The sequence below is a fragment of the Kitasatospora sp. NPDC057595 genome (assembly GCF_042800875.1).
Classification (GTDB): domain Bacteria; phylum Actinomycetota; class Actinomycetes; order Streptomycetales; family Streptomycetaceae; genus Kitasatospora.
Window position 1 is genome coordinate 56,280 of record NZ_JBHVGL010000002.1, and the last position, 110,895, is coordinate 167,174.

Sequence of the window (110,895 nt, forward strand, 5' to 3'; positions counted from 1 at the left end):
TACACCCGCTCCCGGGTCCGCCACGAGGTGCTGCCGGTGCTGGAGAAGCACCTGGGCGGCGGGGTGGTCGAGGCGCTGGCCCGCACAGCCCGGCTGTTCCGCGACGACGCCGACGCACTCGACCAGTGGGCCTCCCTCGCCGAGCGTGACATCCGTACGGGCGACGGCGCCCTGGACGCGGCGAAACTGGCCGAACTTCCCCCCGCGGTCCGCCGCCGGGTGCTGCGCCGGGCCGCGCTGCGGGCGGGCTGTCCGGCCGGGGACCTGTTCGCCCGGCACCTCGAAACGATCGACCTGCTGGTCACCGGATGGCGCGGCCAGGGGCCGCTGCACCTACCCGGGGGCGTCGAAGCGACCCGGCGGTGTGGCACGCTGGTCTTTCGGCGACAGGGCGACTGACGGGCGGGCATGCCCCGGGGGAGCCGGCCGCCGGCCATCCAGACCCCGACACGTTTGAGGACGTATCCCCGGTGGACCAGAACGACATGGGCGCTGACCTCGCGAAGGTGCTCATCAGCAAGGACGAGATCGACGCCAAGCTCCTGGAGCTGGCCGAGCGCATCGACCGGGACTACGCAGGCAAGGACCTGCTGATCGTCGGCGTCCTCAAGGGGGCCGTGATGGTCATGGCGGACCTGGCCCGCACCCTGCACTCGCAGGTCACCATGGACTGGATGGCCGTCTCCTCCTACGGGATGGGCACCAAGTCCTCCGGCGTGGTGCGGATCCTGAAGGACCTCGACACCGACATCGCCGGCCGCGACGTGCTGATCGTCGAGGACATCATCGACTCCGGCCTGACCCTGTCCTGGCTGCTCGGCAACCTGGGCTCCCGCGGCCCGGCCTCGCTGGAGGTCTGTGCCCTGCTGCGCAAGCCGGACGCGGCGAAGGTCGAGATCGACGTCAAGTACGTCGGCTTCGACATCCCCAACGAGTTCGTCGTCGGCTACGGCCTCGACTACGCGGAGAAGCTGCGCAACCTGCCGTTCATCGGCACCCTCGCGCCGCACGTCTACGGCGGCTGAGAACCCGTTCGGACGACGGGCGGGAACAGGAGCCTGTTCCCGCCCGTTGGATCCGGGGGACCATAGAAGAACGTCGTATCGCCGTGCTCCCGCCACGTGGGGGTCGCACTGCGGTACGGTCCAATAAACCGCTCTTCACATGAGCACTGACCGAATGCGCCGGCGGCCCAGAGCCACGCGGCGCCGTTGAGTGGCAGGAGGGACGGGGCGGCAACGCCCCGCATGGATGGACGTCAAGCGATACTTCCGTGCGCCGATCATGTGGATCGTGCTGGCCGTCCTCGCCGTTGTCGTGCTGATGCAGGTCGTTTCGGACTCGAACGGCTACAAGACGGTGGACACCGGCCAGGTCGTCGCAGCGATCGACGCGAAGCAGGTCAAGTCGGCGCAGATCACCACAGGTGATTCGAACACCATCAAGATCCAGCTGAAGGACGGCGCCAAGCTGCCCAACGTGGGCACCGGCAAGCCGCAGTCCGGCAGCAAGTTCCAGGCCTCGTACATCGGCGACCAGGGCGTCGCGATCGCCGACAAGCTGCAGGCCCAGATCAACGACAACGATCAGAGCACGCTCTCCGAGGGCTACACCATCAGCCCGGAGAAGCAGAGCACCCTCGTCAGCCTGCTGCTGTCGATGCTGCCCATCGTGATCATCGTGCTGGTCTTCCTGTTCCTGATGAACCAGATGCAGGGCGGCGGCTCGCGCGTCATGCAGTTCGGCAAGTCCAAGGCCAAGCTGCTCACCAAGGACACCCCGAAGACCACCTTCGCCGACGTCGCCGGCGCGGACGAGGCGGTCGAGGAGCTCCACGAGATCAAGGAGTTCCTGCAGGAGCCGGCCAAGTTCCAGGCCGTCGGCGCCAAGATCCCCAAGGGTGTGCTGCTCTACGGCCCGCCCGGTACCGGCAAGACCCTGCTGGCGCGCGCCGTCGCGGGCGAGGCCGGCGTGCCGTTCTACTCGATCTCGGGCTCGGACTTCGTCGAGATGTTCGTCGGTGTCGGCGCCAGCCGCGTCCGCGACCTCTTCGAGCAGGCCAAAGCGAACGCCCCGGCGATCGTCTTCGTCGACGAGATCGACGCCGTCGGCCGGCACCGCGGTGCGGGCCTCGGCGGCGGCCACGACGAGCGTGAGCAGACCCTCAACCAGCTGCTGGTCGAGATGGACGGCTTCGACGTCAAGGGCGGCGTCATCCTGATCGCCGCCACCAACCGCCCGGACATCCTGGACCCGGCGCTGCTGCGTCCGGGCCGCTTCGACCGCCAGATCGCGGTCGAGCGCCCCGACCTCCAGGGCCGTCTGGACATCCTCAAGGTGCACCAGAAGGGCAAGCCGATCGCGCCCGACGTCGACCTGTCGGCCGTCGCCAAGCGCACCCCCGGCTTCACCGGTGCCGATCTGTCGAACGTCCTGAACGAGGCGGCCCTGCTGACCGCCCGCTCGGACAAGAAGCTGATCGACAACAACATCCTGGACGAGGCGATCGACCGCGTCGTGGCGGGTCCGCAGAAGCGCACGCGGATCATGTCCGACAAGGAGAAGAAGATCACCGCGTACCACGAGGGCGGCCACGCCCTGGTGGCGGCGGCCTGCCAGTACAGCGACCCGGTGCACAAGATCACCATCCTGTCCCGCGGCCGGGCCCTCGGCTACACCATGGTGCTGCCGGAAGAGGACAAGTACTCCACCACCCGCAACGAGATGCTCGACCAGCTGGCGTACATGCTGGGCGGGCGCGCGGCGGAGGAGCTGGTCTTCCACGACCCGACCACCGGTGCCTCGAACGACATCGAGAAGGCCACCGCCACCGCGCGGGCCATGGTCACCCAGTACGGCATGACCGAGCGGCTGGGCGCGATCAAGTTCGGCAGCGACAACTCGGAGCCGTTCCTGGGCCGCGAGATGGGTCACCAGCGCGACTACTCCGAGGAGGTCGCCGGGCTGGTCGACGAGGAGGTCAAGAAGCTCATCGAGTCCGCGCACAACGAGGCCTGGGAGATCCTGGTCGAGAACCGCGACGTGCTCGACAACCTTGTCCTGGAGCTCCTGGAGAAGGAGACCCTCAACAAGGAGCAGATCGCCGAGATCTTCGCCCCGATCGTCAAGCGCCCGGCCCGTCCGGCGTGGACCGGCTCCGCCCGCCGGACGCCGTCCACCCGCCCGCCGGTGCAGTCGCCCAAGGAGCTGGCGCTCACCAACGGCGCCACCGCCGCCGAGGCCGCCCCGGCCGACGTGGTGAAGCTCCCGCCGCTGCCGATCGACCCGCCCACCGAGGGCTGACGGGGAGCCCGGCACCCGACGGAATGGATGCCGCGTCACCGGGGTTTGTACCCTGGAGGCGCGGCATCCGTGCTGTTCAACCCTTGTTCGTCAACCAGTTAGCGAGGCCCGCATGATCGACCCGGTGACGCTCGACGGTCCGCCCGCCGTCGGCACCTTCGACCAGAAGCGGGCCGAGAACGCGATCCGCGAGCTGCTGCTGGCCGTCGGCGAGGACCCGGACCGCGAGGGCCTGCTGGAGACTCCGGCCCGGGTGGCCCGGGCGTACAAGGAGATATTCGCGGGACTCTGGCAGGAGCCCGAGGACGTCCTGACCACCACCTTCGACCTCGGGCACGACGAGATGGTGCTGGTCAAGGACATCGAGCTGACCTCGGTCTGCGAGCACCACCTGGTGCCGTTCCGGGGCGTCGCGCACGTCGGGTACATCCCGTCCACCAGCGGCAAGATCACCGGCCTGTCCAAGCTGGCCCGGCTGGTCGACGTGTACGCCCGCCGGCCGCAGGTGCAGGAGCGGCTCACCAGCCAGGTCGCCGACGCCCTGATGCGGATCCTGGAGCCGCGCGGGGCGATCGTCGTGGTCGAGTGCGAGCACATGTGCATGTCGATGCGCGGCATCCGCAAGCCCGGTGCCAAGACCATCACCTCCTGCGTGCGCGGACAGCTGCGCGACCCGGCCACCCGGGCCGAGGCGATGAGCCTCATCATCGGTCGCTGACCGGGGCGCGGCGTCCCCGCGGGCGCCGCGCTGGCCGGACGGACGCGGGCCGGTCGGATCGGCGTCAGATCGGCTCGGGCTCCGGTTCGGCGTGCGGCGGGGCCGGGGTGCCCAGCGCGTTGCGGCGCGCGGGCATCCGCAGCCGCACCATCCGCCGCCAGCCGTACAGCAGGTCGTAGAGGTAGAGCGCGTGCACGCCGGCCGTGACCACGGTCAGCTGCCAGCGCGGCCAGCCGAGGATCCGCGCCATCCGGGACGTCACCGCGAGGCCGACGTCCCGGTGGGTGCGGATCTCGCCGCGGGCGCTGGTCTCCAGCACGTGGCGGATGTACGGTCCGTGCCCCTCGGCGGTAAGCCGCAGCAGCTCCTCGTGGCAGTAGGCGAGGTGGTTGTCCTCGTCGGCCGAGATCATCCGCATCGCCCGGCCGAGGTCGGGGTTGTCCCCGTACGCCTTGACGAGCTGGCGCATCTGCTCGGCCGCGCGCTGCTCGGTGACCCGGCTGTGCGCCAGGTAGGTGATGATCTCGCGGTCGGTCAGCGGGACCGCGCTGGTCAGCCGCTCGTGGGCGAGGCCGACGCCCTGGCGCTCCAGCAGCATGCAGTAGTCGGTGTCGGCGGGCACACCGACCTTCGGCAGGCCGCGCTTGTGCAGCAGCTGGGCGAAGATCCGGCCGTGCTTGCGCTCGTCGGCGCCGTGCCGGGCGATCTTCGGTGCGAGCACCGGGTCGCGGGTGAGTTCGGTGATCCGTTCGTTCTCCCACCCGCCCTGGTCCTCGCCGCCGGCGGCGATGCTGCAGAACAGCTGGTAGGCCTCGTCGTTCCGGTAGATCTCGTCGAACAGCGATCGGGTGCTGAGCATGGGGCCTCCTGCCCGGATCCGGGGCGGCCCCGGCCGTCGTTCGGCCGGGGCGGTCGAGATACGTCCCCCGCGGCGGCCGGCAGCGCGCCCGACCGGCCGGTAATCACCCGCCCAGCGGCGCCCGGGGCCGGCGGAGGGGGCGGTCGAGGGGTCAGCCGAGGTGGCGGCCCATCCACTCCAGCGCGGCGGGCAGCTCGCGCACCCAGCTCTCGAAGTTGTGGCCGCCGTCGTCCAGGTACATCGACTCCGCCTGGAACTGCGGGTTGGCGGCGGCGACCTGCTGGGCCAGCTCGACGAACTGGACGGTCTGCGGGTAGTCGGACTCCTTGCGGGTGGAGACCACCAGCATCGACAGCGGCGGGGCGGGCAGGTTCTGCAGCCGCCAGGCGAGGTCGCTCTGCTCGGCCAGCGTCCGGTCCCCGCCGAACAGGCTGCCGCCGGTGAACTGGTCCTCGTTGACCTTGAAGTCGGCGTGCAGCCCGCCCGCGCTGCCGAAGACGGCCGGGAAGCGCATCGCCAGCCGCAGCGCGCAGCTGCCCCCGGTCGAGTAGCCGAAGACGCCCCAGGAGGCCGGGGAGCGGCCGATCCGGTAGGCGGAGCGCAGCGCCTCGGGGACGTCCTTGGTGAACCAGGTCTCGGTGCGCGGCCCGCCGACGACGTCCACGCACTCGGTGTCGCGCGGCGGGGCGAGGGTCGGACGGGCCAGCACCACGATGGCCGGCTGCATCCTCCCGGAGCGCTGGAGCTCCACGGCGGTCTGGATGACCGGCAGGTCCTTCATCAGATTGAGCGTGGTGCCGGGGTAGCCGGCGATGGTCAGCAGCACCGGGAAGCGGGTCAGGCCGAGCTTCGGGTCGAAGTACTCCGGCGGCAGGTAGACGAACATCTGGTCGGACAGTCCGGTCTCCTTTCCGGTGATCCGGACCGACTCGACCTTCCCCACCTCCTCGGGTGCCCCTTTGGGCAGGTCCCCGATGCTCTGCATGCCGGCGTCGTCGGTCGGCTCCAGCAGGGCGTCGCCGGCCGGGACGCCGTTGCGGTGGTTCTCGTTGCTGGTGAGGGCGAGCTTGGTGCCGCCGGGGTTGAGCAGGTCGTCCCAGGAGGTGTAGAACCCGAAGGAATTGTTGACGCTGAGCGCCAGCACCGCCAGCACCGAGGCCTGAGTGACGGTCAGCAGTCCCACCCGGCCGAGCATCGGCAGCGGTCGCTGCCGCGCCAGTCTGGGCCAGACCCAGAGGGTGGTGACGAGCGCCGCCGAACCCAGGGCAAGCAGCGAGTTCATCAGCGCGTCGCTGGTCAGTTCCATACCGTCGGCCTTCCGGTGGGACACTGTCGGTGCAGGCTTCATCGTCTGGCGGTGCGTCAGTCCCGGCCACCGCGGCTAGGCTGTCCGGACGCCGGGCGGGGCCCGGGAGGCCGGCGGTGCGCGCACGCAACCGACGCCCTAAAATGCGGCGTCCACCGTACGTAGGACGTACGCGGGGGCCCGTCGCGCCACGCGGTGAGGGGCCCCGGCGCCCACCCCTCGGCTCAATTCGCAGCGCCCCCAGGGTGCCGGTTTACCCTTCGTTTCCGGTTCCTTGGTGTGCGTATTGCCAGATGAAGGAAAACGCATGAAGGTCCATCACGGCTCCCACCCCGGAGTGACCGGACACCCCTCCACAGCCCCTACGCTGAACCTCCATGAGCGTTCCCGTGTCCGTTGAGCCGAGCCCCGAGCAGCCCCCGCGTCGTCGCGGTCTGCAGACGCTTCGCACCCAGGCGGCCGCCGTTCCGAGGGCCTGGCTCCCCGGTGCGGTCGGCTACACCTGTCTGCTGATCGGTCTGGTGGACATCGCCAGCGCGGTGTTCCCCAGGCTCCGGCACACCAGGGTGCACACCTTCGCCGGGCAGTTGCCCGGCGGGACCACCACGCTGGCCGCCGCCGGCACCCTGATGATCGGCCTGCTGCTGGTCCTGCTCGCGCACGCGCTGCGCCGGCGCAAGCGGCGCGCGTGGCGCGCGGTGTGCGTGCTGCTGCCGATCGGCGCGGCGCTGCACCTGCTGCGCTGGCACCAGCTCGGCCCGGCGGTCATCTCGATGGTGCTGTTCGCGGTCATGCTGATCCACCGGCGCGAGTTCTACGCCAAGGCCGACCCGCGCACCCGCTGGCGCGCCGTGGTCAACCTGGTCGTGCTGGGCACCGTCAGCGTCCTGCTCGGCCTGCTGGTCGTCAGCACCCGCACCAAGTACGAGGTCGGCGACCCGGGCCTGTACCAGCGGCTGGAGCACGTGGTCTACGGGCTGTTCGGCTTCGAGGGCCCGGTGCACTACAACGCGGACCGCATCGAGGACCTGGTCGGCTACCTGCTCGGCGCGATGGGTCTGTTCACCGCCCTCACCACCACCTATCTGGCGCTGCGGCCGGAGAAGCCCAAGCCGGAGCTGACCGCCGAGGACGAGGAGAAGGTCCGGGCGCTGCTGCAGCGGCACGGCGAGCGGGACTCGCTCGGCTACTTCGCGCTGCGCCGGGACAAGAGCGTGCTGTTCTCGCCCACCGGCAAGGCCGCGATCTCCTACCGGGTGGTCTCCGGCGTCATGCTCGCCTCGGGCGACCCGGTCGGCGACGTCGAGGCCTGGCCCGGCGCGATCAAGGTGTTCATGGCCGAGGCCCGCGAGCACGCCTGGGTGCCGGCCGTGATGGGCTGCAGCGAGGTCGGCGGCGAGGTCTGGACCCGCGAGGCGGGGCTGGACGCGCTGGAGCTGGGCGACGAGGCGATCGTCGACACCGCGACCTTCTCGCTCGCCGGGCGGGCCATGCGCAACGTCCGCCAGATGGTCAAGCGGATCGAGCGCAACGGCTACTCCTGCCAGGTCCGCCGCGTCGCCGAGCTGCCCCTGGAGGAGAAGCAGCGGATCGCCGACGCTGCGGCCCGCTGGCGCGGCACCGACACCGAGCGCGGCTTCTCGATGGCGCTCGGCCGTTTCGGCGACCCGGGTGACGACGACTGCGTGGTGGTCACCGCCCACAAGGCGCCCGAGGAGGGCGAGAGCGGCGACGACCTCAAGGCCGTGCTGCACTTCGTGCCCTGGGGCGAGGACGGCATCTCGCTGGAGCTGATGCGCCGTGACCGGGCGGCCGACCCGGGCCTGAACGAGCTGCTGATCGTCGCCGCGCTGCAGGCCGTCCCGGCGATGGGCGTGCGCCGGGTGTCGCTGAACTTCGCGATGTTCCGCTCGGCGCTGGCCCGCGGCGAGCGGATCGGCGCCGGACCGGTGCTGCGCGCCTGGCGCGGGCTGCTGGTGTTCCTGTCGCGCTGGTTCCAGATCGAGTCGCTGTACAAGTTCAACGCGAAGTTCCAGCCGGAGTGGGAGCCCCGGTTCCTGGTCTTCCCGAACAACCGCGACCTGCCCCGGATCGGTTTCGCGGCGATGCAGGCGGAGGCCTTCATCACCCTGGGCATGCCCCGCTTCGGCCGCAAGCCGCAGCGCCAGGGGCTGCCGGACGGCCCCAGGCCGGAGGTCACCGAGGCCGCCTGAGCCGTGCGGCAGCGGTGCCGGCCCCCGTCGAGGACGCTCCTCGGCGGGGGCCGGCCGCCTTCCGGGGGGTGGGCGCCGGGTGGCCGGAGGCAGGGGTCGGATAATGGGGGTTATGAGCGATTCGGTGCCCTTCCCGCCGCCGCCCGGACTGCCGCGGCTCGACCGCTGCGCCGTCATGGGCGTGGTCAACGTGACCCCGGACTCCTTCTCCGACGGCGGGCTGTGGCACGACCCCGCCAAGGCGATCGCGCACGGGCTCGCGCTGCGCGCCCGGGGCGCCGACCTGGTCGACGTCGGCGGCGAGTCCACCCGCCCCGGCTCGCAGCGCGTGCCCGAGGAGGAGGAGCTGCGCCGGGTCGTGCCGGTGGTGCGGGAGCTGGCCGCCGCCGGGGTGGCGGTCTCCGTCGACACCATGCGGGCCTCGGTGGCCGAGCAGGCCGTCGAAGCCGGCGCGCTGATCGTCAACGACGTCTCCGGCGGCCTGGCCGACCCGGCGATGGCCCGGGTGGTGGCCGGGACCGGCGCGCCGTTCGTGGTGATGCACTGGCGCGGGCAGTCCGCCGACATGGACCGGCTGGCCGTCTACGACGACGTGGTGACCGACGTGGTCGGCGAGCTGACAGCCCGGGTCGACGCCCTGCTCGCCGCCGGCGTCAAGGAGGAGCAGCTGATCCTGGACCCGGGACTCGGCTTCGCCAAGACCTCCGAGCACAACTGGGCGCTGCTCGGCCGGCTCGACGCGCTCACCGCGCTCGGCCGGCCCGTCCTGGTCGCCGCATCGCGCAAGCGGTTCCTGGGTACGCTGCTCGCCGACCCGGAAACCGGGGAACTGCGCCCGGCCCGGGAGCGCGACCACGCGACCGCCGCGGTGTCGGTGCTGTCGGCACGGGCCGGTGCCTGGGCGGTGCGGGTGCACGACGTGGCCGGTACCGCGGACGCCGTCCGGGTGGTCGCGGCCTGGCAGCGCGCCGCCCGGCAGGGATGAGCGCTTGGCGAAGACGGGAGGGTCATGGCGGGTGACGGCAGGTTGAGCGGGGAGACGGCGGGCCGACGGGCCGGCGGGGAGGACCGGGAGGCGGTCCTGGCCGCCAACCGGGCGCTCTACGAGGCGCTGGAGACCGGTGACCTCGCGGCGGTCGAGGACGCCTGGCTGGGCGCCGGCGAGGCGGACGACAAGGGGGGCGTGGTCTGCGTCCACCCGGGGTGGCCGGTGCTGCGCGGACGGGCCCAGGTGACCCGCTCGTACATGCTGATCATGGCGAACACCGAGTACATCCAGTTCATCCTCACCGACGAGGAAGCGGAGGTGCACGGCGATGTGGCCCTTGTCACGTGCACCGAGAACATCCTTTCCGGCGGCGAGGCCGAACAGGAGGGCGAGCTCGGGCCACTGGTCGGGGGAAAGGTCGTGTCCACCAATCTCTTCCGGCGCACCCCGGGCGGGTGGAAACTGTGGTCGCACCACGGTTCACCCGTTCTGACCAGCGCCGACGAGGACGACGAGGACTGATTCCGGGCCGCGGCGGGAAATCACGGGAAAACGTCGCCGGACGGTGACCGGGTAATTCCCGACAAGTCACCGAACGTTCACGTCAATCGCCATTCCGGTGCGCGTGGCGACGGTTCGTGCCGGGTAGGACGGTCGGGTGTTGTCGGCGCGCGCGGGTAGATTCGAAAAGGTCAGCGGCGGGCGCGACGCCCGTCTCCGCCCTGCCCGTCGCTCTTGCCCGGGACGGGGCCCGTCCGACTGGGAGCAGTGATTCGTTTGCTGGACCGCGTCACCCTGAGGGGCCTGCGCGCCCGCGGTCACCACGGCGTCTTCGAGCGCGAGCGGGCCGAAGGCCAGACCTTCGTGGTGGACCTGGTGCTGTACCTGGACACCCGCCCCGCCGCCGCCGACGACGACCTGACCCGTACGGCGCACTACGGCATCGTGGCCGAGGAGGTCACCGCGATCATCGCCGGCGAGCCGGTGGAGCTGATCGAGACCCTGGCCCAGCGGATCGCGGACCAGTGCCTGAAGCACGAGCCGGTGGAGGAGGTCGAGGTGACCGTGCACAAGCCGGACGCCCCGATCACCGTGCCGTTCGACGACGTGACCGTGACCATCCACCGGACCCGCGGATGACCCGCCGGGTCCGTCCGGTGCCCGCCGCAGGGCCCGTCTCAGCCATAGGGGAAGTCCGATGACCACAAGTGACCCGAACGCCGCGCCGAGCGCCTTCGACCTGGAGCAGCGGGTGGACTCGGTCGACACGACCCTGCACAGCCAGCGCTGCGCCGTGGTCGCCCTCGGCTCCAACCTCGGCAACCGCCTGGACACCCTCCAGGGGGCCGTGGACGCCCTCGCCGACACGCCCGGGCTGAAGGTCAAGGCCGTCTCCGCGGTGTACGAGACGGAGGCCGTGGGCGGCCCCGCCGAGCAGCCCGCCTACTACAACGCGGTGGTCGTCCTGCGCACCTCGCTGCCGCCGCGCGACCTGCTGGAGCGCGGCAACGCGATCGAGGACGCCTTCGGACGGGTCCGCAGCGTCCACTGGGGCCCGCGCACCCTGGACGTCGACATCCTGGTCTACGAGGGCGTCGTCAGCGAGGACCCGCAGCTGCTGCTGCCGCACCCGCGCTCGCACGAGCGGGCCTTCGTGCTCGCCCCGTGGCTGGACGCCCAGCCGGACGCCGAGGTGCCCGGGCACGGGCCGGTGGCCGAGCTGCTGGCGGCGCTCGGCGGCCCGGACACCCAGGGCGTCCGGCGGCGCGAGGACATCCGGCTGACGCTGCCCGAGTAGGCCGTTCGTCCGGGGCGGTCCGTGCAGGTCGGGGAACTCCTGCCGGGCCGCCGGGCGTAGACCTAGGGGCACGCCCCGGTCGGGGGCCCGTTGGGCCGGGGCCCGGTACGGTGGCCTGACGCCCTCGTACCCGCCGCCCGGGAAAGGACCTCGTCCGAGTGAAGCTGCTTCGCCTCCGTCTGCTGATCGGCATCACCGCCGCCACGACGGCGCTGTCCTGGGCCGGCGCCAAGCTGTGGGCCGCCCTGGACACGCTGCCCGCGGTACCGGGCGCGGCGCCGGTGGTGCTGGCCGCGGTGGCGGTGATCCTGCTCGCGACCGCGCTCTCGCTGCGCTCGCGGCTCAAGGCGGTGCGCGAGCGGCAGCCCGGGGCGAAACGGGTGGACCCGCTGGGCGCGGCCCGGGCGGTGGTGCTCGGGCAGGCCAGCGCGCTGGTCTCGGCGGTGGTCACCGGGGTCTACGCGGGCGCCGGGATCTACCTGCTGGGCGAGCTGGACGTGCCGGCCCGCAAGGACCAGGCGATCACCGCCGGCTTCGCGGTACTGGCCGGCGCGGCCGTGATCGCGGCGGCGCTCTGGCTGCAGCACGTCTGCCGGCTGCCGGAGAACCATGACGACCCGGGCGGCCACGGGCCGGCGCCCACCCATCGCTGACCAGCGCATTTCCGGTGATCTTGAGTTATTTTCCGGATGCGTCCGGTAAAACCGGTGCGCTGTCAAGGGCCGAACCGGACCCTGGGCTGACACGGCCCCAATTCGCACGCTAGTTTCGTGGCATGTCTCGCGGACGCCACCGTCATTCCTCCGTCCTCGGCCGGGTCCTTCCCCCCACCGCCGCCGGCGTGCTCATCGTCGCCGCGTTGGGGGCGCTGCTTTTCAGTCAGGACACCGTGCTGGTCCGTTCGGTGGGCGCGGCCGCGGTGCTCGCCACGCTCGGCTTCGCCGTGCTGCTGCGGCAGCGTGACCGGGCCGCGCGGGCGGCGGCCGAGCTCTCCGTCGCCCAGCGGCTGCGGGCCGACGAGCGGTTCGAGGAGCAGCTCGCCGAGGCCGAGTACGCGGCCGAGGTGGCCGAGGAGCGGGCGACCAGGTTCGGGCGCCGGCTGACCGCGGAGAAGTCCCGGCTGGCGAAGGCCGAGACGGAGATCGCCCGGCTGCTCAAGGAGCGCGCCGTGACGGTCGCCGAGCAGGCGCTCAAGGAGGCCGAGGCGGCCCAGCGGGCGCTCGCCGCGAGCCGGCCCAGGCACCCGGCCAGTCCGGCCGCGTTCGTTCGCGCCGCGGCCGTGCTGCGGCAGCTGGAGCGGCGGGCGGCGCAGCAGGAGGCCCAGCGCGAGCAGGAGGCCCGGCGGGCGGCGGAGCGCGCGGCGGGTGCGGAGGTCGCGCTGCGCGCGCGGACGGCGCCCGCGACGACGTCCGCGCCCCAGCGGGTCGCTCCGGCGGTTCCGGCCCCGGTCGTTCCCTCGGTGCCCGCTCCCGGGACGGCGCCGTCCGCGGCCTCTCCGGCGGCTCCCGCCGACCCCGCGGCGGCGGTCCGGCCGGCGCTGACGGCGACCGTCGGGCAGCTCGGCGGTGCGCCCGCCGTGCCGCCGGTACGGGCGGCCGAGCGGCAGCGTCCGCGCCCGGCGGCCTCGGCGGCCCCGCGCCCGCAGGGCTTCAGCTTCTTCGGCCGCGGCGCCGGCGCGGCGGTCCGCGCGGCCGCCCCGGCGCCGGCCGTGCGCAGCGTCGCGGAGCTCGGCGAGCGGGCGGACCTGGCGGACGTGGTCGGTGACGAGGCGCTCGCGGCCCAGGCGCAGGAGCAGGCCGAGCAGGCCCGGGTCCGGGCCGATGCACGGGCCCCGGAGCAGTCGCAGGAGCCCGTGCCGGCCGCGACGGGCCCGGAGGCGGAGACCCGGGTGCTGCCGAAGGTCGAGGAGGACGCCCCCGAGGTGGTCGACCTGACCCCGCACGACGAGACCGAGCAGATCGAGGTCCCGGAGCTGCGCGCCTCGCGCTGAGGCGGGCGGCCGGCGGACGACGAGCGGCGCGGGGCGGACGGAGGAACCGTCCGCCCCGCGCCGTTTCCGCGTCCACGCCGGGTCGGGGTCCGGAGCCGGGCCCGGGAACGGCACGGCGCCCGCCCCGCCGGGTGGCGGAACGGGCGCCGTAACGGCACGCGGTGCCGGAAGGTCAGATCTGGACGCCGAAGTCCTGGGCGATGCCGGCCAGGCCGGAGGCGTAGCCCTGGCCGACGGCGCGGAACTTCCACTCGGCGCCGTTGCGGTAGAGCTCGCCGAAGATCATGGCGGTCTCGGTCGCGGCGTCCTCGGAGAGGTCGTAGCGGGCGATCTCGGCGCCACCGGTGGAGTTCACCACGCGGATGTAGGCGTTGCGGACCTGGCCGAAGTTCTGCGACCGGGCGACGGCGTCGTAGATCGAGACCGGGAAGGTGATCCGGGCGGCCTCGGCCGGCAGCCCGGCGAGGTTGACGTTGATCGCCTCGTCGTCGCCGGCGCCCTCGCCGGTGCGGTTGTCACCGGTGTGGACGACGGTGCTGTCCGGCGTGCTGGTGTTGTTGAAGAAGACGAAGTGGCTGTTGGACAGCACCTTGCCGTCCGCGTTCAGCACGATGGCGCTGGCGTCCAGGTCGAACTCGGCACCGGTCGTGGTGCGGACGTCCCAGCCGAGGCCGACGGTGACCGTGGTCAGGCCGGGGGCCTCCTTGGTCAGCGAGACGTTGCCACCCTTGGAGAGGCTCACTGGCATGGTGTGTGCTGTCCCTTCGCTTTGCTTGTTGCCGGGGATAACGCGGGAACCGCCGGCATTGGTTCCGCACGGCCGGGTCTTTTGAGCCGTCGGCACGGCTTCGGGTATTCCCCCGTCAGATCCGCCGGAACCGGCCCTGGAGTTCCCAGACAGTCGGATTGTCGGCGAGATCGGGGTGCATGTCGAAGAGGTCGGCGAGGGTGTCCTGGAGGAAGTCCCGGGCCTCCCGGCGCAGGTCGCCGTGGCGCACCACCGCGGGCGGCTCGTCGGGCAGCCAGGTGGCGGTGATCTCGACCCAGTTGAAGCGGCGGGCGAACCGCAGCAGCTCGGTGTTCTGGGTGAAGTCGAGATCGGCGGTCTGCACCCGGGCCGCGCGGCCGCCGGCCGGGTCGCGGTCGAGTTCCTCGGCGATGTCGCACAGCGCCCAGGCGAAGTCCAGCACCGGGACCCATCCCCAGGCCGTGGACAGGTCCGCGCCCTCGGCGTCGAGGTAGACGTCGCCGCAGAACAGGTCGTACCGCAGTTCGCGCACGCCCGCGGTCCGGTAGTCGGTCTGCGGGGGGTCGGGGAAGCGGTTGGAGAGGGAGTAGCCGAGCTCGATCACACAGGCCATTGTCGGGGCTGCGGGCCTGGCCGGATAACCGGGTGACCGGCGTGGCCCGGCGCGGGATGATGGACCCATGCCCGAGCCCATCCGCGTACGGGGATCGGTGGTCGTCCCCGACGCCGAGCTCGTCTGGCGCTTCTCGCGTTCCTCCGGCCCCGGCGGCCAGCACGTCAACACCTCCGACACCCAGGTCGAACTCCGCTACGACCTGGCGGCCTCCGCCGCGCTGCCCGAGGTGTGGAAGCAGCGTGCCCTGGAGCGGCTGGCGGGCCGGCTGGTGGACGGGCGGGTGCTGGTGGTCCGGGCCTCCGAGCACCGTTCGCAGTGGCGCAACCGGGAGATCGCCGCGGCCCGGCTGGCCTCGCTGCTCGGCGAGGCGACCGCGCCGCCGCCGAAGGCGCGCCGGGCGACCAAGCCCAGCCGGGGCATGGTCGAGCGGCGGCTCTCCAACAAGCGGCACCGCTCCGAGCTGAAGCAGGGGCGGCGTTCCCCACGCGGCGAGGGGTAGCGCCCGGCTTCCGGGCCCGGCGGGCCGGTTCAGCCCAGGGTGCGGTAGCCGCCGCGGAAGTACAGCAACGGACGGCCGCCCGGGTCGGGCACCGTCGCCTCCAGGACGCGGCCGAGCAGCAGGGTGTGGTCACCGGCGGCCATCCGCTGCTCGGTGCGGCACTCCACGGTGGCGAGCGCGCCGTCGATCAGCGGGGCTCCGCTGTACGGGCCCCGGTGGTGCGGGGCGTCGGCGAACAGCAGCCGGTCGCTGAGCCGGCCCTTCATCGCGAACCGCGAGCCGAGCGCCTTCTGGTTCTCCGACAACAGGGAGACGGCCCAGGTGTCGGCCCGGGAGAGCACCTCGTCCATCCGGGAGTCCTCCCGGACGGAGATCAGGACCAGCGGCGGTTCCAGCGACACCGAGAGGAAGGACGTGGCGGTCATGCCGACGTCCTCTCCGTCGTCCGGGTCGTGGACGGTCACCAGGCTCACACCGGCGGCGAGCTGGGAGAGCGCCGCCCGGAACTCGTCGGGGGTCGCTTGGGAGGCAGCTTCGGGCTGCGGGGACGGGTACACGTACCGCACGGTAGCCCGCGACGGGGGGGAACGACATCGGGCCCTGGTCGTAGGACCAGCGGCGCAGCGGCGTTCAGCCCGCCGGGCGGCGGAAAGGTTACGGTCCGCGTCCGCTCTCACTCCCAGGAGTGAACGGGAGGGCCTGCCCGGCGGTCAGTCGGCTACAGCGCGCGGCCATTGAGACCGACCAGGGGAAATGTTCCGATGGGCGGTGATGTCCCGGTATGGGGCGGATGAACTGATTAAGGGCGCATTAGTCTTGTGTGATTTAAGTCACAAGTGCTGACCTATTGCTGACCGAGCGTGCCGAACGCTGTGCTCCCTGTGATTCAGTTCTTCTGGCAATCGGACGATAACCAATCAAGACCTATCCGAAGCAGCCGGGGAGCCCCCGCATGGAAGCCGAGTCGGAGCCGTACGTCCGTCTCGCGACCCTCCGCACCTTGCACCGGGTCGTGGCGGACCTCAACGCTGCCCGCAGCCTGGCGGGCACGCTGCAGGCCGTGGTCGAGGGCGCGGTGCACGGACTCGGTTTCGACGCCGCCGCGGTCAGCCTGGTGCGGCCGGACGGCGACCTCGTGGTGGCGGCCGTCTGGGAGCTGGAGGAGAGCACCATGGGCGGCCCCTCCGTCCTGCTCGGCCAGGTAGGCTCCCGCGAGTCCTGGGACCGGCTGCTCGGCGTCAGCGACCACTGGGGCACCCTGCGCTTCCTCCCCTACGACCGCGGCTGGGCGGTCGCCAGCGACATACCGCGCTGGATCGGGGACGGTCCGATGCCCGTCTACGCCAACGACTGGCACCCCGCCGACGGCCTGCTCGCCCCGATGTACAGCGCCGGCGGCGACCTGCTCGGCGTGCTCTCGGTGGACCGCCCGCGCAGCGGCAAGCGGCCCGGCGCCTGGACCCGCGAGGCCCTGGAGATGTTCTCCCTGCAGGCCTCCATCGCCATCGGCAACGCCCGGCTACGCGCGGAGATGCAACGCGCGCTGGCCCGCCTGGAGAAGGAGCAGCAGGCGCTGCGGGCCAGCGAGGAGAGCTTCCGCCAGGCCTTCGAGTACGCCCCCAGCGGGATGGCCATCACCGAACTGCACGGCGCCGGGCGGGGCCAGCTGACCCGGGTCAACGACGCGCTCTGTCGTTTGCTCGGCCGCCCCCGGGCGGTGCTGCGCCAGCAGAGCTTCGTCGACCTCGTCCACCCGGACGACCGGGCCCTGCTGGAGCGCACCAGCGCCGAGAGCGGCCGGGCGGAACTGCGGCTCTCCCGCCGGGACGGCGGCTACCAGTGGGTGTGCCTGCGCAACTCGATCGTGGCCGACGCCGCCGAGGGCCCGAGCTTCCTGCTCACCCACGTCGAGGACATCGAGGACCGCAAGCGGCACGAGCTCCAGCTCGCCCACCGGGCCAGCCACGACGCGCTCACCGGCCTGCCGAACGGCGCCGAGCTCAAGGCCAGACTGGGGCGCCGGCTCTGCGGGCAGCCGCAGTCGGCCGTCGCCGCCGGGCACCAGGACGGGCCCGGCGCGGCCGGTCACCCGGAAGCCGGCCGTCCGGTCGGCGCCGGGGTGCCGGACGACGGCTTCGCCGGGTACCCGGAGAGCCTGTTCGGCGAGCCCTACCACCCGGCCGGAGGCCACGACGGCCCGGAACCGGCGTACGGCCACGGCCTGCCGGAGGGGTACCCGGTGCCCGCCGCCGACGGCGCACCGGCCGGGGCGAACGGCTACGGCGAGCACGTGCACGCGGTGGTGCCGGCCGACCACGGCCCCGGCGGCGAGGTGTGGACGGGCCCGTTCCGTTCGAACGCCGCCGCCGCCGTCGAGAAGGGGCTCGCGGTGCTCTTCTGCGACCTCGACGGCTTCAAGTCGATCAACGACCGGTTCGGCCACAACGCCGGTGACGCCGTCCTGGTGGAGGTCGCCCGCCGGCTCAGCGCGGCGGTGCGCGACGGCGACACGGTGGCCCGGCTCGGCGGCGACGAGTTCGTGGTGCTCGCCGACGGCATCGGCCGCGACGAGGCGAAGGACCTCGCCCACCGGCTGCGCAACGCGATCATCCCGCCGATGCGGATCGACGGCCGGGGGATGCGGGTCGGTGTGAGCCTGGGTGTCGGCTGGGCCGGCTGCGGGATGAGCATCGAAGAGGTCCTGCACACCGCGGACGAGCGGATGTACGACGAGAAGCGGGCCCGCGGGGGCGCGGTGCGCGGGGCGCGCGGGGAGCGGTCGCACCGGCGGGCGGGCTGACGCGCCCCCGGGGCGCGTGCGGGGCCGTCGGGCCGTGGCTACTCGCCGGTTGTCAAGGGGTCTTTTCGGGGCGTCCGCCGTGGCAGGTAGGGTTCCGGGGTACGAGCGACCACGACCAGCGCCGACGGCACGGCAGCCCGGCGGCGCGACCGCGATGGGGGAGTTGACCACCGTGACCACCGCCGGCAGCAGCGGAGCGCCCCAGGGCCCGGAGGACGGCGCCCCGCAGGACGACGATCCGTTCGGCTACCTCTACCGTCCGGCCGACGGCGGCTCCGGTCAGCAGACCGAGCCGCAGCAGGGCGTGCCGCGCACGTCCTACAGCCGCCCGATGGAGGTCGGCCGCGCCCAGTACGGCCAGCCGCAGTACGGCCAGCCACCGCGCCCGCAGCAGCCCTACCCGCCGCAGCCGGGCTACCCGCAGGCCCAGCCGCCGCAGCCGTACCCGCCGCAGGGCGACTTCGGCGCCGCCCCGACCCAGCAGACCCGGTACGCCGAGCACTCCCGCCCGCAGCCGGGCGAGGAGCGGCCGGCGAGCAGCGGCCGCAGCAAGGGCGCGGTGATCGGCGCGGTCGCGGTGGTCGCGGCCGTCGCGATCGGCGCGGGCATCGCCCTGTCCGGGGACCCGGACGACAAGGGCAAGGACGCCAAGGACGCCAAGGGCGGCACCGGTACGGCGAGCGCTCCGGCCGCGCCGGGCGGCGCCACCGGTACCGCGAGCCCGACCGGCACCGCGTCGGCGACCCCCTCGGCGACCGCCTCGGCAGGTCCGGGCACCGTGGACGCCAGTCAGCTGCAGGGCCAGAACGCGCCGTCCGGCAACACCGTCAAGGGCACCAGGTCGGCCGACGGCAGCTATCTGACGCTCAACCCGGGCGGCACGATCACCTGGACCGGCGACGTGCCGGCGGCCGGCACCTTCAAGTTCACCGTGCACTTCAACAACCCGGGCGCCGACACCAAGGCGATCGCGGCGGTGAACGGCAAGGACTGGCCGGGCGGCCTGTCGCTCAAGAACTACTCGCCGGGCAAGGACCCGGCCTCGTCCTGGTACACCAGCTACATAACCCCGCCGCTGCAGGCGGGCAGCAACACGATCGTGCTCTCGCTGCCGCCGGGCAGCGGCGCGATCCTGGTGGACCAGGTGACGCTGGAGGCGCCGCCGGCCGGCTAGGTCCCGGACGCGTGACGGCCGCCCGTTCCCCGAGGGGAGCGGGCGGCCGTGTCGTGCGTGGGTGCGGTCAGCCGGCCGCGATCGGGGCGAACCGGTCGCCGCCGGTGATCCACTCGCCGCGGCGCATCACGGCGACCAGGTCGTAGGTCGCGGAGTCGACGACGGCGAGGTCGGCGAGCTTGCCGGGCTCCAGGCTGCCGACCTGGTCGGCGAGGCCGAGCAGCCGGGCCGGGACGGTGGAGAGCGACTCGACGGCCTGGTCGAGGCCGAGGCCGTTGACCGTCACCGAGCGCTTGAACGCCACGTCCAGGGTCAGCGTCGAGCCGGCGATCGCGCCGCCCTCGACCAGCCGGGCGACGCCGTTCTTGACCTCGACCTGGAGCGGGCCGAGCGGGTAGAGGCCGTCGCCCATGCCGGCCGCGCCCATGGCGTCGGTGATCAGGGCGACCCGGGCGGCGCCGGCGGTGCCGTAGGCGAGGTCGAGCACGGACGGGTGCAGGTGGACGCCGTCGTTGATCAGCTCGACGGTGACCCGCTCGTCCTCCAGCAGCGCCACGATCGGGCCGGGCGCGCGGTGGGCGATGCCGGGCATGGCGTTGAAGAGGTGGGTGGCGACGGTGGCGCCGGCCTCGATGGCCTCCAGCGTCTTGGCGTAGTCCGAGTCGGTGTGGCCGACGGCGGCGATCACGCCGAGGTCGGCGAGCATCCGCACGGAGTCGAGGCCGCCGGGGAGCTCGGGCGCCAGGGTGACCATCTTGGCGTGGCCGCGGGCGGCGTCGACCAGCTTGCGCACCAGCGCCGGGTCGGGGTCGCGCAGCAGGTCGGGACGGTGGGCGCCGCAGCGGTTGTGCGAGATGAACGGGCCCTCGAAGTGGATGCCGGCGAGGACGCCGTCCTCGACGAGCTCGGAGAGCACGGCCGCCTGGCGGGTCAGGTCGTCGATCTCGCCGGTGACGGTGGAGGCGACCGTGGTGGTGGTGCCGTGCTCCAGGTGGGTGCGGGCGACCTTGAGGGCCTCCTCGGCGATGCCGGAGGCGTAGGACGCGCCGCCGCCGCCGTGCACGTGCAGGTCCACGAAGCCGGGGACGACGGTGTACCCGGTGAGGTCGAGGTCGCCGGGCGTGGCGGAGCCGCCGAGACCGGCGATCCGGTCGCCCTCGACGGCGAGGCGGTCGCCCTCGACGACGCCTCCGGGCAGGACCAGCCGGGCGCCGGCCAGTGCGAGTCGGTCCGCGGTCACGCGGTCACCTCCATGGAGAGCAGATCCCAGGCGAGCAGGCCCGCGCCCAGTGACGCGGCGGTGTCTTTGAGCATGGCCGGTACGACCTCGGGGGGCATCTGGAAGGTCAGCCGCTCGGTGACCGCCGCCCGCAGCGGGGTGAAGAGGGTGTCCCCGGCCTCGGCCAGACCGCCGCCGACGATGACCCGGGACGGGTCGAGCAGGCTCTGGGCGAGCACGATGCCGTCGGCCAGGGCCTCCACCGCGGCCTGCCAGACCGCGACCGCGCGCGGGTCCCCGGCGTCCACCGCGACGGCGCAGGATGCCGCGTCGGCGTCGGGGTCGCCCACGGCCTCGGCCCAGGCACGGGAGACGGCGGAGGCGGAGGCGAGGGTCTCCAGGCAGCCGCGGGCGCCGCAGCCGCACTGCGGGCCGCCGGGGCGGACCACCACGTGGCCGATCTCGCCGCCGTAGCCGTGGGCTCCGGCCTCGATCCGGCCGTCGATGCCGATGGCGCCGGCGATGCCGGTGCCGAGCGCGATGAACAGGAAGCGCCCGACGCCCCGGCCACCGCCGAGCCGGCCCTCGGCGAGGCCGCCGGAGCGCACGTCATGGCCCAGGGCGACCGGCATCGCGCCGCCGTCCGGGCCGGCCAGGCGCTCACCCAGCAGCTTGCGCAGCGGCAGGTCGCGCCAGCCGAGGTTGGCGGAGAAGACCGCGATGCCGTGCTTCTCGTCGATCGTCCCCGGGACGGCGACACCCGCCGCGAGGGGCGCGACGCCGAAACGGCCGCGGCCTTCGTCCGCCAGATCGGCGGCGAAGTCGAGGATGGCGGTGACCACGGCGTCCGTGCCGTGCTCCCGCCCGGTCGGGCGTCGTGCTTCGAACAGCACGGAGCCGTCCTGGGCGAGCAACGCGGCCTTCATGCCGGTGCCCCCCACATCGAGTGCGATGACGTGCTTCACGGAGGACAGTTTCCCTTGACCAGGTCTAAGAGGTCTAGTCCAGTTGTCGGATTGGTCTGGTCCAAAGGGGTGAGCTTTGTCGCAGAAGCGTGTGGTGTGCGGCACTTTGCGCGAGCTCCTCGGCCGACCCCCGGGTGGGGGTGGGGGCGGGTTTGGCAGGTCGGACCGGGGATTGTCGTTGCGCGGTGCGCAACGACTCCCGCACTTCGATAACTACCCGGTGTCCGGGCGTCGGAGGTGTGGACCACCGCGCGCCCGGTTTGGCACCCTTGCCGCCTTCCCCCGGCCGGATCCCCTTCCCCCGATCCGGTCCGTTCCACTCCAGGATCCCCCTCGAAGGCGGTACCCGCGTTGGACAGGCGCGCCCAGGTCCCCCCGGTCCCCACCCGGTTGTTCGGCGTCGCGTTGGCCGGCGCCCTGGCCGGAGCACTGGTGCTCACCGGCTGCGGCGGCCAGGACGACGGCCCCGTCACCCTCAAACTGGTCGCGGCCGACTACGGCGAGAGCGCGGACACCAACTCCAAGCTGTACTGGGACGACCTCGCCCGCCGCTTCGAGGCCGCCAACCCGGGCATCAAGGTGGACGTCGAGGTGGCGAGCTGGACCGACATCGGCAAGCGGGTCGACGACCTGGTGAAGAGCGGCAAGTCGCCCGACCTGCTGCAGACCGGCGGCTTCGCCGACCAGGCCGCCGCCGACCGGCTGTACCCCGCCGCGGACGTGCTCTCGCTGGAGACCCAGGCCCGGATCATGGAGTCGTTCTCGCACGCGGGACAGGTGCTCGGCACCCAGTACGGCATCCCGTTCGTCTCCTCCTCCCGGGTGCTCTTCTACAACAAGGCGATCTTCCAGAAGGCCGGCATCACCCAGCCGCCGACCACCTGGAACGAACTCCGGCAGGCCGCCGAGAAGATCAAGGCCAAGGTCCCGGGCGTGGTCCCGTACGGGCTGCCGCTCGGGCCCGAGGAGGCGCCGGCCGAGTCGATGCTCTGGACGCTGAGCGGCGGCGGCAGCCTCTCCGACGACGTCGGCAACTACACCATCGACAGCCCCCAGAACCAGGCCACCTTCGGCTGGCTCAAGGCCAACCTGGTCACCACCGGTCTGACCTACCCCGAGCCCGGCAAGGTGAATCGCACCCCGGTGTTCAGCGACTTCGCCTCCGGCAAGGTGGCGATGCTCAACGGGCACCCGACGCTGCTGCGGATGGCCACCAACGGCAGGATCGACTTCGGGACGGCGCCGATCCCGAAGAAGGACGGTCTGGCGAAGGCCGGCAGCCTCGGGGTGGCCGACTGGATGATGGCCTTCAAGGCCAACGGGCACAAGAACGAGATCCGCCGGTTCCTCTCCTTCGTCTACACCAAGGAGAACCAGCTCACGTTCGACGAGACCTACAACCTGCTGCCGGTCACCCAGGACGCCTTCGACGCGATGACCAAGGACCCGAAGCACGAGGACCTCAAGCAGTTCGCCGCCGGCCTGGGCAACGCGAGCTTCTACCCGTTCGGCGACCCGGCCTGGGCGGAGGTCTCCAACCGGATCAAGGCCGGCATCGGGGCGGCGGCGACCGGTGACGCCAAGCCGGTGCTGGAGGACCTCCAGCAGGCGGCGCTCAAGGAGGCGGCCCGGATCCGCAAGTGAACCCGGGCCGGGAGGCGGGGCGGCAGGGTGGTGGTACGGGCCTCAGTAGGTGATCGTGTAGACCTTGCGCAGCGTCTCGTGCACGGTCCAGGTGGTGCGGTCGCCCGCCCGCAGCACCCCGCAGACGCCCGGGCCGAGTTCCAGCACCGGGCCGCCGTCGACCACGACGGTGGCCCGGCCGCTCAGCACCACGAATACCTCGTCCGCCTCGACGTCGGTGGCCGTGCCCGGGGTGATCTGCCAGATACCGGTCTCCCCGGTGGCGGATCCGGTGAGCACCAGAGCGGACACCTCGGGGGCGCCGGAGACAATAAGGGCCGGGTCGAGCGGGTCGGGGACGAGTTCCGCGCTCGGGACGTGCAGGGCGAAGGCGGCGGCCGGGGTGCTGGTCATGGGGGCGACGCTAGTCGCCGGGCCCGGGCGGCGCAGGACGCAGAGTGTGTCGGGTCCCCGGGGGAGAATGACACTCCGTAGTGATGGACGGAGGTGCGCCCGGATGGACGCGGACGACGAGGCGGCACGGGAACCGGCCGCTCCCGGCGCCCTGGACGAGCGGGACCGGGCCGTGCTGGAGCTGGAGGGCCGCTCATGGCGGACGGCCGGCGCCAAGGAGCGCGCCGTACGGGAGGAGCTGGGGCTCTCCAGCACCCGGTACTACCAGCTGCTGAACGGGCTGCTGGACCGGCCGGAGGCGTTGGCGCACGCCCCGGTCCTGGTCAACCGGCTGCGCCGGGTGCGGGACGCCCGCCGGGCGGCTCGGTAGGCACGGGCCCGGTGGACCGGCACGGCGGGCACGGCGGGCGGGGCGGTCACGGCGGGCGGGGCCGCCCCGGGCCGACGGGTGACCCCCGCCCGGGGTGGGTACGGTGCCAGGCATGGGCCTTGCCGACATGACGCGACCGCTGACGGATGCCGGGCGCGAGGGGCTGGCGGCGCTGCTCGCCGCGCCCCGCGACGCCGTGATCGCCCTCGACTTCGACGGCACGCTCGCCCCGATCGTGCCCGACCCGAGCCGGGCCCGGGCGCACCCGGGCGTGGCCCCCGCGCTGCGCGCGCTGGCGCCGCACGTCGGCACGGTCGCGGTGGTGACCGGCCGCCCGGCCGCCCTGGCGGTGGAGTACGGCGGGCTCGCCGGGCTCGGCGGGGTGGTGGTGCTCGGGCACTACGGCGCGGAGCGCTGGGAGGGCGGGCGGCTGACCGCGCCGCCGCCGCACCCCGGCGTGGCCGCGGTGCGCGAGCGGCTGCCGGAGGTGCTGGCGGAGCTCGGCGCGCCGGACGGCACCTGGGTGGAGGACAAGGGCCGCTCGGTGGCGGTGCACACCCGGCGCACCGCCGAGCCGAGCGCCGCGTTCGAACTACTGCGCGGCCCGATGGAGGCGCTGGCGGGCGGGCACGGGCTGGTGGTGGAACCGGGCCGGCTGGTGCTGGAGCTGCGGCCGCCGGGGGTGGACAAGGGCGCGGCGCTGACCGGGCTGCTGCGCGAGCGCGGTGCCCGCTCGGTGCTCTACGCGGGCGACGACCTCGGCGACGTCCCCGCCTTCGCGGCGGTGGAGGAACTGCGCGGGCAGGGCCTGGCCGGCGTGCTGGTGTGCAGCGGCGCGGTGGGCGAGTCGCCGGACGCCCCGGTGCGGGAGCTCGCCGACCGGGCGGACCTGGTGGTCCCGGGCCCGGCCGGCGTGGTGGAACTGCTCGGAGCGCTGGGGGAGGAACTCAGCGCAGAGCGTTGAGCTGGTCCAGGAACCACTGCTGCGGCGGCAGCGCCGTCGCCGCGGCGGCCAGCCGCTTGGTGCGGTCGGCGCGCTCCCCGGCGGGCATGGTGAGCCCGGCGTGCAGCGCCTCGGCGGTGGCCACGATGTCGTACGGGTTGACGCTCAGCGCGTCCTCGCCGAGTTCGGCGTGCGCGCCGGCCTCCCGGGAGAGCACCAGCGCGCAGCCCCGGTCGGAGACCACCGGGACCTCCTTGGCGACCAGGTTCATGCCGTCCCGGATCGGGTTGACCAGGGCCACGTCGGCCAGCCGGTAGGCGGCCAGCGAGCGCGGGAAGTCGTCGTCGACGTGCAGGATCAGCGGCTTCCAGTCGGGCGTGGCGAACTCCGCGTCGATCTCGGTGGCGAGCGCCCGCACCCGGTCGGTGTAGGCCCGGTACTCGGCGAGGTCGGTGCGGGACGGGTAGGCGAAGGCGATGTGCACCACCCGGCCCCGCCACTCGGGGCGGGTGCGCAGCAGGTGCCGGTAGGCCAGGAAGCCGCGGACGATGTTCTTGCTCAGCTCGGTGCGGTCGACCCGGACGACGGTGCGGCGCTCGCCGACGGCGGCGCGCAGGGCGGCGAGCCGCTCGTCGACGTCCGGGCGGTGGGCGCGCTCGCGCAGGAAGTCGGCGTCGGCGCCGAGGCCGTGCACGCCGAGGGCGGTGGTGCGGCCGGCGTGGGTGACGGTGAGCGCCTCGCGGTCGACCGTCGCGCCGAGGAAACGCTCGCAGCAGTCGGCGAAGGCGAGTGCCCAGCGGCGGGTGAGGAAGCCGGCCCGGTCGGCGCCGAGGATGCCGGTGAGGACGGCCTCGGCGATGTCGTCGGGCAGCAGCCGCAGGTACTCGGGCGGCGCCCAGGGGGTGTGCGAGAAGTGGCCGATCCGCAGGTCGGGGCGGGCGGCGCGGAGCAGCGCCGGGACGAGCGAGAGGTGGTAGTCCTGCACCAGGACGGCGGCGCCGGGGGCGGCCTCGGTGGCGAGCGCCTCGGCGAAGGCGGTGTTGTAGGCGGTGTAGGACTGCCACTCGGCGCGGAAGCCGGCGTCGAAGGCGGGGGCGGTCGGGGTGTCCCAGAGCAGGTGGTGGACGAACCACAGGGTCGAGTTGGCGATGCCGTTGTAGGCCTGGGCGAAGGTCCGCGGGTCTATGTCGAGCATCCGGACGGCCTGCCCGCCGACGTCGTGGCCGGCCCGGTCGAGGCGGCCGTCCGGGGCCTCCCGGGCTGCCCGGCGGTCGGCGTCGGAGAGGGCGGCGCAGACCCAGACGGCGTCCGGGTCGTCGATCGCGGAGAGCCCGGAGACCAGGCCTCCGCCGCCTCTGCGGAGCGTCAGCGTGCCGTCGTCCGCGGTGCCGAAGGACACCGGCCCCCGGTTGGACGCCACCAGGACGGGGGCTGCGCCGGTCGGATTCGAACGCTCGGTCGTGTCAGGGCCCATGGTTGGTTGGTTGCCGGGGGTCCGGGGTGGCAAACCCCTCAGCGCCGGGTGGCGTACTCGGGGACGGTGTGCATCGGCGGGCGTTCGGTGGCGGTGACCGGGTGGGTGTGGGCGGTGAAGGCTCGGGTGCGCGGGTCGCGGGTGAACTGGGTGAGCCGGGGGTGGAGCAGGTCGGCGGAGGCCTTGAGTCGGTGGGTGCGGTCGAGCCGTTCCAGCGCGGTGCGGTAGATGGTGGCGGCCATCCGGCCGAGCGCCTGGCCGTCCTGGTGCCGGTGGTGGCGCACGCCGACGTCCACCTGGGCGAGCGCGTCCAGGCCGGCCGTCTCCAGCGCGTCGACCAGCAGGCCGAGTTCGACTCCGTAGCCGGTGGGGAAGGGCAGCCGTTCGAGCAGCGAGCGCCGGGCCGCGTACTCGCCGCCGAGCGGCTGGACGAAACCGGCGAGTTCCGGCCAGTGCAGGTTGAGCAGCGGGCGGGCGACCAGCTCGGTGACCCGGCCGCCGCCGGCCGGTACGACCGCCCCGTCGGTCTCCAGCGGCCGGTCGTACATCGCCTTGACCAGCTGGATGTCCGGTTCGGTGAGCAGCGGGCCGATGATGCCGGAGACCAGGGCGGGGTCGAATTCGCGCAGGTCGGCGTCCACGAAGCAGACGATCTCGCCGCGGGTGACCAGCAGCGAGCGCCAGAGCACCTCGCCCTTGCCGGGGGCGGCGGGTATCCGGGGCAGGATCGCGTCGCGGTGGACGACGGTGGCACCGGCCTCGGCGGCGACCGCGGCGGTGGCGTCGGCGGAGCCGGAGTCGACCACCACCAGCTCGTCGACCAGCGGCAGCCGCTCCATCAGCTCGCGGCGGATGACCCGGACGATCTCGCCGACGGTGGCCTCCTCGTCCAGCGCGGGCAGCACCACGCTGACGGTGCCGGCCGGGCCGAGCGCGCGCTTGGCCGCCGGCAGCGTGTGCACCGGGCGGTCGGCCGCGCTCCACGAGCGCCGGCGCAGCCAGGACGCCGTCTCGGGGAGGAGCTCGGGGGTCGGTTCGGCGGGCACGGTGCGCTCCTCGGCGGGGTCGGGTGCGGGGGTCGGGTACGGGGCCTGGTGGGACGGGGCATCTCGCGTGGCGGACGGTGCCGTTCGGGGTTGACGCCTTCGGATACAGTCTTCGTACAGCGGTCGGACCTTCGCACGCCGGGGTCACCGCTGAGCAGGACCACAACTTCACAGAGCTCATCCAGAGGGACTGAGGGAACGGCCCGTTGACGTCCCGGCAACCTTCTCGCACGGTCGGCTTCGAGCCCCGGCGGGACAGGTGCCAATTCCGGCCCGGGCGCGACCGCGTCACGGGGAAGATGAGGAGAGAGGCCTCGCCACCATGGCTATCGACACCGCCGTACCCGTCACCGTTGACCTCGGCCCCGCCGCCCAGCTGTCCTGTCGGGAGTGCGGCACCAAGTTCCCGCTCGGTCCCAGCTTCGCGTGCCTGGAGTGCTTCGGCCCGCTGGAGATCGCCTACGACTTCGGCAGCGAGGGCGCCGAGGAGCTGCGCAAGCGGATCGAGGCCGGTCCCGCGTCGATCTGGCGCTACGCGCCGCTGCTGCCGGTGCCCGCGGACGTCGCGGGCAAGCCGAACCTGAACCCGGGCTGGACCCCGCTGGTGAAGGCCGACAACCTGGGCCGCGAGCTCGGCTTCACCGCCCAGCTGCACGTCAAGGACGACTCCGGCAACCCGACCCACTCCTTCAAGGACCGCGTGGTGGCCTGCGCGATCGAGGCGGCCCGCGCGTTCGGCTACACCACGCTCTCCTGCTCCTCGACCGGCAACCTGGCCGGCGCGGTGGGCGCGGCGGCGGCCCGGGCGGGCTTCCGGTCCTGCGTGTTCATCCCGCACGACCTGGAGCAGGGCAAGGTCGTGATGGCCGGGGTGTACGGCGGCGAGCTGGTCGGCATCGAGGGCAACTACGACGACGTGAACCGGTTCTGCTCGGAGCTGATCGGCGACCCGGCCGGCGAGGGCTGGGGCTTCGTCAACGTTAACCTGCGGCCGTACTACGGCGAGGGCTCCAAGACGCTCGCCTACGAGATCTGCGAGCAGCTCGGCTGGCGGCTGCCGGAGCAGATCGTGATCCCGATCGCCTCGGGCTCGCAGCTCACCAAGATCGACAAGGGTCTGCAGGAGCTGATCAAGCTCGGCCTGGTCGAGGACCGGCCGTACCGGATCTTCGGCGCCCAGGCGGCGGGCTGCTCGCCGGTCTCGGCCGCGTTCAAGGCCGGCCACGACGTGATCCGGCCGGTCAAGCCGGACACCATCGCCAAGTCGCTGGCGATCGGCAACCCGGCCGACGGCCCGTACGTGCTGGACATCGCCCGGCGCACCGGCGGCGCGGTGGAGGACGTGACGGACGAGGAGGTCGTGGCCGCGATCCGGCTGCTGGCCCGCACCGAGGGCATCTTCGCGGAGACCGCGGGCGGCGTGACCATCGGCGTGCTCAAGAAGCTGGTCGAGACCGGGCAGCTGGACCCGTCGAAGGAGACCGTCGCGATCAACACCGGTGACGGCCTGAAGACCCTCGACGCCGTCTCCGAGGCCGGGATGACCGCCGTGATCCGGCCGAACCTGGAGTCCTTCCGGGACGCCGGCCTGGCGACCGCCTGACCCTCGCGCCACCCACGTCCCACCCGTCCCGCCCCCAGCCCCGCCCGCGCGCCCGCAACGAGGAGACCCCCATGAGCGCCAACGTCCGCATCCCGACCATCCTGCGCACCTACACCGGCGGCGCCAGCGAGGTGCCCGCCGAGGGCGGCACGCTGGGCGAGGTCATCGCCGACCTGGAGAAGAACCACGCCGGGATCGCCGCGCGCATCCTGGACGACACCGGCAAGCTGCGCCGCTTCGTCAACGTCTACGTGAACGACGACGACGTGCGCTTCGCCGAGGGCCTGGCGACGGAGATCAAGGACGGCGCGAACATCTCGATCATCCCGGCGGTCGCCGGCGGCTGATCCCGCGCGCGCCCGTTCCCTCCGGGGCGGGCGCACCGTCTCCGGCTGTCCGCGGCACGGAATTCCGTGCCGCGGACAGCCGCGCGTATTTTGGCGGGAATATTTTCGGTGCCGGTCGGAGTAAAGTGTCGCTCGACCGGGAACAGAGGCCGCCCTTCCGCTCATCCGGGAACGAATCCACCGCATCGCCACCACCGCCGGTGTCCGCCCAGTGGGGCCGGTGCCGGGGTCCGGGGCCCGGGAAACATGTCAGGCCGGTGTCAGAATTCTGACCGGGATTTCTGGTAATACGTCCGCTATGTCCGGCGGGAAATGCGGCTTTCCTGGTGTTTATGTCCGTCCTGTCCCCCATGATGCCGGGTGAATTCCCCGACATTGGGCCTGTTGCAGAGGGCGTCGATCCGGATACATTCAGCCGCGGTCGACGCAATCGCCCGTTCGCCGGATGCCGTTCGGCGACATCGGGAGGATCGCGGCGTGCACGGCCGCGCCCAGGGGGGGTTCCCCGGGCCGGCAGCCAACCAGACCCGCGCCCGCAGACCTGCGGGGGCGTGAAGGGCCAGCACAGCACTAGGGGAGTTCGGAATGGCTCAGGGCACCGTCAAGTGGTTCAACGCGGAGAAGGGCTACGGCTTCATCGCGGTCGACGGTGGTGCGGACGTCTTCGTCCACTACAGCGCGATCCAGATGGACGGCTACCGCACCCTTGAGGAGGGCCAGCGGGTCGAGTTCGAGATCTCTCAGGGGCAGAAGGGCCCGCAGGCGGACATGGTCCGCGCGGCGGTCTGACCTTTCCGACACCCAGGAGTTCGGCTCGGCCCATCGGCTGGTGCACCTCTTGCTTCACGGCGGGCCCGTGCGACGCATGTCGCACGGGCCCGCCGTCATGTCCGCGCGGCTCGCGGATCGTCGATTGGGCTTGCACTCGCCCACCCAGAGTGCTAATCATTGGCGTTAGCACTCAGAGCTTGAGAGTGATAAGCGGACCGGGTCGGTGAGGCCCCCGGGAGCGGTAGGGGAATGGACCCCCGCACACCAGGGCCGTCCGTCGCGGGCACCCCTTGGTCCGAGCAGTCGACCGTGTCCCGGAGGACCACTTCAGATGGCCAAGATCATCGCCTTTGATGAGGAAGCTCGCCGCGGCCTTGAGCGTGGCATGAACCAGCTCGCCGACGCCGTGAAGGTCACGCTCGGCCCCAAGGGTCGCAACGTCGTTCTGGAGAAGAAGTGGGGCGCCCCCACCATCACCAACGACGGTGTCTCCATCGCCAAGGAGATCGAGCTCGAGGACCCGTACGAGAAGATCGGTGCGGAGCTCGTCAAGGAGGTCGCCAAGAAGACCGACGACGTCGCGGGTGACGGCACCACCACCGCCACCGTGCTGGCCCAGGCGCTCGTCCGCGAGGGTCTGCGCAACGTCGCCGCCGGCGCCAACCCGATGGCCCTGAAGCGCGGCATCGAGAAGGCCGTCGCGGCCGTCTCCGACCAGCTGCTGGCCCAGGCCAAGGACGTGGAGACCAAGGAGCAGATCGCCTCCACCGCCTCCATCTCCGCCGCCGACACCCAGATCGGCGAGCTGATCGCCGAGGCCATGGACAAGGTCGGCAAGGAAGGCGTTATCACCGTCGAGGAGAGCAACACCTTCGGTCTGGAGCTGGAGCTCACCGAGGGCATGCGCTTCGACAAGGGCTACATCTCGGCGTACTTCGCCACCGACCTGGAGCGTATGGAGACCTCGTTCGAGGACCCGTACATCCTGATCGCCAACTCCAAGATCGGCTCGGTCAAGGACCTGCTGCCGCTGCTGGAGAAGGTCATGCAGAGCGGCAAGCCGCTCGTCATCATCGCCGAGGACGTCGAGGGCGAGGCCCTGTCGACCCTGGTCGTGAACAAGATCCGCGGCACCTTCAAGTCCGTCGCCGTCAAGGCCCCGGGCTTCGGCGACCGCCGCAAGGCCATGCTCCAGGACATCGCCATCCTCACCGGCGGCACCGTGATCTCCGAGGAGGTCGGCCTGAAGCTGGAGAACGCGGGCGTCGACCTGCTGGGCACCGCCCGCAAGGTGGTCATCACCAAGGACGAGACCACCATCGTCGACGGTGGCGGCGACAGCGAGCAGGTCGCGGGCCGGGTGAACCAGATCCGCGCCGAGATCGAGAACAGCGACTCGGACTACGACCGCGAGAAGCTCCAGGAGCGCCTCGCCAAGCTGGCCGGCGGCGTGGCCGTCATCAAGGCCGGCGCGGCCACCGAGGTGGAGCTCAAGGAGCGCAAGCACCGCATCGAGGACGCCGTCCGCAACGCCAAGGCCGCCGTCGAGGAGGGCATCGTCGCCGGTGGTGGCGTCGCCCTGCTGCAGGCCGGTGTCGCCTTCGACAAGCTGGAGCTGGACGGCGACGAGGCCACCGGTGCCAACATCGTCAAGGTCGCGCTGGAGGCCCCGATCAAGCAGATCGCGACCAACGCCGGCCTGGAGGGTGGCGTCGTGGTGGAGAAGGTGCGCAACCTCCCCGCCGGTCACGGCCTGAACGCCGCCACCAACGAGTACGTCGACCTGGTCGCCGAGGGCATCATCGACCCGGCCAAGGTCACCCGCTCCGCGCTGCAGAACGCCGCCTCCATCGCGGCGCTCTTCCTCACCACCGAGGCCGTCATCGCCGACAAGCCGGAGAAGGCCGCCGCGGCCGCCGGCGGCGGCATGCCGGGCGGTGACATGGACTTCTGATCCGCACGGATCGGACGGTTCCTCGCTCGCACGGGCGGTTCCCCTCGGGGAGCCGCCCGTGCGGCGTTCCCGGACCTTCCTGGGAGACTGGACGGATGGCTACGACAGACGACATCGAGACGGCGCTGCACACCGCGCGGGCGCTGATCCTGGCCGACCTGACCGCGCGGGACGCCGCCGACGCCGCCGTGGTGTCGCTGGTGGAGAAGGCCGTGGCGCACCGCCGGTGGTGGCTGGAGCAGTGGCCGGACGGCACGGAGTTCGTGCTGGGCCTGGTCGCCCAGGACGTCCAGGACGCGCTGCTGGAGACCCACGGCCGCTGGCCGCTCTGCGCGGACTGCGCGGCGGACGGGGACCCGCACGCGCTGGGCGTGGAGCCGGAGCTGGGGCCGGACCCGCACTGGGTGTGCGGCAAGCGCGGTGCCGTGGTGGCGGCGGTGGGGGAGCTGGCGTAGCCCCGTCCGTCACCTCGCCGCCGTCGCGCCTCCGGGCGCGGCGGCGGCTTTTTCGTGCCGGGTGGAACCGATGGACGGCATATGTAGTCTACCGACTTATACAGTCCATCTGAATCTTTGCGGCCGAGAGCTCCACGGCCGAGAGGGGGAGCCCCATGTCCCAGCCAGATCCGACCCGGCCCGTCCTGGAACTGCGCGCGGTCACCCGGGTGCACGGCGCGGGCGCGGCCGAGGTGCGGGCGCTGCGCGGCGTCGACCTGGCCGTCCGCCCGGGCGAGTTCGTCGCCGTGATGGGGCCGTCCGGCTCCGGAAAGTCCACCCTGCTCGCCCTGGCCGGCGGCCTGGACCGGCCCAGCCGCGGACAGGTGCTGGTCGAGGGCGTCGAGCTCGGCGCGCTGAGCCGGAGCGGCCTGGCCGCCGTCCGGCGCCGCTCGGTCGGCTACGTCTTCCAGGACTACAACCTCGTCCCGGCGCTGACCGCCGCCGAGAACATCGCACTGCCCCGGGAGCTGGACGGTGTCCCCGGACGGGCCGCCCGCGGCGAGGCCCGGGCCGCACTGGGCGAGCTGGGCATCGCCGAGCTGGCCGACCGCTTCCCCGAGCAGCTGTCCGGCGGGCAGCAGCAGCGCGTCGCCATCGCCCGCGCCCTGGTCGGCGACCGCCGGCTGGTGCTGGCCGACGAGCCCACCGGCGCCCTCGACTCCGCCACCGGCGAGGCGGTGCTGGGCGTGCTGCGGGCGCGCTGCGACGCGGGCGCCGCCGCCATGATGGTCACCCACGACGCCCGGCACGCCGTCTGGGCCGACCGGGTGGTCGTCCTGCGCGACGGCCTGGTGGTCGAGGAGACCGGTGGACGGCAGGCCGCGCGGCTGCTGCCCGCCGGCGGGAACGGCGGCCGGTGATGAAGCTCTCCGCCCTGCGCGTCGCCCTGCGGATCGCCCGCCGCGACGCCCTGCGCGCCAAGGGCCGCAGCGTCCTGGTGGCCGCCATGGTCGCGCTTCCGGTCCTCGGCGTCGCCGGTGCCGACGTCGTCCACCGCAGTGGACAGCTCACCCCCGGCGAGCGGGTCGAACGGCTGATGGGCGGGGCGGACGCCCTGATCACCGCCCACCGGCCGGGCCGCTCGGTCGACCAGGGGCCGTTCGCCGAGGACGGCGTGCAGGTGCTGCAGGAGGACCGGACCGATCCGGCCTCGGTGGCGGCCGCCGCCGCGGCGGGTTCCCCCACCGGCCTGGTCGCCGGGCTGCTGCCCGCGGGCGCGCTGCTGCTGCCGGCCACTCCCGGGCCGGCGGTCAGCACCTCCACCCGGGAGGGCCTGTTCACCACCTCGACCTCCGAGGCGGACCTGACCGACCGGATCTGGCAGGGCCGGCTGGACCTGGTCGAGGGGAGGGCGCCGAGCGCGCCGCACGAGGCGGCCGTCACCCGCGCCTTCCTCGCCGAGGCCGGACTGCGGATCGGTGACTCCACCACGGTCAAGGGCCTCGACACGGCGCCGTTCAAGCTGACCGGCGTGGTCGAGTACCCGGGGGACCTCGACAAGGTCGAGCTGGTGGCCCGGCCCGGTGCGCTGACCGCCCCGCTGGCCGCCGCGGCCCCGCCCGCCGCGGGCGCCTCCTCCGGGCTGACCGCGGCCGGGGCGGAGGAGGCCCGCCCCGAGCGCTGGCTGGTGCGGATGCCCGGCGGCGCCGCCCTGGACTGGCCCGCCGTCCGGAAGCTCAACCGGTACGGCTTCACGGTGACCTCGCGCGCCGTGGCGCTCGACCCGCCGCCCGCATCCGCCGTCACCTACGACCCCGATCTGTTCAGGCTCCCGGACGCGGACAAGCGGGTCGTGGTGCTGGCCACGGTGGCCGGGATGGCGCTGCTGGAGGTCGCCCTGCTGGCCGGCCCGGCCTTCGCGGTGGGCGCCCGGCGCGCGCGCCGGCAGCTCGCCCTGATCGGCGCCGCGGGCGGCGGCCGCGGCCACGTCCGCGCGGTCGTGCTCGGCTCCGGGCTGGTGCTCGGGACGGTCGGGGCGGCCGCCGGCCTGGTCGCGGGCGTCGGCCTGGTCGCCGTGCTGCGGACCTGGGCCGAGGAGGCCGGCGGCAGCCGCTTCGGACACTTCGCGATCGCGCCGCTCGACCTGCTGGCCATCGCCGCCGTGGGGGTGATCACCGCGCTGCTGGCCGCCGTGGTGCCCGCGGTCCAGGCCGCGCGCCGCGACGTGGTGGCCGGGCTCACCGGCCGGGACAGCGTCGGCGCGCCGAGCCGCAGGCTCCCGCTGCTGGGCCTGGTCCTGGTCGTCGCGGGCGCGGGCCTGGCGCTCTACGGCGCCGGCGGCCAGGACGCCACCGGCCTGCCGGTGTTCCACGGGCTCACCAGGAAGGCGCTCACCGTGCTCGCCGGGGCGGTCACCGCGGAGATCGGCTTCCTGCTCTTCACCCCGCTGCTGATCGCGCTGTCCGGCCGGCTCGCCGCCCGGCTGCCGCTCGGCCCCCGGCTGGCCCTGCGCGACTCGGCCCGCCACCGCGGCCGCACCGCGCCCGCCGTGGCCGCGGTGATGGCCGCCGTCGCCGGAGCCGTCGCCGTCGGCGTCTACACCGCCGGCACCGAGGCCCAGGACCGGGCCGCCTACCGGCCGACCGCCCCGATGGGGGCGGTCGTGGTCGAGGCCCCGATGAAGCCGGACGACCCGCAGCTGCCGCGGCTGCGCGCCGCCGTCGAGCGGGACCTGCCGGACGCGGGCGCGCGCGCCGACGTCCACGGCATGCTGTACGTCTTCTGCGAGGGCTGCTCCAGCGCGGTGCGGGCCAAGGGCACCGGCGGCCCGTTCGACGACGCCGGCCCCGGGAGCCGCGCGCTGGTCGGCGACGCGACGGTGCTGCACAACCTGTTCGGGGTGAACGACCGGGCCGTCGAGGAGGCCCTGGCCGCCGGCCGGGCGATCGTCTTCGACCGCGACCGGCTGCACGACGGCCGGGCGGTGCTCACCATGATGGGCGCGGCCGGCGGTGGCCCGGTGCAGCCCGGGCAGACGCCGCAGCCGGGCACCAAGGAGATCGCGGTCGACGCGCTCCTGGTCGACAACCCGGACGCCGCCCGGTACGGGGGGCTGCTGATGAGCCCGGAGGCGGTGCGCAGGACCGGCCTGTCCACCGAGTCGATCGGCTCGGTGTGGCGGCCCGCGCACCCGCCCACCGCCAGGGTGCAGCAGCGCGTGGAGGCCGATCTGGCCCAGGTCGTCCCGCGGGCGACGCTGCACGTGGAGCGCGGCTTCCAGCCGAAGGACGACGTGATCGGCCTCGCGCTCGCCGGGTTCGCCGTGGTGGTGGTGCTGGGCGCCGCGGCCGTGGCCACCGGTCTCGCCGCCGCCGACTCCCTGGGCGACCGGGCCACGCTCGCCGCGGTCGGCGCGCCGCCGCGGATCCACCGGGTGCAGGCCGGCCTGCAGAGCACGTTGATCACGGGGCTCGGGGCGGCGATCGGCACGGTCAGCGGGTTCGTGCCCGCGGCGGCGCTGCTGCGCTCGCACGCGAGCGGGCGGATCGGTGAGCCGGCGGCCCCGTTCACCGCGCCGTGGGGGCTGCTGGTGATGATCACGGTGGTGCTGCCGGTGGTGGCGGGGCTGGGCGCGGCCGCGTTCACCCGCTCGCGGCTGCCGCTGGCGCGCCGGGCGGGATGACGTCTGGCGGGGTGACGCCGGGCGGCTGCGGGGCCGTCGGCCGGGTGGGTGCGCTCAGCCGGCGGCCTCCAACCGGGCGAGTTCGGCGGCGAGGTTGGCCCGGGCGGGGGCGTCGAAGCGGGCGTGCGCGGTGGGCGTGCGGTACAGCGCGGGGAGCGCGAGCAACTGCCGGAGCACGGCCGCGCGCCCGGCGCGGAAGTCCGGCTCGGGGACGAAGGCGTACTCCTCCCGGACGGCCGCCGCGTACGCCGCGTAGGCCCGCGGCGGGCCGCCGAGCACGGCGAGGTCGGCGTCGCACAGCACCTCGCCGTCACGGTCGCCCGGCCCGGGGTGGTGGGTGACGGTGAGCCGGACCAGCCGGGCGACCTCCGCGACGCGGGCCGCCGGGAGTCCGGCCCCGTCGAGCGCCCGGACGGCCAGGGCGGCGCTGCGCTCCTCGTTCTCCGAGCGGTCCGGACGGTAGACGGCGTCGTGGAACCAGGCGGCCAGCCGGACGGCGTCCGGGTCGCCGGCGTGTCCGGCGAGCGCGTCGACGTGGCCCAGCACCGCCCGCAGGTGGTCGGTGGTGTGGTACCGGCGCTGCGGCTCGGACCAGCGGCGCAGCAGCTCCCGGCCGGCCGGTCCGGGGTCGCTGTCGGCGCCGCAGCGGTGGAGCAGGGCGGTCCAGGCGGCGAGCAGGTCCGCGGGGGCTTCGGTGTCGGGCATGGCGCCATTCTGCTGGGCCGGGCGGGGAACGAACAGGATTCCACTGGACGTGATATGTCGATGAAAGGTATATGTAGCTTCATGACTGAACGGGCGATGCAAGAGCCGACACTGCTCCTGCTGACCGCACTCGCCGACGCCCCCCGGCACGGCTACGCGCTCATCCAGGAGATCGACGCGATCTCGGGCGGCCGCGTCAAGATGCGCACCGGCACCCTGTACGGCGCGCTCGACCGGCTGCTCCAGCAGGGCCTGATCGAGGTTGCCGCCGAAGAGGTGGTGGACGGCCGGGCCAGGCGCACCTACGCCCTGACCGAGGACGGGCGGGGCGCGCTGACCGTCGAGGCGGAGCGGCTGCGTTCCGTCGCGCAGGAGGCCGAACGCCGGCTCGCCGCCGTTCGGCCCGCCGCCCGGCCGGCCCTCGGGAAGGCCGTCGGCGGCGCCGCGGGCCTCGGATTCACCGACTCCATGGGGGTGTTCGCATGACCACGACGCACGGCCTCCCGGGCGTGATGCCGGATCCGATGGCGTTCCGCGCCGCGCTGCGGCTCTACCCCGCCCGCTACCGGCGCGAGCGCGGTGACGAACTGTCCGCGGTCTTCGCCGACAGCACCGCCGGGTCCGGTCGGCTGGCCACCGCCCGCGAGGTGTTCGACCTGGGCGCGTACGGCCTGCGGATGCGCACCGGTCTGACCGCCTCCTCCGTCGTCGGGCAGCTGTTCGCGCTGGCCGCGCCGCTGGTCGCGGGGGCGGTCGCCGGGCTGTGCGCGGCCTACACGGCCGACCAGGTGGTGAACCCGGCCTGGGTCCCGGCGTGGGCGCTGCCGGAGCGGATCGGCCAGGTGCCGGCCTTCGTCTGGTTCCTCGGGCAGGCGCTGCTGCCGCTGCTGCTGCTCGCGGGCGTCCTGGCCGGCCGTCGGCGGGAGGCCCGGTACGCGGCCTTCGGCGTGGCCGGTGTCGGCGCGCTGGGCGTGCTGCTCGCGGCCGTGCAGGACGGCTTCTCGCTCTGGGGGTTCCTCCTGAGCTCCGGTGAGTCGACCCCGCTGCTGCTGGCCGGTCTGATGTTCGCCTTCGCTCCGCAGGAGCTGGTGGGTGGGCGGCCGGACGCGCGCGGGCGGATCGCCGTGCTGGCCGCCGCCGCCGGCGGCGGTCTGATCCTGGCCGCGGAGGGGTTCTACAGCTCCTTCGGCCTGCTGGACCGGGACGCCGCGGTGGCGCTGCTGGTGGTTCCGGCGGCCGCGCTGCTCTTCGCGGCGCGCGGCAGGCTGGCGCCGGCGGCGATCGGCCTCGCGGCGCTGCCGATGACCTTCGGCTTCAACGTCTTCCGCACCTGGCAGTCGGTCGGCGGCATGTGGCGGATGGCTCCGCTGACGGTCGCGGTGGTGGTCGGGCTGGTGGCGGCCGGCTGGATGCTGCGCCGGGCCGGCGCCGGGCAGCGGACGGGCGCGGGCACGGGAGGTGTCCGGAGCCTCGCCTGAGCGGGGACGACCGGGGCCTCGCCGCCTCACGGAGCGGCCGGACGACGGGGGTGTGGGCCCCGTCGTCCGGCCGCTGCGCGCTTAACGGGGGCGCGTGTTGTCCGGCCAAGTGGCCGCACGGGGCTCGCCGGGGGCGGACCGATGTGGCAGGCTGTCTCATATGTCTAGACCAATTTTCGAAGTCATCGCGCTGACCCCCCAGGACGCCCGGGCCGCCGAGTCGGGCGGCGCCGACCGGCTCGAACTGGTCACCGACATGGCCGCCGACGGACTCACCCCGTCGGTCGAGGACTTCGCCAGGATCCGCGCCGCCGTCGAACTGCCGCTGCGCGTCATGCTCCGCATCCGGGACGGCTTCGCGCCCGGCGACCTGGACGAGCTGCGCGCCCGCGCCGCCGCGCTCCGGGCCGAGGGTGCCGACGAGTTCGTCTTCGGCTTCCTCGACGCCGAGGGCGGGGTCGACCTGGCCGCCACCGAGGCCGTCGCCGAGGCGGTGGCCGGCTGCCGCTGGACCTTCCACCGGGCGATCGACCACAGTGCCGACCGGGCCGCCGTCCGCGCCGCCGTCGGCGCGCTTCCCGGGCTGGACACCTTCCTCACCTCCGGCGCGGCCGGCGGGGTGGACGCCGGCCGGGACGTCCTGCTGGCCGAGCTGGCCCGGGCCGGCGAGCCCGGCCACACCCAGCGGATCCTGATCGGCGGCGGCCTGCGGGCCGAGCACCTGCCGGAGCTCCGGGCCGCCGGGTTCGACGCGTTCCACGTCGGCGGCGCGGTCCGGGTGGACGGCTGGCAGTCGTCGGTGGACGCGGCCAAGGTCGCCGAGTGGCGCGGGATGATCGACGGCTGAAGGCCGTCGGGCGCCGGGGCCGGGTGGTTGAAGGCCGTCGGGTACCGGGGCCGGCCCGCCGTGACGACGGGCCGGCCCCGCCCGTTCAGCCCAGCTGCTCCGGCAGCGGCTCGGTGTGCAGCACCTCCAGGCCGGAGACCGCACGGGTCAGCGCCACGTACAGCCGACGCAGCCCGGTCCGCTCGTCCGGCTCGCCCGCGACCACCGCGGCCGGCTCGTCCAGCACCACGTAGTCGTACTCCAGGCCCTTCGCCAGGGACGCCGGGACGAGCGTCAGCCGGGCCTCGGCACTGGTCTCGGTGCCGGGCGCGAGGTGCGCCAGCCCGGCCTGCGTCAACGCCTCCGCCAGCTCCGGGACGCGCGCGTCGGCCGCGATCAGACCGGTCGACCCCTCCCGCTCCAGCGCCCGCCGGCAGGCCGCGACCACGGCCTCCGTCCGCTCCTCCTCGGCAATGTGACGGATCATCAGGGATCCCGGCGCCTCGCGCACCGAGCTGGCCGGGTTCAGTCCGGGGGCGATCGACGGCAGCAGCCGGGAGGCGTACGCGATGACCTCCTCCGGCACCCGGAAGCCCTTGGTCAGCTCCTCGATGTGGGCGGCCGGCTTGCCCAGGTGGTGCAGTGCCTCCGGCCAACTCGCCGTCGCCCAGGGGGTGGTGCCCTGGGCGAGGTCGCCCAGCACGGTCGCCGAGCCGGTGGTGCAGCGGCGGCCGACCGCGCGGTACTGCATCGGCGAGAGGTCCTGCGCCTCGTCCAGCACCACGTGCCCGAGCGAGGCGGTGCGCCGCACCAGGTCCGTGGCCTCGTCGACGAGGACGGCGTCGGCGGCGGTCCAGCGGGCGGTCTTCACCGAGCGGCCCGGCTTGGGCCACCGCACGGCCGCCTGCTCCTCGGCGCTCAGCACGCCCTCCGCGCAGGCGGCCAGGAACTCCGGGTCGGAGAGCAGCCGCAGCACCAGCTTGGCCGGGTCGACCGCCGGCCAGCAGGCCTTGACCACCGCCTTCACGGCGGTGTTGCGGGCCACCGCGTCCTGCACCCGGTCGTCCGGGGCCTCGCCGCCCTGCTCCATCTTCAGCAGCACGGCGTGCGCGATCCGCTGCGGCAGTGCCTCCGCGGCCGCCCCGTAGCGGATCTCCCGTCTCTTCAACTCCTCGATGATCCCGGTCAGTTCGTGGACCGGGACGCGCCAGCGGCGGGATCCGCGGATCACCACGCACGGCTCGGTGGGCAGCGCGATGCCGGAGCGGACCGCCCGGCGCAGCACCTCCGCCATCCGGGCGTCGCCCTTCAGCCGGGCCGCCTCGGGGGAGTCCTCGCCGCGCACCTCGACGTGCCCGACCAGCTGCTGCACGGTGGCCTGCGCGACGTCCAACTCGCCCAGCGCGGGCAGCACCTGCTCGATGTAGGAGAGGAAGGCGTTGTTCGGGCCGATCACCAGGGTGCCCGTGCGGGCCAGCCGCTCGCGGTGCGCGTACAGCAGGTACGCCACGCGGTGCAGGCCGACGGCTGTCTTCCCGGTGCCGGGGGCGCCCTGCACGCAGAGGGTGCCGGAGATGTCGGCGCGGACGATCTCGTCCTGCTCCGGCTGGATGGTCGCCACGATGTCGCGCATCGGGCCGACGCGCGGCTTCTCGATCTCGGCCGCCAGCAGGGCGGAGGCGCTGTCGTCCTCGGCGGGGTCGGAGAGGTGCTCGTCCTCGTAGGCGGTGAGCTCGCCGCCGGTGTAGCCGAAGCGCCGGCGGCGCTCGACGTCCAGCGGCTCGGTGCGGCTGGCCCGGTAGAACGGCTGGGAGACCGGCGCGCGCCAGTCGATCACCATCGGGTCGCCGTCGGCGTCGTGCACGTGCCGGCGGCCGATGTAGAAGCTCTCCCCGCCCGACCCTTCGCTCAGCTCCTCGCTGATCGCGTGCAGGTAGTCGAGCCGGCCGAAGAACAGCGGGGTGTGCGAGAGGTCGGCCAGGGCGGCGATCCTGGCCTCGATCTGGTTCTGCAGCACCAGGGCGGTGACCCAGGTGCCGGTGACGTCGCGGATGTCCAGGGACTCGACGTCCTCGCGCATCGCGCGCAGCGCGGCCCTGGACGCGGCCAGGTGGTCGCGTTCACGCTGCAGGGGGTCGGTGGTGGGGGTGGCGGGCACAGCGAACCTTTCCGGCTGCCCCGGAGACGGGCGCAGCGGATCGTAGGAGCTCACAGTGGATACCGGCCGGTTGCCGAACGGCCGGCACCTCCCCCGGCTGCCTGCGCGACTACAGCAGGTACCACGGTTCGGGAGGGGGCAGACGGACGATCCTAGCCGCGTCCGCCCCTCCGATCCACCCCTGCCCCCGCGGTTACAGGACGTCGTCCGCGTCGATGATGCGGTAGGCGTAGCCCTGCTCGGCGAGGAAGCGCTGGCGGTGGGCGGCGAAGTCCTGGTCGACGGTGTCCCGGGCGACCACGGAGTAGAAGTGGGCGGCGTGGCCGTCCGCCTTGGGACGCAGGACCCGGCCGAGGCGCTGGGCCTCCTCCTGCCGGGAGCCGAAGGTCCCGGAGACCTGGATGGCGACGGTCGCCTCCGGCAGGTCGATGGAGAAGTTGGCGACCTTGGAGACGACCAGGACGCCGATCTCCTTGTTGCGGAAGGCGTCGAACAGCTTCTCCCGCTGGGCGTTGCTGGTCTCGCCCTTGATCACCGGGGCGTCCAGGGCCTCGCCGAGCTCGTCCAGCTGGTCGATGTACTGGCCGATGATCAGCGTCTGGTCCTTCTCGTGCTTCTTGACCAGGGCCTCCACCACCCGGCGCTTGGTCGCGGTGGTCGCGCAGAAGCGGTACCGCTCCTCGGGCTCCGCGGTCGCGTAGGCGAGCCGCTCGGAGTCGGTGAGGGTGACCCGGACCTCGCAGCAGTCGGCGGGCGCGATGTAGCCCTGCGCCTCGATCTCCTTCCACGGCGCGTCGAAGCGCTTCGGGCCGATCAGGCTGAACACGTCGCCCTCGCGGCCGTCCTCGCGCACCAGGGTGGCGGTCAGGCCGAGCCGGCGGCGGGCCTGGAGGTCCGCGGTGAACTTGAACACCGGGGCCGGCAGCAGGTGGACCTCGTCGTAGACGACCAGGCCCCAGTTGCGGGCGTCGAAGAGCTCCAGGTGGGCGTAGACGCCCTTCCGCTTGGTGGTCATCACCTGGTAGGTCGCGATGGTGACCGGGCGGATCTCCTTCCGGGTGCCGCTGTACTCGCCGATCTCGTCCTCGGTGAGCGAGGTCCGCTTGACCAGCTCGTGCTTCCACTGGCGGGCCGAGACGGTGTTGGTGACCAGGATCAGCGTGGTCGACTTGGCGTGCGCCATCGCCGCCGCGCCGACCAGCGTCTTGCCGGCGCCGCAGGGCAGCACGACGACGCCCGAGCCGCCGTGCCAGAACCCCTCCACCGCCTGTGCCTGGTAGGGGCGCAGGCTCCAGCCGTCCTCCTCCAGGTCGATCGGGTGCGCCTCGCCGTCCACGTAGCCGGCGAAGTCCTCGGCGGGCCAGCCGAGCTTCAGCAGCACCTGCTTGATCTGGCCGCGCTCGGACGGGTGCACCACCACGGTGTCCGGGTCGACCCGGGCGCCGACCAGCGGGACGATCTTCTTGGAGCGCAGCACCTCCTCCAGCACCGGCCGGTCGGTGGTGGTGAGCACCAGGCCGTGGGTCGGGTGCTTGAGCAGCTTCAGCCGTCCGTACCGGGCCATCGTGTCGGCCACGTCGACCAGCAGCGCGTGCGGCACCGGGTAGCGCGAGTACGTCACCAGGGCGTCCACGACCTGCTCGGCGTCGTGGCCCGCTGCCCGCGCGTTCCACAGCCCGAGCGGCGTCACCCGGTACGTGTGCACGTGCTCGGGCGCCCGCTCCAGCTCCGCGAACGGCGCGATGGCCCGGCGGCAGTCGCCAGCCCCGGGGTGGTCGATCTCCAGGAGAAGAGTTTTGTCGCTCTGGACGATGAGCGGTCCGTCGTTCACGCGGGGGAGCCCTCCACTGGCTGACAGGTAGGTCGGGTCTGCGGGTCCTTCGGGACGCCGACCCTCCAGTGTCGCGCATCCGGCCGGGTGGGCGGGACCGCTCGGCTCGGGACGGCTACTTCCACTCGTGGTAGGTGGCGGTGGACTTGCCGTCGGCGGCGGCCTCGTACTCGAAGAGGCCGACGACGTGGTTGAGGCGTTCGAGCCCCGGTGAGACGGTGTGGAAGAAGAGGGAGCCGCGCCAACTGGTGCCGCCGCTCTCGGTGAAGTGGCCGATGCCGCTGCCGTGCCAGACGACGCTCTGGCCGTCGGCCGTCATGTCGACGCCCTGGCCCTCGCCGTGCAGGGTGCCGTCGGCGCGCAATTCGGACTCGTAGGTGCCGAAGCCGGTGACGGCGGTGCCGTAGTAGCTGCCGCTGCCCTCGAACGAGACCTCGACGACGACGTGGCCTTCCCCGGCGTCGAGGACGCGCCGGCCGATGATCCGGCCCTGCATGTCGCCTATGAGATCGCCGAGCATGATGACTCCTTTCGTCACCCCCCGCATTCCGGACTACGCCGGTGGGGGCGGGGCGTCAACCGGCGGTACGGGCGGTGCGGAGGGGGTGGCGCGGGGTGACCGGCGGCGGGGTGGCTCGTTGGGGAGGGCATGAACAAGTCGAAGCGCGTCCTCACCGCCCTCGCCCTCGTCGGTACGGCCTTCGCCGCGACCGCCACCACCGCCACCTCCGCGCACGCGATCGCGGGCATCGGGGAGGGGCCGGGCGGGCTGCTGGCCTCGCCCGGGTTCCTGCTCGCCGACCTGACCGGGGCCACCTCCGTGATGCCGGTCGGGCAGGGCGACCTCGCCGCCATGGCGGAGAAGGCGATGAAGGAGAAGCAGGCGGAGCAGGACGCCAAGCAGCAGGGGCACTGAGCGCCCGGGGCCCGCTACTCGTCGAGCTCGGCGACGCCGGTGATCCGGTGCAGCGCGAAGGTGCGCAGTTCGCCGTCGTGGTGGTCGAAGGCGGTGACGTAGCCGCCCTCGACCTTGACCGGGTCGATGATCCGCTGGCTGGCGAGGCCCTCCGCGTTGAGGTAGCCGATCCACATCTGCTCGCCGAGCAGGACCGCGGTCTGCAGCGCCGCGAGGGTCTCGGCGGCGGCCGTGCGCGGGAGTTGGCGCCCGGCCGGGGCGGTGGGCTCGCGCCGGGCGGCCGTCGCGGCCCGGTCCCCGGCCCGGATCGCCTTGAGGGCGGCGGCCAGCAGGGTGTCGTCCGGCGCGGGCGGGCCGTCCGGGACGGGCACCGGGGCCGCGCGCGGCGGGGTGCGGTGGCTGTCCGGACGGGTGACCAGCACGTCGCCCTCGGCGGACTCGGCGGCCGGCGCGTACCCCATCGCGCGCAGGCCGGCGAGCAGCACGTCGGGTGCCGCCTGGGCGGCCAGCACGGTGGGCGCGAGCAGCCGCAGCCGCAGGTCGGCGGCGCGGCGGTCGGCCAGGATCTCGTTCAGCAGGGCCGGGTCGTCGCAGCGCAGGTAGGACGAGGCGGCGCCGACCCGCAGCAGGCCGTGCCGGCGGGCGACGTCGTCGATCAGGTAGGCGAGTGGCTGCGGGACGGGCGTGCGGGAGTGCTGCTCCAGGAAGGACCGCAGGTCGGCGGCGGTGCGGCCGGCGTCGAGGGCGCGGCGCACCGACCCGGGGGTGAACCGGTAGACGGTCGCGCCGCCCTTGGACTCGATGTCGGCGCAGAGCGCGAGCGCCTGGGCGAGCGGGGTGAGCAGCGGGCCGGGGGCGATCGCGGTGAGGTCCGGCTGCAGGATGACGTGGTCGAGCGGCTGCGGCAGCAGCGGGGCGAGCACGGCGGCCGGGTCGTGCTCGCCGGTGAGCAGGGCGCGGGCGGGCGCGGCGAGCGCCCCGCGGCCGGTGACGCCGAGCAGTTCGGCCTCGGCGAGGGTCCAGGCGACCAGTTGGTCGCGCAGGTCGCCGCCGCCGTCGGGGGCGCTCGGCCCGCCGCGCAGCGGGCGCTGCCAACGCAGCGTGGGCAGCAGGTCCTCGGCGGCGGCCGGGGTGCCGGGCGGGAGTTCGGCGAGCAGGGCGAGGGCGGCGCGGCGCACCGACGGGGCGAGCGTGCGGTCCAGCTCCGGGCCGAGCGCGGCGCGCTGCCGGCCCTTGCCGTCGGGGGTGCCGGCGAGCGCCGCGACGCGGGTGGCGGCGAGCCAGGCGCGGGCGAGCACGGTCCACCGCTCGGCGGTGTCCAGCCGCAGCCACTCGTCGTACCCCGGGGTCGGCGCCCAGCGCTCGTCGACCTCGCCGTCCGGGGCCAGCAGGCCCGCGGTGTAGGCGAGTTCGAGCCAGAACGCGGCGACCGGCTCGGTGCTCTCCAGGGCCTGGGCGGTGCGCTTGAGGTCGCGCACACCGAGGCCGCCGGCGCGCAGGGTGGGCGGCGGGGTGAGGCCCCAGAGGTCGAGGAGTTCCTCGACGGTCCGCACCGCGGTGTGCGCCTGCCCGGCCGCGGCGGCGTCCACCACCTTGGGGTCGCGCGGCGCGGTGGCGGGCGCCGGCTCGGGCTGGACCGGTTCGACGGTGCGGTGCGAGCGGCCGCCGCGCAGGTGGAGGGCGAGTTCGCGGGGCAGTACGACGCTGCCCGGGCTGCTGGGCAGCAGCAGGCCGCGGGCCAGCAGCCACTCGACCGGGCTCTGCGCGTCCTCGGCGGTGACCGGGCGGGTGGCGTCGGGGACGGTGCCGGTGGGCGGACCCCAGACCAGCCGGTCGAGCAGCCGCAGGGCGGGCTCGGGGGCGGTGGCGAGCAGTTCCTCGCAGCGGGCGCGATCGGTGAGCAGCGCGGTGAACGCGGCGACGGCGGTGACCGGGTCGGACGTCGCGGGCTGTCCGGCGGCGGCGAGCAGCTGCTGGAGGCGGGCCGGCGACATTCCGGTGGTGGCCTCGGCGAAGGTCGGGCCGAGGCCGGTGCGGCCGGGGTTCTGGGCGGTCGGGGCGAGCGCCTCGCGGGCGGCGATGACCAGGCGCAGACCGTTGTCCGGCCCCCAGAGCAGGGCGCGGTCGCGCAGCGTGGCCAGGGCACGGGGGAGCGCGGCGGCGACGGCGGACCGGTCGGCGGCGCTCAGCGGGGTGGCGCCGGGGTGCGGCTTCACCTTGGTCGGCCCGGCCAGCAGGGTGCGGACGGCGGCGGGCGGGGTGCCGTCGGGGAGGGCGGCGAGCGCCTCGGCGACCTGGAGGGTGAACCGGTCCAGCCGCTCCAGCGCGCGCAGCGCGGAGGCGCGGGAGGAGAGCCGGGCGGTGAGCTGGGTGAGGTCGCCGGGCACGGGGTTGAGCAGGTCGGGGCGGGACCGGAGCAGGGCGGCGAGGTCGTCGTCGGGGCGGGCGCGCAGCTCCTCGGCGAGGGTGCGGGGGCCGGCGGCGGACTTGGCCTGGCGTTGGTGGCCCTGCTGTGTGGTCATTCGACCTAGGTTAGTCGGGCGGTGGCCGGGTGGGAGGGTCCCGGCGTCGGCGGAGCGGCCGGTGCGGTGGGGCGCGCCGGGGCGCCGGGGCTCGCGTGGCAGGCGGCGGGTGGGTACCGTCACGGTCGGCGGGGATGACGCCGCGTCCGGACGCGTGTCGGGTCCGGTTCGGTACGGGCAGGGCGGGGTGTGCGATGTCGGACGGCGAGTGGTGGCGCAAGCAGGGGCCCTGGAGCGAGCCGCCGGCTGCCCCGGGGCCCGCGGGCCCGGGCGGGGGTGGTGAGGGGGACAGCGTGTACGCGCGGCAACCGGAGCCCGCCGCGCCGCCGCGCCCCCCGGTGCCGCCGCGCCCTGCCGGGGCACCGCCCGCGCCGGCGTCCGCGCCGTCCTCCGCGCCGGAGGGAGCGCCCGGCGCGTTCCTGCCGCCCCCCGTACGGTCCTCGCGGCCGTCGGGGCCTTCGACGTCCGCGACGCCTTCGCGGCCTTCGCGATCGGCACCGTCCGGGCGGGGCGACGGCTCGCCGTGGATCGCGAAGCCGGGCGAGGCGGCCCCCGCCGACCCCGAGGCGCTGCCACCCGCCTACCGCGCCGTGAACACGGGCGACTGGGACTACGTGAGCATCGACTTCGGCGACGGCCCGGTCGCGTCCAACCGGCCGATCCCCGAGCAGCGGACCGCCCCCGAGGAGGAGACCGGGCCCGGGCCGGCGGGCGAGGACGCCGCGCCGGGCGGGACCGCGGCGACCGAGCCGCCCGGCGCCGACGTCCCGGGGGAGGCGGACCAGGGGAAGGGGAAGGGGAAGGGGAAGGGCCGGGCGAAGAAGGCCAAGGGCCGCAAGGGCCGGGCGGCCAAGGCCGGAGCCGCCCCCGACGCCCCCGCGGCCCCCGAGACCCCGGACGGCGCCGCCAAGGCCGGGGCGTCCGCCGTCCGCCGCCCCTCACCGCTGCTGCTGCTCTCCGCCGCCGTACTGATCGGCGGTGCCGTCACCGGACAGCTGATCGCCATGCTGATCGGCTGGGCCCTCGGCTACCTCTCCCGCCACCTGTCCGACCTCACCCGCAAGGTGGCCGTGTTCGGGATCCCGCTGATGACGATCAGCGGCAGTTCGCTCTTCGTCTGGGGCCGCGCCCAGGGCCGCTGGGGCACCGCCCTGAACCCCGGCGAGCAGGTCAACCAGGTGGTGTGGGACTCCGCGCCCGGCGTGCTGCGGGTGGCGGCCGTGCTGTCGGCGGTCTTCCTGCTCCTGATGTCGCTGCGCCGGCGCAGCGGCTGAGCGGTCGGCGCGGCGGCCGAGCGTCCGGCGCCGGGCGGCAACTCCCGTGCGGCGGGTCGGAGAAGCGGGAAATCGTCGCCTTCCGTTCATGGTCGGCCGTACGACGTTCTGATGGAATGTCGGCCTGGTGTCCCCGATGCCGCTCAGCCGCCGCAGGAGGTCTCCCGTGCCACCGTCCTCGTCGTTCTCGTCGCCGTCGTCCGCGTCCGCGTCGTCCGTTCCGCCCCGGCCCCGGTCCACCGCGCTCAGCCGGCGCGGACTGCTGGTCGGCGCGGCCGTCGCCGCGGGCGTCCAGGCACTCAACATCCGTACGGCGCACGCGGAACCGGTCCGCCGCGACCCGTTCCTCCTCGGCGTGGCCAGCGGCGATCCGCTGCCCGACGCGGTGGTCCTGTGGACCCGCCTGGTCGCCGACCCGTTCGACGCCGCGTCCATGGGCACCCGCACCGTGCCGGTCTCCTGGGAGGTCGCGGCCGACCCGGGCTTCCGCCGGGTCGTCCGGCGCGGCGTCGCCGCCGCCGAGGCCGAGCGCGCGCACAGCGTCCACGTCGACGTCCGCGGACTCCAGCCCGGCCGCGACTACTGGTACCGCTTCCGGGCCGGCCGCCACCTCAGCCCGGCCGCCCGGACCCGCACCGCCCCGGCCGCCGGCGCCCACCCCGGCCGGCTCCGTCTCGGCGTGGTCAACTGCCAGGACTGGCAGCACGGTTACTGGCCCGCGTACACCGCCCTGGCCGCCGAGGACCTCGACGCCGTGGTGCACCTCGGCGACTACATCTACGAGACCGACCCGAGCAGCGCCTTCCCCGACCGCCTGCACACCGCCCCGCAGACCCCGGGCCTCAACCAGTTGATCACCCTCGCCGACTACCGGGCCCGGCACGCGCAGTACAAGACCGACCCGGCGCTGCAGGCCGCGCACGCCGCCTTCCCCTGGATCGTCACCTGGGACGACCACGAGGTCGAGAACAACTACGCCGGCCTGGTCGACGAGATCGACGACACCGGCGCCGCCCACCAGGACACCGCCGCCATGGCCCGCGAGCGCGCCGCCGCCTACCAGGCGTACTACGAGCACATGCCGCTGCGGAACCCCTACCGCAACGGCTCCCCGGACTACCGGCTGTACCGCCGCTTCGACTTCGGTGACCTGCTGCGCCTCAACGTGCTCGACACCCGCCAGTACCGCACCGACCAGCCGGGCGGCCACAGCCAGGACCTCGGCCCCGTCGCGGACGGCCTGGGCAACGCCGCCGGCACCCTGACCGGCGCCGAGCAGGAGGAGTGGCTGCGCCGCGGCCTGGGCGACTCCCGGGCCCGGTGGAACGTCATCGCCCAGCAGGTGATGATGAGTCAGATCCGCTTCCCGAACTTCCTGGACCCGTCCCACCCGCTGCCGCCGCTCGCCAACCTCGACCAGTGGGACGGCTACGACCCGGCCCGCGCCCGGCTGCTGCGCTTCCTGCGGGACGCCGCCGTGGCCAACCCGGTGGTGCTCGCCGGGGACATCCACTCCTCCTGGTTCAGCGACCTGCGGATCGAGCGCGACGACCTCGCCGCCGCCCCGGTTGCCGTCGAGTTCACCGCCACCAGCGTCAGCTCGGAGTTCCCGGCCGCCTTCGACGGGCCGCTCAAGGCGCTCAACCCCTCGCTCAACCCGCACGTGCGGTACTTCGAGGGCCTGAGCCGCGGCTACCTGCGCCTGGACGTGGACCGGGAGCGGTGGCTGACCGACGCCCGGACCGTCGACAGCATCGCCGTGCGCGAGTCGCCGGTGCGGACCTCCGCCTCCTGGGCCGTGGTGGCCGGCGAGCCGGGCCTGGTCCCCGCCTGACCATCGTTCCCGGCCTGCCCGTCGTTCCCGGCCTGCCCGGCGCTCCCCGTCCGACGGCCGTTCCCGGCCTGCCGTCAACTGCCCAGTCGGGCCCGCCCGTCCGGCAGAATCGGCGGCATGCTGAGAATCGGTTCCGTGGTCCTCGGGGTGGCGGACGTCCGCCGGGCGGCGACGTTCTGGGGCGAGGCCCTCGGGTACGTCCCCCGGGACGGCTCGCTGGAGGACGACTGGGTGGTGCTCGTCCCGGCGGACGGCGCGGCCGGTGTGCAGGTGGCGCTCGGCCGGAGCGCCACCCCGCCGCAGCGCCACCCACGCGTCCACCTGGACCTCTACGCGACGGACGCGGCCGACCAGGCGGCCGAGGTGGAGCGGCTGATCGGCCTCGGCGCACGGCTGGCCGACTGGGACCTCTACCCGCCGGACCCGGACTTCGTGGTCGTCGAGGACCCGGACGGCAACCGCTTCTGCGTGATCGACGCCAGCCGAACCTAGCCGTCACGACGACGGCGGCGGTTGCGGCGGAGGCGGCGGAGGTCGCGTGGGTGGTGGCCGCGGTGCTGTCCTTGCCGGCGCTGGTGCTCGTGCCCGTGTTCGTCCCGGTGGGCGGCGCGGGTCTCCATGCCGCTGCGCACCGTCCGGCTCAGCGCGCCGGCCGCCGCCGCCAGGAAGACGAAGTTGTAGGCGATCTGCAGCAGCACCACCAGCCGGGGCCCCTGCCCGGCCGCGGTGATGTCGCCGTAGCCGATGGTCGCCATCGTGACGACCGTGAAGTACAGCGAGTCGAGCCGGGTCTCCAGCCCGACGAACTCGCCCTGGCGGTCGGCCAGTACGTAGTAGGTGGCGGCGAAGACGGTCAGCGAGAGACAGATCAGGAAGGCCAGCCAGACCCCGGGGTGGCGGCCCGTGCCGCGGACGGTGTCGACGATCCGGGCCAGCAGCAGCCCGGTCAGGCCGGTCAGCACCACCCCGAAGAGCACCCAGCTCAGTCCCGGGCGGTCCTGGCCGAGGAGGCGCAGCGGAAGGGTGAAGTAGCCGAGCATCAGCAGGGTGAACGAACCGAGCAGCAGGGCCCAGGCCCGCGGGTCGGGGCTGTCCCGGGGCGGGGGCGTCGGCGGTTGCTGCCCGGCCATCCCGGTCAGCCCGCCCCGGCCGGGGTGCCGCCGGGCTCGTCCAGGAACTCCAGCACCGCCAGGACCGCCACCAGCGCCAGCGCCAGACAGAGCGTCACCAGGACCGTCGGATAGCTCCACAGCACGAACGCCAGCGCCGCGCCCGCCACCGCCGCCCAGCCCAGCCAGGCCTTCCAACGGTGCACGAACCGGCCCACCGGCCCCGGCCGCAGCCCGGCCCGTTGGGCGGCGCGCCGCACCGCCCCGAGTCCGGACGCCCACAGGCCCCGGACCGTCCCGGCCCACCGCCCCCGGCCGCCGATCCAGGCGCCCAGCGCCACCAGCAGCCCGAGTGCGACCACCACCCGGACCGCCGAGCGCAGGTAGCGCACCAGGGTGTCGTACACCGCCTGGGCCGCCGCCAGGTCGACCCCGGCCGCCAGCCGGTCCAGGTACACGGCGCGGAAGACGGACAGCCCGATCCCCAGTAGCAGCGCCCCGCCCGCCATGCCCAGGGCGACCGTGACGACGGCCCGGCGGCGCCGGCCGGCCAGCAGCACACCGCCGGCCGCGCAGGCCACCGTCAGCACCGGGAGCCAGAACCCGGCCAGGTCCAGCAGCCGGAAGCCGGTCCGGATCCTGGGGATCGCGTCCGACTGCACCAGCGTGTACTGGGTGTGCACCTCGGGGATCCGGGCGGCGATCGACAGGCCGTTGTCGACCAGCCGGGTCTTCACCCGGTCGATCAGCGGCGCGAGGTCGAGCACCACGGTGTCGTTCCTGATCTCGACGGCCCCGCCGCCCTGGCCGGTCAGCATCTTCTCGACGGCGGCGTGGGCGTCCCGGTTGACGTCGGTCCAGATCGTGGCGAAGGCGTCGCTCCGCACCACCCGCAGGACCTGGTCGTGCACGAAGCCGGTGATCCCGTCGGTGAGCGCCTGGCCGATGCCGCCGAGCAGGGTGTTCAGCAGCGGGCGGTCCGCCGGGGCGACCTCGGTGAGCAGCGAGTCGACCGGGAGGTAGGTGACCAGCTCGGCGGTCACCCGGTCGGCGACGGCCGTCTGGACGGCCGGGTCGGCGGCCAGCGGCGCCATGGTGGCGACGTACCGGTCGGTGTCGGTGATCTGCGACCTGGTCCAGACGGCGGCGATGCTCAGCGGCGTCAGCACGCAGGCGAGCAGGACCAGCAGGACGGCGAAGGCGGAGCGGGCCCGGTGGCGCCGGGGCGGGGCGGCGGCCGTGCGGGCCTCGACGGCGCCGAGGCGGGCGCGCAGCTCGGCGAGCTCGTCGGAGCGGTCGCCGCCGGGCCCGTTGGTCGCCATGCCTCAGCTCCGTTCCTCCGGTCGTGCACACCAGGAGATAACGGATCAAAAGGGACGGCCAGTCGAGCCCGGGAGCCGGGCGAGCGGGTGGCCGGGCGGGTGGCAGGGTGGGTGGACACGACGAAGCCCCCGCCGCGGGGCGGGGGCTTCGGCCGGGATCGGGCCGCCGGGTGTCAGGCGGTGGTGGTGGACCGCGGCTGGTCGGTGGCCTTGGTCACGTTGGTCGGGTTCACGGCCTGGCGGGGCTGCTCGGCCGCCGGCTGCGCCGGGGCGGCGGTGCTCTGAGCGGTGCCCTGGGCGGCGTCGGCGGCGGGAGTGTCGTCCTCGCGCATCGCCTTCGTCTCCGCCTTGAGGATCCGCATCGACTTGCCGAGGCCGCGGGCCATCTCCGGCAGCTTCTTCGACCCGAACAGCAGGATCACGACAGCCAGCACCACGAGCACGTGCCAGGGCTCAAGACCGTTACGCAGCATCCCTGGCCACCGGTCCCTTCTCGTCTAGTGTCATACGTCACAGTTGGGCAAAGCGCCCGTCCTGGCCAGTATGCCTGCCCGTGGCGGCGAACGTATACACCGGCCGGGAAACGCTGGTCAAAAACCAGATGTTGCGCGGCCGGACGGCACGTCGGGGCACCGAGCCCGCCCGGAGCCCCCGCATCGCCCGAGGTCAGGCCACCCCCCACCGTCCCCGTCCGCCACCCCGCCCCCGGCCCCCCGCGCCGCACCCGCCGCCCGCCCACCCGGGGACCACGCCCCTTCGAGCCGCCCCATCCCCACGTTTTGGCCGGTTCCCACCACCGCCGCCACCGCATCCGCCCGGGGCGGGCCTCGTTGCTCATCCCGGTGGCACGGCTCGGCGTTGGGCCTCGGTGCGGCAGGACCGGCCGATGTGTGGCAGCCCCTGTTGCCCTGCTCCTCGCCGACCTCGGGGTCGTGACGCCCTTCCCTCGACCTCGTGCCTCAAGTGCCAGGCCGCATGCCGGGCCCTCGGGCGGAGCTCGGGGCGGTGACATCTCGTAGGGGAATCCGTGATCGCTTTCCGCGTGATCGTGTGTGTGGGCCTGCCGGCTGGGCCGGTGGTCGAGTCGTCGTCGGAGGTCCGCGGTCACCTCGGTCGAGCCGTCGACCGCGCCGGTCGAGGGACGGGCACGGTCGTCACGCGTCATGGACGACCGGAAGCCGTGCTGGTCGGCATCGGCGAAGACCGGCGGCTGAAGCGGATTGAGGCCGATGCGCTCGGGCCGGAGGCCGGCTCGCGGGGGCGGCGGCGGGAGGCCAGGGGCGGAGGGGTGCGACGACGGGCAACTGCCGGGAGTGGTAGTGGCGTTGATCCCGGGGCGGGAACGCGGCAGCCCCCGCCCGGGGTGGGTGGGGGCTGCGATGACGCGCCGGTGGGGGAGTCGGGGTGGGGCGGTCAGGCGGTGGCGGGCTCGGGGGTGGCGGGCTCGGGGCTGGGGGTCGGGGCGGGGGCGGCGGGGAGGTGGCGCATGAGGCGGTGGGCGAGGAGGGAGGCGCCGATCGTGATCAGGAGGCCGACCACGGCGGCGACGTGCAGGCCGTCGGTGAAGGCGGTGCGGGCGGTGCTCAGGAGGTCGGTGCCGAGCCGGCCGGGCAGTTGGGCGGCGACGGTCACCGCGCCGCCGAGGGTGTCCTGCGCGGTGCGGGCGGCCTCGCCGTCCAGGCCGGCCGGGAGGGCGCCGTCGAGCCGGGAGCGGTAGACCGCGGCGCCGGCCGCGCCGAGCAGGGCGATGCCGAGGGAGCTGCCGAGTTCGACGGCGGTCTCGGAGGTCGCGGAGGCGGCGCCGGCCCGCTCGACGGGGGCGGCGGAGACGACCATCTCGGCGGTGAGGGTCATGGTGCCGACGGTGCCGGCGGCCAGCACGCCCGCCGCGGTGAGGACGAGCGCCAGCGGGGAGTCCGCGCCGACCCGGGTCATCAGCGCGAAGCCGGCCGCGCCGATCAGGAAGCCCCCGGCCATCAGCACCGCCGGGCGGACCTTCCCGGCGAGCGCCGAGCTCAGGCCGACGGCGGCGCCCACGCCCACGCTGGGGACGAGTGACCAGAGCGAGGCGGTGAGCGGGCTCATGCCCTTGACCAGTTGCAGGTACTGCGAGGTGAAGAGACTGAAGCCCATCATCGCGAACATCGCCATGGTGTTGACGCTGATCGCTCCGCTGAAGGCGCGGATCCGGAACAGGCCGAGGTCGATCAGCGGGTTGGCGGCGGTGCGCTGCCGGCGGTAGAACGCGCCGCCGAGCAGCAGCCCGGCCGGGACGGCGAGCGCGGCGAGCGGGTCCCAGCCGTCCACCGCGAGCGTCTTGACTCCGTAGACCAGCGGCAGGACGGCGGCCAGCGAGAGGGCGGCGCCGAGCAGGTCGAAGCTGCCGTGCCGCGGGGAGCGGTACTCGGGGAGCAGCACCGGGGCGGCGAGCAGGACCAGGGCCATCACCGGGACGGCGAGCAGGAACGCCGAGCCCCACCAGAAGTGGTCGAGCAGCAGGCCGCCGGCGACCGGTCCCAGGGTGGCGCCGGCGGTGAGGATGCCGCCCCAGGCGCCGAGCGCGATCTGGCGCTGCTTGGGGTCGTGGAACATGTTGCGGATCAGCGCGAGGGTCGAGGGCATCACGGTGGCCCCGGCGACGCCCAGCAGGGCGCGGGCGGCGATCAGCTGTCCGGCGCCGTCCGCGTAGGCGGCGAGCAGCGAGGCTCCGGCGAAACCGCTGGCGCCGATCATCAGCAGCCGGCGGCGGCCGATCCGGTCGCCCAGCGCGCCCATCGTGATGAGCAGCCCGGCCAGCAGGAACGAGTACATGTCCATGATCCACAGCTGCTGGGTGCCGCTCGGCGCCAGCGTGGTGGAGATGTAGGGGACGGCGAAGAAGAGCACGCCCATGTCCATGGTCAGGACGAGGGTCGGGAGCAACAGGACGGCGAGGCCGATCCATTCGCGACGGCCTGCGCGGCCGGGGGTGGCGGTCATGGGGAAGACGGTACGGACGTGTCAGACGTCTGTCTAGTACGTTTGTCTCAATCAATCGTGCGAGACTGGTGTGCCAGACGTTCGTGCAAGACACTCGTCTTGATCGGACGTAGCATTCGGGCCATGGGAAATCGCGAGGACCTCATGGCCGGCGCCAAGCGCTGCCTGACCGAGAAGGGCTACGGGCGCACCACCGCCCGGGACATCGCCACCGCCTCCGGCGTCAGCCTGGCGGCCATCGGCTACCACTTCGGCTCCAAGGAGGCGCTGCTCAATGCGGCGCTGATCGAGGCGACCGGGGAGTGGGGCGATGTCCTGGGGGCCGTGGTGGCGCGGGCCAACAAGACGTCCGACGACCCGGAGGAGCGGTTCGTCGCGGTCTGGGACGGCGTGCTGGAGAGCATCGCCGCCCACCGCGGCCTCTGGGCCTCGCAGTTCGAGGCGATGGTGCAGGTGGAGCGGGTGCCGGAGCTGCGGGAGGCGCTCGGCGAGGTCCAGAAGAACGCGCGGCTCGGGCTGTCGGCCCTGTTCCAGGGGCTCACCGAGGTGGCGGACACCGAGGAGGAGCTGTCCCGAGGCACCTTCTACCAGGCGCTGCTGGTGGGCCTGGCCGGGCAGTGGCTGGCCGCGCCGGACATGGCGCCCGGTGGGCGGGGCCTGCTGCGCGGGCTGGAGCTGGTCGGTGGCTCGGTGCTGAAGCGGAAGTCCGGGGAGTGGCACGGCGCCAAGGACTGGCACGGCCCCGTGGCCTGAGAGCGCCGGGCCCCCTGCCCGGCGCCCCGCCCGGGGCTCAGGCGGTGACGGCCGTCAGCAGCACCACCGAGTCGACGTGGGCCAGCAGGCCGTGCCGCTCCTGCGGGACGGCCTGCAACTGCCCCGTCGAGAGCTCCTCGCGACGGCCGGCGATGGTGAGCGAGACCCGCCCGCGCAGCACCTGGACGCTGGCGGCGGCCGGGGCGTTGTGCTCGTCGAGCGAGGTGCCCGCGGTCAGCGCGATCACCGTCTGCCGCAGCACCCCGTCGTGCAGCACCAGATGGGCGCTGCGGCCGTGCGGGCTCTCGGCCGCCATGGCCGCGTGCTCCGCGACGAGTTGTTCGAGATCGACCATCGCTCGTCCTCCTGCCGTCCGGGCGCGGCCTCGCCGCGCGGGCGCTCCTGCGGCCCAGCGTCCCGGACGCGCCCCGCGCCCGCACGCCGAAGCGCACGGGCGCGGGGCGCGGGCGCGCGCGGGTGCGCTCGGCGTGCGGCGGTGGCCGACTGCCTCCATCGTGGAGGCATGGCGACCAATGAGCGTTTTTTCAGCGGGTTCCAGGTCAACCGCTCGCTGCTGGCCGGCGGCGCGGTGCTGACGGGCATCGCCGCGGTGTTCGGGACGGCGGGTGCGGTGATGGTGTGCGCGGCGCTGGCGACGGCCGGCCGCAAGTGGGTGCGGGGGCTGGACACCCCGCCGGCGGCCCTGACCCAGCGGGCCCAGCGAGCCCTGCACGAGGCCAAGGTGGCGTCGTCGGCCGGCTGGGAGGCGTGGCGCGCCGAGCACCACTCGCCCAACTGAGCCGGCCGCCCGGCCCGTTCACCCGCCCGACTCCGCCGGACGGGTGAACGATCGCGCGGCGGCGGCCGCCCTGGGGTCCCTGCTACAGCCCGAGCGACTTCGCGACGATGCTGCGCATGACCTCGCTCGTGCCGCCGTAGATCCGGAACACCCGGTTGTCGGTGTAGAGCCGGGCGATCGGGTACTCCAGGATGTAGCCGTAACCGCCGTGCAGCTGAAGGCACTTGTCGATCACGACGGACGCCGACTCGGTGCAGAACAGCTTCGCCGCCGCCGCGTCCGCCACCGTCAGCGCGCCGTTCTGGTACAGCTCCAGCGCGCGGTCGACCATCGACTGCTGCGCCATCACCTGGGCCTCGCAGTCGGCGAGCGTGAACTTGGTGTTCTGGAACTCGGCGACGGCCTTGCCGAACACCTTGCGGTCCTTGACGTACTGCACCGCGAACCGGACCGCCGCCGCGGCGGCCGCGTACGCCCCGACCGCGATCGCCAGCCGCTCCTGCACCAGGTTGTGGGTCAGGTAGGTGAACGCCTTCCCCTCCTCACCGAGCAGGTTCTCCACCGGCACCTTGACGTCCGAGAAGGCCAGCTCGGCGGTGTCCGAGGTGCGCAGCCCGATCTTCTGCAGCTTGCGGCCGACGCTGTAACCGGGGGAGGCGGTGTCCACGCAGAGGATGGAGAGCCCGGCCCGGCGGTTCTCCGGGTCGTACGGCGAGGTGCGGCAGACCACCAGGACGAGGTCGGCGAGCACGCCCCCGGTGATGAAGGTCTTGGCGCCGTTGAGCACGTAGTGGGTGCCGTCCTCGGACAGCCGCGCGGTGGTGGAGATGCCGGCGAGGTCGGAGCCGGCGCCCGGCTCGGTCATCGCGATCGCGGTCATCAGGTCGCCGGAGACGAAGCCGGGCAGCCAGCGCCGCTTCTGCTCCTCGGTCGCGTACTCCAGCAGATAGGGCAGCACCAGGCCGGTGTGCACCCCGGAGGAGCCGAAGCTGACGCCCGCCCGCGCGGTCTCCTCGGCGACCACCGCCTGGTACTTGAAGCCGCTCTCGCCCGCGCCGCCGTACTCCTCGGGCACCTCGATGCCGAAGACGCCGAGTTCGCCGAGCTTGCGGTAGAAGTCCCGCGGCGGGTGGCCCTCGGCCTCCCAGCTCTCGTAGACGGGGACGACCTCGTTGGCGATGAAGTCCCGGATGGTCTCCCGGAAGGCCTCGTGGTCCTCGGTGAACACGGTGCGGCGCACGGCGGCGCCTCCCTTCGACGGTGCCTGACGTTCGCTGGAGCCTGCGCGACGGGCTCGGACGGCCCCGCCGATCGCCCCACAAGTTAATCCCGGGTAGCTTCGGCTGTCCAGGGTGGGGAGAGCGGCGTCCGCGCCGCGACGAACGGCCTGGTGACGGGCTTCGCGGGGCCTCGGGTGAACGGCTCCCGGCCTGCCCGGCGGCCACCCGGGCGGCCGCCGGAACGGGCCCTGGAACAGGGTTGTCCGATACGGACTTGGCAAATGCTTTACTGTTTCATTGCCAAGACTCGACCTATCCACCAGGCCCTCAGGAGTCCGCACCGTGACCAGCCTCGCCCTCGGCCCGTCCTGGCTCGATCCGACCCACCTGATCTCCACGTTCGGGCTGATCGGCATCCTGGCCATCGTCTTCGCCGAGTCCGGCCTGCTGATCGGCTTCTTCCTCCCCGGCGACTCGCTGCTCTTCACCACCGGCCTGCTGGTGGCCGGCGGCACCTACCTGCACCAGCCGCTCTGGGTGGTCTGCGCGCTGATCGTGGCCGCGGCGGTGGCCGGCGACCAGGTCGGCTACCTGTTCGGACGGAAGGTCGGCCCGAGCCTGTTCCGGCGCCCCGACTCCCGGCTGTTCAAGCAGGAGAACGTGGAGAAGGCGGCGGCCTTCTTCGACCGGCACGGGCCGAAGGCGATCGTGCTGGCCCGCTTCGTGCCGATCGTCCGCACCTTCACCCCGATCATCGCCGGGGTGAGCAGGATGAACTACCGGGTCTTCGTCCTCTTCAACGTGATCGGCGGCGTGCTGTGGGGCGCCGGCGTCACGGTGCTCGGTTACTTCCTCGGGCAGATCCCGTTCGTCCGGGACAACATCGAGGCGATCCTGGTCGGCATCGTGCTGGTCTCGGTGATCCCGGTGGCCGTCGAACTGCTGCGCGCCCGCCGCTCCGGCCGGACCGCCGAAGCCCGGACCGCCGAAACCCGGGCGACCGACGCCCGCACCGACGCCGGAACCGACGCCGCCACGGCCCCCACGGCGGCGCCCGTCGCCGGAACCGGCAGCCGGCACCGCGCCGGGTAGGCGTCCGGGGACGCCGCCGCCCGCCGTCGCGTACATGTGCGTCCAGCAGTTCGATCAGGCAAGGTGTAGGCGAGATCGATCGGCGGCCCGGGGGACCGGCACCGCCAGGGGCGGCAAGGAGTGGAAGTGCCGAAGCGGGGCCGACCGGGCGGCGGCAAGAGGGCCAGGGGCGGCCGGGGCGGCCGTCCGCAGCGTCAGGCCCGCCCGGCCGCCGGTGTGCGGCCGGTCCACCCGTCCGAGGCGCCGCCCACCGAGGGGCTGCTCGGGCACCCCGCCCCGGTCGCCGAGCAGACCGTGGAGATCCCGCTCGCGCTGCCCGCCCCCGAGACCAAGGGCCTGCTGGCCCCGGAACCCGAACCGGCCACCGCCCCGACGGACACCGCGGGCACCGCGTACGCCACGGGCACCGCCCCCGCCGAGGGCACTGCTCCCGCCGCGGCCACCGCGGAGCCCGCCGGCCCGACGACGCCCGCCGGGGAACCGCTCGCCCCGGTGTACCGCCGCCGCTCGGTGGCCGAGGACACCCTCACCCCCGAGGAGTGGCGGGCCGCCGGCTACACCCCGCCGGCCGGCATCCCGCTGGGTGCCCTCAGCCAGGGCGCCCCCGGCGAGGCGCCCTGGCCGGACCGGATGCGCACCCTGCTGCGCACCCCGATGTCCGAGCGCCCCGCCTTCGAGCGCTCCGCACGCGAGCTGCACCCCGCGACCGCCTCCGCCGCGGCCCGCAACGTCCCGCGCATCCTCGACCTGACCCTGCGCATCGGCGAACTGCTGCTGGCGAGCGGCGAGGCCGCCGAGGACGTCGAGGCGGCCATGCTCGGCATCGCGCACGCGTACCGGCTGGACCGCTGCGAACCGCAGGTCACCTTCACCCTGATCGGCATCTCGCACCAGCCCTCGCTGGTCGAGCCGCCGATCACCGCCGACCGCGTGGTGCGCCGCCGGACCTCCGACTACACCCGGCTGAACGCGGTGTACGAGCTGGTCGCGGACATCACCGCGGAGCAGGTGAGCGTCAACGACGCCTACCGCCGGCTCGCGGTGATCCGCCGCAACCGGCACCCGTACGCGGCCTGGCTGCTCGCGCTGAACACCGGTCTGCTGGCCGGCGCGGCGACCTTCCTGGTCGGCGGGAAGATCGACGACAAGGCCTGGCTGGTCTTCCTCAGCGCCTTCGTGGCCGCCGTGCTCGGCGACCGGCTGGCCTCGCTGATCGCCCGCCGCGGGCTGCCGGAGTTCTACCAGTTCGTGCTGGCCGCGATGCCGGCCGCCGCCTCCGGCATCGTGCTCTCGTTCAACGAGCTGGGCCTGCGCGGCTCCGTGGTGATCACCGGTGGGCTGTTCGCGCTGCTGCCCGGGCGGGCGCTGGTCGCCGCGGTGCAGGACGGTCTGACCGGCTTCTACATCACCGCGGCGGCCCGCCTGCTGGAGGTGATCTACCTGGTGGCGGGCATCGTCATCGGCGTGATGCTGATCCTCTACCTGGGCGTCGGCTTCGAGGCGAAGCTGCGCCCGGACGAGTCGCTGGTCGGCAACAACTACCCGCCGGTCCAGATGGTCGCCGCGATGGTGCTGACCCTCGCCTTCGCGATGCTGCTGCAGACCGATCGCCGCTCGCTCGCGCTGGTCACCCTGAACAGCGGCATCGGCTGGGCCAGCTACGGCGTGCTGGCCTACAACGCGGGGGTCTCGCCGATCGTCGCGACCGGGGTGGCGGCCGGTCTGGTCGGCCTCTTCGGCCAGCTGATGGCGCGCTACCGCAACGGGTCCGCGCTGCCGTACGTCACCGCCGCGATCGGGCCGCTGATGCCCGGTTCGGCGCTCTACCTCGGCATGCTCTCGTTCGCCCAGGGGCACCCCAGCGGGGGGCTGGTCCAGATCACCCGGGCCGCCGCGATCGCGATGGCGCTGGCCATCGGCGTGAACCTGGGCGGTGAGATCGCCCGGCTCTTCATGAAGCTCCCGGTCGGGGGCGAGCGTCCCTCGCTTGCCCCGGTCATCCCCCGCCGGGCCGCCAAGCGCACCCGCGGCTTCTGACGCCGGGCGTTGGCCCCCGGGCCATGTCGCGGAAGGTCGCACGCAGCACCAGGAACGAAGGTAAGAGCCATGACCACACTGCTGGACGGCTATCGCGAGCACATCGTCGCCACGCACAAGCAACCGCTGTTCCTGCTGCTGGTCGGGTTCACCACCTCCTTCGTCTTCATCCGGTTCAGCGTGCGGATGATCAGGGCCCAGGTGCGCTGGTGGCCCGGCAACGTGACGCCCGGCGGGCTGCACATCCACCACATGGTGTTCGGCCTGGGCTTCCTGCTGGCCGGGGGCATCGGGGTGTTCGCGACCTACGGCGGGCACCCGTGGATCGACGTCTTCGGGCTGCTCTTCGGCATCGGCTGCGGCCTGGTGCTGGACGAGTTCGCGCTGATCCTGCACCTGGACGACGTCTACTGGAGCGAGCAGGGGCGCAAGTCGGTGGACGCGGTGATCTTCGGCATCCTCTTCACCGGCCTGCTGCTCGTCGGGTACGTTCCGCTCGGCGCCGAGCCCACCGGGGAGACCAGGTGGGGGCTGGTCACGGTGATCTCGGTGAACGCGCTGGCGATGATCGTCACCCTGCTCAAGGGCAAGGTGTGGACCGGGCTGCTGGGCATCATGGTGCCCGGCCTCTCCTGGGTCGGGGCCGTCCGGCTGGCCCGCCCGAGCAGCCCCTGGGCGCGCTGGCGGTACGCCGCGAGCCCGCGCCTGCGGGCCCGGGCGCTCCGGCGTGAGCGCCTGCTGCACCGGCGTGCGGACCAGGCCCGCACCTGGCTCTTCGACCTGATCGCCGGGGCGCCCGACAAGGTGCCGGCCCACCACCCGGCGGCCCACCGGGTGGCCGAGCAGATGGCCGCCCGGGCCACCGCGCACCTGGACGCGCACGCCGCCCGGGCGCTGGCCCGGCGGTCCGCCCGGCTGGCCGACCGCCGTTCGGCGGCGGGCACCGCGGAGCACCGGTCGGGGAGCCGCCACAGCGCCGGGGCCGGTGCGCCCGGCGACGGCGGGCCGACCGCCCGGGCGGGGCGGCACGGCCGGTCCCAGCAGCGACGCCGGGCGGTCCGGGCCGGCCGCAGCCGGACGTACGCGGTCGGTCCGGCCGGCCAGGTGGCCCGGCCGGGCCGGCACCGCTGGCTGCGGACGCGGACCCGCCGGATGAGCCGGTAGCGGGCACACCCGGGCGCGCGGTGGTCCGGCCGGAGGCGGCTGCGGTCTGATCATCCGATGGTCACTCGGTTGGTGGCGCGGGCTTGAGGCGTGAAAGCGCCTCGGCTTGAGAGCATGGCGTTCAGTGATCGCCTTGTCACGGAATGGGATGGTTCGCCGGTCGGCTGGTCCGTCGGTCGGCCGGCCCGTCGGCCCACGTGCGCGTGGCCGCTCCACTCCCTCGTGGCCGTTCGAAGGGATGAATCGTGGCGCGCGGGCTCCTGCCGACCCTCCTGTTGTCCCTCACCCTCTCCCTCACCGCCCTGCTCGGACTGCTCCCCGCCGCGGTGTCCGTCACGGCGGCACCGGCCCCGTCCGCCCCCGCCGACGTGCCGCCCGGTGCGCCGCCGGTCACCGTGCCACCCGTCACCGTGCCACCCGTCACCGTGCCGCCCGGTGCCGATCCGTCCGGGGCTTCCGGGGCCGGGGAGCAGGCCTACCCGTCCGCCGAGGAGATCGACCGGGCCCGGGAGGAGGCCGATCGCCGGGCCGGCGGCGTCACCGCCATCGAAGCCGCGCTCACCGCCGCCAGGAGCGAGGCCGACCGGGCGGCCCGGACCGCCGAACAGGCCGTCGAGGCCTACAACGGCGCCCAGCTCGCCCTCACCCGGGCCCGCACCGAGGAGTCCGCCGCGGCCGCCCGGGCCGCCGCCGCCGAGGCCGAGCGGTCCGACGCGGCCGAGGAGGCCGCCGCGCTGGCCGCCGAAACGTACCGGCAGGGCACCGGCGCCGAACTCTCCGCGATCAACGCCCTGCTCGGCGCGCGCGGTCCGCGCGAGGCCGGGGACCGGGCGGCCGTGGTCGGGATCGCCAGCCGGCGCACCCGGCAGATCCTCGACGCGGCGGTCTCCACGGCGGCTGCGGCGGCCCGGGCCGCCGCCGCCGCGCGCACCGCGACCGAGGCCGCCGAACGTGCCGCCGCCGCGGTCGGCGCCGCCCGGCAGCGCGCCGAGGCACGGCTGGCGGACCAGCAGAACCAGGTCACGGCCGCCGGACTGCGGCGCGAGCAGCTGCTCGCCGAGCTGGCCGCCGCCCGGAACACCACCGTCGAGCTGGAGCGGCAGCGGCGCGAGGCGCTGGAGGCGATCGCCGCCCGGGAGGCCGAGGCCGCCGCCCGCGCGGCCGCCGAGAAGGCGGCGGCCGAACGCGAGGCGGCGGAGCAGGCCGCCCGCGAGGCCGAGGCCAGGGCCGCCGCCGAGGCCGCCAAAGCCGCCGAGGCCGCCAAAGCCGCCGAGGCCGCCGAGGCCGCCGAACGGGACGCGGCTGCGGCCCCGCCCGCCACCTCCGCCGCACCCCCGCCCCCGGCGAGCCCCTGGTCGGCCGAGGGCGCGGCCGAGGCCGTCGCCTTCGCCCGCACCAAGATCGGCCTGCCCTACGTCTGGGGCGGCGAGGGCCCGGGCGGCTACGACTGCTCCGGGCTGACCATGATGGCGTGGCGCCAGGGCGGCAAGCGGCTCAACCACTTCGCCGCCGACCAGTACGCCCAGTCCACCCCGGTCACCTACCGCCAGCTCCGCCCCGGCGACCTGGTCTTCTGGAGCGCCACCGGCCGCGCCGCCGACATCCACCACGTCGGCCTCTACATCGGCGACGACCAGATGATCGAGGCCCCCAGGGCCGGCCGGCCGGTCAAACAGGCCAGCCTCTGGATCATGGGCACCCCGGACTTCTACGCCCGCCCCTGACGCGCGGCCGGGCACCCACTCACTCGGTCACCGGCAGGCACTCGGCGAGCAGGCCGAGGACGTCGTGCCAGGCCCGCTCCGCGTGCCGGGGGTGGTGGCCGACACCGGGGAGCACGGTGTGGTCGACCGGCGGGTGGTGGAACGCGTGCAGCGCCCCGCCGTAGACCACGAGGCGCCAGTCGACGCCCGCGGCCTGCATCTCGGCGGTGAACGCCTCCCGCTGCGCGGGCGGCATGATCGGATCCTCCGACCCGACCCCGGCCCACACCGGGCAGCGGATGCGCGCGGCCTCGCCCGGCCGGCCCGTGGTCAGGCCGTTGACCGTCCCGATCGCCCGCAGGTCGACCCCGGCGCGGCCGAGCTCCAGGGCGATGGCGCCCCCGGTGCCGTAGCCGACGGCGGCGATCCGCTCCGGGTCGGTGCGCGGTTCGGCGCGCAGCACGTCGAGCGCCGCGTGGCCGACGTCCCGCATCCGCTCGGGGTCGGCGAGCAGCGGCAGCGCGCGCGCCAGCATCTCCTGGGGGTCGGTGAACCAGCGCCCGCCGTGCAGGTCGAAGGCCAGTGCCACGTAGCCGAGTTCGGCGAGGGCGTCGGCCCGGTGGCGGTAGACGTCGTTCAGGCCGGGCCCCTCGGGGCCGAGCAGGACCGCAGGCCGGCGGCCGGTGCCGGAGGGGAGTGCGAGGTGTCCGATCATCGTCAGTCCATCGGCCGGGTAACGGACCGTGTGGGTGGTGATTGTCGCCATGGGCCGGACTCTAGGGCGGCCGGCGCCCGTCCGGGCCGGTCTTCGCCGAGGGCGGACGGGGCGGGTGGGGCCCGTCCGCCGCACCCGGAATAATTCGGATGCCATCGCCGAAATCCCGCCGTACGGTGAGCGAATGGGCAACGAGACGAACGACGGCCCCCGCGATCCTGGCAGCGGCCGTCCGAAGGAACAGCGTTCGAAGGAACAGGGCGACATCGTCGACGGGATCGAGATCCGGGCGGTCGGCGAGGACGAGGTCGAGGCGTGGGACCGGGCGCTGGCCGTCGGCTTCCTGCGGTCGCACGTCGGCCGGGCGACGGAGTTCCGCCGCCGGCAGTGGCAGCCGGGCCGGATGCTCGGCGCGTTCGACGACGGCCGGATCGTCGCCACCTTCCGCAGCTTCGACGCCGAACTGACCGTGCCCGGCGGCGCCGTGGTGAAGGCCGACGCGATCACCGCCGTCACCGTGACCGCCACCCACCGGCGGCGCGGCCTGCTGCGCCGGATGATGACCGGGGACCTCGCCGCGGCCCGGGAGCGCGGTGCCGCCGTCGCGATCCTGATCGCCGCCGAGTACAACATCTACGGCCGGTACGGCTTCGGCCCCGCCACCCGCGGCCACGGCTGGAACATCGACCTGCTCCGCGCCGGCGGCCTGCGGGCCGGCCTGCCCACCGTGCCCGGCGGGCGGATCGACCTGGTCGACATGGCGGAGCTGCGCAAGATCGGCCCCGAGCTGTTCGACCGCTGGCGGGTCACCCAGCCCGGTGCGATCGACCGCGACGAGCTGACCTGGCAGCGCCACACCGGTGAGATCGAGGTGCCCGGCTTCGACTGGAAGGAGCCCTTCGCCGTCGTCCACCGGGACGCCGAGGGGACCGCCACCGGCCTGGCCGTCTACAAGGTCGACGACACCTGGGACGGCTCCTACCCGAACTGCACGCTCACCGTCCTGGACTTCTTCGCCCTGGACCGGCCGACAGCCCACGCGCTGTGGGGCTACCTCTTCTCGGTCGACTGGGTGCGCAAGGTCTCGGTGGAGAACGTCGGACCGGACGACCCGCTGCCGATGCTGCTGAACGAGCCGCGCGCCGCCACCCCGCACGTCGACAACGCCGACTTCATGTGGCTGCGGGTGCTGGACGTCGAGGCCGCCTTCAACGCCCGGACGTACGGCGCGCCCGGCCGCGTGGTGCTGGAGGTCGAGGACCGGGAGGGCCACGCCGCCGGCCGCTGGGCGATCGAGGTCGCCGCGGACGGTACCGGCCGCTGTACCCGGACCACCGACGAGGCCGACCTGGCGCTGGACGCCTCGGCGCTCGGCGCGCTCTACCTGGCCGGCGAGACGCTGCCCCGGATCGCGCTGGCCGGCCTGGTCACCGAGCTGCGCCCGGGCGCGGTGGCCGCCGCGGACCTGCTGCTGCGCCGGCCGCTGCTGGCCTGGAACATCGACGGATTCTGATCGGCCGTCACCCCCGGTCCGCGCGGCCGGGGGTGTCCGCCGTGCGGTGGCCGTGCCGCGGCTACTTCACCGCGGTCTTCCCGATGGTGGGCAGGATGAAGTCCTGGATGAGGCCCTTGGCGTCACGGACGATCGGCCGGAACACGCGGTAGCGCGAAAGGTTGATGACCCGGGCCGTCATGGGCACCGACCGCCGGACGAACTCCCGGGTGCGCTCGGTGTCCGGGGTCCGGTCGAAGACCCAGTAGAGCACCACGATCATCAGGTAGAGCCACAGCACGTCGGGCAGCAGGTCGACCAGTTCGGCGTCCAGCTTCGGCGCCAGCTCGGAGCCCTGCAGCACCTCGCGGAAGAGCTCGACGGCCGTCGCCCGGGCCGGGTGGGACTCGTTGGAGAACGGGCTCAGCGAGCTGTTCGGGTCGGCGGCGGTGCGGAAGAACTGGGCGGAGAACTCGTGGTACGGGGCGGCCGTGTCGAGCCAGGAGGCGAGGGCGATCTCCAGTCGCTCGCTGAAGTCCCGGGTGTGCGCCATGCGGCTCCTGGCGTCCGCGGCGTGCTCGTGCGTCATGCCGTCGTAGAACCCCTGGATCAGGAATTCCTTGGCCGAGAAGTAGTAGTAGGCGTTGCCGACCGAGACGCCCGCCTCCGTGGCGATGGCGCGCATGGTGGTCTTCTCGTAGCCGCGCTCCTGGAAGAGCCGCATCGCGGTCTCCAGGATCAGGGCCCGGGTCTGCTCGCTCTTGTCGGTCTTCGGCTGTGCGCGGCTGCCGCGCGTCTCGGCCGGGCCCGCGGTGTCCCCGGCCGTGCCGGTGCCGCCCCCGTCCGTGCCGTTGGCGCCGTTCGCCGTGCTCGTGCCGTTCGTCGCTGCCAGGTCGTCCACGGCTCCGAGCCTAGCCCGATCGGATCAGTCCCAGGCGGTGTCGGAGTCCGCGGTACCGGATGCCCCCTCCGCATCCGGTACCGACGCCGTCCTGCCGCATTTTTCGAACGCGTTCAAAGACATGCTCTGACTCTAGGTCATCACTTGAACGCGTTCAAGCGCGAATGAGAGGCTTGCCGAATGAGCATCGTGATCCGCCCGGGCGGCCCCCAGGACGCCGAGGTCGTCGCCGAACTGCACGCCGCCAGCTGGCGCACCGCGTACGCCGGCATCGTCCCGGCCGAAGCCCTCGGCGACGGGCTGGCCGCCGAGCGGCGCGAGATCTGGGAACTGCGGCTGGCCGTCGACTACGGCGGTCCGGAGACGACCCCCGAGCTGCTGATCGCCGAACGGGACGGTGACGTGGTCGGGTTCGCCTACCTCGTCCCGTACGGGGACGGCCGGGTGCTGCTCGACAACCTGCACGTCCGCCCCGGGCTGACCGGCGGCGGCATCGGCCGCGAACTGCTGGCCGCCGCCCGGGCGCACACGGCCGACCGCCACCCCGGCACGGACCTCTACCTGGAGGTGCTGCAGGCCAACACCCGCGCGGTCGCCTTCTACGAGCGCGAGGGTGCCCGCCGCACCGCCGAGCGCCAGGGCGTCTTCCCCGGCGGCCACACGCTGCCCGAGTACGAGTACACCTGGCCGGCCTCCGAACTTGCCCGTCAGTCGCGGTCGTAGACCGTCACCGGCACCCCTCGACCGGACAGCCGGGCGGTCACCAGCGGTTCCACCGACTCCCAGCGCCCGCCCGCCAGTCCGCACCCGATCCGCGGCATGTGCACGGACGCGCCCAGGTCGAGCGCGTGCCCGCCCAGCGTCGCCAGCGCGGTGTCGATCGCCTCGTACCGCACCGGCGGCCCGGAGGAGCGGCCGGTGCGGATGCCGCGCTGGCCGACCATGTTGGCCACCCAGAGGTGCGTCCCGACCCGCACCAACTGCACGGCGCCGAGCCCGAAGTCGTTCCCCGCCCGCTCGCGGTGCCAGCGCCGGTACGCCGCCTCCGGCTCCGGCCAGCGCTGCGAGACGGCCAGCACGAACCCCTTCCCCCAGCCGCCGAGGTCGTTGCAGACGTGCGCGATCACCTTGACCCCCTTGCCCAGGGGCGCCGTGGCATCGCCGCGGACGTGGGTGATGGTGCTCGCAGCCGTCATGCCCCGAACGCTAGCGCGCGGCACTGACAACGCGTTCGGGAGCCGCCGCCGGCGCGACCAGGTGGCGGCGGCCCGCGAGCCCGATCAGCAGGGCGAGCGCCGCCGCGCAGGCCGGGATCCAGTAGCCGGCGCCGGGCCCCGCGTGCTCGGCGACCGTGCCGGCCAGCGCCGAGCCGCCCGAGATGCCGACCACGATGCCGGACACCGCGATCGCCATGCCCTCGTTCAACTGCCGCTGCGGCAGCAGCTCCTGGAGCAGCATCATGCCGGTGACCATGGTCGGCGCGGTCCCCGTCCCGGCCGCGAACAGCGCCACTCCGAGCAGGACGAGCCCCGCGCCGCCCAGTCCGGCGGCCAGCGGCAGGAGCAGCAGACCCGCCATCGCCGCGAGGCCCCGCACGAAGCGGGCGCCCGCCGGGCCGTTCGGCCGCAGCGTGCCGAACACCAGCCCGGCCACGCAGGAGCCGGCCGCCACCAGGGCCAGCAGACCGCCCGCGACCGGCCGGTGCCCCAGCGCGTCCGCGTAGGCGACGGTGGTCAGGTCGAGCGCACCGAAGATCATGCCGGTGCTGAGGAAGGTCACCGTGAGCACCCGCAGCCCCGGTACCCGCAGCGGGGAGCCGTGCCGTCCGGCGGCCGGGTGTCCGGCGGTCGGCGGTTCGGTGCGGCGCTGGGCCGCGAAGAGGAGCCCGCCGACCGCGCCGAGTCCGCCGGCGGTGAGCAGTCCGGCCTCCGGTGCGATCGTCGTGCACAGCACCATGCCGAGCACCGGGCCGGCCATGAAGCAGAGTTCGTCCAGCGCCTGTTCGAAGGAGTTGGCGAGGTGCCGCTCGTCCGGCTCGTCCCGGAGCAGATGTGCCCAGCGGGCCCGGGCCATGCCGCCGAGGTTCGGTGCCGCCGCGCCGGCGGCCCAGCAGACGTACAGCGTCCAGTCGGGAGCCCCGGTGCGGACGCAGAGCAGCAGTCCGGAGAGCGGCACCGTGCAGTAGAGCACCGTGGGGACGGTGACCCGCGCCTGCCCGAACCGGTCGACCAGCCGGCCGATCACCGGCATGCCGATCGCCCCGGTGACCAGGCCGGTCGCCGCGACGGTGCCCGCCAGCGCGTACGAGCCGCGCCGTTCGGCGAGCAGCACCACCAGCGAGACCCCGATCATCGACATCGACAGCCGGCCGAGCAGCCCGGCCAGGGTGAAGGCGGTGGTGCCGGGCCGGGCGAACAGGCGTCGGTACGGGGAGAGCATGGGACTCCACGGGGAGAGGGGGGAGGGGAAGGCCCCTCAGCCTCGGGCCGCCGGCCGTGCGTGGTCCAACACCTGTTCTGCCGCATTGACAACAGTGTGGTGTCAATGCGGCCGGAAGAAATCGGCCCGCCCGCCCCCGGGGACGTTGTTAGCCTGCCGCCATGCCCCGTGACCTGCACCCCCGCCTGCTCCGCGGTTTTGTCGCGATCGCCGAGACGCTGCACTTCGGGCGGGCCGCCGAGCGTCTGCACGTGGCGCAGCAGGCGCTCAGCCGGGACGTCCGGACGCTGGAGGGGCTGCTCGGCGACGCGCTCTTCACCCGCACCACGCGCAACGTCGAACTCACCGCGGCCGGAAGCGGGTTGCTGCCCAAGGCGCGCCGGCTGCTGGCACTGCACGACGAGATCCTCGCCGGCGCCGCGCACCGTTCGCTGCTGCTGGACCTCAACAGTGACGTCACCGGACCGGACCTCACCAGCCACCGGCTGCTCCGACGGGCCCGCGCCGACTGGCCGGAGGGCGAACTCCTGGCCCGCTTCCACGGTGGTCTGGCGGCGGCCGCCGGTGAACTGCTCGCCCACCGGCTGGACGTCTCGTTCGGCCGCTTCGCCGGCCTGGCCTCCGGGGTTCGCGCCCAACTCGCCCAGCGGCCGCTCCGGTTCGAGCGGATTTCGGTGATGATGGCGGCCGGCCATCCGCTCGCCGATCGGCCGGTGCTACGGCCGGCGGACCTGGCCGGCCATCCGGTGGACGTCTGCGCGGGCAACCCGGCCACCACCGAGTGGACCGACCTCGGCCTGCGGCTGCTGCGCGAGCACGGCCTGGTGCCGGCACCGCCGCGGGTCCCACCGGTGGGGGTGGACGAGACCGCCCGCTACCTCGCCCGGCACGGCGATCCGATGCTGACCACCGTCGGCGGTCCGGTGCTGCCGGGGGCGGTGAACGTTCCGCTCGTCGAGCCGGTGCCGCTCAGCCTGGTGAGCCTGGTGCACCGCCCGGACCTGCGGCATCCCGGACTGACCGCGCTGCTCTCCGCGGCCGTCGAACTCGGTGCGCGGGAGGCCTGGTTGCGGCGCCCGGCGGACAGCTGGCTCCCGGTGGCGGACGCCGCGCTGCTGGCGCCCTGAGCGGTCCGCCGCCCGGGCGGCGTGGTCACCGGTGCGGGCGGGGGCCAGGCGGAGGCGGTGCGCGGAGAAAACGGTGCGCGAAATCGCGCCGGACCAGGAATCACCCGGCGTCGGACGGTTGTTCGAGCCGAAGACGATCCCACCCCTGCCGCTCGGGGGTCGGCAGGGGTGGGGTTGGCTGCGGACGCGCAGTCGCAGGGGGGCGTCGAGACTGCGCGCCCGCGGTCGGGGAGGGCCCCACAGGGCCCGGGGCCGCGGTCGGCCGGGTCAGGCCGCCTTCACTGCGGAGATGTCGAAGGTGAGCTTCACCTTCTCGCCGATCAGCACGCCGCCGGTCTCCAGGGCCGCGTTGTAGGTGAGGCCCCACTCGGTGCGGTCCAGGACGGCCTTGCCCTCGAAGCCGACCCGGTCCGCGCCGTAGGCGTCGACGGCGTGGCCGGTGAAGTCGAGGTCCAGGACGATCGGACGGGTGACGTCCTTGATGGTCAGCTCGCCGGCCATCCGGTAGGAGTCGTCGCGCAGGCGCTCGGCGGAGGTGCTGCGGAAGCTCATCTCGGGGAAGGTCTCGGCGGCGAAGAAGTCGCTGGTGCGCAGGTGCTCGTCGCGCTGCGCCTGGTTGGTGTCGATGCTGCCGACCTTGATGACCAGCACGGCGCTGGAGTTGGTCGGCGTGGTGCCGTCGAGGTGCAGCTTGCCGTCGTACTCGGTGAAGCGGCCCTTGACGTTGGTGACCATCGCGTGGCGGACGGAGAAGCCGATCTCGCTGTGGGTGGCGTCGATGGTCCAGTCGCCCGAGAGGTGGCCGAGGTCCGAGCCTTCGGTGACGGCGACGGTGGTGGTGGTCGCGGCGGCGGTGGTGTTCTTGTTGCGGTTGAAAAGGCCCATGGCTCCTCCTCGGGTCCGAAGCCATTTGTTTAGGCTTCAACTTGTTGGCTCCACTGTAGCCCCACTTCGTTCAAAGTTCAACCATGCTGGTCGGGGGCCGCCGATAGGGTCGGAGCCGGTCGGCCGTCCGGCTTGACCCTCGACCCGGTCGAGGCCCCAGAGTCCCTGGCATGGAGAGCGACCTGCGCAGCATCGGAGAGCTGGCCCGCGACAGCGGTCTGAGCGTGAGCGCCCTGCGCTTCTACGACGGCGCCGACGTGTTGGCCCCCGCCCGTGTCGACCCGCGCACCGGCTACCGCTGGTACGCGCCCGAGCAGCTCGCCGACGCCCGGCTGCTCGCCCGGCTGCGCCGGGTGGGCCTGCCGCTGGCCGACGTCCGGGCGGTGCTCGGCGCGGCCCCCGGCGGCGACACCGCCCGGCGGCTGCTCGACGCGCACCTGCGCCGGCTGGAGGACGGCCTCGCCGACGCGCGCCGGGAGCTCTCCCTGATCCGTCGACTGATCGACCAGAGGGAGAACCCGATGACCGCCACCCCCGTCGAGCACCGCTGCACCGTCCCCGCCCGCGCGCTGGCCGAGGCCCTGGACGCGGTCCGCTTCGCCGTCGGCAGCGACCCCGAGCTGCCGGTCCTGTCCGGCGTGCTGTTCGACCTGGACGGCGGTCTGCTGCGGCTGGTCGCCACCGACCGCTACCGGATGGCCCTCGCCGAGGTCCCGGTCGAGGCCCCGGCGGCGGACGCCTCCGCCGCCGCGATCGTGCCGACCGCCCTGGCCGACGCCCTCCGCGCGCTGCTCGGCTCCGGCTCCGGTGCCGGGACGGCGGAGCTGGTGCTGGACGGGACGGCGGTGGGCGTCGCGGTGGACGGCCACCGGATCGAGGGCGTCGCGCTCGACCACGACTACCCGGACTACCGCGCGCTGATCCGGCTGGACCCCGTCCGCCGGGTCGGCCTGTCCGCCGCCGACCTGCGCGAGGCGGTCGCGTCCGCCCCGACCCGCACCCTCCCGTCCGGCCCGGACGGCGCCGCCTGCGAGGTCGCCGTGCTGGCCGTCGACGAGGCCGGCCGCCTCACCGTCGCGGCGCCCGCACGTGCTGCCGACGCGTTCGACCCGTCCGCCGCGTCCGACCCGTCCGGCTCGGCCGCCCTGCGGGTGGCGGTCAACCGGGACTTCCTGCTGGAGGCGCTCGCGGCCGGCGCCCCGGGGCAGCTCGTGCTCGAACTCGGCGGGCCCATCGCCCCGCTCGCCATCCGCGCACCCGAGCACCCGGGCACCTTCTCGGTGCTCATGCCGGTCCGCCTCCCGGCCTGACCGGGCCCGACCCTCGGCGCACCCCGGAGCGTTTGCTGGTGCTAGCGGTGCGCTTGCAAAAGCAAGCAGCGTGGGGCAGGGTGATCCCATGGCCTCCCTGAACGTCGGCTCGCTGGGCGAGTACATCCGCGAACAGCGGCGCAACGCGCAGTACTCGTTGCGGCAGTTGGCGGAGGCCGCCGGCGTGTCCAACCCCTACCTCAGCCAGATCGAGCGAGGGTTGCGCAAGCCGAGCGCGGAGATCCTGCAGCAGATCGCCAAGGCGCTGCGGATCTCGGCGGAGACGCTCTACGTCCAGGCCGGGATCCTGGAGGAACGGCGTGGTGAGGGCCTGGAACTGCGGGCCTCGATCCTCGCCGATCCGCTGATCAACGAGCAGCAGAAGCAGGCGCTGCTCGCGGTCTACGACGCCTTCCTCAAGGAGAACGCCGCCGGGCGCCCGCCCGGTGCGGACGAGGGTGCGGGCGGGAGCGCGGACGAGCACGAGGGCAAGGCACCCTAGACACCACGGGAGGACCGGCCGTGCCGATCACGGACGACATCAAGAAGACCCTGACCGACCCCACCCCGCTGTACGCCCTCGCCGGCGCCGGGGACCTCGCCTACGAGAAGCTGCGGGAGGTGCCCGGCAAGGTCGAGGCGCTCGCGGCCGACCGCAAGGGCACCCAGGAGAAGGCCACCGCCCGGCTGGCCGAGGCCCAGGCCCGGCTGGTCGAGGCGCAGTCCAAGGTCACCGACACCGTCACCGCGCTGCCGGCCGACCTGAGGACGCTGCAGGAGAAGGCGCAGACCTTCGCGCTCCAGCAGGTCGGCCGCGCCGTCGAGCTGGCGGTGAAGGCCAAGGAGACCTACGACGGGCTGGCCGAGCGCGGCAAGGTCGCGGTCGACCGCGGGCGCGGCGCCGAGGCCGGTGCGGCCGAGGCGGTCGCCGAGCGGGTCGACGCCGAGGAGGCCGGGGGCGAACTCGTCGAGGGCGAGCTGGTCGAGGAGGCGGTGGCCGGGGACGAGGCACCCGCCGCCGCCCCGAAGCGCGGCCGGTCCCGCAAGAGCGCGGAGTAGCACCGCGCGGTCCCGGGGCGCATCGGGTGCCACCGGGCCGTTGACCCCTTGGCGGACGCCCCGCCGTGCCAGGATGGACGGACGGGGTGCCGCAGCGAGACGAGGAGGCCGTGATGGGCGGAGTGGCCCAGATTCTGTTCCTGGACTACCTGAATCCGTTCTGGTGGCTGGCCGTCGCCATTCTGGGCTACAAGCTGTTCGCACTGATCGACGCCGCCACCCGCCCGGAGGACGCCTACCGGGCGGCCGACAAGAAGACCAAGGGCTTCTGGCTGGCGATCCTCGGCGTCGCGTTCGGGCTGGACCTGCTGTTCGGCGCGAACTTCATGACCAGCTTCCTGACCCTGGGCGGTCTGGTCGCGGCGATCGTCTACGTGGTCGACGTCCGCCCGGCGATCCGGGCGCTCACCCAGCGGGGCGGCGGCCGGGGCGACCAGCGCAACATGGGGCCGTACGGGCCCTGGTGACGGCGGGAGCACCGAGCCCCGGCGTCCGGCGGGCCACCCGCGCGGACGTCGGGGCTCGGCGTTTCCCGGTGCCCCGGTGCCCCGGTGCCCCGGTGCCCCGGTGCCCCGAAACAGAGGGCCCGGGGCGGCCTAGCCCAGGAGTAGCGGCGCCGGGTTGCGCTCCAGCAGTAGCACCGCGACGTCGTCCGTCAGCGCTCCGCCGTTCAGCTCCTCGACCTCGGCGATCGCGCTGTCGACCAGCCGGCCCCGGGTGAGCCCGGCGGCCTGGTGGTCGCCGATGAGGGCGGCCAGGCCGTCCTGGCCGAGGCGGCGGGAGCCGGCGCCGATCCGTCCCTCGATCAGTCCGTCGGTGTAGAGCAGCAGCCGCCAGCCGGGGGGCAGCTCGAACCGGTGGGCCGGCCAGACGGCCTGGCAGTCGTCGCAGGGGAGCAGGCCGAGCGCGGGACCGGCGTGGTCGGCGGGCAGGCCGACCGGGGCGTGGTCCTCGCCGAGCAGCAGCGGCGGCGGGTGGCCGGCGAGGTGCAGCCGGGCCCGTTCGGCGGTCGCCGGGGCGGTGGCGTCGCCCGGTTCGATGCTCAGCATGCAGAGCGTGGCGAAGATCTCGTCGCTGCGCCGCTCGTGCTCCAGCACGTGCTGCAGGGTGGTCAGCAGGGCCTCGCCGGTGAGGCCGGCGAAGACCAGGGTCCGCCACGCTATCCGCAGCGCCACGCCGAGCGCGGCCTCGTCGGGGCCGTGGCCGCAGACGTCGCCGATCACCACGTGGACGGTGCCGTCCTCGGTGCGCACCGCGTCGTAGAAGTCGCCGCCGAGCAGGGCGCGGCGGCGGCCGGGGCGGTAGCGGCGGGTGAAGGAGAGGTTGGCGCCGTCGAGCAGCGGGGTGGGCAGCAGGTGGCGCTGCAGCCGGGCGTTCTCCTGGCCGCGCAGTTCGGCCTCGACGAGCCGGCGCTGCGACTCGTCGGCGCGCTTGCGCTCGACGGCGTAGCGCAGGGCGCGGGCCAGCAGCGGGCCGTCCGTCTCGTCCTTGACCAGGAAGTCCTGGGCACCGGCGGCCACCGCGGCCGCGCCGAGTTGGGCGCCGGCGGCGTCGGTGAGGACGACGACGGCGGTGTGCGGGGCCCGGCGGAGCAGTTCGTGCAGGCCCTCCAGACCGTCCGAGGGGTCCGAGGGGTGCGGCAGGTCGGCGGAGGCGGCGAGGTCGAGCAGGACGCAGCTGAAGTCACCGCGGGTGAACTCGGGGCCGCGCGGGCGCCCGCGCCGGGATCCGGAGGCGGCGGGGGTGAGCAGCGCGAAGGCCTGGTCGAGTCCGCGGGTCCAGTGGATCTCGATCGGGGCGCCGCTGTCGGCCACCGCGGCCTTGAGCAGATGGGCGTCGGTGGCGTCGTCCTCGATCACCAGCAGCTTGAGCGGGGCGGTGGCGGCGGGGGTGGAGCCGGACGGCCCCGCAGGGGCGGTGTCCGACCGCGGGTGGGGTATCGGCGCGGCCGCGGTGGCCGGGCCGGCCGGTTGGCGGGCCGGTGCCGGGGAGCCGTCGGGGCCGGACCGTTCGCGGGCACGCCCGGAGCGGGCGCCGCGCTGGGCGCCCGGCGGGTCCGCGGCACCAGGTGCCCGCCCGTCTCCCGTTGCGGGCATCGGCTGATCCTCCCTTTCCCCGCATGCGTAACGGTCGGCGTCCGTCCGCAGTGCCCGCTCGGCAGCTCGCGGCGGGGAACTTCTGGCGACCATAACGTGATCTCCGGGGATTTCTCTGACCGACCGGCACCGTCGGGGCTGTCGCCACGCCGGTGGCGGCGTGTTGGATGGCTGGCGGGACAGGAACGGGGGACCGTTCCGGCGGGTGCCGGAGCGGGCGACGAGAGGGGTTGCACGATGATGACGCGGATCACCCTGGTCGAGGGTGACATCACGGCTCAGCAGGTGGACGTCGTCGTGAACGCGGCCAATTCCTCCCTGCTGGGCGGCGGTGGTGTGGACGGGGCGATCCACCGCCGGGGCGGGGCGCGGATCCTGGAGGAGTGTCGCGAGCTGCGGGCCTCGCGGTACGGGCGGGGACTGCCCACCGGGCAGGCGGTGGCGACCACGGCCGGCGACCTGCCGGCCCGCTGGGTGGTGCACACCGTGGGGCCGGTCTACCTGGCGGACGAGTACGAGGAGCGGGCGGGGCTGCTGGCCTCCTGCTACCGCGAGTCGCTCCGGGTGGCGGCGGAGCTGGACGCGCGCACGGTGGCCTTCCCGGCCGTGTCGGCCGGGATCTTCGGGTGGCCGCCGGCGGATGCGGCCAGGATCGCGCTCGGCACCGTCGCGGCGGTGACGGCGGAGCCGGGCGGCGGACCCGAGGAGGTGCGGTTCGTGTTGTTCGGATCGGAGATGTACGAGGTGTTCGCGGGCGTGCGGCTGGAGCTGGGGCTGGCGGGACGGGAGTGACCCTTCGGCCGGGTCCCATGGTGGCGCGGCGAGGCGTCAACGCGCCAGAGGTATTCGATAACTCGTTCGAGTGAAACCATGGGCCCGGCCACCGGTACCCGGCGGTCCGTCGTCGTCGTTACGGGGCCAGTGCCGACCAGGGCAGGGTGACCTCGCCCTGCCGCCACCGCCCGCGCGCGTCCACCAGCGGCCACGCCCCGGCCAGCGAGGTGCAGGCCGCCACCCAGCGCTGCCGGGCGCCGAACGCCCCGTACGGCGCCGCCGCCGCCCAGGCGCGGTCGAAGTCGCGCAGGAAGGCGTGCACCGGCCGCCCCGGCACGTTGTGGTGGATCAGCGCCTTCGGCAGCCGTTCGGCCAGGTCGGACGGCTGGCCGAGGCCGCCCAGCCGGGCCGCGAAGGTCACCGTCCGCGGCCCCTCGGGACCGAGCGCCACCCAGACGTGCCGGCGGCCGATCTCGTCGCAGGTGCCCTCGACCAGCAGCCCGTCCGGGGCGAGCCGGGCGCGCAGCCGCTCCCAGACCGCGGCCACCGCCGACTCGTCGTACTGCCGCAGCACATTGGCGGCCCGGATCAGCCGGGCGGGCGCCCCGCCGTCCAGCGGCACCTCGAAGCCGCCGCGCCGGAAGGTCAGCAGCGGTGGCACCGCGTACGGCAGCGCGGCGGCGACCCGGGCCGGTTCGATCTCGATCCCGACCACCCGGACGTCCGGCCGCACCGCGCGCAGCCGGCCGGACAGCTCGACGGCCGTCCACGGCGCGGCGCCGTAGCCGAGGTCGACGGCGACCGGCGGCTGCTCGGCGGCGCGCAGCGCGGGCCCCAGCGTATGGGCGATCCAGCGGTCCATCCGGCGCAGCCGGTTGGTGTTGGTGGTGCCGCGGGTGACGGTGCCCACCGGCCGCCCGGCCCGTCCGCGGGCGGGCGCGGTCGTGCTGTCGGGGAAGGAGGCGGCCATGTCCCACAGGGTACGGGGCCCGCGGTGGCGGCCCGCGGCGTGGCCCAACTCATGCGGCGCCCCGGGAATGCCGGTCGGTGATCGCGTGGTTGGCACACTGTTGGTGATGTGTGCCTTGGCGGCAGCGCACGCACACCGGGCAGCAGACGGCAGGCGAGCACGGCTGCCCAGGCGGGCAGTACACGAGGAGGCTTCAGCCAGGTGATCCAGCACCCCGTCCGTTCGGTGCGCCGTGCCCAGCCGGCCACGCCCGCGCGAGGCCGGCTCCAGTCGCTCGTCCAGGGCGGTCGGCGCCGTCCGCGCCGGATAGCGATGCTCAGCGTCCACACCTCCCCGCTGCACCAGCCGGGGACGGGCGACGCGGGCGGCATGAACGTCTACATCGTGGAGCTGGCCAAGCGGCTGGCCGAGCTCAACATCGAGGTCGAGGTGTTCACCCGGGCGATCTGCTCGGACGACGCGCCCACCGTGGAGCTGGCCCCCGGCGTGCTGGTCCGGCACGTCACGGCGGGCCCCTACGAGGGCCTGCTGAAGGAGGACCTGCCCGCCCAGCTGTGCGCCTTCACCCACGGGGTGCTCCGCACCGAGGCCGGCCACCGCCCCGGCCACTACGACCTGGTCCACTCGCACTACTGGCTCTCCGGCCACGTCGGCTGGCTGGCGGCGCAGCGCTGGGGCGTGCCGCTGGTGCACACCATGCACACCATGGCGAAGGTGAAGAACGCGGCGCTGGCCGAGGGCGACACCCCCGAGCCGCCGGCCCGGGTGATCGGCGAGACCCAGGTGGTGGAGGCGGCCGACCGGCTGATCGCCAACACCACCGAGGAGGCCGCCGAGCTGTCCCGGTTCTACGGGGCGCGCCCGGACCAGCTGGCCGTCGTCCACCCGGGGGTCAACCTGGACGTCTTCCGCCCGGCGGCACCGGGCGCCGCGCGGGCCCGCCGGGCCGCCCGGGCCCGGCTCGGGCTGCCCGCCGAGGCCGCGGTGCTGCTCTTCGCCGGCCGCATCCAGCCGCTGAAGGCCCCCGACGTGCTGCTGCGCGCGGTCGCCGTCCTGCTGGAGCGGCGCCCGGAGCTGCGCGAGCGGCTGGTGGTGCCGGTGGTCGGCGGTCCGTCCGGCACCGGGCTGGCCAGGCCGGAGAGCCTGCACAAGCTGGCCGCCCAGCTGGGCATCGGCGACGTGGTGCGCTTCCACCCGCCGGTGGGCCAGGCGCTGCTCGCCGAGTGGTACCGGGCCGCGACGGCGCTGGTGATGCCCTCGTACAGCGAGTCGTTCGGGCTGGTCGCGCTGGAGGCGCAGGCCTGCGGCACGCCGGTGGTGGCGGCCTCGGTGGGCGGCCTGCCGGTGGCCGTCCGGGACGGCGAGACCGGCACCCTGGTGGGCGGCCACGACCCGGTGGCCTGGTCGTACGCGCTGGAGCCGTACGTCACCGACCCGGAGCTGGTGGCCCGGCGGGGCGACGCGGCGGCCCGGCACGCGGCCGGGTTCGGCTGGGACACCGCCGCCGCGACCACCGCCGAGGTGTACGCCGGCAGCCTGGTCCGCCCGGTCGGCCGGCTGGCCGGGGCGCGCCAGCGGCGGGCCTGAGCCGCAGGAGGCCGGGCCGGCACCCCGCGGTCGTACTGCTGCGGTGCACCGGCGCGCTGTACTGCTGCGCCCGGGCGTACCGCCGAGTAACGTCACCCCCATGGCAATCCGCACCAAGGACGAGGCCCTGACCCTCCTGCGTTCCGCCCTGGACGAGGCCGGGGTGGCCTGGGAGCAGGCCCCCGCCGACCCGTACACCCTGGTGGCGGCGCTCCCGGGCACCCGGAAGCTGAGCACCACCTGCGCGCTGCGGGTCGGCGACCACACCCTCTCGGTGAACGCCTTCGTGGTCCGCCGCCCGGACGAGAACCACGAGGCGGTCTACCGCTGGCTGCTGGAGCGCAACACCCGGCTCCACGGTGTGGCGTACGCGATCGACCGGCTCGGGGACGTCTACCTGGCGGGCCGGCTGCCGCTGGAGGCGCTGACCCCGGACACCGTGGACCGGCTGCTGGGCACGGTGCTGGAGAACGCCGACGAGCCGTTCAACACCCTGCTGGAGCTGGGTTTCGCCACCGCGATCCGGCGGGAGTGGGAGTGGCGGACCAAGCGCGGGGAGTCCACCCGCAACCTGGCCGCCTTCGCCCACCTCGCCACCCCGGTCGCCGGGCAGCCCGCCGCCGAGCCGTCGGCCGCCGGGCAGCCGACGGCCGGGCGGCCCGCCGCGGAGTAGCCGGCCGGGAGGCTCAGCCCGCCGCGGTCCGCTCCGGCTCGACGGCCCGCTCCGCGCGCGGGGCCGGGACCGCCGCCGGGTCCACGGACTTCGCCAGCGCGGCCCCCGGCCGCCGGCCGAGCAGCACGTACCCGCCGGCGGCGGCCATGCCGAGCACCGCGCACGCCCCCCACATCACCCCGCTGCCGGCCCGCTCCAGCAGCACCCCGCCCGCCGCCGGGCCGAGGAACGAGGCGAGCGACCAGGAGAGCGAGTAGACGCCCTGGTAGCGGCCGCGCGCCTCGGCCGGCGACAGCTCGGCGACCAGGCCCATCATGGTCGGCGCGTTCAGGATCTCGCCGAGCGTCCAGACCGCCACGGTGAAGGCGTAGAACCAGGCCGAGGAGCCGGCCAGCGCGGTCAGCCCGAAGCCCCAGCCGATCAGCAGCGCGCTGGCGACCAGCAGCGCCGTCCGGTCCCGCCCCGCCATCCACCGGGTGAGCGGGATCTGCAGCACCACGATGAGCAGACCGTTGAGCCCGATCACCAGGCCATACTGGGTGGAGGTGATTCCGGCCCGGCCCATGTCCACGGCCAGCGTGGTGGAGCCCTGCTGGGCGACCAGGGCGAGCAGCAGGTTGAGCACCACCACCGCCATGAAGCGGCCGTCCTGGAACACCGCGCCGAGGCCGATCGCCGGCGGGGCCCCCGCGCCGCCCGGGGCCGCGGCGGGCGCCTCGGGCCTGGTCTCGGGGATGCGCAGGAAGATGACGACCGCGCAGACCACCGTGGAGAGCGCGTCCAGCACGAAGAGCGTGAGGTAGCCGTGGGTGGCGATCAGACCGGCCACCGCCGCGGAGAGGCCGAAGCCGATGTTGATCGCCCAGTAGTTCAGCGCGAAGGCACGGACCCGGTCCTCGGCGGGCACGATGTCCGCGATGATGGCCGAGGTCGCCGGCCGGGTCGCGTTGTTGCAGAAGCCGACCAGGAAGGCGACCACCGCGATGGTCACCTGTCCGTCGCTGAAGCCGAGCAGCGCGGTGAACAGGGCGGTGCCGAGCTGGGCGGCGACCAGCGTCGGCCGCCGCCCGATCCGGTCGGCCAGCACCCCGGCGACGACGGAGGCGATCGCCGAGCCCAGGCCGAACAGCGAGGCGACCAGCCCCGCGTACGAGGCCGAGTAGCCCCGGTCGGTCGTGAGGTAGAGCGCCAGGAAGGTGACCACGAACGCGCCGAGCTTGTTGATCAGCGTGCTGGTCCAGAGCCACCAGAACTGGCGCGGGAGCCCGCTCACCGCCTCGGCGACGGCTCTGGAGGTGCGAGCGGACAGGGAGGAATCGGGCATGTGGGGGCTCCCGGGCAGGCGGACGTCCGCTGAGCCGTACGGGCAGGACCGCTCAGCAGGAGAGTAAGAGTCTCTGAAGCGGGTCACACCTTACCTGTCGAGCATGGGTCCCGACCAGCGGTTTTCCGGGCTCCACTAAGCTGGGGGCCATGGCTGACACGACGTACCGACTCATCCTGCTCCGCCACGGCGAGAGCGAGTGGAACCAGAAGAACCTGTTCACCGGTTGGGTCGACGTCGACCTCAACGAGAAGGGCGAGAAGGAGGCCGCGCGCGGTGGCGAGCTGCTCGCCGCCGAGGGCTTCCTCCCGGACGTGCTGCACACCTCGCTGCTGCGCCGTGCCATCCGCACCTCGCAGATCGCCCTGGACAAGGCCGACCGCCACTGGATCCCGGTCAGCCGCAGCTGGCGCCTGAACGAGCGGCACTACGGCGCGCTCCAGGGCAAGGACAAGGCCCAGACCCTGGCCGAGTTCGGCGAGGAGCAGTTCCAGCTGTGGCGCCGCTCGTACGACACCCCGCCGCCGGTGCTGGCCGACGACGCCGAGTACTCGCAGGCCGGTGACGCCCGCTACGCCGAGATCCCGAGCGAGCTGCGTCCGCGCACCGAGTGCCTGAAGGACGTCGTCGAGCGGATGCTCCCGTACTGGTACGACGCCATCGTCCCGGACCTCGCCGCCGGCCGTACCGTCCTGGTGACCGCCCACGGCAACAGCCTGCGGGCGCTGGTCAAGCACCTCGACGGCATCTCCGACGCCGACATCGCCGGCCTCAACATCCCGACCGGCATCCCGCTGGTCTACGAGCTGGACGCCGACTTCAAGCCGATCACCAAGGGTGGCCGCTACCTCGACGCCGAGGCCGCCGCCGCCGCGATCGAGGCCGTCAAGAACCAGGGCAAGAAGTAACCCGGACCGGCCGTCGAGGGCCCCGTTCCCCGCACTGGGGGAGCGGGGCCCTTCGCTTTCAACTGGCCTGTGGCTGCGGCGAGTTCGGTGTGTCGCAGAAGTGGTTCAGACCATTGACGGCCCCGGTGGCGGCTCCTACGGTGTGAGCGCCGACCCGGCGCAGGCATGCCAGCCCCCCCACGCGCGCGTGTCCGCGCCCGGCGCACTCTCCATCCACCCCCACGGAGGAGCACCATGCGCACACGTCATGTCGTCGGAGCCGTGATCGCCGCCCTCGCGGTGCCGGTCGCGGTCGCCCTTCCGGCGCAGTCGCACGGCTACATCACCACCCCGCCCAGCCGGGCCGCGCTCTGCGGCGCGGGCACGGTGACCGACTGCGGAGACATCCGCTGGGAGCCGCAGAGCGTCGAGGGACCGAAGGGCTTCCCGGCGGCGGGGCCGGCCGACGGCACCATCTGCGCCGGCGGCAACGACCGGTTCGCCGAGCTGGACGACCCGCGCGGCGGGGCCTGGCCGACCACCGCCGTCTCGGCGGGCCAGCGGCTCACCTTCACCTGGCGGTTCACCGCCCGGCACGCCACCTCGGGCTTCCGGTACTACCTGACCAAGTCCGGGTACAACGCGACCCAGCCGGTCACCCGGGCCAACCTGGAGCTGACCCCGTTCCTGAACGTGCCCTACAACGGCACCCAGGTGCCCAGCACGCTCAGCCACACCGCGACCCTGCCGTCCGGCCGGACCGGCCACCAGGTGGTCGTCGCGGTCTGGGACGTCGCCGACACCGGCAACGCCTTCTACTCCTGCGCGGACGTCAGCTTCTGACGCCCGGCCCGGCCGGCGCGGTCACCGCGCGGCGGGCGCCCACCCGGTGGACCCCGTCGGCGCTCCGGCGGTGAGGAGGCCGGGGTGCACGGCCGTCTCCCACGGCAGCCGTGCACCCCGGAGCTCCGCGACAGCACCGGGGGAGGGTCGGACGGGCGGCCTCAGTGGCCGCAGCAGCCGCCGTCGGCACCGCCGCACTGGCAGGGCGCGCCGGACTGGCAGCCGCAGCCGCAGCCCGGTCCACAGCCGCAGCCGGCCGCGAGGACGGGCAGCAGCTTCGGGGCGACGGGTTCGATGGTGTCGGGAGCCGATGCCGGGCCGGTCGGGTTTGCCTTCATCGCGCTGACCCCTCCTTCTGACGGGCACACCTCGGTGCCCACGGCATCGAGTGAAGCCGCCGACCGGAGGGAGCGTCAACGGGCGCGCAGTGGTGGGGAGCCCGGCTGCCCGTGCTTCCCCACCACCCCCGCCCCGGGTTTACTCACCCCCAGGGATGAAGCCACCCGAGGGGGAGGAGCCGCCCGGGGTCACTCCACCTCGGCGGCGGCCTCGGTCGCCGCGACGAACTCGTCCACGTGCTCGCCGGTCACCAGGTACACCACGCGCTTGGCCACCGAGACCGCGTGGTCGGCGAACCGCTCGTAGTAGCGGCCGACCAGGGTGACGTCCACCGCGGTCTCGATGCCGTGGTGCCAGCGCTCGTCGATGAGGTGCGCGAACAGCTCGCGGTGCAGCGCGTCGATCGCGTCGTCGTCCTGCTCCAGCTCCAGCGCCTTGTCGACGTCCTTGGTGGCGATCACCAGGCCGGCCTTGGCGACCAGCCGCTGGGCGAGCTGCCCGAGCTCCAGGACCGTCGCGTGCAGGTCGCCGGGGACGGCCGACTCGGGGTAGCGCAGCCGCGCGACCTTGGCGACGTGCTGGGCGAGGTCGCCGCAGCGCTCCAGGTCGGAGCTCATCCGCAGCGAGGTGACCACGATGCGCAGGTCGGTGGCGACCGGCTGCTGACGGGCCAGCAGGTCGATCGCCCGGTTCTCCAGGTCGTGGTGCAGCTCGTTGATCTTCTGGTCGGCGGCGATCACGCTCTCCGCCAGCGCCAGGTCCGCGTCGAGGAGCGCCGTGGTCGCCCGCCCGAGGGCCGAACCGACCAGCCGGGCCATCTCGACCAGGCTGTCGCCGATCGAGTCGAGTTCCTCGTGGTACGCGTCGCGCATGCTCTCTCCTCAGTAGCTGTGTCGGTGGCGGTGCCGACCGGCCATCCGGTACGACGATCTGAACGACGAATGGATGACCGCTGCTGGTGGCGCGCATCGTACGCGCACACCCGGGGCGGCGGGCGGCCGTCCGGCCGGGCCACCCCTCCCACACGGGCTCCGGCGCCCACTGTGAGCCGTCCGGGCGACCACGCACGACCCGTTCGGTGAATCAGTGGCTACTTGAAGGTGAATTCTCGGCAACGCGTGGCCGATCCCTTGATCGGGGCCTTGGGGAGCGCCCGCACCGTGCGCTTAGGCTGGCGTTATGGACGTGAACGTGGCCGCCGCCGCTGCCTGCGCCATAGCCGGGCTCGGCGTCGGCCTCACGGCCTCGATCGCCTTCCGTTGGAGCGAGCGCGAGCAGGCGAGGGGCAGGTACGGCGGAACCAACCGCAATCAGGGCCGGCACCAGAGCCTGGCCGCCCAGGAACCCCCGCTGCCCCCGGGGGTCGACACCGTGCTCTCCGTGCTGCGCTCCTGCGCGATCGTGCTCGGCGAGAGCGACGACGTGGTCAAGGCCAGCTCGGCGGCGTACGCGATGGGCCTGGTGCGCGGCGGCGCCGTCGCCGTCGACCAGCTGCTCTCGCTGGCCCGCTCCACCCGCCGGGACGGCGAGATCCGCCAGCTCGACCTGGAGCTGCCCCGCCCGGGCGCGGCGCGCGCCGCCGAGCCGCTCGCGGTCTCGGCCCGGGTCGCCCCGCTGGGCTCCCGGCTGGTCCTGGTGCTGGTCGAGGACCAGACCGAGCGCCGCCGGGTGGAGGCCGTCCGCCGCGACTTCGTCGCCAACGTCAGCCACGAGCTCAAGACCCCGGTCGGCGCGCTCTCACTGCTCTCCGAGGCGGTCGCGGACGCGGCCGACGACCCGGAGGCGGTGCAGCGCTTCGCCGGCCGGATGCAGATCGAGGCGACCAGGCTGGCCAGCCTGGTCCAGGAGATCATCGACCTCTCCCGGGTCCAGGACGACCGGCTGATGGTCGACCCGGAGCCGGTCGCGGTGGACGAGCTGATCGCCGAGGCGATCGACCGCTGCCGCCAGCAGGCCGCCGCCAAGCAGATCCTCATCGCGGCCGGCGGCATCGCCGGCCTCTACCTGCACGGCAACCGCGGCCAGCTCGCCGCCGCGCTCGGCAACCTCGTCGAGAACGCCGTCAACTACAGCCCGCCGCGGACCAGGGTCGCCATCGCCACCCGCCGGATATCCAGCGCCGCCGCGCTGGGCGAGGCCGACGGCGAGCTGATCGAGATCTCGGTGACCGACCAGGGCATCGGCATCTCCGAGAAGGACCGCGAGCGGGTCTTCGAACGCTTCTACCGGGTCGACCCCGCACGCTCCCGGCAGACCGGCGGCACCGGCCTCGGACTCTCCATCGTCAAGCACGTGGCCGCCTCGCACGGCGGCACCGTGTCGGTGTGGAGCGTCGAGGGCCAGGGCTCCACCTTCACCCTCCGCCTGCCCGCCGGGCAGGCTCCCGTGGACCGGCCCCGTGCGGGGGACTCCGCGGAACCCCTGTCAGAAACAACCCCCCAGCTTGCCCCGGAGGCCTGATCGTGACCCGAGTACTGGTGGTCGAGGACGAGGAGTCGTTCAGCGACGCCCTCTCGTACATGCTCCGCAAGGAGGGCTTCGAGGTGGCCATCGCCGCCACCGGCCCCGACGCGCTGGAGCAGTTCGAACGCAACGGCGCCGACCTCGTCCTGCTCGACCTGATGCTGCCGGGGCTGCCCGGTACCGAGGTCTGCCGCCAGCTGCGGGTCCGCTCCAACGTGCCGGTGATCATGGTCACCGCGAAGGACAGCGAGATCGACAAGGTGGTCGGTCTGGAGATAGGCGCGGACGACTACGTCACCAAGCCGTACTCCACCCGTGAGCTGGTCGCCCGGATCCGCGCGGTGCTGCGCCGCCGTGGCGAGAACGAGGGCCCCGGCGACGGCGGCGGCCCCGGCGCGCTGGAGGCCGGCCCGGTCCGGATGGACGTCGACCGGCACGTGGTGACCGTGGACGGCGCCAAGGTCGACCTGCCGCTCAAGGAGTTCGACCTGCTGGAGATGCTGCTGCGCAACGCCGGCCGGGTGCTCACCCGGATGCAGCTGATCGACCGGGTCTGGGGCGCGGACTACGTCGGCGACACCAAGACGCTGGACGTCCACGTCAAGCGGCTGCGGGCGAAGATCGAGCCGGACCCGGGCGCCCCGCGCTACCTGGTCACGGTGCGCGGCCTCGGCTACAAGTTCGAGCCGTAGACCCGGCCCCGGCCGCCCGAACGCGGAACGCCCCTCCGGCACCGGCCGGAGGGGCGTTCGCGTGTCCGCGGCGGGGCGGTACCCGGCCTCAGTGGGCGGGCGGGACCGCCGGGATCGAAGCGGAGCCGACCGGGGTGGGAGCGGCCGGGGTGGTCGCACCGGTGGCGGGGGCGGCCGGGGTGGTGGCGCCGACGGCCGGCGTGGTGGCACCGGCGGCCGGGGTGGCCGCCGGGGTGGCCGCCTTGCTCGGCGCGGCGGCCGGGGCGGTCGGACCGAAGCCCTTGTACAGGCCGCTGTTCGAGTTGACCTGGGCCTGGGTCTCCAGCTTGTCGTGGTTCTTGAACGTGAAGGAGGTCGCCACGTAGCCGCCCACGGTCACGGTGGTGGAGGCGACCTTGGCGGACGGGTTGCCGGGGCCGCCGAGCAGCACGGCGCCGCGGGGCGGGACCGAGATGCTGGTCAGCGGGGCGCCCTTGTCGTCGGCGAAGGTGGCGGCGGTGCCGCCGTCGACGGTGATGGACTGCAGCTCGAGCACCTCGGTCCCGGTGTTGCTGATGTTCACCGTCAGGTTGGCGGGGCCGGTGTGCTCACCGGCGGTCTCGCTCCCGGTGACCACGACGATGTTGTTCAGTCGGACGTCGGTGCCCAGGGTGGCCGACGCGGTGTCCGGCTGGATCTGCAGCGTGGCCGGGGTGTTCCCGGCGGCGCAGGAGGACAGCGAGGCGATGGCCAGGGCGGCGATGGCGGCGATGCTGCCGCGTCGAAGGCTGCGGCTCACGGCGGCGGCTTCTCCTAAGTCACGTGTCGGAAGGTCAGGTCTCAGATTATCGACCTCGCTTATGCCGTCCTCACGGGGTGGTCCCTTCGTGTCGCGCCACGGGAGTGGACGGGCGTCCGGACGGCGGCACGTCCGCGTGTTCAGGTCAAGCGCCGACCAAGATCGGATCACGATCCGGAAACGGCCCGATAAACGGTGAAAGCTCAAGATCAAATCACGGTTTCGGGAGTGTTGCCAGAGGTTTCAGCGGGCGGCGGAACCGCCTCCGACCTGCGGGAAGCCCTCCTCGAACACCGGTCGCAGCACGTCATGGGGGTCCTTGTCAAGCCCCGAGACCCGCCCTGACCTGCGAAAACGCCCTTCGGGTGCGCCGAAAAGCGTGTTATTCTGGAAAGCCACGGAAGGGGTCCTGTCACATGACGTTCAAGGTTGGCGACACGGTGGTCTACCCCCATCACGGGGCCGCGCTGATCGAGGCCATCGAAATTCGCCAGATCAAAGGTGTGGACAAGACCTACCTGGTGCTCAAGGTGCAGCAGGGAGACCTGACGCTCCGCGTGCCCGCCGAGAACGCGGAGTTCGTCGGCGTGCGCGATGTGGTCGGCCAGGAGGGTCTGGACCGGGTCTTCGAGGTGCTCCGCGCGCCGTACACCGAAGAGCCGACCAACTGGTCCCGTCGCTACAAGGCGAACCTGGAGAAGCTCGCCTCGGGTGACGTTATCAAGGTTGCCGAGGTCGTGCGCGACCTCTGGCGTCGCGAGCGCGAGCGCGGCCTCTCCGCCGGGGAGAAGCGCATGCTCGCCAAGGCGCGCCAGATCCTCGTCAGCGAGCTCGCGCTGGCGGAGAACACCAACGAGGACAAGGCGGAGACGCTGCTCGACGAGGTGCTCGCCTCGTAGCGGCCGTCCGCTCCACAACGCTCACAGCGCCCGATGCCGGCGCGCCGCCCACCGGACCGAAGGTCCGTGGGTGGTGCAGTGGCACTTCGGGCGCTGAGGCGTGTCCGGACGACGCCCCCGCACCCGAGCGGCCTGGCCGGTCTCGGGTCCGCATGACCGTTTCTGCTGCTGTGCGGGCGGAAGACGGTGGTGCTTCGGAAGGGGTCCGCGCCCGTCGTGCACGCCATGGCCATACCCACTTCGCCGAAGGAGTGAAACCTGAACGCCACAGCAGCAGTCGCAGCAGCAGTCGTGCCCGCCGCCGGCCGGGGCGAGCGCCTGGGTCCGGGCGCCCCCAAGGCCCTGCGTGAACTGGGCGGCGTGCCGCTCCTGGTGCACGCCGTCCGGGCGCTGACCCGCAGCCGTGCGGTCGGCCTGGTCGTGGTCGCCGCCCCCGCCGACGGGGTGGCCGAGGTGGTCGCCCTGCTCGACAGCCACGGACTCGAGGACAAGGACATCCGGGTGGTGGCCGGCGGGTCGACCCGCCAGGAGTCCGTCCGGCTGGGCCTGGCCGCCATCCCGGCCGAGGTCGGCATCGTGCTGGTGCACGACGCGGCCCGTCCGCTGGTACCGGTCGAGGTGGTGGACGCGGTGGCGTCCGCCGTCCGGGCCGGGGCGGAGGCGGTGGTGCCGGCGGTGCCGCTGGCCGACACCGTCAAGCGGGTCGAGCCGGTGCCGGGCGGGCCCGAGCCGGTGCTCGACACGCCGGACCGCTCCACCCTGCGCGCCGTCCAGACCCCGCAGGGCTTCCGCCGGGAGACGCTGGCCGAGGTGCACGCCAGGGCGCTGGCCGAGGAGACCGCGGCGGAGGGGGCGGCCGGGACCGCCCTGCCGCCGGTCACCGACGACGCCGGCCTGGTCGAGCGGTTCGGTGGCCGGGTGGTCGTGGTGCCCGGCCACGAGGAGGCGTTCAAGGTGACCCGTCCGCTGGACCTCGTCCTCGCCGAGGCCGTACTCGCCCGCCGGAGGGCCGCCGATGCCTACTGAGCCGATGCCTGAGCCGAGGCCCACCGAGCCGCCGTCCACCGAGCCGCCGGCCGCCGAACCGCCGACCCCGGTCCTCCCCCGGATCGGCGTCGGCACCGATGTGCACGCCTTCGAGCCCGGCCGCCCGCTCTGGGTGGCCGGGCTGGAGTGGCCGGGCGCCGAGGCCGGCCTGGCCGGGCACTCGGACGCCGACGTGGCCGCGCACGCCGCCTGCGACGCGCTGTTCTCGGCCGCCGGCATCGGCGACCTGGGCGCGCACTTCGGCACCGACCGGCCGGAGTGGGCCGGCGCGTCCGGGGTGCGGCTGCTCGGCGAGGCGGCCCGGCTGGTGCGCGCGGCGGGCTTCGAGATCGGCAACGTCGCGATCCAGGTGATCGGGGTCCGGCCGAAGATCGGCAAGCGCCGGGCCGAGGCCCAGGCCGCGCTCGGCGCGGCGGTCGGCGCCCCCGTCTCGGTCTCCGGCACCACCACCGACGGGCTCGGCCTCACCGGGCGCGCCGAGGGGCTCGCGGCGATCGCCACCGCGCTGGTGTACGAGCGGCGTTGACGTCCGCGGCGGCGCCCGGGGAACAATCCGTGACTGACGGGTGTTCACCGGGCATTGCGGGGGCCCGAGTCGATAGTGTTCGGCTCCGGGCCCGCGCGGGCTTCCCCCCTCGGGCCGTACCCGCCGCCGACGAGATGAGGTTTCCGATGAGCGCCCAACTCTCCGACCAGGCCAAAGCCCTGCTCGACACCAAGAGCTTCGCCGTGGTCTCCACGATCCAGCCCGACGGCAGCCCCCAGTCCTCCGTGGTCTGGGTGAAGCGCGACGGCGAGGACATCCTGTTCTCCACCGTGGAGGGGCGCCGCAAGCACCTCAACCTGGTGAAGGACCCGCGGGTCTCGCTGCTCGTCAACCCGCCGGAGAACCCGTACACCTACCTGGAGGTGCGCGGCGAGGTCACGCTGACCCGGGAGGGCGGCCGGGAGCTGATCGACGAGCTGGCGAAGAAGTACCAGGGCCTGGACACCTACGGCTACGACGGCCCGGACGACGTGCGCGTGGTCGTCCGGATCAGCCCGCGGAAGGTGGTCGGCTCGATCTGAGCCACGGCGCGGCGGGGGGCGACCCCGGACGACACCCGGCGGAAAAGGCTCCGCCGGGGGCCTTGACATTCCGGAATGTCGCAGGGCACCCCCTGCCGCCCACTACGCTTGACGCTGTGAGCATTCGACTGTACGACACCAGCACCCGACAGGTACGCGACTTCGTCCCGCTTGTACCGGGTTGTGTCTCGATCTACCTGTGCGGCGCTACCGTCCAGTCGGCGCCACACATCGGGCACATCCGGTCCTACCTCAACTTCGACGTCATGCAGCGGTGGTTCGCGTACCGCGGCTACCAGGTGACCTTCGCCCGCAACGTCACCGACATCGACGACAAGATCATCGCCAAGGAGCGCGAGCTCGGCACCCCGTGGTGGCAGATCGCCTACGAGAACGAGCGCGCCTTCAACGACGGCTACAACGCCCTCGGCTGCCTCCCGCCGACCGTCGAGCCGCGCGCGACCGGGCACATCCCCGAGATGGTCGAGATGATGCGCGGGCTCATCGAGCGGGGCCACGCCTACGAGGCCGACGGCAACGTCTACTTCGACGTGAAGTCCTACCCGGACTACCTCGCGCTCTCCAACCAGAAGCTGGAGAACCTGCTGCAGCCCTCCGGCGAGGGCGAGACCGGCAAGCGCGACCCGCGCGACTTCGCGATGTGGAAGTCCGCCAAGCCGGGCGAGCCGAGCTGGGACACCCCGTGGGGCCGCGGCCGTCCGGGCTGGCACCTGGAGTGCTCGGCGATGGCCCACAAGTACCTGGGCCCGGCCTTCGACATCCACGGCGGCGGGCTCGACCTGATCTTCCCGCACCACGAGAACGAGATCGCCCAGTCCAAGGCCTACGGCGACGACTTCGCCAACTTCTGGGTGCACAACGCCTGGGTCACCATGGCCGGCGAGAAGATGAGCAAGTCGCTCGGCAACTCGGTGCTGGTCTCCGAGATGGTCCGCAACTGGCGGCCGATCGTGCTCCGCTACTACCTGGCGGGCCCGCACTACCGCTCGATGATCGAGTACAGCGAGGAGTCGCTGCGCGAGGCCGAGGCCGGATTCGGCCGGATCGAGGGCTTCGTCCAGCGTGCCGTCGAGCGCTGCGGCGCCGTGGACGCGGCGCCCGAGGTGCCGCCGGCCTTCGCCGAGGCGATGGACGACGACCTGGGCGTGCCGCAGGCGCTCGCCATCGTGCACACCGCCGTCCGCCAGGGCAACAGCGCCCTCACCGCGGACGACAAGGAGAGCGCGGTGGCGCGCTTGGCCGAGGTCCGTGCGATGCTCGGAGTACTGGGTCTGGACCCGCTCGACCCGCAGTGGGCCGGGGCGGAGCGTGGCGAGGACCTGCACGGCGTGGTCGACTCGCTGGTGCGCCTCGTCCTGGACCAGCGCCAGGCGGCACGGGCCCGCAAGGACTTCGCGACCGCGGACGCCATCCGCGACCAGCTCGGCCTGGCCGGGCTGGCGATCGAGGACACCCCGTCCGGCCCGCGCTGGACGATCAACAGCCAGTAACCCCCCGGCGACCGAGGGGTGAGGTGGGCCGTACCGGACCGGTGCGGCCCTCCCGCATGACGGAGCGCATGCCGTCGGGCGCCACCGGCACGGGCCGGGGCGGCCGGCCATGCCGGACAGACAGACAGGAAGTACAGCCATGGCCGGCAACAGCCAGCGCAGGAACCGCCGCAACCCCGGGTCGAAGAAGGGCGCGAGTGTCGGTACCGGCGGCCACAGCCGGAAGGCGCTCCAGGGCAAGGGCCCGACCCCGCCCGGGGAGGAGCGCAAGGGCCACCCGAAGCAGCGGGCCGCCAACGCCGCGCTCAAGCGCGAGCGGGACGCCAAGGCCCGGGCCGGCATGCGCCGGGCCGGTGGCGGCGGCCGGGGCGGCCGCGGCGGCGCCGGCTCCGCGGAGCTGGTGTTCGGCCGCAACTCGGTGGTCGAGGCCCTGCAGGGCGACGTGCCGGCCAACGCGCTGTACGTCCAGCAGTTCATCGACACCGACGACCGGGTCCGTGACGCCTTCCAGGCCGCCAACGACCGCGGAATCCCGCTGATGGAGGCCCCGCGGCCGCAGCTGGACCAGATGACCGGCGGGATGAACCACCAGGGCCTGGTGCTGCAGGTCCCGCCGTACGAGTACGCGCACCCCGAGGACCTGCTGGAGGAGGCCGCCGACTCCGGCCGGGACGCGCTGATCGTGGCCCTGGACGGCGTCACCGACTCCCGCAACCTGGGCGCCGTGGTCCGTTCCGCCGCCGCCTTCGGCGCGCACGGCGTGGTCATCCCGGAGCGCCGGGCGGCCGGTATGACCGCCGGCGCCTGGAAGACCTCCTCGGGCGCGGCGGCCCGGCTGCCCGTCGCCCGGGCCACCAACCTGACCCGGGCCCTGGAGGCGTACCAGAAGGCCGGTCTGATGGTGGTCGGCCTGGCGGCCGACGGCGAGGCCGAGATCGGCGACCTGGAGGCGCTGACCGGACCGGTGGTGATCGTCGCGGGCAGCGAGGGCAAGGGCCTGTCCCGGCTGGTCTCGGAGACCTGCGACCTGCGCGTGCGGATCCCGATGTCCGGGCTCACCGAGTCGCTGAACGCGGGCGTCGCGGCCGGTGTCGTGCTGTACGAGGCGGCCCGCCTGCGCGCCAAGGTCGGCTGACGCCCGGCGGAGCACGACGGGGGCGCCCACCGCAGGCGTTCTCCGCAACCGCCCGCCGTTCGCCCGCAAGTCAGGGGAAAGCGATCGGATCCGCCCGGGTCCGATCGCTTTTCTCATGGTCACTTCAAGAGGCCTCCCGATGTCCACCCGGGGGAGTGTCCTAACCGGGCGTCACCCGGTTAGACGGGCGTGGACACCAGAACACCTCGGCGCCCGCTCCTGGGCGGTGGCAGCACCGGGATAGACGCGGGCCCCGGCCTCAACACGGTCAAGGTGCCGTCCGACCCGGCGCGCCTCAGCAGCACCCAGGCGAGCTTCCGGCTCAACCTCGCCACCCCGGTGGCGCCGCTGATCGACGCCCCGGCCGGACTGCTGTCCACCGGTGCGGCGTTCGGCGACCCGTACGGTCCCCAGGGGCTGATCCGCCGCCCGATGGTCACCCCGCAGGTGGTCGTCCCCGCCGGCGCCGTGCCCCTGCTCGCCGGCGGCCCGGCCGGCGCACCGCCGCGCCGCAAGGGCCGGGTCACCCCGGTCACCTGGACCGGCGAGGCGCGCCCGGACGACCTCGCGGCCACCCGGCTGCTGGAGGCCGTCCGGCTCGGCGCCGTCCCGGCCGGGGTCGGCGGGCGCGGCGGACTCTCCGGGGGCTCCCTGGCGGACGCCGACACCCAGCTGCTCCCGCCGTACGGCGGCGCCCGGGCGGTGCCGCGCCAGCCGCGCGAGGGCGACGGCACCGCCACCGAGGCCGGCGTCGGCCCGATCGGCGCGCCGCAGGGCTGGACGCCCAGCGGCGAGCTGCCCGAGGTCTCGGCCGCCGGCGCCGAGGGCAGGCAGCCCTGGTACCCCGGCCGCCGGGTCGACCTCGGCCTGGTGCTGCTGCCGCTGCGCGCCGTGCTCGGCTCGCTCTCCGTCTACGCCGGGTTCAGCAAGCTCTGCGACCCGGTGTACTTCGACGGCGGCGAGCGCGGCTCGATGATGCGCTGGCTCTCCTCGCTGCACCCCTGGAAGGTCGCCGAGCCGCTGCTGGCGTTCGCGATGGCGCACCCGGTCGGCTCCGGCCTGGTGGTGTCGTTCATCGAGATCGTGGTCGGCGTGCTGACCGTGCTCGGGCTCTGGCAGCGCATCGCGGCCGGCGCGGCGATGACGCTCTCCGCCGTGCTGCTGTTCACGGTGAGCTGGCGGGCCGTCCCGGTGTACGACACGCCCGACCTGATCTTCCTGGCGGCGTGGAGCCCGCTGCTGATCGCCGGGGCACCGTTCGCCTCGCTGGACGGGCGGCTCGGCCTGGAGGCCTGGCGGCGGTACGGCGCGGAGGCCCCGGCGGCGCTGCGCCGGCGGGTGCTGCGGCGGGGCGCGGTGGTCACCTCGGTGGTCGTCGGCCTGACCCTGCTGCTCGGCTCGATGCTGGGCGCGGCGGTCCGTACCGGCGCCCGGCCGCAGCACCCGGCGCCGTCCCGGCCGGCCACCGACTACGGCACACCGGTCTGGCCGAGCGGCGGACCGTCCGCCAACCCCGGTGGCAGGGCTCCGACCGCTTCGGCGACCTCGCCGGCCCCGGCCCGGCCGGCCGCGCCGAGCGCCACGGCGACCACCGCCCCACCGTCCGGCACCCCGACCCCGTCGAAGGCGAGCCCGAGCGGCACGGCCACGCCGAGCGGCAAGGCGAAGCCCTCGTCGGCCAGGCCGGAGACCGGTGCGGCCTCCTCCGGGGCTTCGGCGCCGCCGGCCGCGTCGACACCGGCCGGGTCGTCGCCCGCGCAGCGCGGCACCCCGGCTCCGGCCTCCGGCACCGGGGCGGCGCCGAAGCCCGCGCCGAGCGCCGGGGCCGGCACCCAGGGCGGTGCCCCGAGCGGCTCCGGCAACGGCGCGGGCGGCTCCGGCTCGGGGCTGCTGGGCGGGGTGCTGGGCAGCGCGCCGCTGGCCGAGCTGTCCGGTGGCGGCGCCCGCACGCCGGCCGCCCGTCCGGTGACGGCGACGGCCACCTGACGGGCCGGGCGAACGGCCCGGTGACGGCGATCGGCCGGGTGCTCCGTGGGGGAGCACCCGGCCGATCGCGTTGTTCTCGCGCCGGCGCGGCGGACTACTGCGGCGCGCGGCCGGCGCCCGAGGCGAGCTCCTTGGCGGCCTCGGTGAGGTCCTTCGCGGTGTCGATGGCCCGCCAGTAGACGCCCTGCGGCAGCTGGTAGCCGGCCAGCCGCTTGCCGCGGGCCAGCTGCGGGAAGGTGGTCCGCTCGTGGTCGCCGACGTCCGGCAGCAGCTCGGCGAACTCCGGGCTGAACACGTAGAGGCCGGCGTTGATGAGGAACGGCGAGGGCGGGGCCTCGATGAAGTCCAGCACGTTGCCGAACTGGTCGGTCTCCACGGCGCCCCACGGGATCCGCGGCCGGGCCAGCGCGAGGGTGGCCACGGCGCCCCGCTCGTGGTGGAAGGCGGCCATGTCGCGCAGGCTGAACCTGGTCCAGATGTCGCCGTTGGTGGCGTACCAGGGCTCGTCGGGGCGGGGCAGCGCCTTCGCGGCGTACTTGAGCCCGCCGCCGCGGCCGAGCGGCTCGGCCTCGACCACCGTGCGGACCCGCAGCGGCAGGTCGGCCTTGTCGAGCCAGTCCTCCAGCACGTCCGCGAGGTGGCCGCAGGAGACGACCGCGTCGGTGACGCCCTCGGAGGCGAGCCAGGCCAGCTGGTGGCCCAGGATCGGGGTGCCCGTGCCGGGGATCTCGACCAGCGGCTTGGGGCGGTCGTCGGTGTACGGGCGCAGCCGGGAGCCCTGGCCGCCGGCCAGGATGACGGCCTGGGTGACCGGCACCGGGCCCGGAACCGGGCCGAGGGCGGGGGCGTGGGCGTTCGCGGGAGTGGCCGTGGGGCCGGAATCAGCGCTCATGGCTGAACAATAGGCGCACCCGTCCCGGGTGTTGCGCCGCCGTCCGCCCGGTGGGCCGGGCCGCTCGCCGCCGGTCGGGTGCCGCTCGGTCCGGCGCGGACCGGTTCGGTACCGGGCCCGGCGCCGGTGCCGACCGGTTCGGTGCCGGACCGGTCAGCTCGCGGCGCCGGCGGCGAACGAGCCGTCGCAGACCGGGCGGGCGAACGACCGGGCCCGCTGCACGTCGCCCTGGTACTTGCGCACCGCGGCCTTGCCCAGCTCGGTGGCGAGCGAGCTGCAGTACGGCGTGAGCGCGGGCTGCTCGCGCATCGAGCGCTCCAGCAGGTCGAGCGCGCTGCCCGGGTTGTGGGCGCGCAGCTCGTCGAGGAGCGTGACGCGCAGCGCGTCCTGCGGGGCGAGCCCGTCCGGGGTGCGTCCGGTGCCCGCCGTCCGGCCGATCCCGGCGCCGTCCCCGCTGGACGCCGCCACCACCTGCTGGTCCAGCGAGGTCGGCGGGGCCCACGGCACCCTGGTCACGGCGAGGGTGCCGGTGGTCACCAGGACGACGGGCAGGGCGAGGGCGATGGTCTGGCCGATGCGGCGAACTAGCTGCTTCACGCACAGGAGAGTAGCGGTGAGTGCGGCCACGCTTGCCCTCCGTTACACCATCGGGTGACACGGTGTCCCGGTTCGTCCCGGCGCCGTGTTGACGCCCGTCACCCGTCGGAGTGGCCGCGAACGGCGGGAGCCCCGCCGGACCGGTGGACGGTCGGACGGGGCTCCACGGCGCGGGCCGGTCGCCTCAGTTGGAGAGGCGGGCGCCGGTGCTGGTGGAGAACACGTGGGTCTCGCCGGCGACCGGCACGACGTGGATGGTCTCGCCGCGGGCCGGGATCTGGCGGCCGTGCACGCGGACGACCAGCTCCTTGTCCTCGCCGCCGATCTTGGTGGTGCCGTAGACGAAGCCGTCCGAGCCGAGCTCCTCGACCACGTTGACGGTGACGGCGACGCCCTCGATGCCGCCGCCGGCGACGATCTCGAAGTGCTCCGGGCGGATGCCGACGGTCACGGTCTTGTCGGTGCCGGCGCCGGCCAGGTCCTCGCGGGAGATGTTGACCAGCGAGCCGCCGAACTTCACGCCGCCGTCGACCAGCGGCACCTCGACCAGGTTCATCGCGGGGGAGCCGATGAAGCCGGCCACGAAGAGGTTGGCGGGCTTGTCGTACATGTTGCGCGGGGTGTCGACCTGCTGCAGCACGCCGGCCTTGAGCACCGCGACCCGGTCGCCCATGGTGAGCGCCTCGGTCTGGTCGTGGGTGACGTAGACGGTGGTGATGCCCAGGCGGCGCTGCAGGCCGGCGATCTGGGTACGGGTCGAGACGCGGAGCTTGGCGTCCAGGTTGGACAGCGGCTCGTCCATCAGGAAGACCTGCGGCTCGCGGACGATCGCGCGGCCCATCGCGACGCGCTGGCGCTGACCGCCGGAGAGCGCCTTCGGCTTGCGGTCCAGGTACTCCGTCAGGTCGAGGATCTTGGCGGCCTCTTCGACCTTGGTGCGGATCTCGGTCTTGTTGACACCGGCGATCTTGAGCGCGAAGCCCATGTTCTCCGCGACGGTCATGTGCGGGTACAGCGCGTAGTTCTGGAACACCATCGCGATGTCCCGGTCCTTCGGCGGCAGGTGGGTCACGTCGCGGTCGCCGATCCGGATGACGCCGCTGTTGACGTCCTCCAGGCCGGCCAGCATGCGGAGGCTGGTCGACTTGCCGCAGCCGGAGGGGCCGACCAGGACGAGGAACTCGCCGTCGGCGATGTCCAGGTCCAGGGCGTCGACCGAGGGCTTGGTCGCCCCGGGGTAGACGCGGCTCGCCTTGTCGTACGTCACAGAAGCCATGGCTGTGCTCTCCTTCACCGGCAGGAACGTGCCGGACGATCCGAGTAAAGGTGGGTGGTACCGCTCCGCCGGCCCGCCCGTAGTGGTCTGAACCACTGCGCGAACCGACTCCCGGCGACGCTACCTGCGCGTCCGCTGCTTGTCAGCCCCCGGCCGACCCGAATTAGGCATCGGTTCCATCACGCCCGCCCCGCCCCCGTCCACCCCCCGGATATCCCCCCACCGCCCGCGCCCCGCCCGGTAGACTGCCCCCGGTGCCGCCGTGACCTCGTCGCGGACGGTCACCATGCCTCCTTAGCTCAGCTGGCCAGAGCACCGCTCTTGTAAAGCGTAGGTCGTCGGTTCGAATCCGACAGGGGGCTCCACGGGTTCCTCGCGAAGGCCCCCCGGCGTGCAGCCGGGGGGCCTTCGGCGTTCCGTCAGGGCCGCGGCCGGGGGCGGAGCTGGCGGAGGGTGTGGCTGGGGGCGTGGGTGGTGAGCAGTTCGGCGGCGCGGCGGTAGGAGAGGCGGGCGCGGTGGGTGTGGGGGCAGCGGTCGGGGGCGGGGGTGCCGGCGGGGGCGCGGCGGGTGGTGAGGAAGAGCGGGCCGGTGGTGCGGCCGGCGAGCAGGAGGGGGAGCAGCCGGGCGGTGCCGGCCTGCCAGGTGAGGGGCGGGGCCGGGGGCCGGGTGCGGCGGTGGGGGAGGTCGAGGTCGTCGGCGTCGAGGGCGAGGACGGTCTCGACGGGCGCGCCGCTCTCGTGCAGGAGGCGCCAGAGGGCCTGTTCGCGCAGCGGGACGCGGAGCGCGAACAGGGCGTGCAGCCGGTCCGGGGTGAGCGGTGCCGGGCCGGCGCCGGGGGCGGGGAGGGGACGGGCGCGCAGGCCGTCGGCGGGGTCGGTGCGGATCCAGCCCTGCCGGCGCCACCAGGCGAGGGCGGCGCGCAGGGTGGAGAGCTCGCGGTTGAGGGTGCGCGGGTCGGTGTCACGGGAGCGGTGGTCGACGGCGGTCCGGAGGCGGGCGGGGGCCTCGGGATGGTCGAGCAGGGCGAGCGGCAGGACCGGCGGCCGGGCCCGGCGGCGTTCGGGTCCGGTGGGGGCGGGGCGGTCGGCGAGCGCCCAGGCCCAGGTGTGCAGGGCGATCCGGTAGACGCGGCGGGAGCCGTCACCGAGCCCGGAGGCGGTCAGGTAGCGCTCGACGGCCACCGCGTACTCGACCGGGGGAGGAGGGGCCATTCGGACCTGCTTTCCGCAGTAAACGACGCCAGCGGGGGTCGGGGAAAGGATAGTCCGGTGCGCAGTAAACGGCAGGTGGGTACCGATTGTCGGGGGTATTTACTGCGGCAGGGAGGGATTGACTGAAAATTGATGGGGAAAGGCTCAGGTTTTTGGTCGGAAAGCCTTGTCCGCGGTTTCCGTCCGTGGGCAGACTGGACGACCATGACAGGGGAGACGGGGCGGACTCCGGCCCGCCGTCGGCGGCTGCGCGGCCGTCTTGCGGTGCTGGGGGAACGCGATTTCAGGTGGTTCTTCGTCGGCTACGCGACCTCGCTGGTCGGCTCCTCGATGGCGCCGGTCGCGGTGGCGTTCGCGGTGCTGGACGGTGGGGGCGGCGGGTCGCAGCTCGGCTGGGTGATGGCCGCCCGGATCCTGCCGATCGTGCTGGTGCTGGTGGCCGGCGGGGTGATCGCGGACCGGCTGGGCAGCCGGCGGGTGATGCTGGCGTCGGACGTGCTGCGCTGTGCGGTGCAGGGCGTCTTCGCGGCGCTGCTGGTCACCGGGCACGCGTCGGTTCCGGCGATGGTGGTGCTGGTCGCCCTGTGGGGGCTGGGCGAGGGGGTGTTCCTGCCGGCGCTGGGCGCGCTGGTGCCCTCGCTGGTGCGTCGGCCGGAGCGGCTGTCGGACGCCAACACCCTGCTGGGCCTGGCGCGTTCGGTGTCCACGGTGGCCGGTCCCGCGCTCGCCGGCGTGATCACGGCGGGCCTCGGTCCGGGGGCGGTACTGCTGATCGACGCGGTGACGTACGGGGTGGGCGCGCTCGCCCTGGCCCGGCTGTCCGCAGCGGTGCCGAAGGGTGCGGGCGCGGGCGGCGGCGAGGGTTCGATGGTGGCCGATCTGCGGGACGGCTGGGGTGAGTTCCGCTCCCGCCGGTGGCTCTGGGTGACCACGCTGCAGATGGCGCTGTTCAACCTGCTGGTCTGGGCGCCGTTCCTGGTGCTGGGGCCGCTGACCGCGCAGCGCGAGCTGGGCGGGGCGCGGGCCTGGGGCCTGGTGATGGGCGTCTACGGGGTGGGCGCGGTGCTGGGCGGGGTGCTGATGCTGGGGCGCCGGCCCGGCCGGCCGCTCGCGGTGGCGACGCTGGCGGGTCTCGGCTGGGCGCTGCCCTCGGCGGCCCTCGCGGCCGGGCTGCCGCTGGCCTGGGTGGCCGGGGCGGCGCTGGTGGCGGGTGCCGGGTCGGCGGTCTGCGGCTCGCTGTACGAGTCGACCCTGCAGAGCTGGGTGCCGACGGAGGTGCTGGCGCGGGTGACGGCGTTCGGTGGGCTGGGCGCGTTCGTGCTGGGGCCGCTGGGCCTGGCGGCGGCCGGTCCGCTGGCCGACCGGGTGGGGGTGGCGGCCGTGCTGGCCTTCGGCGCGGGGTGGCAGCTGGTCTCCGTGGCGGTGGTGTTGGCGGTGCGCGAGGTGCGCTGCCGGCGCTGGGAGGAGCCGGAGCCGGAGCCGGAGCCCGGGTCGGAACAGGCGGCGGAGCGCGGCGGGGAGTCGGCCCCGAGCGCGGCGGGTGCCGGGTGAGCCCGGCGGTCGTACCGTGGAGGGGTGCGGGGGCGAACGGAGGAGGTAGGCCATGCCCGGTTCTCTCACCATCAGCCACCACGAGGCTGCCGCGTCCGTGGACCACGCGGACGCCGTGCGGCTCGCCACCGTGCTGGACGAACTCGCGTACCTGCTGGAGATCCCGGGGCCGAACCGGATCAACGAGGCCCAGCTCGCCGCCCTCTGCGAGGGGCGGGCGCCCGACCGGGCCGAACTGGTGCACTGGGCGCGGACGGTCGCCGCGGAGCTGAAGGGGCGCCGTTAGGGTCAGCCTCGTGGCCGCGCCGCGCCACCCGCCGGCCCCGCCGTACGATGGCGCGCGGGGCGGGTGGTCCGCACGCGCCGCGGAGGACGTGGGGGAACACGTGGCAGAGCGTACGGCGGCGCCGATGTCCTGGCTGACCGTGGACACCCCGCTGCCGAGCGGCCCGTTGCACGTCGCGGTGACCGTGCGGGGCGTGGCGGCCGTCGGCTACCTCGGCCGGGAGGGCGAACTCCCGCGCTGTGCCGACGAGTCGAAGATCGCCGCGGTCACCGGCCGGGTCGGCGAGTACCTCGCGGGGCGGCGGCGGCAGCTGGACCTGCCGATCGACTGGAGCCTGAGCACCGGCCCGCACCGGGCGGTGCTGCAGACGCTGCTGCACGAGGTGCCGTTCGGGCGGACCATCACCTACGGCGAACTCGCGGCCCGCAGCGGGGTGTTCGGCGAGGTCGAGGAGCCCGGGCTGGCCGCGCGTACGGTCGGGCAGATGATGGCCGCCAACCCCGTCGCGCTGCTGGTGCCCTGCCACCGGGTGGTGGCGGCGGACGGGATCGGCGGCTTCGGCGGCGGCCGGGTCGGGATCGACGTGAAGCGCTGGCTGCTCACCCTGGAGGGTGTGCTGGAGCCGACGCTGGACTGGAACGGTCCGCTCTGAACGGCTGCTTGACGGCGGGTCAGTGCACCAGCTGGCCCGCCGCCAGGCTGCCCGGAGCGGTGGGACCGGCGGGACCGGCGGGGCCGACCGGGGCGAGCGGCGGGATCGGCGGGAGCTGGCGCGGCAGCACCGGCCGGATCCCGGAGACGAGGGTGTACTCGATGCCCGTCGGGTCCCCGGCCCACTCGGTGTCGGGCCGCTCGCCGAGCGCCAACTGCACCGCGTTCCACGGCAGGTTGAGCCCGCACAGGCTCAGCTGGTGCAGCCCGCCGGAGGGCCGGGTGTTGACGTCGATCACCACCGGCTCGCCGCGCAGGTGCCGGAACTGCACATTGGAGAGGTAGGCCATCCCGGTGGCCTCGACCAGGCGGCGGGCGGGTTCCAGGTACCGGGGCGCTGTGGTGAAGCTGCGCCGCCGCCGCTCCTTGCTGCGGCCGACGGCGGCGAGCAGCGTGCCGTCCAGGTCGGCGAGGCAGTCCACGGAGACCTCGGGGCCGTCGAGGTAGGGCATGACCAGCAGGTCGGTGGCGGCGTCCGGGTTCTCCCGGGCCGCCCGGTCGAGCGCGGTGGCCACCTGCTCGACCTGGACCCGGCTGTCCCAGCCGGCCAGCCGGTGGAGCCCGAACGGCTCCCGGGTGAGGATCCGGAAGCCCTCGCCGCCGGCGCCGGAGGCGGGCTTGAGGCAGGCGGTGAGGCCGGCCGACTCGATCCGGTCGACGGCGGCGACCAGGTCCCCGGCGGTGCGCACCAGCCACCACGGCGGGGTGGGCAGTCCGGCGTCGGCCATCGCCGCGTAGCCGTCGGCCTTGCTGGCGAAGGCGGCGATCGCGGTGGCGGGCGGGCAGGCGAGGGCGGTGCCGACGGCCTCGAACTCCTGGCGGTGCAGGGATATCGCGAGCTGGTGCAGCCGTGGCACGAAGACGTCGACGCGGTGGCGGGCGCAGTGGTCGAGGGCGAAGGCGACGTAGGCGTCGGGGGTGAGGTCGGCGGGTTCCAGGCCGGCGGTGTCGGCGGCGGCCAGGACGGGGGAGTCGGGGTCGACGTGGGTCGCGTGGACCCGGACCGGGCGCGGAGCGGCGCGCAGCTGTTCGATGAAGAACACGTTCTCGGCGTACGTGCGGTTGAGCCAGACGGTGACGGGGGCGCTCATGGGGCCTCCCAGGGCAGGGGTGAACGAGGGAGAAGGGCTGTCTCGCGGCCGCGCTCGTCCAGTGGCCCGTGGCCCTTTGAGGTGGCACCTTAGCGGTCCGCCGAACGGGATCGAACGCGGGGTGGGCCTGCCGCGTACGGGTCGGGGAGGAGAACCGGACCGTCCCGTTCCGGAAAAGATTAGATCACCTGATCGAATAAGTATCGATCAGACATTCTATTCGTACTATTTTTTCGGTTATTCCGACCACTCGAAAGAGTGATTGCGGTTGCCCTCTGAAAGGGCCCACCATGATTCTTGCAAGTTGCAAGGCGACACTTCATCGGGTACGGGTACGCGAAGGGCTCCCTATGTCGACCGAAACCAACGTCGGTATTCCCGCACCGGGCGGTGAAGCGCGGGCCGCGGACCAGCAGAGTCTTGCCACCGCCGCCGCGCGGAACCTCGCGACGACGACCAAGTCCGCGCCGCAGATGCAGGAGATCAGCCCCCGTTGGCTGCTCAGGACGCTCCCCTGGGTCCAGGTCTCGGCCGGCACCTACCGGGTCAACCGCCGGCTGCGGCACGCCGTCGGCCGCGGCCGGGTCAGCTTCGACCGGACGGGCAGCCAGGCCCGGATCCTGGCACCGACCCTGCGCGAGGTGCCGGTGCTGCGGGGTTTCCAGGACGACGCCCTGCTGGAGGAGCTGGCCGGGCGCTTCGTCCAACGCGAGTTCTCCGCGGGTGAGGTACTGGTCTCGGCCGGGGCGCCGATCGACGAGGTCTTCATCATCGCCTACGGGAAGCTCAGTCGGCTCGGAACGGGCAAGTACGGCGAGGAGGCCGTCGTCGGTTCGGCGGCCGACGGCGACCACCTCGGTGACGAGGTGCTCCAGCAGGAGGACGCCACCTGGCCGTACACCGTCCGGGCGGACACCGCCGCCACCGTGCTGTCCCTCCGGTGGTCCGCCTTCCAGGAGCTCGCCGACCGCTCCGAGGCGCTCCAACTGCAGGTCATGGAGTACCTGGCCGGGTTCCAGCAGCCGCAGAACAAGCACGGTGAGGCGGCGATCGACCTCTCCGCCGGCCACCACGGCGAGTACGAGCTCCCCAGCGCCTTCGTGGACTACGAGCTCAAGCCGCGCGAGTACGAGCTGAGCGTCGCCCAGACGATCCTCAAGGTGCACAGCCGGGTCGCCGACCTCTACAACCAGCCGATGAACCAGACCGAGCACCAGCTGCGGCTGACCATCGAGGCGCTGCGCGAGCGTCAGGAGCACGAGCTGGTCAACAACGCGGAGTTCGGCCTGCTCGCCAACGCCTCCTACGAGCAGCGGATCCAGACCCACTCCGGTCCGCCCACCCCGGACGACATGGACGAGCTGCTGAGCCGCCGCCGCAGCACGAAGCTCTTCCTGGCCCACCCGCGCGCCATCGCCGCGTTCGGCCGCGAGTGCAACCGGCGCGGTCTCTACCCGGACACCGTCGAGGTGCAGGGCCGCCGGGTGTTCGGCTGGCGCGGCGTGCCGGTCTTCCCGTGCAACAAGCTCCCGATCGTCAACGGGAACACCACGTCGATCCTCGCCATGCGCACCGGCGAGGACAACCAGGGTGTCATCGGTCTGCACCAGGCCGGAATTCCCGATGAAGTCGAGCCGAGCCTTTCGGTGCGGTTCATGGGAATCAACGAGAAGGCCGTCATTTCCTATCTGGTGAGCGCCTACTACTCCGCCGCGATTCTGGTGCCGGACGCCGTCGGCGTCCTGGAGAACGTCGACATCGCGCACCACTGAGGCTGACCGCGGCAGGGCCGGCCCGACCCGGGGCCGGCCCGTCGCACCACCAAGGGGGAGGACCCATGGGAATGTTCACGCTGGAGCGCGACCATCGCGAGGGACACGAGGCGCAGGACGTCCTCGCGCGCGCCCGCGCCCTCGTCGACCCGGTGCTCCGGGCCGCCGTGGACTCGCTGCCCGGCACCATGCGCCGGGTCGCCGGGTACCACTTCGGCTGGTGGGAGGCGGACGGCTCGCCGTCGACCGCGTCCTCCGGGAAGGCCATCCGGCCCGCCCTGGTGCTCGCCGCCACCCAGGCACTGGGCGGCGACCCCGCCGAGGCCACCGCCGCCGCGGCCGCCGTCGAGCTGGTGCACAACTTCACGCTGCTGCACGACGACATCATCGACCGGGACGAGACCCGCCGGCACCGCCCCACCGCCTGGCTGGTGTTCGGCACCACCGAGGCCATCCTGGCCGGGGACGCCGTGCACTCGCTGGCGCTGCGCCTGCTCGCCGAGGACGGCCACCCGGCCGCGGGCGCCGCGGTGCGCCGACTGGCCGACTGCGTGGTGGAACTCTGCGAGGGCCAGCAGATCGACTGCGCCTTCGAGCAGCGCAGCGACGTCTCGCTGACCGAGTGCCTGGCGATGGCCGAGGCCAAGACCGGCGCACTGCTCGGCGCCGCCTGCGCGATGGGCGCCCAGTACGCGGGCGGCTCGGAGACGGCCGCCCAGGCGATGGACGGCTTCGGCCGGGAGATCGGCCTGGCCTTCCAGCTGATCGACGACCTGATCGGCATCTGGGGCGACCCGACCGTCACCGGCAAGCCGGTCGGCGCGGACCTCCTGGTCCGCAAGAAGTCGCTGCCGGTGGTCGCGGCGCTGGGCTCGGGGACGCCCGACGGGGCCCGGCTGGCGGAGCTGTACGCGCTGGACCGGCCGCTCACCGGCGAGGAGCTGGCGAGCTGCGCGGCCGCGGTCGAGGGCGCCGGCGGGCGGGCCTGGGCGCAGGGCGAGTCCTGTGACCGGATGGCGGCGGCGATGACCCAGCTGGCCCTCGCGGTGCCCGAGCCGTCGGCCGCCGACGAACTGCTGGCGCTCGCCGAGCTGGTCACCCGCCGCACCCACTGATCCGGCCTCCAGCGGGGGAGCGGACGCCCCGCTCTCCCCGTTGCCCTCCCCGCCGCCGCGACTGGACCCGCGTGGGCGGCTCCCGTACAGACTGCTCCCGAACGGAGGGCTCCCGAACGCGTCAGCCGAGCGGGGCCGGGGTGTCGAGCAGCCGCTGCTCCTTCGCCGGTTCGATGCCGTGCAGCACCCGGCCGCGTTTGCGTCCGTCGGCCTCCGTGTCGTTCGCCGGCCCGCGCTGCCGCAGCCACTCCCAGGTGTCCCGGGCGGTCTCGGCGAAGGGCCGGCAGCGCAGCCCGGCCGCCTCGGCCCGTCCGGTGCCGGCCCGCCAGATGCCCGCGGTCTCCGGTCCGTCGGGCATCCAGAGCGGCAGCTCGCTCCACGGCTGGACGCGGTCCGGCCCCTCGGCCGTCAGCCGGCCGTCCGGGACCCAGACTAGCTCGGCGCCCCCGCCGCCGGCCGCCTCGGCACAGCCCGCGAGGAACTCCCCGTAGGTGAGCCGGCCGGGCGGCGCCGTGGTGATGAACCGGCCGGCCGTGCCCGCCGTCAGCAGATCCAGCCCGAACACCGCGAAGTCCCGGACGTCGATCAGCTGCATCGGCCGCCCCGGCTCCCCGGGCGCCAGCACCCGCCCGCCGCGGGCCATCCGCTCCAGCCACCACGGCAGCCGGCCGCCCTGCTCGTGGGGGCCGATCAGCAGCCCGCTGTTGAGGACCAGCGTGCGCCCGGCGCCGAAGTGCTCCAGGACGGCGCGCTCGCAGCCGGCCTTGAGCGCGGGGCTGAACTCCTGCCCGGGCGGGGTGTCGGCCGGACACTCGTGCAGCGGGGAGGCCTCGTCGACCACCCGGGCCGGCCAGTCGGCGAAGGCGTGCACGGAGGAGATCAGCGTGTAGTGGCCGGCGCGGTCGCGCAGCAGCCGGGCGGAGTGCGCGGCCTGGGCGGGCTGCTGGGCCGAGGTGTCGACCACGGCGTCCCAGTGCCGCCCCTCGGCCGTCCGCGCCAGGTCGTCGGCCGAGTCGCGGTCGCCGCGCACCGCCTCCACACCGGGCAGGTCGTCGGCCGTGCGGCCGCGGTTGAAGGTGGTGACCTCGTGGCCGCGGGCGAGGGCCTCGGAGGCGAACGCCCGTCCCAGGAAGGACGAGCCGCCGAGCAGAAGGATCTTCATACCGGCAAGGCTGTCCTGGCCCCTTGCCCCGCATACCGCCGTTCGCCATGGGCGCAGACCGGCGCCCTCCCGGCCCGTCCGAGCTGCCCGCGGTGCCGAGATGCCGACCCCCGGGGGCCCGCATAGCATCCGATTCGTACCGATATGTCCATCCAATACGTCCGTCATGCAGCCGTCGGTCCCCGGTACCGGGGACCGGCGCAGGGAAGAGCGGCACCATGGTCAACCCGGCACTCGTGGACCCGGACACCATCCGCGCGACCGCCGCCGAGGCGTGGGTCCGCGGTTACCCGATCCTGCAGAACTACCGCACCCTCTACACCCAGGCACTGGACGACGCGGACCCGCGCCACGTCGGCGGCTTCGGCGTCTTCCGGCACTACCCGCGCCCCGCCACCCCGGCCGACACCGACGTCATCACGCCCAACAACGACACCCCGTACTCCTGGGCCTGGCTCGACCTGCGGACCGAACCCTGGGTGCTCTCCGTGCCCGCCACCGACCGCTACTACGTGCTGCCGGTGCACGAACTCGACACCGCCTACGCCGGGTTCGTCGGCTCCCGGACCACCGGCCAGGAGGCCGGCGACCACCTGGTGGCCGGCCCCGACTGGCACGGCGAACCGCCGCCCGGCATCCGCGGCGTCATCCGCACCACGACCCGGCTGGCCGGCATCCTCGGCCGCACCCACCTCGTCGGCACGTCCCCCGAGGCGGTCGCGGAACTCGCCGCGCTCCAGCGGCAGTACCGCCTGCGCCCGCTGCACGCCTACGCCGGCACACCGGAGCCTGAGCCCGCCCCGCAGCCCGTCTGGCCGGTCTGGCGCGACGAGGTGCTCGACACCGTCGAGTTCTTCGTCTTCCTCGACTTCCTGCTCGGCTTCCTGCCCGCCGAGGCCGCCCCGCCCGCCGAGGCCGAGCTGCGCGGCCGGCTGGCCGACCTCGGCATCGACGGCCGCGGCGAGTTCGAACCGGCCGCGCTGCCGCTCGCCATCCGCACCGAGATCGAGCGCGGCATCGCCGACGGCAAGGCCGAACTGGCCCGCGCCGCCGCCCGCACCGAATCGTCCGTCGGGCTCTTCGGCACCCGGGCACAGCTCGGCACCCGGTACCTCGACCGCGCGGTCGGGGCGCTCACCGGCCTGTACGGGCTGCCCGTCGAGGAGGCCTGGTACGGCGGCTGGCAGGCCGACAGCGCCGGCAACCGCCCGCCCGACGCCAGCAGACGCGACTACCTGCTGCGGTTCCCGCCGGACGCGCTGCCACCCGCCCGCCACTTCTGGTCGGTGACCCTGTACGCGCTGCCCGGGCTCCACCTGGTCGACAACACCCTGGACCGCTACTCCGTCGGCGACCGAACCCCCGGCCTGGTCCGCGACCCGGACGGCGGACTCAGCGTCTACGTCCAGCACAAGCGGCCCGCCGACGCCGACCACTCCGCCAACTGGCTGCCCGCCCCGGACGGCCCGTTCACCGTCGTCATCCGCCTGTACGGGCCGGACCCCTCGGTGCTCGACGGCCGCTGGACACCGCCGCCGCTCACCCCGCGCTGACCCCGCGCCCCTGTCCGCTCCCCCCTTCGACCCCCCCGGCACCCGGGAAGGACGCCCCATGAACCAACCCGAGCTGGAGGCCCTAGCCGCCGACGCCTACGTCTACGGCTATCCGCTCGTCGCCGGCCTCACCACGGTCGACCGTTTCGTGCACGGCGGCCTGGGCGTCCTGCCGCCCACTCCGTTCAACCGCTTCGCCCACGCCCCGCGGCTGGCCGGCCCGGACGACGACTTCGTCGCCGTCAACAACGACGTCCTCTACTCGGTGGCCCAGCTCGACCTCTCCGAGGGCCCGCAGCGCCTGCACGTGCCCGACACCGCCGGCGGCTACCACGTGCTGCAGTTCGTCGACGCGTGGACCGACAACTTCGCCTACCTCGGCAGCCGCGCCACCGGCAGCGAGGCCCGGACCTGGCTGGTCGTCCCGCCCGGCTGGCACGGCACCCCGGCCGACCCCGACCGGGTGATCACCGCACCGACCGCCGTCGCCACCGTCGTCGGCCGCTTCGCCTGCGCCGGGCCGGACGACCTCCCGCGGGTCCGCGCCCTCCAGGACGGGCTCGTCCTCGAACCGCTGGAGCCGGGCGGGGTCGCCGCCGGACTCCCCGAGCCGGACCCGGACGTGCCCGAGCGGCTCGCCTTCTTCGAGCGGCTCCGGGTCTGGATGGCCGCCTACCCGCCCGCCGAGGCCGACCGGGCCTACCAGCAGCGGTTCGCCCCGCTCGGCCTCCTCGACCCCGGCCCCTCGCCGTACCGGGCGGCCGCCCCCGACTGGACGCTCGCCCTGGCGACCGGCCTCGCCGCCGGGCGCGAACGCGTCGAGGACGCCACCCGGCCGCCCGAGGAGCACCCGCCCGGCGAGTGGCGCGCCGCCCTCCACCTGTTCGACCACAACACGGCCTTCCTCGGCCCGGGCACCGTCGACGACCCCGAGTGGCGGATCCCCGACCGCCGCGCCGCCTACCTCAGCCGCGCCGCCGCCGCCCGGGCCGGGCTCTGGGGCTGCCACGCCTACGAGGCCCTGCACGCCACCACCGGTGACGACGCGGACGGCCGCCCGCTCGACGGCACCCACCCGCACACCCTCCGCTTCCCGCCGGACGGGCTGCCGCCCGCCGAGGAGTTCTGGTCCCTCACCGTGTACGGCCTCCCGGACCAGCACCTGGTCGCCAACCCGGCCGACCGCTACTCGATCGGCAGCCGCACCCCCGGCCTGCGGCCCGACCCGGACGGCGGCCTCACCCTCCACCTGAGCCACGAACCCCCCGCCGACCCGTCCGAGGCGGCGAACTGGCTCCCCACCCCCGCCGGGCCGTTCCGCCCGGTGATGCGCCTCTACCGCCCGGGCCCCGCCGCCCTGGACGGCACCTACCGGCTCCCGCCCCTGCGCCGGGTGTAGGGCGTGCCCTGTGGACCGGCCCGGGTCCGCGACGCCAGGGCACGCACGCCCCCGGCCGCCGGGCCGGGGGAGTCGCGGCCTCGTCCGGGCTGATCCACAAGACGCGCCCCGGGGCCCTCTTCTTCGGAGCACGCCGGGCCGTCGCCGCCGGAGCGGACACGTCCCCAGCCTCGCCCCCGGCCTCCGCCCGGTGTGATCCGAGGGAGAGGGTCCAGGCGTCCGGCGGGCCGGCCTTCCCGGGCGGGTCCGCCCGAGCAGGAAGGAAGCGCGATGGGCGATGCCGTCGGCCGGATGCTGGCCCCGGCCGTGGGCATCGCGATCAGCCCGATGGCGCTGGTCGCGACCGTCCTGCTGCTCGCGACGCCCCGGGGCCGGGCCGACGGGACGGCGTTCGCCGTCGGCTGGACGGCCGCGCTGGCGGCGGTGCCGGCCGTCGTGGTGCCGCTCGGATCACGGCTCGCCGCGGGCACGGTGGCCCCGGACTGGTCGTGGTGGTTCGAGCTGGCGGTGGGCGGGCTGCTCCTGCTGCTCGGCGTGCGCCGGTGGTGGGACCGCCCGCGCGAGGGCCGGGTGCACGGCCCGCCGGAGTGGATGCGGACGGTCGACCGCTCCACCCCCGCCCGGTCCGCCGCACTGGGGGCGACCCTGCTGGCGACCGATCCGAAGAACCCACTGCTCGCCCTCGCCGCCGCGGTCGCGATCGGCACCGGCGGCGCCCCGGCCTCCGGCAAGGCGGGCGCCGCCGCGCTGCTGGTGCTGATCGGCTCCCTCGGCACCCTGCTGCCCTTTGCCGTCCACCTCCACGGCGGCGACCACGCCGCCCGCCGCCTCGACGAGTGGCGAGCCTGGGCGGCCACCCATAACGCGGCGGTCCAGCCGACCCTCCTCCTCGCCCTCGGCACTTCCCACGTGGGTGCCGCCCTCTCCGGCCTGACCGCTTGATGTCCTCGGCGCCTTCCGCGCGGGTGCGGTTATCCCTGCCCCGACCGCCGGACGGCCTCGCTGCCTGTTGCTGGGTGTGGTCATCTTGGGCCCGGCCGCCTGACGTCCTCGCTGCCTGCCGCGTGGGCGCCGTTCTCGCCGACCTGGCCACCTGACCACACGCTGCGGCGCTCGCCGTGAGGCATCGTCGCCGCAGCGCCGCTGGCCTGGCGGCCGGCCCCGGGCTGCCTTTGCCCCCGCGTGGTGCGGGGTGTCCGGTAGCTGAGCGCCGAGGCGGCCGGGTTCGGGGTGTTGTGCCGTTGGTGCAGCGGGCCATCCTTCCGCTCTCGGGTCCGGCGGCCCGGCCTCGTACGGCCCCCGCCTCAGTGCGGTGCCGGGCTTGCCGGGGTGGTGGTGCCGGCCGGGGAGGGACTTGGGGATGTCGCGGACGTCGGTTCGCTGGTCGGCGCCGGTGTCGGCGTCGGGGTGGGTGCGGCGGTCGGGCCCGGGCTCGGGGTGGTGGTGGGTTCGGCGGGGCCCGGGTCGCCGGTCGGGGTCGGGGTGGCGCCGCCGCGGTGCTGCGGGCCGCCCTCGATGGTGACCACGGCCTGGGACGGCGGCAGCGCGATCCGGGCGGTCCAGTGGTTCGCGGGGGCGAGGTCCTCGTCGACGCTGACGATCACGGTGATCCGCTGCCCGGGCGCGAGCGTGCCGGCGTCGCGGCTGAGCCGCAGCCAGGGCGCGTCCACGACGGCGTGCCAGCGGATCTCGGTGCC

At 74.1% G+C, this 110,895-nt stretch carries 105 protein-coding genes, 1 tRNA gene, 1 pseudogene and 1 riboswitch (2 of these 108 running past the window's edge); of the genes and pseudogenes, 68 read left to right on the forward strand and 39 right to left on the reverse strand.

The annotated features are described in order from the left end of the window. From tilS to folE, 4 genes are all read left to right on the forward strand, one after another. A protein-coding gene (gene tilS, locus ACFU9E_RS03630) for a tRNA lysidine(34) synthetase TilS (protein WP_380683536.1) crosses the window boundary here: on the forward strand, positions 1-399 show its final stretch. Its footprint begins 759 nt before the window's first position; only the last 399 of its 1,158 coding nucleotides appear in the window; its start codon lies off the left edge, out of view; its stop codon occupies positions 397-399. A 71-nt stretch (positions 400-470) separates the two neighbouring features. Next, positions 471-1,025, forward strand: coding sequence for a hypoxanthine phosphoribosyltransferase (gene hpt, locus ACFU9E_RS03635; protein WP_049654051.1), 555 nt, complete (start codon positions 471-473; stop codon positions 1,023-1,025). 226 nt (positions 1,026-1,251) lie between these two features. Further along, entirely contained in the window at positions 1,252-3,303 is a 2,052-nt protein-coding gene (gene ftsH / locus ACFU9E_RS03640; protein WP_355357475.1) for an ATP-dependent zinc metalloprotease FtsH, read from the forward strand. A gap of 112 nt (positions 3,304-3,415) precedes the next feature. Next, the gene (folE, locus tag ACFU9E_RS03645; protein WP_030309924.1) at positions 3,416-4,021 is read left to right on the forward strand and encodes a GTP cyclohydrolase I FolE; all 606 of its coding nucleotides are present in this window, start codon (positions 3,416-3,418) and stop codon (positions 4,019-4,021) included. A gap of 64 nt (positions 4,022-4,085) precedes the next feature. Here the strand turns inward: folE and ACFU9E_RS03650 are convergent, their stop codons facing one another. Beyond that, positions 4,086-4,880, reverse strand: coding sequence for a ferritin-like domain-containing protein (locus ACFU9E_RS03650; RefSeq protein ID WP_380683537.1), 795 nt, complete (start codon positions 4,878-4,880; stop codon positions 4,086-4,088). 151 nt (positions 4,881-5,031) lie between these two features. After that, positions 5,032-6,186, reverse strand: coding sequence for an alpha/beta hydrolase (locus ACFU9E_RS03655; RefSeq protein WP_380683538.1), 1,155 nt, complete (start codon positions 6,184-6,186; stop codon positions 5,032-5,034). 377 nt (positions 6,187-6,563) lie between these two features. Here ACFU9E_RS03655 and ACFU9E_RS03660 point away from each other — a divergent pair, with 377 nt between their 5' ends. The 7 genes from ACFU9E_RS03660 to ACFU9E_RS03690 all read left to right on the forward strand — a co-directional run bounded on the left by ACFU9E_RS03660 (position 6,564) and on the right by ACFU9E_RS03690 (position 13,175). Further along, on the forward strand, positions 6,564-8,399 hold the full coding sequence (locus ACFU9E_RS03660) for a phosphatidylglycerol lysyltransferase domain-containing protein (RefSeq protein ID WP_380683539.1): 1,836 nt from the start codon (positions 6,564-6,566) through the stop codon (positions 8,397-8,399). A 112-nt stretch (positions 8,400-8,511) separates the two neighbouring features. Further along, the gene (folP, locus tag ACFU9E_RS03665; protein WP_380689021.1) at positions 8,512-9,384 is read left to right on the forward strand and encodes a dihydropteroate synthase; all 873 of its coding nucleotides are present in this window, start codon (positions 8,512-8,514) and stop codon (positions 9,382-9,384) included. A gap of 24 nt (positions 9,385-9,408) precedes the next feature. Then, positions 9,409-9,909, forward strand: a complete 501-nt coding sequence (locus ACFU9E_RS03670; protein WP_355357491.1) for a nuclear transport factor 2 family protein — start codon at positions 9,409-9,411, stop codon at positions 9,907-9,909. A gap of 258 nt (positions 9,910-10,167) precedes the next feature. After that, positions 10,168-10,527 carry a dihydroneopterin aldolase gene (gene folB / locus ACFU9E_RS03675; RefSeq protein WP_350570091.1) on the forward strand — a complete coding sequence of 120 codons (360 nt, stop codon included), beginning with the start codon at positions 10,168-10,170 and terminating at the stop codon, positions 10,525-10,527. 58 nt (positions 10,528-10,585) lie between these two features. Continuing rightward, positions 10,586-11,185: a 2-amino-4-hydroxy-6-hydroxymethyldihydropteridine diphosphokinase gene (folK, locus tag ACFU9E_RS03680; RefSeq protein WP_380689023.1), complete on the forward strand. Its 600-nt coding sequence runs from the start codon at positions 10,586-10,588 to the stop codon at positions 11,183-11,185. Between the two features lie 158 nt (positions 11,186-11,343). Then, positions 11,344-11,838 (forward strand): DUF3180 domain-containing protein, encoded by a 495-nt coding sequence (locus ACFU9E_RS03685; RefSeq protein WP_380689025.1) that lies wholly within the window; start codon positions 11,344-11,346, stop codon positions 11,836-11,838. Positions 11,839-11,960: 122 nt separating this feature from the next. Beyond that, the gene (locus ACFU9E_RS03690; RefSeq protein WP_380714746.1) at positions 11,961-13,175 is read left to right on the forward strand and encodes a hypothetical protein; all 1,215 of its coding nucleotides are present in this window, start codon (positions 11,961-11,963) and stop codon (positions 13,173-13,175) included. A gap of 172 nt (positions 13,176-13,347) precedes the next feature. Here ACFU9E_RS03690 and ACFU9E_RS03695 read toward each other — a convergent pair whose 3' ends face one another. Continuing rightward, positions 13,348-13,923, reverse strand: coding sequence for a TerD family protein (locus ACFU9E_RS03695; RefSeq protein ID WP_380683754.1), 576 nt, complete (start codon positions 13,921-13,923; stop codon positions 13,348-13,350). A gap of 115 nt (positions 13,924-14,038) precedes the next feature. Further along, entirely contained in the window at positions 14,039-14,536 is a 498-nt protein-coding gene (locus ACFU9E_RS03700) for a hypothetical protein (protein WP_380683753.1), read from the reverse strand. 67 nt (positions 14,537-14,603) lie between these two features. Between ACFU9E_RS03700 and arfB the strand changes: the two genes are divergently transcribed. Further along, complete coding sequence (gene arfB, locus ACFU9E_RS03705; protein ID WP_380683752.1) at positions 14,604-15,038, forward strand: alternative ribosome rescue aminoacyl-tRNA hydrolase ArfB; 435 nt, start codon at positions 14,604-14,606, stop codon at positions 15,036-15,038. 29 nt (positions 15,039-15,067) lie between these two features. Here the strand turns inward: arfB and ACFU9E_RS03710 are convergent, their stop codons facing one another. Then, positions 15,068-15,604, reverse strand: coding sequence for a flavin reductase family protein (locus tag ACFU9E_RS03710; RefSeq protein WP_380683751.1), 537 nt, complete (start codon positions 15,602-15,604; stop codon positions 15,068-15,070). 386 nt (positions 15,605-15,990) lie between these two features. On the opposite strand from ACFU9E_RS03710, the gene ACFU9E_RS03715 reads away from it, so the two are divergent. Further along, the gene (locus tag ACFU9E_RS03715; RefSeq protein WP_380683750.1) at positions 15,991-17,838 is read left to right on the forward strand and encodes a diguanylate cyclase domain-containing protein; all 1,848 of its coding nucleotides are present in this window, start codon (positions 15,991-15,993) and stop codon (positions 17,836-17,838) included. Between the two features lie 163 nt (positions 17,839-18,001). Further along, on the forward strand, positions 18,002-19,012 hold the full coding sequence (locus ACFU9E_RS03720) for a hypothetical protein (RefSeq protein WP_380683749.1): 1,011 nt from the start codon (positions 18,002-18,004) through the stop codon (positions 19,010-19,012). 67 nt (positions 19,013-19,079) lie between these two features. Here the strand turns inward: ACFU9E_RS03720 and nagA are convergent, their stop codons facing one another. Both nagA and ACFU9E_RS03730 read right to left on the reverse strand, forming a co-directional pair. Further along, positions 19,080-20,252, reverse strand: coding sequence for an N-acetylglucosamine-6-phosphate deacetylase (gene nagA / locus ACFU9E_RS03725; RefSeq protein WP_380683748.1), 1,173 nt, complete (start codon positions 20,250-20,252; stop codon positions 19,080-19,082). After that, on the reverse strand, positions 20,249-21,196 hold the full coding sequence (locus tag ACFU9E_RS03730; RefSeq protein WP_380683747.1) for an ROK family protein: 948 nt from the start codon (positions 21,194-21,196) through the stop codon (positions 20,249-20,251). Before ACFU9E_RS03730 ends, nagA begins: the two co-directional genes overlap by 4 nt. Before the next feature lie 351 nt (positions 21,197-21,547). On the opposite strand from ACFU9E_RS03730, the gene ACFU9E_RS03735 reads away from it, so the two are divergent. Continuing rightward, the gene (locus ACFU9E_RS03735) at positions 21,548-22,840 is read left to right on the forward strand and encodes an extracellular solute-binding protein (protein WP_380683746.1); all 1,293 of its coding nucleotides are present in this window, start codon (positions 21,548-21,550) and stop codon (positions 22,838-22,840) included. A 42-nt stretch (positions 22,841-22,882) separates the two neighbouring features. Here the strand turns inward: ACFU9E_RS03735 and ACFU9E_RS03740 are convergent, their stop codons facing one another. Then, positions 22,883-23,233, reverse strand: a complete 351-nt coding sequence (locus tag ACFU9E_RS03740) for a cupin domain-containing protein (RefSeq protein WP_380683745.1) — start codon at positions 23,231-23,233, stop codon at positions 22,883-22,885. A gap of 103 nt (positions 23,234-23,336) precedes the next feature. Here ACFU9E_RS03740 and ACFU9E_RS03745 point away from each other — a divergent pair, with 103 nt between their 5' ends. Next, complete coding sequence (locus ACFU9E_RS03745; RefSeq protein WP_380683744.1) at positions 23,337-23,603, forward strand: DUF3263 domain-containing protein; 267 nt, start codon at positions 23,337-23,339, stop codon at positions 23,601-23,603. 112 nt (positions 23,604-23,715) lie between these two features. After that, positions 23,716-24,567 (forward strand): trehalose-phosphatase, encoded by an 852-nt coding sequence (gene otsB, locus ACFU9E_RS03750; RefSeq protein ID WP_380683743.1) that lies wholly within the window; start codon positions 23,716-23,718, stop codon positions 24,565-24,567. On the opposite strand, the gene ACFU9E_RS03755 is transcribed toward otsB, so the two are convergent. Both ACFU9E_RS03755 and ACFU9E_RS03760 read right to left on the reverse strand, forming a co-directional pair. Further along, positions 24,551-26,020, reverse strand: a complete 1,470-nt coding sequence (locus tag ACFU9E_RS03755; protein WP_380683742.1) for a trehalose-6-phosphate synthase — start codon at positions 26,018-26,020, stop codon at positions 24,551-24,553. The two genes, otsB and ACFU9E_RS03755, sit on opposite strands and share 17 nt — an antisense overlap. 38 nt (positions 26,021-26,058) lie before the next feature. Next, complete coding sequence (locus ACFU9E_RS03760; protein ID WP_355357542.1) at positions 26,059-27,066, reverse strand: glucosyl-3-phosphoglycerate synthase; 1,008 nt, start codon at positions 27,064-27,066, stop codon at positions 26,059-26,061. A gap of 174 nt (positions 27,067-27,240) precedes the next feature. Further along, a riboswitch (SAM riboswitch) is annotated at positions 27,241-27,372 on the forward strand. 16 nt (positions 27,373-27,388) lie between these two features. On the opposite strand from ACFU9E_RS03760, the gene thrC reads away from it, so the two are divergent. The 7 genes from thrC to ACFU9E_RS03795 all read left to right on the forward strand — a co-directional run bounded on the left by thrC (position 27,389) and on the right by ACFU9E_RS03795 (position 35,860). Beyond that, complete coding sequence (thrC, locus tag ACFU9E_RS03765; protein ID WP_380683741.1) at positions 27,389-28,669, forward strand: threonine synthase; 1,281 nt, start codon at positions 27,389-27,391, stop codon at positions 28,667-28,669. Between the two features lie 71 nt (positions 28,670-28,740). Continuing rightward, a complete protein-coding gene (locus ACFU9E_RS03770; protein ID WP_380683740.1) occupies positions 28,741-29,016 on the forward strand; it encodes a MoaD/ThiS family protein in 276 nt (91 codons plus the stop codon). Positions 29,017-29,601: 585 nt separating this feature from the next. Then, positions 29,602-29,805, forward strand: coding sequence for a cold-shock protein (locus ACFU9E_RS03775; protein ID WP_030289665.1), 204 nt, complete (start codon positions 29,602-29,604; stop codon positions 29,803-29,805). A gap of 313 nt (positions 29,806-30,118) precedes the next feature. Then, positions 30,119-31,741, forward strand: coding sequence for a chaperonin GroEL (gene groL, locus ACFU9E_RS03780; protein ID WP_344334086.1), 1,623 nt, complete (start codon positions 30,119-30,121; stop codon positions 31,739-31,741). A gap of 95 nt (positions 31,742-31,836) precedes the next feature. Continuing rightward, entirely contained in the window at positions 31,837-32,196 is a 360-nt protein-coding gene (locus ACFU9E_RS03785; protein ID WP_380687794.1) for a hypothetical protein, read from the forward strand. 155 nt (positions 32,197-32,351) lie between these two features. Continuing rightward, positions 32,352-33,098, forward strand: coding sequence for an ABC transporter ATP-binding protein (locus tag ACFU9E_RS03790; protein ID WP_380687796.1), 747 nt, complete (start codon positions 32,352-32,354; stop codon positions 33,096-33,098). Beyond that, complete coding sequence (locus ACFU9E_RS03795; protein WP_380687798.1) at positions 33,098-35,860, forward strand: FtsX-like permease family protein; 2,763 nt, start codon at positions 33,098-33,100, stop codon at positions 35,858-35,860. The genes ACFU9E_RS03790 and ACFU9E_RS03795 overlap by 1 nt, the downstream gene beginning before the upstream one ends. A 54-nt stretch (positions 35,861-35,914) precedes the next feature. Here ACFU9E_RS03795 and ACFU9E_RS03800 read toward each other — a convergent pair whose 3' ends face one another. Further along, positions 35,915-36,565 (reverse strand): hypothetical protein, encoded by a 651-nt coding sequence (locus ACFU9E_RS03800; RefSeq protein ID WP_380687800.1) that lies wholly within the window; start codon positions 36,563-36,565, stop codon positions 35,915-35,917. A gap of 81 nt (positions 36,566-36,646) precedes the next feature. On the opposite strand from ACFU9E_RS03800, the gene ACFU9E_RS03805 reads away from it, so the two are divergent. The 3 genes from ACFU9E_RS03805 to ACFU9E_RS03815 all read left to right on the forward strand — a co-directional run bounded on the left by ACFU9E_RS03805 (position 36,647) and on the right by ACFU9E_RS03815 (position 38,890). After that, on the forward strand, positions 36,647-37,051 hold the full coding sequence (locus tag ACFU9E_RS03805; RefSeq protein WP_380687802.1) for a PadR family transcriptional regulator: 405 nt from the start codon (positions 36,647-36,649) through the stop codon (positions 37,049-37,051). Then, positions 37,048-38,043, forward strand: a complete 996-nt coding sequence (locus ACFU9E_RS03810) for a hypothetical protein (protein ID WP_380687804.1) — start codon at positions 37,048-37,050, stop codon at positions 38,041-38,043. Before ACFU9E_RS03805 ends, ACFU9E_RS03810 begins: the two co-directional genes overlap by 4 nt. A 160-nt stretch (positions 38,044-38,203) precedes the next feature. After that, on the forward strand, positions 38,204-38,890 hold the full coding sequence (locus ACFU9E_RS03815; protein WP_380714749.1) for a copper homeostasis protein CutC: 687 nt from the start codon (positions 38,204-38,206) through the stop codon (positions 38,888-38,890). A gap of 85 nt (positions 38,891-38,975) precedes the next feature. Here the strand turns inward: ACFU9E_RS03815 and ACFU9E_RS03820 are convergent, their stop codons facing one another. The 3 genes from ACFU9E_RS03820 to ACFU9E_RS03830 form a co-directional block, all read right to left on the reverse strand. Continuing rightward, positions 38,976-41,027, reverse strand: coding sequence for a HelD family protein (locus ACFU9E_RS03820; RefSeq protein WP_380683477.1), 2,052 nt, complete (start codon positions 41,025-41,027; stop codon positions 38,976-38,978). A gap of 193 nt (positions 41,028-41,220) precedes the next feature. Next, on the reverse strand, positions 41,221-42,858 hold the full coding sequence (locus ACFU9E_RS03825; RefSeq protein ID WP_380683476.1) for a DNA repair helicase XPB: 1,638 nt from the start codon (positions 42,856-42,858) through the stop codon (positions 41,221-41,223). 115 nt (positions 42,859-42,973) lie between these two features. Then, positions 42,974-43,378 carry a hypothetical protein gene (locus ACFU9E_RS03830; protein WP_380683475.1) on the reverse strand — a complete coding sequence of 135 codons (405 nt, stop codon included), beginning with the start codon at positions 43,376-43,378 and terminating at the stop codon, positions 42,974-42,976. Between the two features lie 129 nt (positions 43,379-43,507). On the opposite strand from ACFU9E_RS03830, the gene ACFU9E_RS03835 reads away from it, so the two are divergent. Continuing rightward, on the forward strand, positions 43,508-43,774 hold the full coding sequence (locus ACFU9E_RS03835; RefSeq protein ID WP_380683474.1) for a hypothetical protein: 267 nt from the start codon (positions 43,508-43,510) through the stop codon (positions 43,772-43,774). Between the two features lie 14 nt (positions 43,775-43,788). Here the strand turns inward: ACFU9E_RS03835 and ACFU9E_RS03840 are convergent, their stop codons facing one another. Further along, complete coding sequence (locus tag ACFU9E_RS03840; protein ID WP_380683473.1) at positions 43,789-46,296, reverse strand: helicase C-terminal domain-containing protein; 2,508 nt, start codon at positions 46,294-46,296, stop codon at positions 43,789-43,791. 590 nt (positions 46,297-46,886) lie between these two features. Between ACFU9E_RS03840 and ACFU9E_RS03845 the strand changes: the two genes are divergently transcribed. The 3 genes from ACFU9E_RS03845 to ACFU9E_RS03855 all read left to right on the forward strand — a co-directional run bounded on the left by ACFU9E_RS03845 (position 46,887) and on the right by ACFU9E_RS03855 (position 49,896). Continuing rightward, positions 46,887-47,570 (forward strand): hypothetical protein, encoded by a 684-nt coding sequence (locus ACFU9E_RS03845; RefSeq protein WP_380683472.1) that lies wholly within the window; start codon positions 46,887-46,889, stop codon positions 47,568-47,570. Positions 47,571-47,736: 166 nt separating this feature from the next. Continuing rightward, the gene (locus tag ACFU9E_RS03850; protein WP_380683471.1) at positions 47,737-49,404 is read left to right on the forward strand and encodes an alkaline phosphatase D family protein; all 1,668 of its coding nucleotides are present in this window, start codon (positions 47,737-47,739) and stop codon (positions 49,402-49,404) included. Between the two features lie 117 nt (positions 49,405-49,521). After that, positions 49,522-49,896, forward strand: a complete 375-nt coding sequence (locus tag ACFU9E_RS03855; RefSeq protein WP_380683470.1) for a VOC family protein — start codon at positions 49,522-49,524, stop codon at positions 49,894-49,896. Here the strand turns inward: ACFU9E_RS03855 and ACFU9E_RS03860 are convergent. From ACFU9E_RS03860 to tatA, 3 genes are all read right to left on the reverse strand, one after another. After that, positions 49,893-50,534 (reverse strand): potassium channel family protein, encoded by a 642-nt coding sequence (locus tag ACFU9E_RS03860; RefSeq protein WP_380683469.1) that lies wholly within the window; start codon positions 50,532-50,534, stop codon positions 49,893-49,895. The two genes, ACFU9E_RS03855 and ACFU9E_RS03860, sit on opposite strands and share 4 nt — an antisense overlap. A 5-nt stretch (positions 50,535-50,539) precedes the next feature. Beyond that, positions 50,540-51,835 (reverse strand): hypothetical protein, encoded by a 1,296-nt coding sequence (locus ACFU9E_RS03865; RefSeq protein WP_380683468.1) that lies wholly within the window; start codon positions 51,833-51,835, stop codon positions 50,540-50,542. A gap of 173 nt (positions 51,836-52,008) precedes the next feature. Beyond that, complete coding sequence (gene tatA / locus ACFU9E_RS03870) at positions 52,009-52,308, reverse strand: Sec-independent protein translocase subunit TatA (RefSeq protein WP_380683467.1); 300 nt, start codon at positions 52,306-52,308, stop codon at positions 52,009-52,011. A gap of 602 nt (positions 52,309-52,910) precedes the next feature. On the opposite strand from tatA, the pseudogene ACFU9E_RS03875 reads away from it, so the two are divergent. Further along, positions 52,911-53,096 (forward strand): annotated as a pseudogene (locus tag ACFU9E_RS03875) (type II toxin-antitoxin system Phd/YefM family antitoxin); the annotation flags it as partial. Positions 53,097-53,248: 152 nt separating this feature from the next. On the opposite strand, the gene ACFU9E_RS03880 reads toward ACFU9E_RS03875, so the two are convergent. Then, entirely contained in the window at positions 53,249-54,814 is a 1,566-nt protein-coding gene (locus tag ACFU9E_RS03880; RefSeq protein WP_380683466.1) for an MFS transporter, read from the reverse strand. 123 nt (positions 54,815-54,937) lie between these two features. Here ACFU9E_RS03880 and ACFU9E_RS03885 point away from each other — a divergent pair, with 123 nt between their 5' ends. After that, positions 54,938-55,567, forward strand: coding sequence for a TetR/AcrR family transcriptional regulator (locus ACFU9E_RS03885; RefSeq protein WP_380683464.1), 630 nt, complete (start codon positions 54,938-54,940; stop codon positions 55,565-55,567). 37 nt (positions 55,568-55,604) lie between these two features. Here ACFU9E_RS03885 and ACFU9E_RS03890 read toward each other — a convergent pair whose 3' ends face one another. After that, positions 55,605-55,922 (reverse strand): cupin, encoded by a 318-nt coding sequence (locus ACFU9E_RS03890; protein WP_380683463.1) that lies wholly within the window; start codon positions 55,920-55,922, stop codon positions 55,605-55,607. A gap of 168 nt (positions 55,923-56,090) precedes the next feature. Here ACFU9E_RS03890 and ACFU9E_RS03895 point away from each other — a divergent pair, with 168 nt between their 5' ends. Continuing rightward, entirely contained in the window at positions 56,091-56,366 is a 276-nt protein-coding gene (locus ACFU9E_RS03895) for a hypothetical protein (protein ID WP_355357676.1), read from the forward strand. 82 nt (positions 56,367-56,448) lie between these two features. Here ACFU9E_RS03895 and ACFU9E_RS03900 read toward each other — a convergent pair whose 3' ends face one another. After that, positions 56,449-57,606: an acyl-CoA dehydrogenase family protein gene (locus ACFU9E_RS03900; RefSeq protein WP_380687541.1), complete on the reverse strand. Its 1,158-nt coding sequence runs from the start codon at positions 57,604-57,606 to the stop codon at positions 56,449-56,451. Between the two features lie 322 nt (positions 57,607-57,928). Between ACFU9E_RS03900 and ACFU9E_RS03905 the strand changes: the two genes are divergently transcribed. The 4 genes from ACFU9E_RS03905 to ACFU9E_RS03920 all read left to right on the forward strand — a co-directional run bounded on the left by ACFU9E_RS03905 (position 57,929) and on the right by ACFU9E_RS03920 (position 63,603). After that, a complete protein-coding gene (locus ACFU9E_RS03905) occupies positions 57,929-58,678 on the forward strand; it encodes a DedA family protein (protein WP_380687539.1) in 750 nt (249 codons plus the stop codon). A 120-nt stretch (positions 58,679-58,798) separates the two neighbouring features. Then, on the forward strand, positions 58,799-60,715 hold the full coding sequence (locus tag ACFU9E_RS03910; RefSeq protein ID WP_380687537.1) for a threonine/serine exporter ThrE family protein: 1,917 nt from the start codon (positions 58,799-58,801) through the stop codon (positions 60,713-60,715). Positions 60,716-60,784: 69 nt separating this feature from the next. Continuing rightward, positions 60,785-61,879 (forward strand): hypothetical protein, encoded by a 1,095-nt coding sequence (locus tag ACFU9E_RS03915; protein WP_380687535.1) that lies wholly within the window; start codon positions 60,785-60,787, stop codon positions 61,877-61,879. Positions 61,880-62,124: 245 nt separating this feature from the next. Further along, positions 62,125-63,603 carry a C40 family peptidase gene (locus ACFU9E_RS03920; protein ID WP_380714751.1) on the forward strand — a complete coding sequence of 493 codons (1,479 nt, stop codon included), beginning with the start codon at positions 62,125-62,127 and terminating at the stop codon, positions 63,601-63,603. Between the two features lie 19 nt (positions 63,604-63,622). On the opposite strand, the gene ACFU9E_RS03925 is transcribed toward ACFU9E_RS03920, so the two are convergent. Beyond that, positions 63,623-64,348: a dienelactone hydrolase family protein gene (locus tag ACFU9E_RS03925; RefSeq protein ID WP_380684966.1), complete on the reverse strand. Its 726-nt coding sequence runs from the start codon at positions 64,346-64,348 to the stop codon at positions 63,623-63,625. A gap of 133 nt (positions 64,349-64,481) precedes the next feature. On the opposite strand from ACFU9E_RS03925, the gene ACFU9E_RS03930 reads away from it, so the two are divergent. Next, positions 64,482-65,810: a GNAT family N-acetyltransferase gene (locus ACFU9E_RS03930; protein ID WP_380684967.1), complete on the forward strand. Its 1,329-nt coding sequence runs from the start codon at positions 64,482-64,484 to the stop codon at positions 65,808-65,810. A gap of 61 nt (positions 65,811-65,871) precedes the next feature. On the opposite strand, the gene ACFU9E_RS03935 is transcribed toward ACFU9E_RS03930, so the two are convergent. Then, positions 65,872-66,690, reverse strand: coding sequence for a TetR family transcriptional regulator (locus ACFU9E_RS03935; RefSeq protein ID WP_380684968.1), 819 nt, complete (start codon positions 66,688-66,690; stop codon positions 65,872-65,874). A gap of 180 nt (positions 66,691-66,870) precedes the next feature. Here ACFU9E_RS03935 and ACFU9E_RS03940 point away from each other — a divergent pair, with 180 nt between their 5' ends. After that, entirely contained in the window at positions 66,871-67,413 is a 543-nt protein-coding gene (locus tag ACFU9E_RS03940) for a GNAT family N-acetyltransferase (protein WP_380684969.1), read from the forward strand. Here the strand turns inward: ACFU9E_RS03940 and ACFU9E_RS03945 are convergent. Both ACFU9E_RS03945 and ACFU9E_RS03950 read right to left on the reverse strand, forming a co-directional pair. Further along, positions 67,398-67,886 carry a macro domain-containing protein gene (locus ACFU9E_RS03945; RefSeq protein WP_380684970.1) on the reverse strand — a complete coding sequence of 163 codons (489 nt, stop codon included), beginning with the start codon at positions 67,884-67,886 and terminating at the stop codon, positions 67,398-67,400. The two genes, ACFU9E_RS03940 and ACFU9E_RS03945, sit on opposite strands and share 16 nt — an antisense overlap. Before the next feature lie 10 nt (positions 67,887-67,896). Beyond that, on the reverse strand, positions 67,897-69,129 hold the full coding sequence (locus tag ACFU9E_RS03950) for an MFS transporter (protein ID WP_380684971.1): 1,233 nt from the start codon (positions 69,127-69,129) through the stop codon (positions 67,897-67,899). A gap of 161 nt (positions 69,130-69,290) precedes the next feature. Here ACFU9E_RS03950 and ACFU9E_RS03955 point away from each other — a divergent pair, with 161 nt between their 5' ends. Beyond that, positions 69,291-70,256 carry a LysR family transcriptional regulator gene (locus ACFU9E_RS03955; RefSeq protein WP_380684972.1) on the forward strand — a complete coding sequence of 322 codons (966 nt, stop codon included), beginning with the start codon at positions 69,291-69,293 and terminating at the stop codon, positions 70,254-70,256. A 267-nt stretch (positions 70,257-70,523) separates the two neighbouring features. Here the strand turns inward: ACFU9E_RS03955 and ACFU9E_RS03960 are convergent, their stop codons facing one another. Then, positions 70,524-71,141: a YceI family protein gene (locus ACFU9E_RS03960; RefSeq protein WP_380684973.1), complete on the reverse strand. Its 618-nt coding sequence runs from the start codon at positions 71,139-71,141 to the stop codon at positions 70,524-70,526. A 170-nt stretch (positions 71,142-71,311) separates the two neighbouring features. On the opposite strand from ACFU9E_RS03960, the gene ACFU9E_RS03965 reads away from it, so the two are divergent. The 4 genes from ACFU9E_RS03965 (at position 71,312) to ACFU9E_RS03980 (ending at position 73,977) form a co-directional block, all read left to right on the forward strand. Beyond that, the gene (locus tag ACFU9E_RS03965; protein ID WP_380684974.1) at positions 71,312-72,451 is read left to right on the forward strand and encodes a MerR family transcriptional regulator; all 1,140 of its coding nucleotides are present in this window, start codon (positions 71,312-71,314) and stop codon (positions 72,449-72,451) included. An 88-nt stretch (positions 72,452-72,539) separates the two neighbouring features. After that, positions 72,540-72,953 (forward strand): helix-turn-helix transcriptional regulator, encoded by a 414-nt coding sequence (locus tag ACFU9E_RS03970; RefSeq protein ID WP_355357719.1) that lies wholly within the window; start codon positions 72,540-72,542, stop codon positions 72,951-72,953. Between the two features lie 20 nt (positions 72,954-72,973). Then, on the forward strand, positions 72,974-73,510 hold the full coding sequence (locus ACFU9E_RS03975) for a hypothetical protein (RefSeq protein WP_380684975.1): 537 nt from the start codon (positions 72,974-72,976) through the stop codon (positions 73,508-73,510). Between the two features lie 113 nt (positions 73,511-73,623). Beyond that, positions 73,624-73,977, forward strand: coding sequence for a DUF2516 family protein (locus ACFU9E_RS03980; protein ID WP_380684976.1), 354 nt, complete (start codon positions 73,624-73,626; stop codon positions 73,975-73,977). Between the two features lie 129 nt (positions 73,978-74,106). On the opposite strand, the gene ACFU9E_RS03985 is transcribed toward ACFU9E_RS03980, so the two are convergent. After that, positions 74,107-75,606, reverse strand: coding sequence for a PP2C family protein-serine/threonine phosphatase (locus tag ACFU9E_RS03985; protein ID WP_380682995.1), 1,500 nt, complete (start codon positions 75,604-75,606; stop codon positions 74,107-74,109). Between the two features lie 240 nt (positions 75,607-75,846). Between ACFU9E_RS03985 and ACFU9E_RS03990 the strand changes: the two genes are divergently transcribed. Further along, a complete protein-coding gene (locus ACFU9E_RS03990) occupies positions 75,847-76,398 on the forward strand; it encodes an O-acetyl-ADP-ribose deacetylase (RefSeq protein WP_380683009.1) in 552 nt (183 codons plus the stop codon). A gap of 118 nt (positions 76,399-76,516) precedes the next feature. On the opposite strand, the gene ACFU9E_RS03995 is transcribed toward ACFU9E_RS03990, so the two are convergent. Further along, positions 76,517-77,350, reverse strand: a complete 834-nt coding sequence (locus tag ACFU9E_RS03995; protein WP_380682996.1) for a class I SAM-dependent methyltransferase — start codon at positions 77,348-77,350, stop codon at positions 76,517-76,519. A 204-nt stretch (positions 77,351-77,554) separates the two neighbouring features. On the opposite strand from ACFU9E_RS03995, the gene mshA reads away from it, so the two are divergent. After that, positions 77,555-78,937 carry a D-inositol-3-phosphate glycosyltransferase gene (gene mshA / locus ACFU9E_RS04000; protein ID WP_380683010.1) on the forward strand — a complete coding sequence of 461 codons (1,383 nt, stop codon included), beginning with the start codon at positions 77,555-77,557 and terminating at the stop codon, positions 78,935-78,937. 100 nt (positions 78,938-79,037) lie between these two features. Continuing rightward, entirely contained in the window at positions 79,038-79,610 is a 573-nt protein-coding gene (locus tag ACFU9E_RS04005) for a YbjN domain-containing protein (RefSeq protein ID WP_380682997.1), read from the forward strand. A gap of 13 nt (positions 79,611-79,623) precedes the next feature. Here ACFU9E_RS04005 and ACFU9E_RS04010 read toward each other — a convergent pair whose 3' ends face one another. Continuing rightward, positions 79,624-80,934 (reverse strand): MDR family MFS transporter, encoded by a 1,311-nt coding sequence (locus ACFU9E_RS04010; RefSeq protein WP_380682998.1) that lies wholly within the window; start codon positions 80,932-80,934, stop codon positions 79,624-79,626. A gap of 149 nt (positions 80,935-81,083) precedes the next feature. On the opposite strand from ACFU9E_RS04010, the gene ACFU9E_RS04015 reads away from it, so the two are divergent. Together ACFU9E_RS04015 and ACFU9E_RS04020 are read left to right on the forward strand one after the other, a co-directional pair. After that, complete coding sequence (locus tag ACFU9E_RS04015; protein ID WP_380682999.1) at positions 81,084-81,842, forward strand: phosphoglyceromutase; 759 nt, start codon at positions 81,084-81,086, stop codon at positions 81,840-81,842. A gap of 234 nt (positions 81,843-82,076) precedes the next feature. Then, positions 82,077-82,664, forward strand: coding sequence for a lytic polysaccharide monooxygenase (locus ACFU9E_RS04020; RefSeq protein WP_380683001.1), 588 nt, complete (start codon positions 82,077-82,079; stop codon positions 82,662-82,664). A 161-nt stretch (positions 82,665-82,825) separates the two neighbouring features. On the opposite strand, the gene ACFU9E_RS04025 is transcribed toward ACFU9E_RS04020, so the two are convergent. Both ACFU9E_RS04025 and phoU read right to left on the reverse strand, forming a co-directional pair. Beyond that, on the reverse strand, positions 82,826-83,002 hold the full coding sequence (locus tag ACFU9E_RS04025) for a hypothetical protein (RefSeq protein ID WP_355357745.1): 177 nt from the start codon (positions 83,000-83,002) through the stop codon (positions 82,826-82,828). A 189-nt stretch (positions 83,003-83,191) separates the two neighbouring features. Continuing rightward, positions 83,192-83,875 carry a phosphate signaling complex protein PhoU gene (gene phoU, locus ACFU9E_RS04030; RefSeq protein WP_380683002.1) on the reverse strand — a complete coding sequence of 228 codons (684 nt, stop codon included), beginning with the start codon at positions 83,873-83,875 and terminating at the stop codon, positions 83,192-83,194. A gap of 307 nt (positions 83,876-84,182) precedes the next feature. On the opposite strand from phoU, the gene ACFU9E_RS04035 reads away from it, so the two are divergent. Both ACFU9E_RS04035 and ACFU9E_RS04040 read left to right on the forward strand, forming a co-directional pair. Further along, positions 84,183-85,463 carry a sensor histidine kinase gene (locus tag ACFU9E_RS04035; RefSeq protein ID WP_380683003.1) on the forward strand — a complete coding sequence of 427 codons (1,281 nt, stop codon included), beginning with the start codon at positions 84,183-84,185 and terminating at the stop codon, positions 85,461-85,463. 2 nt (positions 85,464-85,465) lie between these two features. Further along, positions 85,466-86,158 (forward strand): response regulator transcription factor, encoded by a 693-nt coding sequence (locus ACFU9E_RS04040; RefSeq protein WP_030305055.1) that lies wholly within the window; start codon positions 85,466-85,468, stop codon positions 86,156-86,158. 88 nt (positions 86,159-86,246) lie between these two features. Here ACFU9E_RS04040 and ACFU9E_RS04045 read toward each other — a convergent pair whose 3' ends face one another. After that, the gene (locus tag ACFU9E_RS04045) at positions 86,247-86,936 is read right to left on the reverse strand and encodes a DUF461 domain-containing protein (protein WP_380683004.1); all 690 of its coding nucleotides are present in this window, start codon (positions 86,934-86,936) and stop codon (positions 86,247-86,249) included. A gap of 416 nt (positions 86,937-87,352) precedes the next feature. Between ACFU9E_RS04045 and ACFU9E_RS04050 the strand changes: the two genes are divergently transcribed. From ACFU9E_RS04050 to ACFU9E_RS04080, 7 genes are all read left to right on the forward strand, one after another. Beyond that, a complete protein-coding gene (locus ACFU9E_RS04050) occupies positions 87,353-87,835 on the forward strand; it encodes a CarD family transcriptional regulator (protein WP_030244332.1) in 483 nt (160 codons plus the stop codon). A 258-nt stretch (positions 87,836-88,093) separates the two neighbouring features. Then, positions 88,094-88,861, forward strand: a complete 768-nt coding sequence (ispD, locus tag ACFU9E_RS04055; protein WP_380683011.1) for a 2-C-methyl-D-erythritol 4-phosphate cytidylyltransferase — start codon at positions 88,094-88,096, stop codon at positions 88,859-88,861. Positions 88,862-88,865: 4 nt separating this feature from the next. Next, positions 88,866-89,408 (forward strand): 2-C-methyl-D-erythritol 2,4-cyclodiphosphate synthase, encoded by a 543-nt coding sequence (ispF, locus tag ACFU9E_RS04060; RefSeq protein ID WP_380683005.1) that lies wholly within the window; start codon positions 88,866-88,868, stop codon positions 89,406-89,408. Positions 89,409-89,554: 146 nt separating this feature from the next. After that, positions 89,555-89,950: a PPOX class F420-dependent oxidoreductase gene (locus tag ACFU9E_RS04065; RefSeq protein ID WP_380683006.1), complete on the forward strand. Its 396-nt coding sequence runs from the start codon at positions 89,555-89,557 to the stop codon at positions 89,948-89,950. A gap of 116 nt (positions 89,951-90,066) precedes the next feature. After that, the gene (cysS, locus tag ACFU9E_RS04070) at positions 90,067-91,461 is read left to right on the forward strand and encodes a cysteine--tRNA ligase (RefSeq protein ID WP_380683007.1); all 1,395 of its coding nucleotides are present in this window, start codon (positions 90,067-90,069) and stop codon (positions 91,459-91,461) included. Positions 91,462-91,600: 139 nt separating this feature from the next. Next, complete coding sequence (gene rlmB / locus ACFU9E_RS04075) at positions 91,601-92,596, forward strand: 23S rRNA (guanosine(2251)-2'-O)-methyltransferase RlmB (RefSeq protein WP_380683008.1); 996 nt, start codon at positions 91,601-91,603, stop codon at positions 92,594-92,596. 189 nt (positions 92,597-92,785) lie between these two features. Then, positions 92,786-94,582, forward strand: coding sequence for a DoxX family membrane protein (locus ACFU9E_RS04080; protein WP_380714754.1), 1,797 nt, complete (start codon positions 92,786-92,788; stop codon positions 94,580-94,582). A gap of 94 nt (positions 94,583-94,676) precedes the next feature. On the opposite strand, the gene ACFU9E_RS04085 is transcribed toward ACFU9E_RS04080, so the two are convergent. The 3 genes from ACFU9E_RS04085 to ACFU9E_RS04095 form a co-directional block, all read right to left on the reverse strand. Then, positions 94,677-95,474, reverse strand: coding sequence for an NDP-sugar synthase (locus ACFU9E_RS04085; protein ID WP_380682788.1), 798 nt, complete (start codon positions 95,472-95,474; stop codon positions 94,677-94,679). A gap of 153 nt (positions 95,475-95,627) precedes the next feature. Then, positions 95,628-96,071, reverse strand: a complete 444-nt coding sequence (locus ACFU9E_RS04090) for a hypothetical protein (RefSeq protein WP_380682787.1) — start codon at positions 96,069-96,071, stop codon at positions 95,628-95,630. A gap of 184 nt (positions 96,072-96,255) precedes the next feature. Continuing rightward, positions 96,256-97,347, reverse strand: coding sequence for a sn-glycerol-3-phosphate ABC transporter ATP-binding protein UgpC (locus ACFU9E_RS04095; protein WP_355357776.1), 1,092 nt, complete (start codon positions 97,345-97,347; stop codon positions 96,256-96,258). Positions 97,348-97,635: 288 nt separating this feature from the next. On the opposite strand from ACFU9E_RS04095, the gene ACFU9E_RS04100 reads away from it, so the two are divergent. Further along, positions 97,636-97,712 (forward strand) — tRNA-Thr (locus tag ACFU9E_RS04100). 54 nt (positions 97,713-97,766) lie between these two features. On the opposite strand, the gene ACFU9E_RS04105 is transcribed toward ACFU9E_RS04100, so the two are convergent. Continuing rightward, a complete protein-coding gene (locus ACFU9E_RS04105) occupies positions 97,767-98,558 on the reverse strand; it encodes a hypothetical protein (RefSeq protein WP_380682786.1) in 792 nt (263 codons plus the stop codon). Between the two features lie 204 nt (positions 98,559-98,762). Between ACFU9E_RS04105 and ACFU9E_RS04110 the strand changes: the two genes are divergently transcribed. The 3 genes from ACFU9E_RS04110 to ACFU9E_RS04120 all read left to right on the forward strand — a co-directional run bounded on the left by ACFU9E_RS04110 (position 98,763) and on the right by ACFU9E_RS04120 (position 101,047). Then, positions 98,763-100,109 (forward strand): MFS transporter, encoded by a 1,347-nt coding sequence (locus tag ACFU9E_RS04110; protein ID WP_380682785.1) that lies wholly within the window; start codon positions 98,763-98,765, stop codon positions 100,107-100,109. A 52-nt stretch (positions 100,110-100,161) separates the two neighbouring features. Further along, complete coding sequence (locus ACFU9E_RS04115; RefSeq protein WP_380682784.1) at positions 100,162-100,395, forward strand: hypothetical protein; 234 nt, start codon at positions 100,162-100,164, stop codon at positions 100,393-100,395. 100 nt (positions 100,396-100,495) lie between these two features. Beyond that, a complete protein-coding gene (locus ACFU9E_RS04120) occupies positions 100,496-101,047 on the forward strand; it encodes a methylated-DNA--[protein]-cysteine S-methyltransferase (protein WP_380682783.1) in 552 nt (183 codons plus the stop codon). 19 nt (positions 101,048-101,066) lie between these two features. On the opposite strand, the gene ACFU9E_RS04125 is transcribed toward ACFU9E_RS04120, so the two are convergent. Then, positions 101,067-102,197, reverse strand: coding sequence for an ATP-grasp domain-containing protein (locus ACFU9E_RS04125; protein WP_380682782.1), 1,131 nt, complete (start codon positions 102,195-102,197; stop codon positions 101,067-101,069). Between the two features lie 350 nt (positions 102,198-102,547). Here ACFU9E_RS04125 and ACFU9E_RS04130 point away from each other — a divergent pair, with 350 nt between their 5' ends. Beyond that, the gene (locus tag ACFU9E_RS04130) at positions 102,548-103,969 is read left to right on the forward strand and encodes a family 2B encapsulin nanocompartment shell protein (RefSeq protein WP_380682781.1); all 1,422 of its coding nucleotides are present in this window, start codon (positions 102,548-102,550) and stop codon (positions 103,967-103,969) included. A 65-nt stretch (positions 103,970-104,034) separates the two neighbouring features. Beyond that, positions 104,035-105,084, forward strand: a complete 1,050-nt coding sequence (locus ACFU9E_RS04135) for a family 2 encapsulin nanocompartment cargo protein polyprenyl transferase (protein ID WP_380682780.1) — start codon at positions 104,035-104,037, stop codon at positions 105,082-105,084. Positions 105,085-105,205: 121 nt separating this feature from the next. Here ACFU9E_RS04135 and ACFU9E_RS04140 read toward each other — a convergent pair whose 3' ends face one another. After that, a complete protein-coding gene (locus ACFU9E_RS04140) occupies positions 105,206-106,246 on the reverse strand; it encodes an NAD-dependent epimerase/dehydratase family protein (protein ID WP_380682778.1) in 1,041 nt (346 codons plus the stop codon). Positions 106,247-106,464: 218 nt separating this feature from the next. Between ACFU9E_RS04140 and ACFU9E_RS04145 the strand changes: the two genes are divergently transcribed. From ACFU9E_RS04145 to ACFU9E_RS04155, 3 genes are all read left to right on the forward strand, one after another. Next, positions 106,465-107,799 (forward strand): DUF1254 domain-containing protein, encoded by a 1,335-nt coding sequence (locus tag ACFU9E_RS04145; protein WP_380682777.1) that lies wholly within the window; start codon positions 106,465-106,467, stop codon positions 107,797-107,799. A 58-nt stretch (positions 107,800-107,857) separates the two neighbouring features. Beyond that, positions 107,858-109,198 carry a DUF1254 domain-containing protein gene (locus tag ACFU9E_RS04150; RefSeq protein ID WP_380682776.1) on the forward strand — a complete coding sequence of 447 codons (1,341 nt, stop codon included), beginning with the start codon at positions 107,858-107,860 and terminating at the stop codon, positions 109,196-109,198. Positions 109,199-109,468: 270 nt separating this feature from the next. Beyond that, on the forward strand, positions 109,469-110,140 hold the full coding sequence (locus ACFU9E_RS04155; protein WP_380682775.1) for a GAP family protein: 672 nt from the start codon (positions 109,469-109,471) through the stop codon (positions 110,138-110,140). Between the two features lie 362 nt (positions 110,141-110,502). Here ACFU9E_RS04155 and ACFU9E_RS04160 read toward each other — a convergent pair whose 3' ends face one another. Next, positions 110,503-110,895, reverse strand: partial view of a hypothetical protein gene (locus tag ACFU9E_RS04160; RefSeq protein WP_380682774.1) — the final stretch only. Its footprint extends 1,395 nt past the window's final position; only the last 393 of its 1,788 coding nucleotides appear in the window; its start codon lies off the right edge, out of view — the gene reads right to left on this strand; the stop codon is at positions 110,503-110,505.

Coding starts and splice junctions, on each gene's coding strand:
- ACFU9E_RS04105 (WP_380682786.1), bottom strand. CDS start 98,558: ATGGCCCCTCCTCCCCCGGTCGAGTACGCGGTGGCCGTCGAGCGCTAC.
- tatA (WP_380683467.1), bottom strand. CDS start 52,308: ATGCTGCGTAACGGTCTTGAGCCCTGGCACGTGCTCGTGGTGCTGGCT.
- ACFU9E_RS03655 (WP_380683538.1), bottom strand. CDS start 6,186: ATGGAACTGACCAGCGACGCGCTGATGAACTCGCTGCTTGCCCTGGGT.
- ACFU9E_RS03855 (WP_380683470.1), top strand. CDS start 49,522: ATGCTGAGAATCGGTTCCGTGGTCCTCGGGGTGGCGGACGTCCGCCGG.
- ACFU9E_RS03890 (WP_380683463.1), bottom strand. CDS start 55,922: ATGGTCGATCTCGAACAACTCGTCGCGGAGCACGCGGCCATGGCGGCC.
- ACFU9E_RS03995 (WP_380682996.1), bottom strand. CDS start 77,350: ATGGCCGCCTCCTTCCCCGACAGCACGACCGCGCCCGCCCGCGGACGG.
- ACFU9E_RS03940 (WP_380684969.1), top strand. CDS start 66,871: ATGAGCATCGTGATCCGCCCGGGCGGCCCCCAGGACGCCGAGGTCGTC.
- ACFU9E_RS03895 (WP_355357676.1), top strand. CDS start 56,091: ATGGCGACCAATGAGCGTTTTTTCAGCGGGTTCCAGGTCAACCGCTCG.
- ACFU9E_RS03745 (WP_380683744.1), top strand. CDS start 23,337: ATGGACGCGGACGACGAGGCGGCACGGGAACCGGCCGCTCCCGGCGCC.
- ACFU9E_RS03885 (WP_380683464.1), top strand. CDS start 54,938: ATGGGAAATCGCGAGGACCTCATGGCCGGCGCCAAGCGCTGCCTGACC.
- ACFU9E_RS04130 (WP_380682781.1), top strand. CDS start 102,548: ATGTCGACCGAAACCAACGTCGGTATTCCCGCACCGGGCGGTGAAGCG.
- thrC (WP_380683741.1), top strand. CDS start 27,389: ATGGCTATCGACACCGCCGTACCCGTCACCGTTGACCTCGGCCCCGCC.
- ACFU9E_RS03805 (WP_380687802.1), top strand. CDS start 36,647: ATGACTGAACGGGCGATGCAAGAGCCGACACTGCTCCTGCTGACCGCA.
- ACFU9E_RS04115 (WP_380682784.1), top strand. CDS start 100,162: ATGCCCGGTTCTCTCACCATCAGCCACCACGAGGCTGCCGCGTCCGTG.
- phoU (WP_380683002.1), bottom strand. CDS start 83,875: ATGCGCGACGCGTACCACGAGGAACTCGACTCGATCGGCGACAGCCTG.
- ACFU9E_RS04050 (WP_030244332.1), top strand. CDS start 87,353: ATGACGTTCAAGGTTGGCGACACGGTGGTCTACCCCCATCACGGGGCC.
- ACFU9E_RS03970 (WP_355357719.1), top strand. CDS start 72,540: ATGGCCTCCCTGAACGTCGGCTCGCTGGGCGAGTACATCCGCGAACAG.
- ACFU9E_RS03775 (WP_030289665.1), top strand. CDS start 29,602: ATGGCTCAGGGCACCGTCAAGTGGTTCAACGCGGAGAAGGGCTACGGC.
- ispF (WP_380683005.1), top strand. CDS start 88,866: ATGCCTGAGCCGAGGCCCACCGAGCCGCCGTCCACCGAGCCGCCGGCC.
- ACFU9E_RS03660 (WP_380683539.1), top strand. CDS start 6,564: ATGAGCGTTCCCGTGTCCGTTGAGCCGAGCCCCGAGCAGCCCCCGCGT.
- ACFU9E_RS03955 (WP_380684972.1), top strand. CDS start 69,291: ATGCCCCGTGACCTGCACCCCCGCCTGCTCCGCGGTTTTGTCGCGATC.
- ACFU9E_RS03990 (WP_380683009.1), top strand. CDS start 75,847: ATGACGCGGATCACCCTGGTCGAGGGTGACATCACGGCTCAGCAGGTG.
- ACFU9E_RS03755 (WP_380683742.1), bottom strand. CDS start 26,020: ATGGGCCCTGACACGACCGAGCGTTCGAATCCGACCGGCGCAGCCCCC.
- ACFU9E_RS03670 (WP_355357491.1), top strand. CDS start 9,409: ATGGCGGGTGACGGCAGGTTGAGCGGGGAGACGGCGGGCCGACGGGCC.
- ACFU9E_RS04095 (WP_355357776.1), bottom strand. CDS start 97,347: ATGGCTTCTGTGACGTACGACAAGGCGAGCCGCGTCTACCCCGGGGCG.
- ACFU9E_RS04015 (WP_380682999.1), top strand. CDS start 81,084: ATGGCTGACACGACGTACCGACTCATCCTGCTCCGCCACGGCGAGAGC.
- ACFU9E_RS03965 (WP_380684974.1), top strand. CDS start 71,312: ATGGAGAGCGACCTGCGCAGCATCGGAGAGCTGGCCCGCGACAGCGGT.
- ACFU9E_RS03925 (WP_380684966.1), bottom strand. CDS start 64,348: ATGGCGACAATCACCACCCACACGGTCCGTTACCCGGCCGATGGACTG.
- ACFU9E_RS03695 (WP_380683754.1), bottom strand. CDS start 13,923: ATGCCAGTGAGCCTCTCCAAGGGTGGCAACGTCTCGCTGACCAAGGAG.
- ACFU9E_RS03795 (WP_380687798.1), top strand. CDS start 33,098: ATGAAGCTCTCCGCCCTGCGCGTCGCCCTGCGGATCGCCCGCCGCGAC.
- ACFU9E_RS03770 (WP_380683740.1), top strand. CDS start 28,741: ATGAGCGCCAACGTCCGCATCCCGACCATCCTGCGCACCTACACCGGC.
- otsB (WP_380683743.1), top strand. CDS start 23,716: ATGGGCCTTGCCGACATGACGCGACCGCTGACGGATGCCGGGCGCGAG.
- ACFU9E_RS04150 (WP_380682776.1), top strand. CDS start 107,858: ATGAACCAACCCGAGCTGGAGGCCCTAGCCGCCGACGCCTACGTCTAC.
- ACFU9E_RS03740 (WP_380683745.1), bottom strand. CDS start 23,233: ATGACCAGCACCCCGGCCGCCGCCTTCGCCCTGCACGTCCCGAGCGCG.
- ACFU9E_RS04005 (WP_380682997.1), top strand. CDS start 79,038: ATGGCAATCCGCACCAAGGACGAGGCCCTGACCCTCCTGCGTTCCGCC.
- ACFU9E_RS03830 (WP_380683475.1), bottom strand. CDS start 43,378: ATGCTCGGCGATCTCATAGGCGACATGCAGGGCCGGATCATCGGCCGG.
- ACFU9E_RS03960 (WP_380684973.1), bottom strand. CDS start 71,141: ATGGGCCTTTTCAACCGCAACAAGAACACCACCGCCGCCGCGACCACC.
- ACFU9E_RS04135 (WP_380682780.1), top strand. CDS start 104,035: ATGGGAATGTTCACGCTGGAGCGCGACCATCGCGAGGGACACGAGGCG.
- ACFU9E_RS03815 (WP_380714749.1), top strand. CDS start 38,204: ATGTCTAGACCAATTTTCGAAGTCATCGCGCTGACCCCCCAGGACGCC.
- ACFU9E_RS03835 (WP_380683474.1), top strand. CDS start 43,508: ATGAACAAGTCGAAGCGCGTCCTCACCGCCCTCGCCCTCGTCGGTACG.
- ACFU9E_RS04155 (WP_380682775.1), top strand. CDS start 109,469: ATGGGCGATGCCGTCGGCCGGATGCTGGCCCCGGCCGTGGGCATCGCG.
- ACFU9E_RS03865 (WP_380683468.1), bottom strand. CDS start 51,835: ATGGCGACCAACGGGCCCGGCGGCGACCGCTCCGACGAGCTCGCCGAG.
- ACFU9E_RS03800 (WP_380687800.1), bottom strand. CDS start 36,565: ATGCCCGACACCGAAGCCCCCGCGGACCTGCTCGCCGCCTGGACCGCC.
- ACFU9E_RS03790 (WP_380687796.1), top strand. CDS start 32,352: ATGTCCCAGCCAGATCCGACCCGGCCCGTCCTGGAACTGCGCGCGGTC.
- ACFU9E_RS03840 (WP_380683473.1), bottom strand. CDS start 46,296: ATGACCACACAGCAGGGCCACCAACGCCAGGCCAAGTCCGCCGCCGGC.
- ftsH (WP_355357475.1), top strand. CDS start 1,252: ATGGACGTCAAGCGATACTTCCGTGCGCCGATCATGTGGATCGTGCTG.
- folE (WP_030309924.1), top strand. CDS start 3,416: ATGATCGACCCGGTGACGCTCGACGGTCCGCCCGCCGTCGGCACCTTC.
- ACFU9E_RS03785 (WP_380687794.1), top strand. CDS start 31,837: ATGGCTACGACAGACGACATCGAGACGGCGCTGCACACCGCGCGGGCG.
- groL (WP_344334086.1), top strand. CDS start 30,119: ATGGCCAAGATCATCGCCTTTGATGAGGAAGCTCGCCGCGGCCTTGAG.
- ACFU9E_RS03860 (WP_380683469.1), bottom strand. CDS start 50,534: ATGGCCGGGCAGCAACCGCCGACGCCCCCGCCCCGGGACAGCCCCGAC.
- arfB (WP_380683752.1), top strand. CDS start 14,604: ATGCCCGAGCCCATCCGCGTACGGGGATCGGTGGTCGTCCCCGACGCC.
- ACFU9E_RS03810 (WP_380687804.1), top strand. CDS start 37,048: ATGACCACGACGCACGGCCTCCCGGGCGTGATGCCGGATCCGATGGCG.
- ACFU9E_RS04140 (WP_380682778.1), bottom strand. CDS start 106,246: ATGAAGATCCTTCTGCTCGGCGGCTCGTCCTTCCTGGGACGGGCGTTC.
- ACFU9E_RS03700 (WP_380683753.1), bottom strand. CDS start 14,536: ATGGCCTGTGTGATCGAGCTCGGCTACTCCCTCTCCAACCGCTTCCCC.
- ACFU9E_RS03690 (WP_380714746.1), top strand. CDS start 11,961: ATGTCTCGCGGACGCCACCGTCATTCCTCCGTCCTCGGCCGGGTCCTT.
- folP (WP_380689021.1), top strand. CDS start 8,512: ATGAGCGATTCGGTGCCCTTCCCGCCGCCGCCCGGACTGCCGCGGCTC.
- ACFU9E_RS03950 (WP_380684971.1), bottom strand. CDS start 69,129: ATGCTCTCCCCGTACCGACGCCTGTTCGCCCGGCCCGGCACCACCGCC.
- ACFU9E_RS03880 (WP_380683466.1), bottom strand. CDS start 54,814: ATGACCGCCACCCCCGGCCGCGCAGGCCGTCGCGAATGGATCGGCCTC.
- ACFU9E_RS04020 (WP_380683001.1), top strand. CDS start 82,077: ATGCGCACACGTCATGTCGTCGGAGCCGTGATCGCCGCCCTCGCGGTG.
- ACFU9E_RS04110 (WP_380682785.1), top strand. CDS start 98,763: ATGACAGGGGAGACGGGGCGGACTCCGGCCCGCCGTCGGCGGCTGCGC.
- ACFU9E_RS03980 (WP_380684976.1), top strand. CDS start 73,624: ATGGGCGGAGTGGCCCAGATTCTGTTCCTGGACTACCTGAATCCGTTC.
- folK (WP_380689023.1), top strand. CDS start 10,586: ATGACCACAAGTGACCCGAACGCCGCGCCGAGCGCCTTCGACCTGGAG.
- ACFU9E_RS03930 (WP_380684967.1), top strand. CDS start 64,482: ATGGGCAACGAGACGAACGACGGCCCCCGCGATCCTGGCAGCGGCCGT.
- ACFU9E_RS03715 (WP_380683750.1), top strand. CDS start 15,991: ATGGAAGCCGAGTCGGAGCCGTACGTCCGTCTCGCGACCCTCCGCACC.
- ACFU9E_RS03985 (WP_380682995.1), bottom strand. CDS start 75,606: ATGCCCGCAACGGGAGACGGGCGGGCACCTGGTGCCGCGGACCCGCCG.
- ACFU9E_RS03650 (WP_380683537.1), bottom strand. CDS start 4,880: ATGCTCAGCACCCGATCGCTGTTCGACGAGATCTACCGGAACGACGAG.
- ACFU9E_RS04125 (WP_380682782.1), bottom strand. CDS start 102,197: ATGAGCGCCCCCGTCACCGTCTGGCTCAACCGCACGTACGCCGAGAAC.
- ACFU9E_RS04065 (WP_380683006.1), top strand. CDS start 89,555: ATGAGCGCCCAACTCTCCGACCAGGCCAAAGCCCTGCTCGACACCAAG.
- ACFU9E_RS04010 (WP_380682998.1), bottom strand. CDS start 80,934: ATGCCCGATTCCTCCCTGTCCGCTCGCACCTCCAGAGCCGTCGCCGAG.
- ACFU9E_RS04025 (WP_355357745.1), bottom strand. CDS start 83,002: ATGAAGGCAAACCCGACCGGCCCGGCATCGGCTCCCGACACCATCGAA.
- ACFU9E_RS03915 (WP_380687535.1), top strand. CDS start 60,785: ATGACCACACTGCTGGACGGCTATCGCGAGCACATCGTCGCCACGCAC.
- ACFU9E_RS04035 (WP_380683003.1), top strand. CDS start 84,183: ATGGACGTGAACGTGGCCGCCGCCGCTGCCTGCGCCATAGCCGGGCTC.
- ACFU9E_RS04145 (WP_380682777.1), top strand. CDS start 106,465: ATGGTCAACCCGGCACTCGTGGACCCGGACACCATCCGCGCGACCGCC.
- rlmB (WP_380683008.1), top strand. CDS start 91,601: ATGGCCGGCAACAGCCAGCGCAGGAACCGCCGCAACCCCGGGTCGAAG.
- ACFU9E_RS04085 (WP_380682788.1), bottom strand. CDS start 95,474: ATGAGCGCTGATTCCGGCCCCACGGCCACTCCCGCGAACGCCCACGCC.
- ACFU9E_RS03945 (WP_380684970.1), bottom strand. CDS start 67,886: ATGACGGCTGCGAGCACCATCACCCACGTCCGCGGCGATGCCACGGCG.